At 55.8% G+C, this 115,343-nt stretch carries 85 protein-coding genes (2 of these 85 only partly in view); 44 read left to right on the top strand and 41 right to left on the bottom strand.

Annotated elements, in window-relative coordinates; genetic code table 11:
- On the bottom strand, positions 1-388 hold the 5' end (the start) of the coding sequence (locus Poly41_RS34075) for a tetratricopeptide repeat protein (protein ID WP_197231320.1). The gene continues 818 nt to the left of window position 1, outside the view; the window shows 388 of its 1,206 coding nt (coding positions 1-388); its start codon is at positions 386-388; its stop codon lies off the left edge, out of view.
- A 114-nt stretch (positions 389-502) separates the two neighbouring features.
- Between Poly41_RS34075 and Poly41_RS13795 the strand changes: the two genes are divergently transcribed.
- From Poly41_RS13795 to Poly41_RS13785, 3 genes are all read left to right on the top strand, one after another.
- Positions 503-1,534, top strand: a complete 1,032-nt coding sequence (locus tag Poly41_RS13795) for a mechanosensitive ion channel family protein (protein WP_231615649.1) — start codon at positions 503-505, stop codon at positions 1,532-1,534.
- A gap of 250 nt (positions 1,535-1,784) precedes the next feature.
- Positions 1,785-2,501, top strand: coding sequence for a hypothetical protein (locus Poly41_RS13790; RefSeq protein ID WP_146526757.1), 717 nt, complete (start codon positions 1,785-1,787; stop codon positions 2,499-2,501).
- 153 nt (positions 2,502-2,654) lie between these two features.
- Entirely contained in the window at positions 2,655-4,250 is a 1,596-nt protein-coding gene (locus Poly41_RS13785; protein ID WP_197231319.1) for a DUF4332 domain-containing protein, read from the top strand.
- On the opposite strand, the gene Poly41_RS13780 is transcribed toward Poly41_RS13785, so the two are convergent.
- Together Poly41_RS13780 and Poly41_RS13775 are read right to left on the bottom strand one after the other, a co-directional pair.
- The gene (locus Poly41_RS13780) at positions 4,247-5,047 is read right to left on the bottom strand and encodes an MBL fold metallo-hydrolase (RefSeq protein ID WP_146526755.1); all 801 of its coding nucleotides are present in this window, start codon (positions 5,045-5,047) and stop codon (positions 4,247-4,249) included. The genes Poly41_RS13785 and Poly41_RS13780 overlap by 4 nt on opposite strands.
- Positions 5,048-5,089: 42 nt before the next feature.
- Positions 5,090-6,043 carry an NAD-dependent epimerase/dehydratase family protein gene (locus Poly41_RS13775; protein ID WP_146526754.1) on the bottom strand — a complete coding sequence of 318 codons (954 nt, stop codon included), beginning with the start codon at positions 6,041-6,043 and terminating at the stop codon, positions 5,090-5,092.
- Between the two features lie 101 nt (positions 6,044-6,144).
- Here Poly41_RS13775 and Poly41_RS13770 point away from each other — a divergent pair, with 101 nt between their 5' ends.
- The gene (locus Poly41_RS13770) at positions 6,145-7,308 is read left to right on the top strand and encodes a S1C family serine protease (RefSeq protein ID WP_146526753.1); all 1,164 of its coding nucleotides are present in this window, start codon (positions 6,145-6,147) and stop codon (positions 7,306-7,308) included.
- 19 nt (positions 7,309-7,327) lie between these two features.
- Positions 7,328-8,419 (top strand): PDZ domain-containing protein, encoded by a 1,092-nt coding sequence (locus Poly41_RS13765; RefSeq protein WP_231615648.1) that lies wholly within the window; start codon positions 7,328-7,330, stop codon positions 8,417-8,419.
- Between the two features lie 97 nt (positions 8,420-8,516).
- On the opposite strand, the gene Poly41_RS13760 is transcribed toward Poly41_RS13765, so the two are convergent.
- On the bottom strand, positions 8,517-9,569 hold the full coding sequence (locus tag Poly41_RS13760; RefSeq protein WP_231615647.1) for a hypothetical protein: 1,053 nt from the start codon (positions 9,567-9,569) through the stop codon (positions 8,517-8,519).
- A 547-nt stretch (positions 9,570-10,116) separates the two neighbouring features.
- Between Poly41_RS13760 and ccoN the strand changes: the two genes are divergently transcribed.
- From ccoN to ccoS, 8 genes are all read left to right on the top strand, one after another.
- Positions 10,117-12,516, top strand: a complete 2,400-nt coding sequence (gene ccoN, locus Poly41_RS13755; RefSeq protein ID WP_231615646.1) for a cytochrome-c oxidase, cbb3-type subunit I — start codon at positions 10,117-10,119, stop codon at positions 12,514-12,516.
- Positions 12,517-12,610: 94 nt separating this feature from the next.
- Positions 12,611-12,790: a hypothetical protein gene (locus Poly41_RS13750; RefSeq protein WP_146526751.1), complete on the top strand. Its 180-nt coding sequence runs from the start codon at positions 12,611-12,613 to the stop codon at positions 12,788-12,790.
- Entirely contained in the window at positions 12,783-13,493 is a 711-nt protein-coding gene (locus Poly41_RS13745) for a cbb3-type cytochrome c oxidase N-terminal domain-containing protein (RefSeq protein ID WP_146526750.1), read from the top strand. Before Poly41_RS13750 ends, Poly41_RS13745 begins: the two co-directional genes overlap by 8 nt.
- A gap of 177 nt (positions 13,494-13,670) precedes the next feature.
- A complete protein-coding gene (ccoG, locus tag Poly41_RS13740) occupies positions 13,671-15,122 on the top strand; it encodes a cytochrome c oxidase accessory protein CcoG (protein ID WP_146526749.1) in 1,452 nt (483 codons plus the stop codon).
- Positions 15,119-15,649, top strand: coding sequence for a FixH family protein (locus Poly41_RS13735; RefSeq protein WP_146526748.1), 531 nt, complete (start codon positions 15,119-15,121; stop codon positions 15,647-15,649). The genes ccoG and Poly41_RS13735 overlap by 4 nt, the downstream gene beginning before the upstream one ends.
- A gap of 2 nt (positions 15,650-15,651) precedes the next feature.
- Complete coding sequence (locus Poly41_RS13730; RefSeq protein ID WP_146526747.1) at positions 15,652-16,536, top strand: sulfite exporter TauE/SafE family protein; 885 nt, start codon at positions 15,652-15,654, stop codon at positions 16,534-16,536.
- On the top strand, positions 16,533-19,055 hold the full coding sequence (locus tag Poly41_RS13725; RefSeq protein WP_146526746.1) for a heavy metal translocating P-type ATPase: 2,523 nt from the start codon (positions 16,533-16,535) through the stop codon (positions 19,053-19,055). Before Poly41_RS13730 ends, Poly41_RS13725 begins: the two co-directional genes overlap by 4 nt.
- Positions 19,052-19,240, top strand: a complete 189-nt coding sequence (ccoS, locus tag Poly41_RS13720) for a cbb3-type cytochrome oxidase assembly protein CcoS (RefSeq protein WP_146526745.1) — start codon at positions 19,052-19,054, stop codon at positions 19,238-19,240. Before Poly41_RS13725 ends, ccoS begins: the two co-directional genes overlap by 4 nt.
- Here ccoS and Poly41_RS13715 read toward each other — a convergent pair.
- The 3 genes from Poly41_RS13715 to Poly41_RS13705 form a co-directional block, all read right to left on the bottom strand.
- The gene (locus tag Poly41_RS13715; RefSeq protein WP_146526744.1) at positions 19,237-20,559 is read right to left on the bottom strand and encodes a Gfo/Idh/MocA family protein; all 1,323 of its coding nucleotides are present in this window, start codon (positions 20,557-20,559) and stop codon (positions 19,237-19,239) included. The genes ccoS and Poly41_RS13715 overlap by 4 nt on opposite strands.
- 70 nt (positions 20,560-20,629) lie before the next feature.
- Complete coding sequence (locus tag Poly41_RS13710) at positions 20,630-21,487, bottom strand: sugar phosphate isomerase/epimerase family protein (RefSeq protein ID WP_146526743.1); 858 nt, start codon at positions 21,485-21,487, stop codon at positions 20,630-20,632.
- Positions 21,484-22,242: a ThuA domain-containing protein gene (locus tag Poly41_RS13705; RefSeq protein ID WP_197231318.1), complete on the bottom strand. Its 759-nt coding sequence runs from the start codon at positions 22,240-22,242 to the stop codon at positions 21,484-21,486. The genes Poly41_RS13710 and Poly41_RS13705 overlap by 4 nt, the downstream gene beginning before the upstream one ends.
- A 689-nt stretch (positions 22,243-22,931) precedes the next feature.
- Between Poly41_RS13705 and Poly41_RS13700 the strand changes: the two genes are divergently transcribed.
- From Poly41_RS13700 to Poly41_RS13675, 6 genes are all read left to right on the top strand, one after another.
- Positions 22,932-23,687 (top strand): cysteine peptidase family C39 domain-containing protein, encoded by a 756-nt coding sequence (locus Poly41_RS13700; protein WP_146526741.1) that lies wholly within the window; start codon positions 22,932-22,934, stop codon positions 23,685-23,687.
- 75 nt (positions 23,688-23,762) lie between these two features.
- Positions 23,763-25,232: a RimK family protein gene (locus Poly41_RS13695; RefSeq protein ID WP_146526740.1), complete on the top strand. Its 1,470-nt coding sequence runs from the start codon at positions 23,763-23,765 to the stop codon at positions 25,230-25,232.
- 99 nt (positions 25,233-25,331) lie between these two features.
- On the top strand, positions 25,332-26,573 hold the full coding sequence (locus Poly41_RS13690; protein ID WP_231615645.1) for a glutamate-cysteine ligase family protein: 1,242 nt from the start codon (positions 25,332-25,334) through the stop codon (positions 26,571-26,573).
- The gene (locus Poly41_RS13685; protein WP_197231317.1) at positions 26,570-27,388 is read left to right on the top strand and encodes an N-formylglutamate amidohydrolase; all 819 of its coding nucleotides are present in this window, start codon (positions 26,570-26,572) and stop codon (positions 27,386-27,388) included. The genes Poly41_RS13690 and Poly41_RS13685 overlap by 4 nt, the downstream gene beginning before the upstream one ends.
- 124 nt (positions 27,389-27,512) lie before the next feature.
- Positions 27,513-28,160, top strand: a complete 648-nt coding sequence (gene trmB / locus Poly41_RS13680) for a tRNA (guanosine(46)-N7)-methyltransferase TrmB (RefSeq protein WP_146526738.1) — start codon at positions 27,513-27,515, stop codon at positions 28,158-28,160.
- 332 nt (positions 28,161-28,492) lie between these two features.
- Positions 28,493-31,174 (top strand): hybrid sensor histidine kinase/response regulator, encoded by a 2,682-nt coding sequence (locus Poly41_RS13675; RefSeq protein WP_146526737.1) that lies wholly within the window; start codon positions 28,493-28,495, stop codon positions 31,172-31,174.
- A 119-nt stretch (positions 31,175-31,293) separates the two neighbouring features.
- Here the strand turns inward: Poly41_RS13675 and Poly41_RS13670 are convergent, their stop codons facing one another.
- A complete protein-coding gene (locus Poly41_RS13670) occupies positions 31,294-31,872 on the bottom strand; it encodes an anthranilate synthase component II (protein ID WP_146526736.1) in 579 nt (192 codons plus the stop codon).
- A gap of 383 nt (positions 31,873-32,255) precedes the next feature.
- On the opposite strand from Poly41_RS13670, the gene Poly41_RS13665 reads away from it, so the two are divergent.
- The 11 genes from Poly41_RS13665 (at position 32,256) to gyrA (ending at position 45,363) form a co-directional block, all read left to right on the top strand.
- Positions 32,256-32,795 carry a DUF2617 family protein gene (locus Poly41_RS13665; protein ID WP_146526735.1) on the top strand — a complete coding sequence of 180 codons (540 nt, stop codon included), beginning with the start codon at positions 32,256-32,258 and terminating at the stop codon, positions 32,793-32,795.
- Positions 32,796-32,872: 77 nt separating this feature from the next.
- Positions 32,873-33,649, top strand: a complete 777-nt coding sequence (locus tag Poly41_RS13660; RefSeq protein WP_146526734.1) for a HisA/HisF-related TIM barrel protein — start codon at positions 32,873-32,875, stop codon at positions 33,647-33,649.
- A gap of 64 nt (positions 33,650-33,713) precedes the next feature.
- Entirely contained in the window at positions 33,714-34,316 is a 603-nt protein-coding gene (locus tag Poly41_RS13655) for a GntR family transcriptional regulator (protein WP_146526733.1), read from the top strand.
- Positions 34,317-34,332: 16 nt separating this feature from the next.
- The gene (locus Poly41_RS13650) at positions 34,333-35,439 is read left to right on the top strand and encodes an L-rhamnose/proton symporter RhaT (protein ID WP_146526732.1); all 1,107 of its coding nucleotides are present in this window, start codon (positions 34,333-34,335) and stop codon (positions 35,437-35,439) included.
- On the top strand, positions 35,436-36,518 hold the full coding sequence (locus tag Poly41_RS13645) for an aldose epimerase family protein (protein WP_146526731.1): 1,083 nt from the start codon (positions 35,436-35,438) through the stop codon (positions 36,516-36,518). Before Poly41_RS13650 ends, Poly41_RS13645 begins: the two co-directional genes overlap by 4 nt.
- A gap of 27 nt (positions 36,519-36,545) precedes the next feature.
- Positions 36,546-37,559 (top strand): zinc-dependent alcohol dehydrogenase, encoded by a 1,014-nt coding sequence (locus tag Poly41_RS13640; protein ID WP_146526730.1) that lies wholly within the window; start codon positions 36,546-36,548, stop codon positions 37,557-37,559.
- A 99-nt stretch (positions 37,560-37,658) separates the two neighbouring features.
- Positions 37,659-38,429, top strand: coding sequence for an SDR family NAD(P)-dependent oxidoreductase (locus tag Poly41_RS13635; RefSeq protein ID WP_146526729.1), 771 nt, complete (start codon positions 37,659-37,661; stop codon positions 38,427-38,429).
- Positions 38,430-38,431: 2 nt separating this feature from the next.
- Positions 38,432-39,919, top strand: a complete 1,488-nt coding sequence (gene aldA, locus Poly41_RS13630) for an aldehyde dehydrogenase (protein WP_231615644.1) — start codon at positions 38,432-38,434, stop codon at positions 39,917-39,919.
- 27 nt (positions 39,920-39,946) lie between these two features.
- The gene (locus Poly41_RS13625) at positions 39,947-41,047 is read left to right on the top strand and encodes a mandelate racemase/muconate lactonizing enzyme family protein (protein WP_146526728.1); all 1,101 of its coding nucleotides are present in this window, start codon (positions 39,947-39,949) and stop codon (positions 41,045-41,047) included.
- 33 nt (positions 41,048-41,080) lie between these two features.
- Positions 41,081-42,259 (top strand): glycoside hydrolase family 117 protein, encoded by a 1,179-nt coding sequence (locus tag Poly41_RS13620; RefSeq protein ID WP_146526727.1) that lies wholly within the window; start codon positions 41,081-41,083, stop codon positions 42,257-42,259.
- 350 nt (positions 42,260-42,609) lie between these two features.
- Complete coding sequence (gyrA, locus tag Poly41_RS13615; RefSeq protein WP_231615665.1) at positions 42,610-45,363, top strand: DNA gyrase subunit A; 2,754 nt, start codon at positions 42,610-42,612, stop codon at positions 45,361-45,363.
- Positions 45,364-45,663: 300 nt separating this feature from the next.
- On the opposite strand, the gene Poly41_RS13610 is transcribed toward gyrA, so the two are convergent.
- Positions 45,664-45,987 carry a cupin domain-containing protein gene (locus Poly41_RS13610; RefSeq protein ID WP_146526726.1) on the bottom strand — a complete coding sequence of 108 codons (324 nt, stop codon included), beginning with the start codon at positions 45,985-45,987 and terminating at the stop codon, positions 45,664-45,666.
- 340 nt (positions 45,988-46,327) lie between these two features.
- On the opposite strand from Poly41_RS13610, the gene Poly41_RS13605 reads away from it, so the two are divergent.
- From Poly41_RS13605 to Poly41_RS13595, 3 genes are read left to right on the top strand one after another with little or no spacing between them, the layout of a single operon-like run.
- A complete protein-coding gene (locus tag Poly41_RS13605; RefSeq protein ID WP_146526725.1) occupies positions 46,328-47,272 on the top strand; it encodes a universal stress protein in 945 nt (314 codons plus the stop codon).
- Positions 47,269-48,243, top strand: a complete 975-nt coding sequence (locus tag Poly41_RS13600; protein WP_146526724.1) for a universal stress protein — start codon at positions 47,269-47,271, stop codon at positions 48,241-48,243. The genes Poly41_RS13605 and Poly41_RS13600 overlap by 4 nt, the downstream gene beginning before the upstream one ends.
- Positions 48,244-48,278: 35 nt before the next feature.
- A complete protein-coding gene (locus Poly41_RS13595) occupies positions 48,279-48,728 on the top strand; it encodes a hypothetical protein (protein WP_146526723.1) in 450 nt (149 codons plus the stop codon).
- Positions 48,729-48,767: 39 nt separating this feature from the next.
- Here Poly41_RS13595 and Poly41_RS13590 read toward each other — a convergent pair whose 3' ends face one another.
- The 4 genes from Poly41_RS13590 to Poly41_RS13575 all read right to left on the bottom strand — a co-directional run bounded on the left by Poly41_RS13590 (position 48,768) and on the right by Poly41_RS13575 (position 54,179).
- Positions 48,768-50,771 (bottom strand): TolC family protein, encoded by a 2,004-nt coding sequence (locus Poly41_RS13590; protein WP_146526722.1) that lies wholly within the window; start codon positions 50,769-50,771, stop codon positions 48,768-48,770.
- A gap of 185 nt (positions 50,772-50,956) precedes the next feature.
- On the bottom strand, positions 50,957-51,685 hold the full coding sequence (locus Poly41_RS13585; protein ID WP_231615643.1) for an ABC transporter ATP-binding protein: 729 nt from the start codon (positions 51,683-51,685) through the stop codon (positions 50,957-50,959).
- Complete coding sequence (locus tag Poly41_RS13580) at positions 51,682-52,923, bottom strand: ABC transporter permease (protein ID WP_146526721.1); 1,242 nt, start codon at positions 52,921-52,923, stop codon at positions 51,682-51,684. Before Poly41_RS13580 ends, Poly41_RS13585 begins: the two co-directional genes overlap by 4 nt.
- The gene (locus Poly41_RS13575) at positions 52,923-54,179 is read right to left on the bottom strand and encodes an efflux RND transporter periplasmic adaptor subunit (protein WP_197231315.1); all 1,257 of its coding nucleotides are present in this window, start codon (positions 54,177-54,179) and stop codon (positions 52,923-52,925) included. Before Poly41_RS13575 ends, Poly41_RS13580 begins: the two co-directional genes overlap by 1 nt.
- A 141-nt stretch (positions 54,180-54,320) precedes the next feature.
- Here Poly41_RS13575 and Poly41_RS13570 point away from each other — a divergent pair, with 141 nt between their 5' ends.
- Entirely contained in the window at positions 54,321-55,205 is an 885-nt protein-coding gene (locus Poly41_RS13570; RefSeq protein WP_146526719.1) for an alpha/beta hydrolase, read from the top strand.
- A gap of 64 nt (positions 55,206-55,269) precedes the next feature.
- On the opposite strand, the gene Poly41_RS13565 is transcribed toward Poly41_RS13570, so the two are convergent.
- Entirely contained in the window at positions 55,270-56,094 is an 825-nt protein-coding gene (locus Poly41_RS13565) for a ParA family protein (protein ID WP_146526718.1), read from the bottom strand.
- Positions 56,095-56,236: 142 nt separating this feature from the next.
- Entirely contained in the window at positions 56,237-56,497 is a 261-nt protein-coding gene (locus Poly41_RS13560) for a hypothetical protein (RefSeq protein WP_146526717.1), read from the bottom strand.
- A 461-nt stretch (positions 56,498-56,958) separates the two neighbouring features.
- On the opposite strand from Poly41_RS13560, the gene Poly41_RS13555 reads away from it, so the two are divergent.
- The 4 genes from Poly41_RS13555 to can all read left to right on the top strand — a co-directional run bounded on the left by Poly41_RS13555 (position 56,959) and on the right by can (position 62,636).
- Complete coding sequence (locus tag Poly41_RS13555; RefSeq protein ID WP_146526716.1) at positions 56,959-60,813, top strand: S1 RNA-binding domain-containing protein; 3,855 nt, start codon at positions 56,959-56,961, stop codon at positions 60,811-60,813.
- A 19-nt stretch (positions 60,814-60,832) separates the two neighbouring features.
- Positions 60,833-61,327, top strand: a complete 495-nt coding sequence (locus tag Poly41_RS13550) for a hypothetical protein (RefSeq protein ID WP_146526715.1) — start codon at positions 60,833-60,835, stop codon at positions 61,325-61,327.
- Between the two features lie 38 nt (positions 61,328-61,365).
- Positions 61,366-61,863, top strand: coding sequence for a hypothetical protein (locus Poly41_RS13545; protein ID WP_231615642.1), 498 nt, complete (start codon positions 61,366-61,368; stop codon positions 61,861-61,863).
- A 122-nt stretch (positions 61,864-61,985) separates the two neighbouring features.
- On the top strand, positions 61,986-62,636 hold the full coding sequence (gene can / locus Poly41_RS13540) for a carbonate dehydratase (RefSeq protein WP_146526714.1): 651 nt from the start codon (positions 61,986-61,988) through the stop codon (positions 62,634-62,636).
- Positions 62,637-62,779: 143 nt separating this feature from the next.
- Here the strand turns inward: can and Poly41_RS13535 are convergent, their stop codons facing one another.
- Positions 62,780-63,409: an ECF-type sigma factor gene (locus Poly41_RS13535; RefSeq protein ID WP_146526713.1), complete on the bottom strand. Its 630-nt coding sequence runs from the start codon at positions 63,407-63,409 to the stop codon at positions 62,780-62,782.
- Between the two features lie 305 nt (positions 63,410-63,714).
- Between Poly41_RS13535 and Poly41_RS13530 the strand changes: the two genes are divergently transcribed.
- The gene (locus tag Poly41_RS13530) at positions 63,715-64,809 is read left to right on the top strand and encodes a glycoside hydrolase family protein (RefSeq protein WP_197231314.1); all 1,095 of its coding nucleotides are present in this window, start codon (positions 63,715-63,717) and stop codon (positions 64,807-64,809) included.
- Positions 64,810-64,867: 58 nt separating this feature from the next.
- Here Poly41_RS13530 and Poly41_RS13525 read toward each other — a convergent pair whose 3' ends face one another.
- From Poly41_RS13525 to Poly41_RS13510, 4 genes are all read right to left on the bottom strand, one after another.
- Entirely contained in the window at positions 64,868-65,956 is a 1,089-nt protein-coding gene (locus Poly41_RS13525; protein WP_146526711.1) for a hypothetical protein, read from the bottom strand.
- Between the two features lie 390 nt (positions 65,957-66,346).
- Positions 66,347-67,747 carry a DUF1501 domain-containing protein gene (locus Poly41_RS13520; RefSeq protein ID WP_146526710.1) on the bottom strand — a complete coding sequence of 467 codons (1,401 nt, stop codon included), beginning with the start codon at positions 67,745-67,747 and terminating at the stop codon, positions 66,347-66,349.
- A gap of 10 nt (positions 67,748-67,757) precedes the next feature.
- Positions 67,758-70,682, bottom strand: a complete 2,925-nt coding sequence (locus Poly41_RS13515; RefSeq protein WP_146526709.1) for a PSD1 and planctomycete cytochrome C domain-containing protein — start codon at positions 70,680-70,682, stop codon at positions 67,758-67,760.
- Positions 70,683-70,836: 154 nt separating this feature from the next.
- Positions 70,837-71,607, bottom strand: coding sequence for a hypothetical protein (locus Poly41_RS13510; RefSeq protein WP_197231313.1), 771 nt, complete (start codon positions 71,605-71,607; stop codon positions 70,837-70,839).
- 237 nt (positions 71,608-71,844) lie between these two features.
- On the opposite strand from Poly41_RS13510, the gene Poly41_RS13505 reads away from it, so the two are divergent.
- On the top strand, positions 71,845-73,209 hold the full coding sequence (locus Poly41_RS13505; RefSeq protein WP_146526708.1) for a 3-keto-disaccharide hydrolase: 1,365 nt from the start codon (positions 71,845-71,847) through the stop codon (positions 73,207-73,209).
- Positions 73,210-73,219: 10 nt separating this feature from the next.
- Here Poly41_RS13505 and Poly41_RS13500 read toward each other — a convergent pair whose 3' ends face one another.
- Complete coding sequence (locus tag Poly41_RS13500) at positions 73,220-74,410, bottom strand: EF-hand domain-containing protein (RefSeq protein WP_146526707.1); 1,191 nt, start codon at positions 74,408-74,410, stop codon at positions 73,220-73,222.
- 483 nt (positions 74,411-74,893) lie between these two features.
- On the opposite strand from Poly41_RS13500, the gene Poly41_RS13495 reads away from it, so the two are divergent.
- The gene (locus Poly41_RS13495; RefSeq protein WP_146526706.1) at positions 74,894-75,589 is read left to right on the top strand and encodes a protein-L-isoaspartate(D-aspartate) O-methyltransferase; all 696 of its coding nucleotides are present in this window, start codon (positions 74,894-74,896) and stop codon (positions 75,587-75,589) included.
- Positions 75,590-75,748: 159 nt separating this feature from the next.
- The gene (locus Poly41_RS13490) at positions 75,749-77,200 is read left to right on the top strand and encodes a carboxypeptidase-like regulatory domain-containing protein (RefSeq protein WP_146526705.1); all 1,452 of its coding nucleotides are present in this window, start codon (positions 75,749-75,751) and stop codon (positions 77,198-77,200) included.
- Between the two features lie 39 nt (positions 77,201-77,239).
- Here the strand turns inward: Poly41_RS13490 and Poly41_RS13485 are convergent, their stop codons facing one another.
- The 13 genes from Poly41_RS13485 to Poly41_RS13425 all read right to left on the bottom strand — a co-directional run bounded on the left by Poly41_RS13485 (position 77,240) and on the right by Poly41_RS13425 (position 94,792).
- Positions 77,240-79,645: a glycoside hydrolase family 95 protein gene (locus tag Poly41_RS13485; protein ID WP_146526704.1), complete on the bottom strand. Its 2,406-nt coding sequence runs from the start codon at positions 79,643-79,645 to the stop codon at positions 77,240-77,242.
- A gap of 157 nt (positions 79,646-79,802) precedes the next feature.
- Positions 79,803-80,768 (bottom strand): hypothetical protein, encoded by a 966-nt coding sequence (locus tag Poly41_RS13480; protein WP_146526703.1) that lies wholly within the window; start codon positions 80,766-80,768, stop codon positions 79,803-79,805.
- 146 nt (positions 80,769-80,914) lie between these two features.
- Complete coding sequence (locus Poly41_RS13475) at positions 80,915-81,340, bottom strand: hypothetical protein (RefSeq protein WP_146526702.1); 426 nt, start codon at positions 81,338-81,340, stop codon at positions 80,915-80,917.
- A gap of 33 nt (positions 81,341-81,373) precedes the next feature.
- On the bottom strand, positions 81,374-82,861 hold the full coding sequence (locus tag Poly41_RS13470; RefSeq protein ID WP_146526701.1) for a TRAP transporter large permease: 1,488 nt from the start codon (positions 82,859-82,861) through the stop codon (positions 81,374-81,376).
- A complete protein-coding gene (locus tag Poly41_RS13465; protein ID WP_146526700.1) occupies positions 82,861-83,388 on the bottom strand; it encodes a TRAP transporter small permease in 528 nt (175 codons plus the stop codon). Before Poly41_RS13465 ends, Poly41_RS13470 begins: the two co-directional genes overlap by 1 nt.
- A 1-nt stretch (position 83,389) precedes the next feature.
- Positions 83,390-84,409 (bottom strand): TRAP transporter substrate-binding protein, encoded by a 1,020-nt coding sequence (locus Poly41_RS13460; RefSeq protein ID WP_146526699.1) that lies wholly within the window; start codon positions 84,407-84,409, stop codon positions 83,390-83,392.
- 55 nt (positions 84,410-84,464) lie between these two features.
- Complete coding sequence (locus tag Poly41_RS13455; RefSeq protein ID WP_146526698.1) at positions 84,465-85,976, bottom strand: sulfatase family protein; 1,512 nt, start codon at positions 85,974-85,976, stop codon at positions 84,465-84,467.
- Positions 85,977-86,190: 214 nt separating this feature from the next.
- Positions 86,191-86,451, bottom strand: a complete 261-nt coding sequence (locus Poly41_RS13450; protein ID WP_146526697.1) for a hypothetical protein — start codon at positions 86,449-86,451, stop codon at positions 86,191-86,193.
- On the bottom strand, positions 86,438-87,298 hold the full coding sequence (locus Poly41_RS13445; RefSeq protein ID WP_146526696.1) for a sulfatase-like hydrolase/transferase: 861 nt from the start codon (positions 87,296-87,298) through the stop codon (positions 86,438-86,440). The genes Poly41_RS13450 and Poly41_RS13445 overlap by 14 nt, the downstream gene beginning before the upstream one ends.
- An 81-nt stretch (positions 87,299-87,379) precedes the next feature.
- Positions 87,380-89,290: a sulfatase-like hydrolase/transferase gene (locus tag Poly41_RS13440; protein WP_197231312.1), complete on the bottom strand. Its 1,911-nt coding sequence runs from the start codon at positions 89,288-89,290 to the stop codon at positions 87,380-87,382.
- Positions 89,291-89,515: 225 nt separating this feature from the next.
- A complete protein-coding gene (locus Poly41_RS13435; protein WP_146526694.1) occupies positions 89,516-90,964 on the bottom strand; it encodes a DUF1501 domain-containing protein in 1,449 nt (482 codons plus the stop codon).
- A gap of 1 nt (position 90,965) precedes the next feature.
- Positions 90,966-93,260, bottom strand: coding sequence for a PSD1 and planctomycete cytochrome C domain-containing protein (locus tag Poly41_RS13430; protein WP_197231311.1), 2,295 nt, complete (start codon positions 93,258-93,260; stop codon positions 90,966-90,968).
- Positions 93,261-93,436: 176 nt separating this feature from the next.
- Positions 93,437-94,792, bottom strand: a complete 1,356-nt coding sequence (locus Poly41_RS13425; RefSeq protein ID WP_146526693.1) for a sulfatase — start codon at positions 94,790-94,792, stop codon at positions 93,437-93,439.
- 374 nt (positions 94,793-95,166) lie between these two features.
- On the opposite strand from Poly41_RS13425, the gene Poly41_RS13420 reads away from it, so the two are divergent.
- Complete coding sequence (locus tag Poly41_RS13420; protein ID WP_146526692.1) at positions 95,167-97,956, top strand: glycosyl hydrolase family 95 catalytic domain-containing protein; 2,790 nt, start codon at positions 95,167-95,169, stop codon at positions 97,954-97,956.
- A 138-nt stretch (positions 97,957-98,094) separates the two neighbouring features.
- On the opposite strand, the gene Poly41_RS13415 is transcribed toward Poly41_RS13420, so the two are convergent.
- Positions 98,095-99,627: a sulfatase family protein gene (locus tag Poly41_RS13415; protein ID WP_197231310.1), complete on the bottom strand. Its 1,533-nt coding sequence runs from the start codon at positions 99,625-99,627 to the stop codon at positions 98,095-98,097.
- Between the two features lie 270 nt (positions 99,628-99,897).
- On the opposite strand from Poly41_RS13415, the gene Poly41_RS13410 reads away from it, so the two are divergent.
- Positions 99,898-101,673: an arylsulfatase gene (locus tag Poly41_RS13410; protein ID WP_146526690.1), complete on the top strand. Its 1,776-nt coding sequence runs from the start codon at positions 99,898-99,900 to the stop codon at positions 101,671-101,673.
- Positions 101,674-102,254: 581 nt separating this feature from the next.
- On the opposite strand, the gene Poly41_RS13405 is transcribed toward Poly41_RS13410, so the two are convergent.
- The 6 genes from Poly41_RS13405 to Poly41_RS13380 form a co-directional block, all read right to left on the bottom strand.
- Positions 102,255-103,772: a sulfatase family protein gene (locus Poly41_RS13405; protein WP_146526689.1), complete on the bottom strand. Its 1,518-nt coding sequence runs from the start codon at positions 103,770-103,772 to the stop codon at positions 102,255-102,257.
- An 11-nt stretch (positions 103,773-103,783) separates the two neighbouring features.
- Entirely contained in the window at positions 103,784-105,283 is a 1,500-nt protein-coding gene (locus Poly41_RS13400) for a sulfatase family protein (protein ID WP_146526688.1), read from the bottom strand.
- A 72-nt stretch (positions 105,284-105,355) separates the two neighbouring features.
- A complete protein-coding gene (locus tag Poly41_RS13395; protein ID WP_231615641.1) occupies positions 105,356-108,676 on the bottom strand; it encodes a glycosyl hydrolase in 3,321 nt (1,106 codons plus the stop codon).
- Positions 108,677-108,841: 165 nt separating this feature from the next.
- Positions 108,842-111,889 (bottom strand): glycosyl hydrolase, encoded by a 3,048-nt coding sequence (locus Poly41_RS13390; protein ID WP_146526686.1) that lies wholly within the window; start codon positions 111,887-111,889, stop codon positions 108,842-108,844.
- A 113-nt stretch (positions 111,890-112,002) separates the two neighbouring features.
- On the bottom strand, positions 112,003-114,258 hold the full coding sequence (locus Poly41_RS13385; RefSeq protein ID WP_197231309.1) for a glycosyl hydrolase: 2,256 nt from the start codon (positions 114,256-114,258) through the stop codon (positions 112,003-112,005).
- A gap of 122 nt (positions 114,259-114,380) precedes the next feature.
- Positions 114,381-115,343, bottom strand: the final stretch of a protein-coding gene (locus tag Poly41_RS13380) for a glycosyl hydrolase (RefSeq protein ID WP_146526684.1). Its footprint extends 2,127 nt past the window's final position; only the last 963 of its 3,090 coding nucleotides appear in the window; its start codon lies off the right edge, out of view — the gene reads right to left on this strand; it ends in the stop codon at positions 114,381-114,383.

Here is a 115,343-nt window from a genome sequence, read left to right as displayed (position 1 = left end):
GGTTAAAGCGTGCCCGAGCGGCGACCCTGTCCGAATCGGCTGTGGTCAATTCGACGAACCGCTTGATCGCCGCATCCGTTTCGCCGGCACGAAACATGCGAACCGCTTGGTTAAACTGTTCGACTTCCGCATTGCCCTGGATGGGCACCCGCGTTCGCGTCGGCACCGGCGGACCCGCGGACCGTCCGTCCGAGGAGGTCCAAACGCTGATCAGCCAAAACGTGAGGAAAGCGACGAGGTAGTAACGCATCATGGAGGTGATTTTTGCGAATAGTTTGACGGGTTGCGACCCCAATGCACAAGGAGCCTCGAGCGGCTTTACGAGCCATTTGCCGCCTCGGTTCATCTGCCCCCAATCTGCATCCTTGCGGCCTTTGGCAGGGAGCATCGACGAAAAACATCTTTACTTTGACAGGTGGCTTTTTCTATACCACCAGCATGTCGCGTGCGTGCGACGGGGGCTTGCTCGTTTTTTTTTGGTACTTGGTAAAGGACTCCATTTGTGGCTGAAGATACTCAATCTGTGATCGATTCACTCACCAACATCGCCAGCGGCACAGGGACCGCCGACGGCCATCGTCCCTCGTTCGGCGAAGCAACACAGCAAGTGATTGGTGAATTCGCCAATGGCGATATGTCGGGCGTCGTTGATTACGCGACGATGCAGTTGGTTCCTCAGTTATTGCTAGCGGCCTTAGGCCTGGGGATTATCTTTCTCGGTTATCTCGTGGCCACTTACTTGGCACGCGTGATCAGCAGGCCGGTTTGCCGCCGCGTGGACGAAACGCTGGGGAGATTTGTTGGCAAAGTCGTCTTCTACAGCATCATGTTTGGTGTGGTCGGTTCCGTGCTATCAAAAATGGGCTTGCCATTGGGGGGGTTGGCGGCAATGCTCGCCGCAGCAGGCTTCGCAATCGGTTTGGCATTCCAAGGAACGCTGAGCAACTTCGCCTCAGGTGTGTTGATGTTGGTTTTTCGTCCGTTCAAGGTGGGCGATGTGGTCAACGCCGCCGGCGTGATGGGAAAAGTCAACGAGATCGATCTTTTCACAACGACGTTGGATACGCCTGACAATCGCCGCATTATTGTCCCCAACAGTTCCATTTCGGGCGGCACGATCGAAAACATCAGCCACCACCCGCATCGCCGAGTGGAAGTCCCGGTGGGCGTTGCCTATGCGGCGGACACTGAAGCAACGCGCACGGCTTTGAACGCGGCAGTCGCAAAGTTCGAAGCGGAAATCGTTCATGGTGAAGGTCGGGGATCAGCCGTGGTGCTGAGTAGTCTTGGTCCCAGCAGCGTCGATTGGCTCGTCCGCATGTGGGTACCAACCAAAGAGTTCTTCCGACTCAAAGAGGCACTCACGGGCGAAGTCAAGCACCAGCTTGATGTTGCGACGATTTCAATTCCCTTCCCGCAAATGGATGTTCACGTCCATCGCGCCGATTCCGAGGATGAGTCGCTGTTCCAACGACCGCGGGTACGGCCTGCGCGGCGCGGCTCGGAAAACCAGGTCATGCCGCAAGCTTCTTGATAGTGCCCCTCGAGACTTCTTCCGAGCGGCGACTCGAGACTTCTTGAGAGCGTGTAGAAGAGAGTAGGTGAAGCCCACGAAAGGACTTACGACCAATCGGCAAGATTTTTGCATCCTCGAGCCACCTCGCGTCTTGCCCAGCGATTATGATGACGGCTACTTATCTTGTTGCTGTCATCATTATTTGCTTTTCCCACTCCCTTTTTCTTGAGTGGCGAGAGCGGCATCGGACGAAGGAGCTAGTCGCAGCATGTGGCATACCAGCCGAGGGGATCGAACCTTGAGAGCCAGCGAAGCGTCGTTGGTGAGTTTGGCGATTGACACCATGATTGATGCCTTGTTGGTTCACCTTGATGACGAGGATGACGTGGCAATCGCTCCCGAGTGCCAATCGGGAATTGCGGTATACGATTCGCTGACGGTCTCTCAACGCGTCGGGCTGCTGCACGACGTCGCGCGCTATTTGTTAACGGACACGAAAACCACGTTTCCGCTATCGGCGACGACCGAGGCCGCGGTTGCGGCGATCTTCATTGAGGTGCGTGACCAAGTTGCCATCGAAATTGATCTCTACCCTGAGAACGCCAAGAATGGGTTGCCCTCTGAAGCACTGACTTGGCGTTTGCATGTCCTCGAAGCGCACCATGCATTGTCGCGAGAACCTGCGATCGACGACCGAGAAGCGATCTTCGACGACGAATCTGTCGTACTTCCCCAGGTGGACTCCGCCGACTTGGAACTGTGGGAGGGATTAATCGAAAAGCTAACGGATGCGGTCTTGTGGGACCGCGACTTTGAGTTAGCCGACAGTTTTCTTGATGTCGATCCGGGAGTTTCCCACCAACGGCGTCGGCTGCTAGGGATCGACAATGACTACTTCACTTATGTTGCTCCGGATCCTCGGCCCGAGCAGGTGATGCGATTGGTTTGGAACACTCGTGATATCATTCGTGCAAAACCTCACTAATTCCTCTTGCCCCGCTCGGCCCTAAATCGGCACACTTCCATGGCTGTTCGCAGACCCGGTCCTGTCTGCGCCGTTTTTCTAAGCCTATCTTCCCGCCGCGACGGCTCGTGAACGCTGAGCCACGGCATGGAACCACGAAAGGTTGCACTGGCGATGACACCTTTGATTTCGATCCTGCGCGCTGCGCATTGTCGCAGCACACACCATTTCTTTGCCGTGGATGCACTACCGCTGGTCCAAACCGACGGTGGTGCTCGTTTGGCTCGATTGTTGTTGAGTCACCATGATCGTTACTTGACGGGAGCCAAGGATCCTGATACGCGGTTTCGTGATTTTCAAAACCACGTGGTTCACGTTAACGACGGCTATTGGGGTGGTGCGCCGCGAGTGGCCCATCAGTGGTACGACCGTTTGATGAAGTACTTACGAACGGATCGATGGAGCGACGCGGCTCATGCCGCTGGCGTGCTGAGCCATTACTTCACCGACCCCATGCAACCCCTTCACACGGCTCAATGCGACCTTGAAAAGGTGCTGCATCGACCGATGGAATGGAGTGTCACCAAGTCCTATCACGCAATCTATCAGAACTGGGTCGACGACGATCTTCGCGTCGTGTTTCAACTGTCCGATCGATCGGGTTGGCTTGGTGAAGCCATTCTGCATGGTGCAAGATTTGCCAACCGGAAGTACGAGATGCTGATTGATCGCTATCGTTTGGAAGCGGGCGTTAAGGATCCACAATCCGGGTACGATGCCGAATCACGGGTTGCTTTGTCAGAACTATTCGGCTTGGCCATCACCGGCTGGGCTCGTGTGCTTGAACGCGCCGCGCTCGACGCGGAATCCCTACGAGCAAAACCGATACCACGTTTTTCGCTGACCCTGCCGACCTTGATGTCGTCGATCAAGGTGCCAACGCGTCTTTGGCTGCGTCGTGTCGAATCAAAGAAGCAGCAGAAGAAGGTAGAAGACCTGTTGGAGGAATATCAGCGAACAGGGGACCTTCGCGAGCATCTGCCAAGCGAAGTCGACGTGGTCCATCGGGTTGCCAAAATTCATCAAGCCGAAGAAGCATGGAAAGCGCAGCGACTACAAACGGTTGAGCCGACAACGGGCCGTGTCGGCGCGGCTGCGTCCGACGGCGCCAATCCATTCGCTGCGGCTGTTTCCGCCGCGAACGTCGATGCAGGAGATGCCCGTTTTGATGAGCCCCGTTTTGATGAGCAAGGTGTCTCGGTGTCGATCCCGTTACGCGCTACCTCGATGCAGCAGGCAACGCTCTCGCGAGATGCCCAATTGGTCGACGCGCCGTCGATTGGCCCCAAGACGGCGGCCCGTTTCGCAGCGATCGGCATCGATCGCGTCGGACCGTTTTTGGATGCTGCGGCCCCGGACTTAGCCAAGGCATTGGCGACCTATTGGATCACCGACGAAACCATTGCGCTGTGGCAGATACAAACGACGTTGACGTGCCAGGTGCCCGGGTTGCGCGCACGTGATGCTCAGATGCTTGCCGGAGCGGGATGCGCGAATGCAATCGCCTTGGCGGCGAGTGATATCAGTCTTTTGCACCAAGAGATTCTGCGTTATTCGACGACATCGGCGGGACGCCGTTATCTTCGCGGTGCCAAGCCGCCAAGCCGCGCGGAAATCGCCAATTGGGTCCGAAGTGTCGTCGGTCCGGCTTCCGTCATCCCGCTGACATCCAACGACGGCTCCCCATCGGAACTGCGTCGTTCCGCTTAGTCCGGCGCGCCCAAACCTTCGGGCAATCGGCCCTCGGCAACTTCGTCATCCCACTGGTCCATCAAGGGCCAGCTTTCCGCAAGTGTGCCAAAATCTGCCATTTTCAAGTAGCCTCGCACTCGATCGATCGTGCGATTCATGAAGTCTTTGTTGTTGGCAAACATCGGTCCGTGGCTGGGGGCGAGCCACTTGACGTCGCTGTCGCGAATCCGTTCTAGCGATTTGACAAAGGCCTTGATATCGCTGCCGTGATGCGCGTCAATCGCTCCGATGCAGCCGTCGCGATAGATGTTGTCACCGCTCAACAGCATGTCGCCGATGCGAAATGCCAATTGGCTGTCGGTGTGCCCCGGCGTATGCCAAACTTCTACTTCCAGATTGCCAACACGCAGGACATCCCCATCATTGATTTCGTTTTCAATCTGTACCGGCGGCATCGTCATTTTCAAGTTTTGGGCTGCGATTTCCGCAAGCGTCACCAACGTATCGCCCTCTCGTAGCGGGCGGACCGCATTGGGATGACCCGTCGCGGTGGTCTTCAGAATCTGTTTTGCTTTGGCTAGACCTTGTATGTGATCGACATCCGCGTGTGTTGCGACCAAGGTCTTGCATCGCGAGAGCGGGAAATCGATCTGGCGGATAATTTCGATAAAGTCTTCGACGGTTTCTTCGTAACCAATATCGATCAAGATCCACTCGTCGAGGTTGTAGACGAGGTAAACGTTGCACCCAAAAACCTCACCCGCTTGGAAGTTGAGTTCGATAATGCCAGGGTAAATGGGTTTGCGTTTGAGCATGGAGAAAGCAGCGGATTTGGGAAGATTGAAGGAAGCGAGATTCTAGAGACTCCGCGTGGCCTGAGAACACCCCTTGGTGTCACGACCATCGGCGAGGATTTGTGCGAGTCCATCACGGTAGGTGGGGTAGAGCAGGTTTGGCAGCAGATCGTGTTTCAGCCGGCGATTCCAGATGCGTTTGTTGCTTTCCGATCGCATTTGTTTGCTTGACCCAGGCAGGGGGGAGCGGAAGGTCGGCGGTGGCGCAGCGCAGCGGCGAGCCATTTCACGGTAGAAGTCGCCACGTTGCATCGGTTGATCATCCGCCACGGCATAGACCCGGCGTGAACGATGCTGCCAAGTTGCCAACACCGCGCGGGCGGCGTCGTGGACGTGAATCAAGTTCAGGAATCCGGTTTCTTGCGATGCCAGGCTACGGCCAGCGACGACATCGGCGATGCGTGGGACCCGGCCGGGACCGTAGATCCCCGCGAGCCGCAGAACGGTCCAGGGAGCCGTGGGTCGATACCGATGGAGCAGGGATTCGGCTTGCAAATGGACCCGGCCTCCCTCGCGGCGAGGAAATGTCGGCGAAGACTCATCGACCCAGCGTCCATCGGTCTGGTGGTAAACCCCCGTCGTGCTGATGTAGCAGACCTTGACGTGGTTGGGCAACAAACGAAGTAGATTTCTCATGCCACCAACTTGAGACTCATATCGAGACACCTGGCTCGAAAGGTCGTAACTGACAGCGACGAGCACTTGGTCGATGTTTGGCATCATGGAAGCCAAATTGGCGGCTGTTTGGCCCGCCTCAGCCGTCGTTTGACAAAGTGTCCTACGGTCATTCCAGTCGACGATCAGGGGAACAAACCCCATCTGCTGCAATCGATCGGCTCGCGACCGACGGCGGGTGGTGGCGTAAACCACGTCCCCACGCTCGACACAGAGGCTTCCAACGGTCGCTCCCAAGTAACCACATCCGACGATCAAGGTCTGGCAAGCTGCAGCAGTCATGGGTGAAATCGTTTGTACGGATTGTGTGAATTGTGAGGCCCGATTTTCCTCTTCTTGATTCCGTAGCTACAATGGGGCCAGATTAGGAATTGCGAAAAGGAATGAACTTGTCTTTGCTGTGGGGTCAAATGAAAGTCGATCTGGAAACCGAACCGTGCGAATCAGCCGCTTGCCAGTGCCATTGGCGCAGCAATGCGTCACAGGCTGGTCGAATCGCGGTTGTAGCGGGAATGGTCCTTTGCCTCCATGTGGGGTTTGCAGCAGTTGGGTCGACTCAAGATTTCGCCCGCTCGACTTCGTCTCTTAGCCCAACGACATCACCCGGCACGCGTGTCTCGGTACCTCCGCAACTTGAGAACCTGCTGCGTCACGGGGGAGTGCCGAGTTCGCTCGCTCAAATGCAGATTTTGGAGAAGCAGCAGCAGAAGATTGCCGCTTTGGCAAAGGACTGTACGGTCAGCGTTCAAATCGGTTCGGCACAGGGTTGCGGAGTGATCGTGACCGAGTCGGGCTACATTTTGACGGCTGCTCATGTTGCAACGCGTCCCAATTTGTCGGCCTCCATCAAGCTGTCGAACGGACGTACGGTGACGGCAACCACCTTGGGGCTGAACCGCTCGGTCGATGCAGGGCTGATCAAAATCAATGGCGGCCAAAATGGTGGCGCGCCTTGGCCCCACGCATCTCTGGGGACAAGTGAGAAAGTCGTGCCAGGTATGTGGTGCATCGCCACGGGGCATCCGGGAGGTTATGAGCGAGAACGGGGCCCCGTGACTCGTGTGGGACGCCTGCTGGCGGTATCTTCGGACAAAATCGTGACCGATTGTGCCTTGATCGGTGGCGATAGCGGCGGCCCCCTTTTCGATCTTGAAGGTCGTTTGATCGCGGTGCATAGTCGGATTGGCAACGATGTCGCCGATAACTTGCACGTGCCGGTCGATCATTACGATGCGTCGTGGAAGCGGCTTGTCGCGGGAGAACAATGGGGTTTCCTGGAAGGTTTCCAGCCGGTGCTAGGGGTTTCGGGAAACGAATCGACGGGGGTAGCTCGGATCCTGAAGGTCAGCAAAGGTTCGCCAGCCGAGAAAGCGGGCTTTCGGGTCAACGATGTCGTCGAGCGCTTTGGTGACGTGCCCATTTCAAGTTTCTCGCAGCTTAAGAAAGCGGTATCGAATACGATGCCAGGTGAGCGAGTGGAGGTTTGGGTGAGTCGAAACAGTGATCGTCCGCGTCGCATCGTGGTCGAAATTGGACGGGTTGAATAGAAAGGTACGGAGAACGATTTTGACAACGCTATTGGCGGATTCGCCATCTTCATTTCGTCGAACAAGCGGCATGCGGTTGCCGCTCGTTTTATTGACGCTGTTCGCAATCCTCGCGTCAGGCCAAATGGTCGGGCCGACCGCTGAGGCACAAGAAAAGCTCTCCCCGCAATGGCTTCGTGAAGGCTTCACGATGCGTGTCTCGCATCGTCGCGACAATGGCGAGATGATGCAGATGGTTCGGCCGATTCTTGGCGCCGTCAACGAATCGGTGGTTCAGGTCCTCAGTGGTGGCCAGCCAGTGGCGCTGGGGACCGTCGTCGGCGCCGATGGGTACGTTTTGACCAAACGCAGCGAATTGAGTGCGGATCCGATTCGCGTTCGCTTGTTCGATAATCGAGTGGTCCCGGCTCGCGTCGCTGCGGTTCGACGCGCGAACGATTTGGCTTTACTCAAGATTGAAGCAAACATCTTGCTGAAACCGGCTCGGTTTGACGCTGAGGTGCCCGGGGTGGGAGGCTTTGCCATCAGTGCGGGACGTACCGGACGTCCGATTGGAATCGGCAGTATCGGTGTGCTGCCGAGACGAGTCGATCATCAGGGCGGGCTTGGTGTCGTGCTGCGACAAGGCCGTGATGGCCGGGCACGCGTCGATCGGGTTTGGCAAGACAGCGGAGCCGCCGAGGCGGGGATCGAACCGGAAGATCGAATCATCGCCATCAATGGGCACGAAGTGTTCTCAAGCAACAGTGTGATTGAAACGCTCAGTGGTATTTTCCCAGGGGAAAGCGTCCAGCTGACGATCCTACGCAGCGGTAGCACGTTGGACGTGCATGCAGGGATTCGCGATCTGGGAATCTTGCAGGAAACCGAGAACGATTCGCGAGTCAACGGTCCGCGAAGCGTACGACTCAGTGGGTTTGAGCGTGTGTTCCAGCACGACACGGTCCTTGCGCCGGATCAGTGTGGCGGGCCGGTGTTGGATTCATCGGGGCGCGTGATCGGACTCAATATCGCTCGCGCCGGACGCGTGGTGAGCTATGCCGTTCCCTCGTCATTGGTGCGGCCCGAAACGAACAGCATGCTCGCTGAAGCTCGCGCCGCCGCGAATTGAGAGCGGCGACCTTCACGCCGAGAGAAAACGAAGCCAGCCATCGACAGCATGGGCCGCCGATGGCTGGATCGCGAAGACTTTGGCTGCTCGATTGGGTCTAGTACCGAAAGATCATATCAATCATCACGCGGTCTTTGATCACATCCTTGAAGTCGGTCAACGGGAACTCGTAGGCAAGCCCTGCTTCGAAGTTGCGTCGAGGCTTGTATTTTGCACCCACGTTTTGCGTCACCAAATCGTTGCCCGCGACATTCGTCGCACTCAAGTTAAGGAGATCTTGTCCTGAAACGCCCAACTCAGCGCCGACGCTGGCGTCCTGGGTCCAGTGCCACCAAGAGTTTTCGGTGAACAGGTAGAGGCTGTCGGTCAACTTGACATCAAGATGGTTGTTCCAGTGAACGGTCGTGCTCTGAACCGATTGGTCAACGGGAAGTTGCCAACCGAAGGAGCTCAACACGTGAGCATTGCCGTCGAGCAAACGCTGCCCGCCCGTTGCGAAGAAATGGAATTCTCCGTCACCGACCGCCTGACCTGTTCGTTCGGTTCCAAGCGGGATTTCGTAAGTGAAACCACCCGAAAGCAGCGATCCGGTTTTTGTATTGCGAATCAGGTTGTATTTGAGCCCCGCGGTCACATCGGCCCACCCCGAGGCGAGTATGCCACCAAGGGTTCCGTCGACGTTGTCAATCACGTAGCCGTCTTTGACCGCAATCAAGCTCAACCGGTCCGTCAAAGCAATTCGGAACTGAAGTGCGAACAATTGAAGGCTACCGCCCGCGGAGATGCCACTAGGCTGAAGCGTGCTGGGAAATTGATGGGATACAAAAATCGGCCGGAGCTCCGTGACATTTCGAGGATCCTCGAAATGGACAAAGTCGATCATGGGGCTGATGAAATCATCGAAGCAACGATCGCTCGGCTTGATCCATTTCAGCGGCGAGAGTTCGCCCAAACAACTCCCCATGCCGCATCCAAGGGCGCAGGAGTCGCAACCGCTGTCGCAGCCGCCATCGCAACCAGAGAGATCACACGCCGTTGTACACCCCGAATCACATCCCTGATTACAGCCAAACAAATCGAGTGCATGTGCACTCGGAGCAATCATCGAGGCCATCAGCAGCCCCCCGAATGCAACAGTCAATCGTTTCATGATTTTTCCTTCCTGGACTCATTTCGTTGCCACGGTTGCAGATGACCAAAACACATTTCTTTGACCAGCCACGCCGCCTTTCACCGGAGGTTATCGACCACCCACCGCAGAATCGTTCGCAACTTGTAGCCGCGGCGCAATCAAGCCTCAAAACCCCTAAACTTCCACAGTTTTCACTGTGTTGACACCCGAGGAGACTGTGTTGACAACCGAGGAGGTCGGTTAGAATTGGCTGTCTGTAGCGAGTGTGACACAATCGTGGGCTGAGTGAGCAAATCCGCACAGAAAGTCAACTTCCAGCTGAAGCTGTCGTTCAGAATTGCGGACGAAACCAAGCTGAAAGCACAGAGCCCACTTTGCGTAAAACCGATTTTTATCGTAAATTCTCGTGAAATCGTGCTCACTTTGTCGCATGCGACAAAGTGCCGCATTGGCTAATGTGGCATAATCGCGCACTTTTAGCGGACGCTCATCTCGCATGCCGTATCCTGGTGTGCATTCGTTCCGTCGGTTCACACCCCTCGATTGTGATCAAAAGGAAGAAAAGTTGTCGATCGAAAACCCCTCGGACTTGTCAGCATCGAACGATCCTGCCGGCTCGCTCCATAGTCGCACCCAAGAGCAGCTCGAAACGTATTCCTACGACGATGACATCGTCCGCAAGTTTGCTACAGCGACCTTGGTGTGGGCGATCGTGGGCACGCTTGCCGGGTTGATTGTGGCTGTCCTGTTGGTCCTACCGAAAGCCTTTGGAGGACTCGAATGGCTAAGTTTTGGTCGGCTCCGCCCGCTGCACACGAACGCCGCCATTTTTGCCTTTGCTGGCAACGCGATCTTTGCGGCGGTTTACTACAGCACGCAGCGGCTTTGTAAGTGCCGGATGTGGAGTGACACCCTCGGCCGACTGCATTTCTGGGGCTGGCAGGGAATCATTGTCACGGCGGCGATCACGTTGCCGCTTGGAATCACCCAAAGTAAAGAGTACGCCGAGCTCGAGTGGCCGGTCGATTTGGCGATCGCGGTCGTTTGGCTCGTTTTCTTCGGCGGCAACTTTTTGATGACGTTGATCCATCGTCGCGAACGGCACATGTACGTGGCGCTTTGGTTTTACATCGCCACGATTGTGACCGTCACGGTGCTGCATGTTTTCAATAACTTGGTCTTGCCGATTCACTTGGGCAAGAGTTATCCGGTCTACGCTGGGGTTCAAGACGCATTCATGCAGTGGTGGTACGGGCACAACGCGGTAGCGTTTTTCTTGACGACACCCTTTTTAGGGCTAATGTATTACTTCCTGCCGAAAGCGGCCAATCGGCCGGTGTTCAGCTACAAGCTTTCCATTTTGCACTTCTGGTCGTTGGTCTTCATTTACATTTGGGCTGGTCCTCACCATTTGCATTACACGGCGCTGCCCGAATGGGCATCGACGCTGGGAATGCTCTTTAGCGTGATGCTTTGGATGCCATCGTGGGGCGGGATGATCAATGGACTGCTGACCCTCCGCGGCGCTTGGCAGAAGGTCGCAACCGATCCGGTGCTGAAGTTCTTTGTCGTCGGCGTCACCTTCTATGGCATGTCGACCTTCGAAGGACCGCTGTTGAGCGTCAAGAGCGTCAACGGGTTAAGTCACTACACCGATTGGACCATCGCTCACGTTCACTCAGGCGCCCTCGGTTGGAACGGGATGATGTCCTTTGGCATGCTGTATTGGTTGCTGCCACGATTGTTTCAAACCAAGTTGTGGAGCACGAAGGCGGCATCCGCCCACTTCTGGATCGCAACGATCGGGATTTTGCTGTATATCGTTCCCATTTACGCCGCAGGCTTGATGCAAGGTTTGATGTGGCGAGCGATGGACGAAACGGGCAACCTGGTTTATCCGGACTTCATTGAAACGATTCAATCCATCGTGCCGCTTTGGTGGCTGCGTGTATTGGGCGGAGCGTTGTTTGTTGGGGGCACCTTGTTGATGGCGGTCAATTGGTTCATGACTTGGGCGACACGTCCGGCCGTTTACGATGTGCCGGTGTACCAATCCCCTCGTCTTTCCGCTCATTATGATGAGGAGCATGTCGATTCGACCAGCAAGCTCGACGATGCGCCGGTTTTGGATGCGGCCAAGAGCTTGGATGTTTGGTCACGGATGGGGTGGCATCGACGTTGGGAGCGTCTGCCCGTTCGATTTACGATCCTTACCACGTTGGCCGTCATCATCGCTAGCTTGTTCGAAATCATTCCCACGTTCCTGATTCGCAGCAACGTTCCGACGATTGCGACCGTCAAACCCTATACTCCGTTGGAGTTGGCTGGACGTGATATTTTTGTTGCCGAAGGTTGTTACAACTGCCATTCACAGATGATTCGGCCGTTCGTTGCAGAAACAAAACGCTATGGAGAATACAGCAAGCCGGGTGAGTCGATTTATGACCGTCCATTCCAATGGGGCAGTCGCCGGATCGGTCCCGACTTGGCTCGTGAAGGGGGCAAGCAAAGCAGTTTGTGGCATTGGTTGCACTTCGAAAACCCAGAGCAGGTTTCGCCCGGCAGCGTGATGCCCAGTTACATCCATTTGCTCGAGACGGAGATCAACTTTAGCGGTGTTACCGACCGAGTCTGGGCCGCACAGACGCTCGGTGCTCCTTACGACTTCGAGCTCGAAGAAGCGCCCGACCTCGCTCGTCGACAGGCAGAAGAGATTGCGGCGGACATTGTTTCGCAAGGCGGTCCTGTTTCCCGCGGCGAGGTGATGACGTTGAATTCCAAGGCGGTTGCCTTGATCGCATTCTTGCAACGCGTAGGGACCGACATCTTCGCAGCTCCAGAACCCGCCGTAACGCCCGCGGCCGAGGAAGCCGCACCTGGAAGTGAAGAACCGATTGAGGCAGAACCCGAAGCCGAGGTCGCTTTCGGATCGGACGCCGAAATCGCCGAGACTTCACAGCAATAGCCGACCGAGGCCGAAATCGTCCTGTTTTCGGCTCCGCAACGACCGAGCGGGGTGACAACCCTGCGGTTTTCCCAACGTTTCAAAGTGACCACCGATGCTAACTGATGTAATCCGAGGAATCGACTACAGCGATTGTGCCGAATGGGCGTTGCTGTTGTTTTGCTTTGCCTTCGGCTTGATGCTGCTTGCGACCTTGCGATTGTCACGCAACGCGACAGACCGATTTGCCGCCATTCCGCTTTCCGATAACGTGGAGACTCCCCGCGATGAATAAACCTGCTAACGAAGCGTTGAATGAACCCGCTTTGTCAACGGCGCAAGATGAGGTGGTTGGGCATATTCCCGACGATCCGTTGACGGGCCATGCTTACGACGGAATTCAAGAGTTTGACAATCCGTTGCCGGGCTGGTGGAAGTGGTTGTTCATTGGGTCGATCGCGTTTGCATTTCCGTATTGGGCGTACTATCACGGTGGTGCCGAAGGGCGGACTGTGGAAGCGAGATATGACAAGGCGTTGGCTGCAAACATCCGCTTGCAATTTGAAGAGATTGGAGAGTTGAAACAGGATCGCGAAACGGTGGTCAAGTTTCTGTACGAACCCTCTTGGTTGCGGGTCGGTCAAACCGTTTTCAAAACCAATTGCGTCTCTTGCCATGGCGCCGATGGCGGAGGGCTTGTGGGACCCAACTTGACCGATGAGGAATACAAGAATGTCAAAGACATCGGCGATATTCTGACAGTCCTGCAAAATGGAGCTGGCGGTGGTGCGATGCCTGCGTGGAAGAACCGGTTGTCGACGAACGAGATTGTGTTGGCGGCAAGCTACGTGGCCAGTCTGCGTGGAACCGAGCCTGCAAGTGCCAAGCAGCCCGAAGGCCGAAAAATCGATCCTTGGCCGGCTGCTCCCCCCACAGAGCAGGCGGATGCTGACGAAACCGGAACGGGATCCGACGATTCGGGTGACGGTTCGACCTAGTCGCCGGTTATTACTTTAGGAGGAGACGCTCGGGCTGCGCAGCGTTGTCGTTCCCTTTCGCGGGGGGAACGCTCACCGCGAAGGCAGCCGACTTGGTTGAACTGCAGCGATACCGTTGAGCGTCGACTTGCCACATTGATTTACCATCCACGCTCCTGATTAGGACGCGACACCGACATGAGTAGTTCGACGCCCCCTAGCGACTTGCCGATTGCAGGTGAGAAATCGGGCGATTCCCTGCAACATTCCGCAATGCTTGAAGCACCCGATCATGTGCTCAGCACCCTTGAAAAAGATGGTTCACGTCGATGGCTACGGCCTCGGTTGTCGCGGGGGTTCTGGTGGAAGCGACGGCGTGCCTTTGCCTATGCCTTGATGGCATTCTTTATCATTTTGCCGCATGTTCGATTTGGCGGCATGCCGCCGGTGTTGCTGGACATTCCGGCACGAAGGTTCGTGTTTCTTGGTCATACCTTCTTGCCCACCGATACGTTGTTACTTGCCTTGGTCATGCTTGGTGGATTCCTGACGATCGTCTTGGCCACCGCGCTGACCGGCCGTGTTTGGTGCGGTTGGGCATGTCCGCAAACGGTTTACATGGAATATGTGTTCCGCCCGATTGATCGTTTGTTCGAAGGGACCAAGGGCAAAGGGGGGAAACCTAAACACAAGATCGAAGGCTGGCGGCGACTTGCCCGCTGGGCTGTTTACTTGTTGTTATGCTTTTTACTTGCAAACACGTTCATTGCGTACTTTGTCGGTACCGATCGTTTGGGCGATTGGATGCGAAGTTCTCCGCTGGAACACCCCATCGCATTCGTGGTGATGGGGGGAGTGACCGCGCTGATGATGTTTGACTTTCTGTACTTTCGTGAGCAGACCTGTTTGATCGCTTGTCCTTATGGTCGCTTTCAGTCGGTCATGTTGGACCGGCAAAGTTTGATTGTCGCTTACGATCCCAATCGAGGTGAACCTCGAAAGAAGGGCCGTCGGAAACCCGATGACGGCGCGGGCGATTGCGTGGCTTGCAACCAATGTGTCGTGGTTTGCCCAACGGGCATCGACATTCGCGATGGGTTGCAACTGGAATGCATCAACTGCACTCAGTGCATCGACGCCTGCGATTCGGTGATGACCAAGGTGGGGAAGCCGACCGGGTTGATCCGCTACAGTTCTCAAGATGCCCTGACCGGGAATCCCCCCAAACTTTTCCGACTACGCACGGTGGCCTACCCCGCATTGTTGTTGGCGGTTGGAATCGCTTTTATCGGAGTCTTGTCAACCAAGTACGCCTTTGATGCACGCGTGATTCGTGGCAAGGGGAGTCCGTTCACCCGCCAAGACCAAGGCACGATCAGCAACCAATTTCGCTTGCGTTTGGTCAACCGGACGAATGAGACCCGGCAATACACAATTGAAATGGTCGAGCCTGAATCGGCAACGATTCATGAAATCGAAGTCGAGAAACCCACGCTTCAAAGCAACGGAACCACCTTGGTGCCGATCATGGTCGAAATTCCAACCAAAGCGTTTGGCCCATCTGGCAACGCCGATGGTAAGATGCGAGTGACCGATGATGTTGGGAATGAACGATTTTTGAAAATGCAACTGTTAGGACCGCGACGATGAACAGTGAATCAAATCGGATCGCAAACCATCGGGCGGCTATTCGCTGGGGTGGTTTCGTCGTCGCATTGTTGACGGCGCAGGTCGCTGTGGGCGTGGTTGCGGTGGTGCTTGCGACCAATGATCCCTCCGCCGCCGTTTTACCGGATTACTATGAAAAGGCGCTGCATTGGGACGATCAAGTCCAAGCCGAGGCCGCATCGCGTGAACTCGGCTGGAAGTTGACACTACTTCCCATGAAAGAAGGCTCCAAGGTCGGTTTGCAGGGGCAATTGCTCGACGTCGACGGGGCCCCCATTTCGATTGCATCGGGAACCCTTGAACTGTACCACCATTCGCATGCGTCCGAGATTGATCGGATCCAACTGCCGGTCAGCTCGGAAGGGACGTTTGGAATCACCGGCTGTGTACCGATCGATGGACTTTGGCAAGCCAATATCGACTTGGTCGATTCCGACGGCAACCGTTTTGTGCAGTCCCAGGTTGTGATGGTCCACAACCCCAAACATTCGAACTCCGAAGGTAGCTAGTTGTGTTGACGCTTGGCATGGCGGTATTCGTTGCCAGTCTTATCGGAAGCTTGCACTGCATCGGCATGTGCGGACCGTTGGCGTTATGGGTGACCGGAGGTGGATCGAGTCGGGCAACGATGGTCTCCTATCATCTTGGGCGTCTTTCGACTTACATGATTGCGGCGTTTGCAGCCGGGATTCTTGGCGCCGCGGTATCATTTGGAGGCGAGATGGTGGGCTTTCAGTCCGCCGCTGCCAAGATCGCGGGCTCGCTGCTGATTCTTGTCGGGCTGTACCGACTTGCCCAACTGCATCCACGGTTTGCTGGTTGGTTTTCCGCGTCGTCGGGGCCATCCACGGTCGCGTCGGTTCTACAGAAGGCGAAACCACTGATCGAACGTCGTGGTGCGAATGGAAAGGCGTTCTTGGGAGGTTTGATCACAACCTGGCTGCCCTGTGGGTGGCTCTACCTTTTCGTTTTGGTTGCAGCGGGGACGGGCGGATTGGTGTCTTCGATTGTCGTGATGTTCGCATTCTGGGTCGGTACGCTCCCTGCATTGACGGCGATGTTGGTGGGCATCCATTCTTTAACCCCCAAGCTCCGAGGCGCATTACCGATTGCGGCCAGTCTGTTGTTGATTGCGACGGGGCTTTACACGGTCACGGGTCGTGCGGCGGTCGATGTGTCAAGCTTGGTGTCGCCGAAGATGGCAGACGAAATCACCCCAACGTCGTTGATCGAATTGAAGGACGAACCGTTGCCTTGTTGCGCCGGCGGTGTTGCGCCGCAGGCCTCCGAAACGGCTGAGGAGAGCTCGGACGCAGATTCGGACACCCCAGCGTGTTGTTGTGCCGAGGAAGCCGCCCCATCCGAGACGCCGTCCGAGGCAGATGAGGTGGAATGAACACCACATCGAACCAGCGAGAAGAAGCGACGAAGCTTGAGTCACAACCCACAAAGCAAACCGTCGAATGTGTGCATTGTGGTTTGCCTGCGCCGAAGCCGCGTGACGAATCCGAACCGGCATTTTGTTGCAATGGTTGTCGCGGCGCTTGGCAACTGATCCACGGTTGGGGGCTCGAAGACTTTTACGCTCTGCGTGACTGCAACCCTACGGATACCCTTTCGGATCCGTCACGGAGTTCGTTTGAAGACCTTGATGACCCGAAGTTGCTCGCTCCATCGGTCGTCAAGATGGTGTCAGGCCCGAATGGAATTCAATTGGCCAAAGTGCGACTCTCGATCGGCGGGCTGCACTGTGCCGCTTGTGCGTGGCTGATCGAACAAGCACCCAATCATGTGATCGGTTGGTATTCGGCCGAAGTCCAAATGCACTCGCGTTCGGTTCAGCTGGTCTACGATCCAGCAGTGGTTCGGCTGAGTGAACTTGGCCGATTGCTTTACAGGATCGGATACCGCGTGGTTCCGTTTGACCCATCGAGTCAACGCGAAGCCAGTGAGGAAGAGAGCCGGCGGTTGTTGGTGGATGTCGCCATCGCGGGTTTCTGTGCTGCCAATGCAATGTGGATTGCCGTTGCGCTCTATGCGGGTACATTCACCGGCATTGCGGCGAACCATCGTGAATTGCTGCGATTTACGGGTGTGGGGCTCGGTACGTTGGCCGTCTGGATTCCTGGGCGAGTGTTCCTGCGTGGCGCGGTTGCGTCGTTGCAGATGCGAGTACCGCACATGGATTTGCCGGTTGCGGTGGGGCTGTTGGCGGGATGGGGGGCCAGTGTCTACGGATTGTTCGTGACCACGTCGGAAGTCTACTTTGACTCCATTGCAACGCTGGTGTTCTTCCTTTTGATTGGACGTTGGATTCAGCTACGTCAACAGCATCACGCCGGACGGTCGATCGCAGCTTTGTTGAACTTGTCTCCCGTCGCGGCAACGCGTGTCGGACAAGATGGCGAACGGTCTCGGGTGCCAGCGCGCGAGATCGAGCTTGAAGATGTTGTTCGAGTGGAACCGGGCGAAAGCATTCCCGTCGACGGCGCGGTCGTGATGGGGGACTCGTTTGTCGATCGATCGTTGTTGACGGGGGAAAGTCGCCCGGTTGCGATCTCGGTCGGCGATCACGTGGAAGCGGGAACCGACAACTTGGAATCACCCATTCAGATTCGCACGACCGCGATTGGCGAATCCACTCGGTTGGGCGAGTTGTCACAAGCGGTAGCTGCTGCCGCAGCCAGCAAGACGCCGATCGTCCAACTTGCGAATCGCATCGGTGGCTGGTTTGTTTGCGTGGTTTTGGGGCTTGCCATGATCACCGCCATCGTATGGTTACAAATCGACTCGTCGGTGGCACTCAACCACAGCGTAGCCCTGTTGATCGTTGCATGCCCCTGTGCGCTCGCATTGGCCACGCCCCTTGCGATCGCCGTTGCAGTGGGTCGATTAGCGGAACGGCGAATTCTTGTGCGATCGGGAGAGTCGTTGGAGCAATTGGCCAAACCAGGAACCGTTTTCTTCGATAAGACGGGGACGTTAACGCAAGGCCGCATGCAGGTGACCGATTGGTTCGGCGATGATCAAGCTTTGGCCGTGGCTGCAGCAATCGAATCGAATGTGGCTCACCCGATCGCTCGCGCGGTAACACAATTCGCAAACGCTAATCAAGCCGTTCGCTTGACGGCGACCGCTGTGAACAATCGCGTTGGCGTGGAAGTGAAAGGAACGGTCGACGGAATGGAATACACCGTTGGGGGTGTGCAAGGGTTGTCGCAACGAGACATCACACCGACGCCCACGGAGCAGTCACAATTGGAAACGATCCTCGCCTCAGGATCGACACCGTTGGTGGTTTTGCAGGATCGATCGCTCGTGGGGATTCTAGGTGTCAGCGATCCGCTACGTCATGAAGCACGCGAAGTGATTGGGCGGTTGCGATCGAGTGGTTGGCAAATCTCGATCCTTTCGGGTGACCATCCGTCGATCGTTCGATCGGTTGCAGCAAACCTGGGTGTTGACACGGAACAGGCTCTGGGGAACCAATCGCCAGAGCAAAAGCTCGCTGCGATCCAAACAGCCAAGGGTCAGGGGCCGGTGGTCATGGTGGGCGACGGAGTGAATGACGCAGCCGCCTTAGCCGCGGCCGATGTGGGGGTCGCGCTACGCGGGGGAGCGAATGCCAGTTTGGCGGCAGCGCCCATCTTGATTGGCAATAGCCACTTAGGCGGGATCGTGACCCTCATCCAAACGGCTCGGATCACCGCTCGTTGCATTCGCGAGAACTTCGCGATCTCGATCAGCTACAATCTGATTGCCGCCGTGCTGGCGATGACCGGCGTGATCAGCCCGTTGATCGCGGCGATCCTGATGCCGATTAGCTCCTTGACGGTGTTGACGATGACCCTCGTTGCACCGAAAGTCGCCACGCCGGAATGGGGTCCCTCGAATCATCCGGAGCCGATACGATGAGCGTCTTGATGGTCGCCTTGCCTGTGGCGATTGCCCTCGGTGCAACGGCTTTGTTCGCATGCATTTGGTCGATTCGACGCGGCCAATTTGATGATTTGCAGTCGCCCTCGGTGCGTCTGCTCGTCGATGAAAAACCGGTCGATGAGCATGGCAATGACGATCCACCGACACCGAATCCGAGCTAAACGTTTTTCGTAATTCCTGGCGATGCGCAGACAGGATAGACTCCGTTCGGATCCGGTCGCGTCGGTGGTTCCATGTCCCAACTGCAATCTTCGGGTTTGGGATCGAACGCAAAGTCGGACTTGCTGATCTTGTCCCATTTGACTTCCTGGCCGCTGTAGCAAGACATTTGTCCCATGATCGCCACCAAAGTGCTTCTCGCCATGTAGTCGCCACTGTTGAGCGGCTGTCCAGCGCGAATCGACTCAAAATACGCCTTCTGCTCTGCTTGATAGGGGCTGCCGGTTTTGCCTTCAAACGACCAAGGCGTTTCACCCGTGATCTGCCCTTTCAAGGGATACGCGATGCCTTTGGAGCCCATGATGATACTCGATCCTTCGTTGTAACATCCGGCAGTGGTTCGACAAAACGCATACAGCCGGACTCCGTTCGCATACCGGTAGACAACCGTGTGATGATCAAAGACGTCGCCCAGCAAGTCTTGTCGCCCAGACCGACCACCGAATCCGTGACAATCGACCGGCGTCGCTTCACCGAGTGCCCAAGTTGCTCGATCGAGATTGTGAACGAGCGATTGAGTCACATCGTCGCCACAGAGCCAGCTGAACCGATACTGGTTGCCATATTGAATCTCCAACTCTCGCCAATTTGCTGGACGAGCCGTGTTGCCATAGGGCCCGCGAACGAAGTTTTCTTCAATCGAAACAATGTCGCCGATTTGTCCGTCACGCACTCGCTCGATCGTTTCGCGGTAGTCTGCGGCAAAGCGACTGTGAAGCCCCGACAAAACGCCTAGATTCTTCTCCTTTGCGACCCTGCACGTTTCGTTGACCACTTTGATTCCCGCCGGATCGATCGCGTGCGGTTTTTCGACAAACACATGCTTGCCGGCGTCAATACCCGCTTTCAAATACATCGGGTGAAATTTGGCCGCGCAGGCAATCAGAACCACATCGACACATTCAATCACTTTCTTGTACGCATCCAGTCCCACGAAGCAGTGATCGTCATCGACGGAAACTTGCTTGGGCTTAGCGGTCGCTAATGCTGTACGCTGGCTCTTGACGCGGTCTTCAAACAGATCCGCCATCGCCACCAATTGAGTTCCAGGATCGACGTTCATGACGTCCATTGCCGCGCCACTGCATCGGCCCCCGCAGCCGACCATCCCGATGCGAATCGTCTCGCTGCCGGCGGCATGAGCACTGCGGGCGAGTGACAAACCGGCAACTGCCGAGACGCTGACCGCAGTGGTCTTCAGAAATTGGCGACGTTGAGTGGTTGGGAGGCAATTCGACGCAGGGTGAGTGTTGTTGTTCATGCTTGATCACGGGGGGGCGAGGGAAGTGAGGAAGGGAGAGAGCGGGGCGAAGCATCGTTTGCTCGCCGTTCTAGGCTGGAAGCGAGGCAAGTCGTGTGCGCAACCATGCCAACGATTGTTCAATCATGGGGCCGCCAGCACCTTCGCACTCCATGCTCAAGATGCCGTCGTACGGAATCGATTGGAGGATTTCCAAAACGCGGCCGATATTCTCGGCGTTCACCCCATCACCAATCGCACATTGGCTCACCGCAATACCGGTTTGGTCACCTCGCGAAGCAGCGGCCAAGGATTCGCTGACGTCTTTGATATGAACATGGCGGATCTTGTCCTTGAACCGCTCGCAAAACGCGACGGGGTCCTGGCCCGCGATAAAGGAGTTGCCGGTGTCAAGGTTGAGCCCCAAGAACGGGCTATCACAGAAGTCCAACATTTGTGCCAAGCGATCGGGGTTCGTGGTGAAGTAGCCATGCACCTCGATGTTAATGCATATCTCGTACGCTTCAGCGACTTCAACCATTTGCGAGTAGCTGCGTTTCATCATTTCCATCGCTTGGTCATCCGACAAACCTTCGGGTTTGTGCAGCCCGTCCGTGGTCGCGATGCACTCACATCCCGCATGCTTGGCCCACGGAAGGGTCTTGAGGACATAGGGGACGCCGTACAACGGCCCATCCTTGCCGGACAGTGGAAACGCCGCATCGACTTGTGAGAACTTCACCCCATAGCGTTCCATCTTGCGACGAAGCAGCAACGGATCCTCATAAAGTGCAACATGCGGCTGGTACCCAAGTCCGTGAATCCAGCTGACTCCGTCAATCAGCCCACACTCGATGAAGTGAACGTCGTTTTGCTCAGCCCATTGAAGACATTGGTCAAAATTCCAGTAGGCAGAGTTAAAGGCATCCGTGTGAAATCCAATCTTCATGGGGAGGTTTCCTGTTGATGCGGTGAGGGGAGGGCCATTCCAGCGGCCCAGGCTGTACCTTTCCGATAAAGTTCGGCAGCGCCGGCATTTTCGAGTCCCATCACATTGTGTCCAAGCAAGCAGTGGAAGACTCTCTTTTTAGGGTGGGCAACAACGAATGCGATGGGATACGTTTTGGAATCGACTTTTGAAATCGACGTGGCTAAGACTTGGATCGGCGTGTCGCCGTCAAGACAAGTGTAAAGCTCGTCTTCCGTTTCAAAGGACTTCATCGATTGCGTGATCTTGTGCTCATTCGTCACGATGTCAACGCGAAAGGTGCCGTAGGGGTCATGGCCACGAAGTTCTGGATTCCAAACGCGGCCCACGAGCAACTCGTACTCCTGTTTGAACTCTTGGAAAGCGCCGCAAGCGAAATGAACCGCCACCAACCCACCGCCTTGTTCGACGTAGCTGACGAGTCGGTCCAACCCGGCTTGGCCAGGAATCGATGGATCGTAATTCTTAAAATGAATGACGACAGCATCGAAGGGGGAAAGGTCGGTCTCCGCTAACGCCCGTAAATCGTCGAGCGTTTCCACTCGCAATCGGGAGTCCTGTTCCAGTTGCATTTTGAGTGCTGGCGCGGTCAGCTGCCACTTGTGCCCCGGGTAATCCTCCCCTGTGACAATCAGAACACGTTTCTGGGGTTGCGAATCCTCTGCTTGAGTCGACGCCGCGACAGTCAAGAGGACGACGCTTGCGAAGACGATCATCTGTCCCCACCGAGACCTTGCAGCGTCGCAGGAACGGGCAGGCTTAGAGCACAAGGATTGCATGAAATCGGCCCTGTTTGCGATGGATTCAGAAACGTCACGTCGCCGTTAGGTTACCATAGGGGCCCGACGTCTTGTTGCGACAAGGGGTGCGGCAAAATGGCCTATCAAAACGGTGGCTTAGACAAATTCGTGACTAAGGTTCTTCGAAACGGCGTCGCGCGGGAGCCTTTCGCCGATGCGACGGAGGTCTTGCTGCTCAGCGGGTGCCGCTACCGATCTGGAACGAAATGGCGTCTTGTTTGATAGGGGAGATCGCGGCGTGGTAAGTTACTTTCCACTGACCGGAAAGGTGTTTTCCGACCCGGCGGCGGAATTGGAACCTCGACACCACTGCGGTTTCGTGGAAAACCGTCTGGTTTGAGTCATATGCAACGGCAACTTGAGCTCGCGGTCAAGGATTGGCGAATGGTACAGTTTGTGCTTGTCGGTCCCCTGGCAATTCGACGTGTCAACGAGAAGCGAGGCAATCACAACCTTTCCTCGCTGCTGTGTCGGGTTACCGATTCCCTAGGCAGCGATTCTCCATCGGCTCGGTCGTACATCCCCACCATGCTTTCCGTTGACGTCCACCAGAGCAGCCAACCCCCCGTTGGACTTTGCGCCCATGCAATTGCGGGAGCCGGCTGATGACGGCGCAACACTTGGAAATTGAAATCCAACCGCAACCGTCGGAAACCAGTTGCGGACCGACGTGCTTGGCCGCCGTCTATCAGTATTGGAATCGCGCCGTCCCGCTGGATCGTTTGATCACGGAAATTGGACAGCTCGACGGTGGTGGGACGTTGGCGGTCGAACTGGGGTGCGATGCGCTGCGACGTGGGTTCACCGCGGACATCGTGACGTACAACCTGCAATTGTTTGATCCGACTTGGTTCGATGCAAACGGCGAAGTGTTGTCGCGCAAGGTGCTCGCGTCCAAGCTTCGTGCCCAACAAGGTGCCAAGAGCCAACGCGATGACGTCGACCAGCATCGTTTAACGACAGCGACCGAAGCGTACCTGCAATTCTTGACACTCGGCGGGCGAGTTCGGATGCAGCCGCTCGACGATCATTTGATCATCCGGTCGCTTTCGGCGGGGGTCCCCATCCTGTGCGGACTCAGTGCGACCTACCTGTACCACGAATCCCGCGAACGGTCCGTGACCCACGCTGGCGTTCACTCCACGGTCGCGGACGACATCGAGGGCGATCCCACTGGGCACTTTGTCGTGTTGCATGGCTACTGCCCCAAAGATCGCGTGGTGCGAGTGGCAGACCCACTGCATCCCAACCCCATGGCGCCGACCAACAAATACATCGCATCGCTCGCAAGAGTCGCCTCCGCGATCTTGTTGGGCATCATCACTTTTGACGCGAACTTATTGACCATCCAAACCAAGTAACCCAGCGTGTCAGCGATGCGTCACACTTGCCATGCTTGGCAGATGCGTCGGATTCCCTCAAGGATTGATAACAAGATGAATACGATTTTGGTTGCCGAATCAGGTGACGATTGGCTGGGGACCTTCGAGGGCGTCGACACCATCGACCCGCGTGACTACTTGGCGGTCTGCGATCCCACACTGCGACGAGGAACACGTATCTATAACCTCAGTCGATCGTATGGCTATCAAAGTATCGGCTACTACGTTTCCTTGTTGGCCGAAGCTCGCGGGCATCGGCCGATTCCCGATGTATCGACGATCCAAGACCTGCAAGGCTCTGCCGCGGTTCGCTTGATCCCGCAACCTCTTGAAGAATTGATTCAATCGTCCCTCAAGAGTCTTGGCGGAAATGAATTCGTGTTGAGCGTCTACTTCGGCGAGAACCTTGCCAAGAAGTACGACAAACTGGCCAAAGAGCTGTGTGGTCTCTTTCAAGCACCGCTGCTACGTTTCCATTTCAAGCGAGGCAGCAAATGGCGGCTTCGCAGTGCGTCCGCGGTCGCACTCAAGGCCGTGCCTGACCCACACCGCGAGTTCGTCGCCGCAGCCGCCGCGAAGTACTTTGCCCGCGGAAACACCAATCGCCCTAAACGGCGAGCGATGCGATACGACATGGCAATTCTTCACAATCCGGAGGAGGGTGACTTGGCACCGTCCGACGAAGCGGCGCTGAAGAAGCTCGTCAAGTCGGCCGCAGCCGAAGGGATTGCTGCTGAGTTGATCACGCGGCAGGACGCCGGACGCTTGCTAGAATTCGACGCGCTGTTCATTCGCGAAACCACCGCCGTCAACCATCACACCTATCGCCTCGCACGACGCGCCGAGGCGGCGGGAATGGTCGTGCTCGATGATCCGCTGTCGATTCTGCGCTGCACCAACAAAGCCTACCTCGCTGAGTTGCTTTATCGAGCCAAGGTGCCAACGCCGACGACGTGGATCGTTCACCGGCGGAATGCCGAACAGATCGCAAGCGAAGTCTCGTTCCCAATCGTCTTGAAGCGTCCCGACAGTGCGTTTTCGCAAGGCGTCGTGAAAGCGGCCGATAAGGCGGAATTGAAGTCGCGGTTGGCGGAGTTCTTTGAAGATTCAGAACTGGTCATCGCTCAGCAGTACATGCGAACCGATTTCGATTGGCGGATTGGGATTCTCGACGGTCGAGCAATCTTTGCCTGCAAGTACCACATGGCTCGCGGGCACTGGCAGATCGCCAAACACTCCGCCGATTCCGCCACCAAGCCTCGCTTCGGAAAATGCGAAACGCTCCCCGTCGAGACCGCGCCCCGGAAAGCCGTTGCGATGGCACTCAAAGCTGCCAATCTGATCGGCAGTGGAATTTATGGCGTCGACGTCAAGGAACTCGACGGCCAGTTTTACGTCATCGAAGTCAACGATAATCCCAACATGGATTCGGGCATTGAAGACGCGATCCTACGTGAGGAACTCTACCGACGCATCATGGAATCGTTCGTCCGCCGAATCGAATCCAATAAATTAGAAAGGTAAGCCGACGCAGCAGCGAGGAAGACACACCTTTTGCGGCACCGGCCCCTCGCTGACGCGTCGGGTGACCTTGTACTCTTTCCATTCCCAGCGAACCAACTTGTGAACACTCAACCACTTCATCTGTTCGACGCCTTTGGCATCGAAATGGAATACATGCTCGTCGATCGTGACACACTCAATGTGCGTCCTATCGCTGACACGCTACTCTCGATTCTTGCTGGCGGACGAACGGTCAGCGATTTTGAATCGGGACCCATCACGTGGTCCAACGAGCTGGCCCTGCATGTGCTCGAACTGAAGACCACCTTGCCAGCCAACAAGTTTCTTCCCCTGCCGTCCCAGTTTGAAACCGCCATTCGTGATCTTCGGCCGGTACTCGACCGCCTGAACCTTCGGCTCCTGCCCACTGCGATGCACCCTTGGATGAACCCGACAATCGAAACCATCCTGTGGCCGCATGAGAACCACGAAATCTACCAGGCCTACGATCGCATTTTCGACTGCAAGCGTCACGGCTGGTCGAATGTCCAAAGTGTTCATCTCAACCTGCCGTTCCACGGAGATGAAGAGTTCGCGAAATTGCACGCGGCCGTTCGATTGGTCCTACCGCTGTTGCCGGCGCTCGCCGCCAGTTCGCCGATCGTCGACGGCCACTACACCGGCCAACTTGATTCGCGGATGCAGTACTACACAGACCATTGCCAAGCGGCGCCTTCGCTGACAGGACGGATTATCCCCGAACCGATTTATGACGAGGCCACGTATCGTCGCGAGGTTTACGATCCGATCCGCCACGATATCGCGAGGCACGACATCGAAGGTGTTTTGGAAGTGGACTTTCTAAATGCACGTGGCGCGATCGCTCGGTTTGACCGTGGATCGATCGAGTTCCGCGTGATGGACGTCCAAGAATACCCTGCCGCAGATGTGGCAATTTGCGTAGCCGTCACCTCGGTCGTCAAATCGCTGGTCCAAGAACAATCCTCGACACTGGCCACTCAGCAATCCATCCCCACCGAGGTACTTCGTTCCGCATTGAATCTGGCGTCCGACAGAGCGGAGCACGCAGTCGTCAACGACACGAATTACCTTGCTTCGCTAGGGATTCATGAGTCCGCATGCTCGGCAGGTGACATCTGGCAAAAGTTGCTTGGTCGTGTGCGAAAGTCGGATCCTTCGATAGCCAATCTTTATGCCCCACTTGAAATCATCCAAGAACACGGCACTCTGGCGACAAGAATTTGCCGATCGCTTGGCAAGAATTTTGACCGATCCGATTTGCACAACGTCTACGATCAATTGGCGGATTGCCTGGTAACTTGGGAACCGTTTCAGCCGTGACCTCGCATCGAACGGACTTCGTGGTGACCTGTGAACATGGCGGCAACGCAGTCCCCGCCGCGTTTTCCGCGCGGTTCCAATCCAAACAGGCTCAAGCAATGCTCCGCAGCCATCGCGGTTACGATCCCGGCGCCTGGGAAGCGTCGATTCAAGTGGCGTTGGGCCTGTTTCCTGATTCGGCGGAGGAGTCCATGCTTGCTGTGGATCCAAATGACTTCGGCGTCTTTCGACAGGAACGCCCACATTGCACATGGCTCGCTTCCAAAACGACCCGGCTGCTGGTTGATCTCAATCGATCGTCCGACGCGTCCGACGTCTTCTCAAAGTTCACCGGTCCGTTGGCGGCTGCCGAGCGAGACGAGTTGCTTGCCAGTTGGCACAGGCCCTATCGCGATGCTGTCGAAGCGGAGGTGGCACGCCGAATCGAATGTCACCGGTGCGTGGTCCATCTCTCCATTCACACCTTCACACCGCGCATCGCGGGCCGTTGGCGACCGATCGACGTGGGACTTCTGTTCGATCCGGCACGAACCGGCGAAGCAACGTTCTGCGAGGCATGGAAGGTCGCATGCTCACCGATTTCTACCAAGCTTCGAGTGGCCTACAATCAACCTTACTTGGGTACCGACGACGGGCTAACAACGCACCTACGCGGGTGTTTCGGCGATGCAAGCTACCTCGGGATCGAGGTGGAAATTTGCAATCGGTTCTTCAAGCGACGGAGAGAATCTCAAATGCAAATCGTCGATACCTTGCTGCAAACCCTACCGGCCAACGGCGGGAACAAGACGATCTCGCCGAAGGGGGCGAAATGATTGAGGCCCGGAAACAAATCTTCGATCCTTTGCACGGAAATTCGGACGTCTTCACCTATTAGACCTGTTGACGATTTGATGCACCGGTCGCAAAACTACTGCGCTTTCGACCACGAGCATCCAAATGCCACGAAGCCCGATCCGCCGCCCACCCGCTGACCTTGACCTGAGCGCAGTACTGCGCACGCGGGATGATCTGCCGATCCAGATCAACAGCGAGTCCGTGTTCGGCAATGGTCAACCGTTGGAAGTCGAGGTCGGTTCGGGCAAGGGTCTTTTTTTAACCAACGCTTCCCAATCGACGCCTGAGCACAACTTTCTCGGGATTGAGATCCAGCAGAAGTGTGCCGAGCATGCAGCCGGTCGGTTGGCGAAAGCGAAGGTCGGGAATGCGATCATGGTCTGCGGCAATGCGGAGCCGTTGTTTGAGGAGCGAATCGCCGTGGGCACACTCGAAGCGGTTCATGTCTATTTTCCAGACCCGTGGTGGAAGAAGCGACAGCGCAAGCGCCGAGTGGTCAATGAGACGAGTATCGCGAATATTGCCAAGGCGATCAGACCGGGCGGTCGATTTCATTTTTGGACCGATGTGCTCGACTATTTCGAGCAAACGGTCGAAATGATCGCACAGATTGCACCGGAGCTGGGTGTGCCGATCCCCGAAGAGGAGACCGAAGCACAGCATGACCTGGATTATCATACGCACTTTGAACGCCGCAGCCGCAAGTACCGGATCCCCGTTTATCGAGTTCGTTACGAGAAACGGGGCTAGCGCATTTTTGTAAAGGATGTGGGAGCTAATCGGAACAGGGGGCAGCTACGAATAGCCAAATGGCCCGACGGGTGCTTCGCACGATCGGTACCTGACCCCTTTTCCTTCTGTGCGAGAAGCGGTTTCCTTCCTGAAAATGCGTTTGCAGCATCCCGAATCGTCGACCAGATGGTTCCGCAGCCAAACGCATCTCACGCGAGTTTCGCTGACGTCGCTGCTTAACGCTCGATCACGCGGAGGAAACAAAATCGGCTTGTCATGCCCGTCAATGCTGGCAACACGTATGATAGGGGGGTAGGATTCCTTCTTGCGCTTCGTTTTCGAGAGCGACCATGAGTTCCAACCTTGCGATACCTGGCGGACGGTTTCCCATCAGGTTGCTAACAGCTGGGGTCATTCTGACCGGCATCGTCCTCGCCTGGATATCCTGGGGCACCTATCGTTCCCACCAGATAACCAGAGAGGCGATGCAGCGGAACTTGCGAACAGAGCAATTACGTGGCGAGATCGTTCACCTTGACGAGGTCTTAACGATGGCCGCCCGGATGGCGGCGGCGACAGGTGACCCAGCGTGGGAAGACCGATATCGCCAATACGAACCGCAACTTCAAGCGGCGATCACGGAAGCGATTTCCCTAGCAACTCATAGCGATATCGATACCACTGCGGTGAAAACCGCAGCAGCCAATCGCAGGCTAGTGGAGATGGAAACCAGCGCTCTTGAGCTTGTGCGACAGAGTCATGCCGAGCAAGCACGGGCTCTCCTTTTCAGCAGCGAGTACGAGCGGCAGAAGCAAATCTATTCCGAAGGCATGACACGGTTTGCGAACCATCTCGATGCTTCCTCGACAGCGGTTTTCAACAAGGAGCAGCAACGGGCGTTTTGGAACATCACGCTTGCCACGGCCGTTTCCATCATCCTGCTTGCTGGATGGCTTTTTGTGTTGCGCAGAATGCAGCTCTGGCACACCACGCTACAGGAATCGCATGACGTATTGGAATCACGAGTTGAGGAACGCACGAGGGCATTGAGATCGAGTGAGATGAAATTCAGAACCCTCTTCGACTCCTCGCGCGACGCCATCATGATTCTAACGCCCCGCGAGGGTTTCTTAAGTGGAAACTCGGCGGCGATTGAGTTGTTCGGATGTGACGATGAAGAACATTTTGCGTCGAGTGCACCGAGCGATTTTTCACCCGAATACCAGCCGGACGGGACCCTTTCCACGGTGAAAGCGCAGCAAATGATGGCGATCGCTTTGGAAAAGGGTTCGCATCGCTTTGAATGGCTGCATCAACGACCCGCTGGAGATCCATTCGATGCAATGGTGCTGCTGACCAAGATGGAACTTGAGGGGAAAACCTACATCCAGGCTACGGTGCGCGACATCACCACAGACAAGCAGGCGGCTAAATTGCTGACTGCCGCCAAGGAGGCAGCGGAGGTTGCCAACCGGGCCAAGAGTGACTTCCTGGCCAGCATGAGCCATGAAATCCGCACGCCCATGAACGCCATCATTGGCATGACCGAACTGGTCCTCGATACCAAGCTTGATCCCTCGCAACATGAATACCTTGTCATGGTCCGGGAGTCTGCGGACTCGTTGCTGACGATCATCAACGATATCCTGGACTTTTCAAAAATCGAGGCGGGAAAGATCGATCTGGAACAGACCGTTTTTGGCCTTCGTGAACGGGTCGGCGACGTGATGAAGTCGCTCGCGTTGCGTGCGCACACCAAGGGACTTGAACTTGCATGGCGGATTGATCCTGACACGCCCGATGTTGTGATCGGAGATTCGATTCGGCTTGGCCAGATCATTCTCAATCTGGTTGGCAATGCCCTCAAGTTCACGGAGCGGGGCGAGATTGTGCTGCAGGTGAACTGTGATTCCCGATCCGAGAACGAGGCGGTGCTGCGGTTTTCGGTTCGTGATACCGGAATCGGAATTCCGAAAAACAAGCTCGGAATGATCTTTGATGCGTTTTCCCAAGCGGATATGTCGACGACCCGCAAGCATGGTGGAACTGGACTCGGGCTGGCAATTTCGTCCCGTTTGGTCGGCTTAATGGATGGACGCATCTGGGCGGAAAGCGAGATCGGCAAAGGCACAACCGTTTTCTTTACCGCCCGTTTTAAGCTGACGACCGGGAAGCCTCTTCATGCTCCAACATTCGAGCATACGGGTGTCAGCGAAGCACGCGTGATGATTGTCGATGACAACGCGACGAACCGAATCATTCTGGAAGAGATCACTCGGAATTGGGGAATGTTGCCTGTGGCCGTTGGAAGCGCGCAAGAAGCGATCGACCTTTTGCGTGAATCTCACCTGGCAGGCTCGTCATTCCCCTTGGTGCTGTCTGACTTGAACATGCCCGAGGTCGATGGAATCACATTGATCCAGTGGATTCGCAAAGATCCTCGCTTGGCGGGCACGCCCGTCATTGTCCTCACATCCGGGGTTCGTTCCGGGGATCAAGAACGTCTCGAAGAGCTTAAGATTGCCGCGCAATTGATGAAGCCTGTAAAACAATCGGAACTATTGGACGCGATCGAGAGATCGTTGGGAGTGGAGCAGTCTGGCGACGAACAACAAGAGACGTTGCCAAGCGAAGCGAGAGAGCCGTTGCCACCGCTAAAGGTCTTGCTCGCCGAAGACAGCCTGATGAACCAGAAGCTTGCGATCGGATTGATGGAGAAACATGGACATTCCATCGTGGTTGCCAACAACGGCAAACAGGCGATTGCCGCTTTGGCGGACGCGTCGTTTGATGTCGTGCTGATGGACGTGGAAATGCCCGAAATGGATGGCCTCGAGGCGACCGCGGTGATCCGCACCAAAGAACACCAGACGGGACAGCGCATACCGATCATCGCGATGACTGCCCACGCGATGAAAGGAGACCGCGAACGATGCCTCGAGGCAGGCATGGATGGCTATGTCCCCAAGCCGATCCGTCCTCAGTTGTTGTTTGACACCATTCGATCCGTCCTTGCTGGTCGCCGGCCGTGAATCAACGCGGTCAGTCGTTTGGCGGGTCGCCGATCTACGACGCGTCTGCGGTCCAACGGCTAACGGAGTCCGCGACTCCAAGCCACGAAATTTTCCAACGAACCAATAGCACTCGGCACTCACCAATTCAAGAACCGAGTCAACAATTCGATGCCTGGTTCCGTAAGAAAACTTTCTGGATGGAACTGCCAACCTTCCAACGGGAACTCGCGGTGGCGAACGCCCATGATTTGCCGCGTCCCGCCGGTGTCGGTCCATGCGCTGACCATCAACTCTGCTGGCAAGCTCTCCGGTTCAATCACTAGACTGTGGTAACGCGTCGCCACGAACGGATTCGGAAGATCCTCGAACAGCCCCTGATTGTCGTGAACGATCGCGTCCGTTTTTCCGTGCATCAACTCGGGTGCTCGAATGATTTTTCCGCCCAGTGCCTGGCCAATCGATTGATGCCCTAGGCAGACCCCCAACAGCGGCACGCGACCAGCAAATCGCTTGACACACTCGACACTGACACCCGCTTCGGTGGGTGTACAAGGGCCTGGCGAGATCAGCACGCGACTGGGATCGAGTGCTTCCAACGCATCGACCGACAATTCGTCGTTTCGAAAGACACGCACATCGACACTTGCGTCAATCTCGCCAAGTCGCTGGACCAAGTTGTAAGTGAACGAATCGTAGTTATCGACGACAATGACCATGCGGGGGTATCTCTCGGCGTACAGCGTGTCAATGGGTTTTCTGAAAAACAAAGGTGACGGAAACAAAAAGATTATTCTTTTTGGTCATCCGCGTAAACGCTCTTTAGCCACAAACGGTCAACTCGCTATAATACGGACGTTACGGCATGGCTGGGCGAGTGGAATAACGGCGAAATGCGATTCACACGTATCGACAGACGTTCGTGGCATTGGGTTCAGCAGGGCAAGAACTCGATTCTTTTCCTGCAAAATTCGTTTTCCGGCACCCCGTTCTTTTCGAAGCTTTTCTTTTTCTTGAAGAGTGGGGCGCGCCGGATCACAATTGGTCTTGACGCCAAAAGTTTATTTTCCATTCGTGCCTTTTTTATTGACGGAACTATACCGTGCTTTCGGTTCGCCCCAAAGTCGCCGAATTGGCGTTTCATGTTTTTAGCCGCTCGCTCCATCCGGAACTGTACACGCTGCATCAGCGCCGGAAGATCGAACGAAGTGAATACGAACTGCAAATCGACATCACCAATTGCGGCCATGTCGTCGCTTTCAACGGTGGCGGGATGCTGGTTTGCGAGGTGGCGACCAGTGCCCATCAACCCTTGCCGAAACGACGGTGCTTGCTGTCGCGTCCCTTGAAGGGAAGTCGGACCGAGCGGGTCGAGTGCCGTGGCGGCGTCCAGTACAAAACCCATTTCCAACTCGAGCCCGTTGCGCCGGATATGTTTTGGATGGTCCAGCAGCAACTTGGCGACGGACAAACCGAAGGCTTGCTGCACCGCTTTGATGCGAGCGGCCGGATGGCGCTCGGCGCAATCAGTTACGTGAACGTCGAAACACGTCGCAAAAGCGTTTTGATCCAAGCGATTCATACATTCCCCGATGACTATGCGATCGTGAAAGTGGAATCGCTGTTCTCGATCGGAGACTAGTGGCTTCCCGCTGCAAAACAGGGGTTTGATGCCCAAGCCTCTTCTTCGAACGCTCCTAAGTTGGAAGAGAACGCCAAATGCAAGAGTCCAATCTGTGGGGCCAGCGAAGTTCTTTTCAAGGGATCGCTTCGCGATTGATCGCGGTGATTGATCTGAAGGCATCCGTAGCGGTCCACGCGATCGCCGGCAATCGATTGCGGTACCAACCCGTCTGGCTTTGCGGGTCATCGCCAGGCGACCCGATCGCCTTGGCGGATCACTATCGAAAGGTTGGCGTCGGAGCTTTTTACATCGCGGATCTTGATGCCATCGTGGGTGGCGACATTCAGCTTGAGGTTTTGCACGAACTGCTCTTGACCATGGATGCGAACGCGCGCGTCATGCTGGATGCGGGGGTAGGGACCCACGACGGCCAGCGGCAATACGAGGCTTTGATTGCTCTCTCGGAGCAGCATCCATTGGTTTCGCTGATCGTTGCGACGGAATGTGCGACGGGCTTGGCCAACCTCGATCAATTCGTCCGAGAAATCGGTGCGGCCAAGGTGATCCTCGGTCTCGACTACCACGCGGGCCATTTTCTCGCGGGCGTCTCGAGCGAAACGGGGTGGCTCGATCACGCGAATCGGCTAGGGATCCGCCGCGCGGTCGTGCTCGATACGTCGGCGGTCGGCACTCGCTCAGGCCCGGTCGTTGTGGACACCTGTCGCCGCGTCGGTGCCCTCGTACCCGATTGGTCCATCACCGCCGGCGGAGGAATCCGCTCTGCGGATGACGCGAACACGCTGTTTGATGCCGGGTGTGACCACTGCTTGCTTGCCACAGCTTTATTGCCCCCGCGCGGAGTATCCGCTTGACACCAGGCATGTCATCGCTAAATTGTTAACAATCCAGTGGCTGCCATTCCTGATCGGAGCAAAAGTGTCTTCAGCACCTAAAACCATCCGCGAGCGGATTACGGGGCATATTCGAGACGAATTGGTTGCTGGCCGGTTTGCACCCGGTTCGACGCTGAGGGAAACCGAATTGGCCTCTCGGTTTGGCGTCAGCCGGGGTCCCATTCGCGATGCCTTTTTGCAACTCTCGCAGGAAGGGTTTTTGGCATACCAGGCGAACCGCGGGGTCACCGTTCGCCACCCCCCCGATCCAGATGATCGTGAGTTCATCACGTCGGTCAGGAAGCAGATGGAAACGCACGTCCTCAAAAAGGGACTGGCGAAGATCAGTGACGAGTCGATCAAGATCATTGAGTCAAAACTGGCGAATCTAAAAGACGCTTGCGACGCAGGTGACGTAGCCGCGGTGGCGCGAAGTGACATGGCATTTCACGAGTCGATCATGGTCGGCTGCGGTGGCGAAGATCTTGTGCCTGCATGGCGCCAGCTCTGCTCGCGGATGCTGCTGACCTACACGCGACTGGGCGGTTACGACCAAGCGCATGCCGAGCATGCAACGATCTTTGCCGCGATTCAGTCAAGACAAATTGCAGCCGCTTCGGCTGCATTGGTTGCCAATATCAAATAATCACACAGGCAAAAACATGGTTGAAGGAATTGTATGGGCGTTGTTCGCAGGGCTGATGCTCGGGTTGTATGCCCTGCCCGGTAAGTTCACGAAGAACTTCAAAGAAGAAAACACCTGGGGGCTGTTCTTCATGCTGACGATGTTTGTGGTTCCCACCATCGTCACCCTGTTGATGATGAAAGGCGTGGGTGCGATCTACGGTTCGGCAGAGGTCCGAGCGATCCTCCCTCAAATGGTCGTGACCAGTGTTTTATGGGGCATCGGTGTGATGATGTGGGGCAAAGCCATCCATCATATCGGTATGTCGCTTGGGTTTTCGGTGTTCATCGGAACGGTGATCTTAGTCGGGTCATTGATGCCCTTTTTCGTCGAAGGGCTTCCTGCGGCGAAGGTGTTTGCCACGATCCTGATTGGCCTGGCATTCGTATTGGTGGGAATCGTGGCGAACGGCAAAGCGGGGATGGCTCGAGAGAAAGACGATCGGGCCGCAAATGCGGACCAGGCAAACGTGGCTGATGGCGATCACGAAACCAAAAAGTCGATGGGTGCAGGACTGACGATTGCCGTCGTAGGCGGTTTGTTGGCAACGGGATTTAGTTTCGCCAACGCGGTCGGCCGTCCTCCGCTTCATGAGGCCAGCATGGCGCAAGGCAATCCGGAGTGGGTCACGGCGTTGGCGGTGATGTTCCCCATCTTTCTCAGTGGCGGTCTGATCATGGCTGGCTATTTTGCCTGGCAGTTGACTCAAAAGAAGGCATGGGGCTCGTTCAAGACATCCAGCTTTGGACGCAATTTCGTACTGATTTTCATGATGGCGTTCTTTCATTACGCCGCGTCCGCCGTCTTTGCCTATGCCGCCTTCAAACTCGGTGCGGTTGGCAACACCGTGGGCTATGCCATTTTCAACACGGCCTGCGTGGTCACGGCCATCGTCAGCGGCTTGGTCGTGGGAGAATGGAAAAATGCCTCTTCGAAGGCAAAGAACCTGCTCTACACGGGGCTTGGCTGTATGGTGATCGGCATCTTGATCATCGCGTTTGGGAATAAACTGGGGGCCGAATCCTCCGAGATTTCTCAGCAGCCTGAGACCGTTTCTCTTCAATCCCTGGATTCCCTCTCATGAAGATCAGCAAAGAAAGTTTCGGTCGTTTCGAAGGTAAAACCGTCGATCAGTTCACCTTGCAGAATGATCACGGCGTGACGGTCAAGATCGCCACGTATGGGGGCACCGTGACATCGATTGTCACGCCCGACAAGGAAGGCCAGTTATGCGATATCAGCTGTGGCTTTGATACGCTCGACGGCTACATGACCGATGCGTACAAAGCGAATTCTCCGTACTTCGGTTGTTTGGTGGGACGCTACGCCGGACGCATTAAGGATGGAGCGTTCCGCATCGAGGGTGCCGATTATCAACTCGCAACCAACGACGGCCCCAACCATCTGCATGGCGGCATCCGAGGGTTCGATAAGCAGGTTTGGGACATCGTGCGGACGTGGCAGCTTGCCGATGCCGTCGCGGTTGTGTTATCGCTCGACAGTCCCGATGGTGATGAATCCTATCCGGGAACGGTTAAGGTCAAGGTCGAGTATCAACTGACCAACGACAATGAGCTTCGCATCAACTACCAAGCCGAAACCAGCCAAGCCACGCCGCTGTCGTTAACCAATCATACTTATTTCAATCTGAACGGTTTTAGGGACACCGTTCTTGACCACGTCGTCCAACTTGACAGCGATCGCTATTTGATTCCAGACGACACGAATGTTCCCGTGGGAGGCGAAGCCAAAGTTCACGAAACGGCAGCCGACTTCACGAAACCAAAACGGATTGGCGAGGCTTTCGCAGAATTGCCGATGGGTTTTGAGCACTACTACTGCTTCGACAATCCCGCGGGTGAACTCCGACAGGTTGCCATCATCAGCGAGCCGAATTCGGGACGAACGCTCAAGGTCCTGACCACGGAACCCGGTGGGCTTTTTTACACGGGCCGATACACCTCGGATGAATTACGGCGCGAAGAGGGTACGCGGTTCGGTCCTTTCCGAGGTTTCTGTGTGGAAACATCCAAGTACCCCAACGGCCCGAACATCGACGGTGCACCGCGAAGTCTGCTCCAGCCCGGTGAACCGTACAACGAGACCACCGTCTATCGCTTCGACGCTCCCCAATCCACCCCACCCCCTAAGCACGTCTTGTAAGACGACAAGAACCGTAGGAATGCGAAAATGAAATCCGCTCAATATCAAGGAAATCGACGCGTTGCGATCGGCGAGAGTCAATCGCTCCCGCCCGCAGCTGGCCAAGTGCGGCTCGAAGTCGCCTACTGCGGCATCTGTGGCACGGACATCCACATCTTCCACGGTGCGATGGATGCTCGCGTCCAAAAGCCTCAAATCATTGGCCATGAAGTTTCCGCTACGGTAGCGGAACTCGGCGACGGAGTGACGAATGTCTCGGTCGGAGACCGCGTTGCGGTTCGGCCACTATTTTTTGGCGATCCGACCACGTTTGATCGTGGATTTTCCCATGTGGGCAAGAATCTGAAGTTCATCGGGATCGACATGCCCGGCGGGATGCAATCTTCCTGGACGGTGCCCGCTTACACGTTGCATCCACTTCCCGAGTCACTCTCGCTTCAGCACGGCGCCATGATCGAACCGGCTGCCGTGGCCTGTCATGACGTGCGATTGGGAGAGGTTCAATCGGGCGAAACGTGTGTCGTCATCGGTGGCGGGCCGATCGGGTTGCTGATCGCATTGGTCGCGATTGACAAAGGGGCAACCGTGATTTTGTCGGAGGTCAATTCGTCGCGGATTGCGCTTGCCGAATCGCTTGGCATCAAAGCCATCAATCCGCTTGACGTCAGTTTGCCGGAAGCGGTCAGTTCGCTCACCGATGGCGCTATGGCAGATTGCGTCTTTGAGGTTTCCGGTTCCGCACCGGGGGTGGAAGTCATGACGGAACTGCCAAATGTTCGTGGACGCATCGTGATGGTTGCCATCCATCCGCAGCCCAAACCAGTCAATCTGTTCAAGTTCTTTTGGTCCGAAATCAAGATGATTGGCGCTCGGCTCTACGAGGAACAAGACTTCGAGGAAGCGATCCAGTTGGCTGCGAGCGGTAAGTTGCATCTCGACAAGCTGATCACTCAAGTCAGTCCGATCGAGGAGGTTCAACAAACTTTCGAAACGATTGATGCGAATCCGGATGGGATCAAGTACTTGATCGCATTGCAATAATCACTCCTACCTTCACCCCTACAAGAATACCTTCACCCCTACAAGAATACCTTCACCCCTACAAGAATACGTTCACCCCTACAAGAATACGTTCAAACCATGAACACGTTGAAGCAATTTGATCTTTCCGGCAAGGTCGCTCTTGTCACGGGATGCAAGCGAGGCATTGGCAAAGCGATGGCCATCGGCTTAGCCGAAGCCGGCGCGGACATTCTTGGCGTTTCCGCCTCGCTCGAAGAACACGGCAGCGAGGTTGAGAAACAAGTCACTGCAGCGGGGCGATCGTTCCGTGCTTACCAATGCGATTTTTCGGATCGCAAGGCGGTCTATGCGTTTGTTGAGACGGCCAAAGCGGATAATCCGCGGATCGATATCCTGGTCAACAACGCAGGGACGATTCTTCGCCAGCCGGCGGCCGAACATCCTGATGAGTATTGGGACAAGGTGATCGAGGTGAACCTCAACGCCCAATTCATCTTATCCCGCGAATTTGGCAAAGACATGATCGATCGTGGCTCGGGCAAGGTGATCTTCACGGCGTCGTTGTTGACGTTCCAAGGAGGCATTACGGTTCCCGGATACGCAGCCAGCAAGGGGGGGATCGGTCAATTGACCATGGCGCTGGCCAACGAATGGGCTGGCAAAGGCGTGAACGTCAATGCGATCGCGCCGGGATACATTGCCACGGATAACACCGAAGCGCTTCGCAACGATGCGGTTCGCAGTGAACAGATCCTGGCTCGCATTCCGGCTGGCCGATGGGGACAGCCGGATGACTTTAAGGGACCGGTTGTGTTCCTGGCTTCCGACGCTGCTCAGTATGTCCATGGAACCACATTGTTGGTCGATGGCGGATGGATGGGACGATAGACATGACAACTTGCAAAACCATGATGACTCGAGATACGGCTGCCAATTGTGACCACTACCGAATGTGGATTGGCGGCCAATGGTGCGACGCGGCTTCGGGGAAGACGATCGACGTCGCCAGTCCCACCACCGAAGAGGTGTTGTTCACCGTGCCGTGCGGCAGCGCCGAGGACGCCCAACTGGCACTCCGATCCGCTCAATCGGCTCAAGCGTCTTGGGCGGCGATGCCAGCGGTGGAGCGAGGGGCCATTTTGGCGAAGTTCGCTGACCTGATTCGACAGAATCGCGAACGATTGGCGACCATTCTGGTCCAAGAAATGGGCAAAACATACGCCTTGGCATTAGGCGAAGTCGATGTGTCGGCCGACTTCATCAATTTCCCCGCGCAAGCGGCTCGGCGACTCGAGGGCGACATCTTGCCGTCGGACCTTCCCAGCGAGCACATCATGATTCACAAGGTGCCTTATGGCGTGTGCGTGGGGATTGCAGCTTGGAACTTTCCGTTGGCGCTGACTTGTCGAAAAGTGGGTCCTGCGTTGACGACGGGAAACGTGATGGTAGTCAAACCGCCATCGGTGACCCCGGTTGCGGTTCTGGCACTTGGCGAATTGGCGGCCGAGGCAGGCATCCCTGCCGGTGTGTTGAACCTCGTAACCGGGGGCGGATACACCATGGGCGAAGAATTGGTGACCAACAAGATCACACGGCTGGTGACGATGACCGGCTCAACGGCGACGGGCCAAGAGATCTTTCGTAAGGCAGCTGAGAATTTGACGGCCGTTCGATTGGAACTCGGTGGAAAGGCGCCGTTCATCTTGCTCGAGGATGGGGATGTTGAAAAAGCCGTCGAGGCCGCTGTGGTTTCGCGACATCTCAATAGCGGTCAAGTTTGCACGTGCCCCGAGCGATTCTACATTCATGATGCCGTCTATGATGAGTTCTTGACGAAGTACATCGATGCGGTTTCCAAGCTCAAGATGGGGGACCCGATGGACTCGGCGACCGACATCGGGCCGAAGGTGAACGCTTACGAAACCGATCAGCTTGAAAAGACGGTTCAATTGGCGATCGACCAAGGTGCGAAGTTGGTCCTCGGTGGCAAGCGGCCAAGTGGAAAGCTGTTTGACAGAGGCCATTGGTACGAGCCGACGATTCTCACCGAATGCACCAATGCCATGGACGTGATGCGCGAGGAGGTTTTCGGTGTGGTCAGCCCGATCATGCGCATCCACAGCTTTGAGGAAGCGTTGCAGCTAGCAAACGATTCCCCGTATGGTCTCGCCGCTTTTCTGTTTACCTATGATTCACGCCGAATTCAACGTGCGGTGTTGGAGTTGGAATTCGGAGAGGTTTACGTGAATCGACCGATGGGCGAACAGCGGCAAGGTTTCCACAACGGTCACAAACTGAGTGGAACGGGGGGCGAAGACGGTCGCTACGGAATGGACAACTATCTCGAGAAGAAGACGTTCTACGTCAACTTCAGCTAAGGACATGTTTCACAACAAAGAGTCAAAATGAAGATTGTTAAAGTCGACACCGAACTTTATCACGTTCCACTTGCCAAACCGGTGGAAGATGCGATACATGGCGTCCAACGTGAGTTTTCGTTGATCGTTGTCAAGCTAACCACCGACGACGGCGCCAGCGGAATGGGGTACACGTACAGCGTCGGACAAGTGGGCGGGACTTCCATCGCAACGCTCGTCAAGGACAACCTGGCGCCACTGCTGATCGGCGAGGACCCGCGGCGGATCGAGCATTTGTGGCAGAAGATGTGGTGGGCGTTGCATTATGTGGGGCGCAGTGGAATCGCGGTGTTTGGGATCTCGGCAATCGACACGGCGCTGTGGGACCTCAAGGCTCGCGTGGCAGGTGAACCCCTTTGGCGTTTGCTTGGCGGTCACAACAACAAAGTCGAAGCCTACGGTGGGGGCATCGACTTCGACATGACGATCGAACAGCTGCTTCAGCAAACCCAAGGCTTCCTCGACGCGGGGCTGCGGGCGATCAAAATCAAAATCGGACGCGATTCGATCGCCGAGGAATGTGAGCGAATCGCTGCGGTGCGTGAATTTTTGGGGCCCGACAAGAAGTTGATGGTCGATGTCAACATGAAGTGGTCGGTCGAAAAGGCGCTGCGGGCCGTGCGGGCGTTCGAACCTTACGATTTGTACTGGATCGAAGAGCCGACCATTCCTGACGATATTGAAGGTCACCGACGGATTGAATCCGAAGGCCCGATTCCGGTCGCCAGCGGGGAGAACCTGCATTCGATCTACGAGTTTCGAACCATGATCGCTGACGCGGGCATCTCCTTTCCCGATGCCGACATTTCCAATCTTGGCGGCGTCACCGCGTTGATGAAAGTCGCGCACCTCGCCGAAGCGTACAACCGTAATCTGACGACCCATGGTATCCAAGAGATGCACGTCAGCTGTTTGGCGGGGATCCCCAACGCATCCTTACTGGAAATCCACGCTTTTCGGGTCGACGAGTTTTTGATCCATCCACTTCAGATCAAAGACGGCTACGCGTATGCCTCAGACCGAATCGGCCATGGTGTCGAAATCGATTGGGAAAAGATCGCCAAACATCGAATCCCCATGAATTCGTAACTCCTGCTGAAACACACTCGCGAGACAACTCTGATGAAACAAACTGCTATTGCACTTCTGCTACTGCTTTTTCCCTGCGCCAGTTTCGCTCAACAGCCGAACGCTCCGACGCCTGAGCAGATCGATTACTTCGGAATCTCCAATCCCGAGATGTTAAGCGCGGCGACGAAACGCGCCCTGCAATGGAAGAACTTGTCGAACGATTGGTACATCCAATTCAACACACAAGATTTGAAAGGTGACTTGGCTTTCGAAAAAGGTGTGGTGCGTCGTGACCCGAGTGCCATGATTAAAGAAAATGGCAAATACTACGTTTGGTACTCTCGCTCCGTTGGGCCCAGCCAAGGGTTCGGGGGAGACGTCGAAAACGAAAAGGTCTTCCCCTGGGATCGTTGTGATTTGTGGTACGCCACTTCGACCGATGGTTGGACATGGAAGGAAGAGGGCTTGGCGGTACCCCGAGGTCAAAAAGGAGCGTACGATGATCGCAGTGTTTTTACCTGCGAAATCATGAAGCATGATGGTCTCTATTACCTGTGTTACCAAACCGTCAAATCACCGTATAACGTTCGGGTCAAGAACCAAGTGGGGTTGGCCTGGGCCGATTCGCCGGATGGCCCGTGGACCAAGAGTGCCGAACCGATCCTCAGTCCGGCGAACAATGGGATCTGGGAAGGCGAGGAACAAAATCGTTTTCTGGTGAAAAAGAAAGGCGACTTTGACAGCCATAAGGTTCACGATCCCTGCATCCTGCCTTTTCAGGGAAAGTTCTACCTGTACTACAAGGGCGAGCAGATGGGCGAGGAGATCAATTTTGGCGGCCGCATGATTCGACACGGCGTGGCGATCGCAGAGGATCCCAAAGGTCCGTATATCAAATCCCCCTACAACCCAATCAGTAACAGCGGACATGAGGTTTGTGTGTGGCCCTACAAGGGAGGCATTGCATCGTTGATCACCACGGACGGTCCCGAACGCAATACGATCCAGTGGTCCGCCGATGGCATCAACTTCGAAATCATGGGTGCGATTCAAGGAGCACCGCATGCAATTGGATTGAATCGTAGCGCGGATCTCGAAGCCTCTCCCACCGAGATCTTGAGGTGGGGTTTGACTCATCAATATCGCAGTAGCGATTACCAGTACATCCGCCGCTTTTCGTCCTGGCCCGTTCGGCATCACACGGCCAAAGGGGAAAACGCAAAGGAATAACCGATCAGGCGATTCCCTCTTTCCAAGCTTCGGAAACGAGCTCGCCGATCTGGAAGCCTGCGACTCGGATCTTGGCGTGCTCCCAAAGCCCCCTAAAGTGAAGGCTGTAAGTGTTGTCTGACAAAGACTTTGCGCCATTGGCCTGAATGCGTGGGGCCGTTGTGAGCCAAAGCCGAAATTGGTACACTGGGTCGCTTCATTCGTAGGGAAAAGGGTGCATCTCGCACCACCACTCACGCTAGGACACCACGTTGGCAGACGACGACAATAACAACGAAAACGGCGAAACCGAGGGCACGGCACCCCAGGAGGGTAACGGCGGGAATGCGGGCGGAGCCGGTGCGTTTCGGATGATCGATTTGCCGATCGAGGACGAGCTACGCGAGAGTTATCTGACCTATGCGATGAGTGTCATCGTCAGCCGTGCGTTGCCGGACGTGCGCGACGGCTTGAAGCCGAGCCAGCGGCGAATTTTGGTCGCGATGAACGACTTGAACCTCGGCCCCGGCAGCAAACGGGTCAAGTGTGCCAAGATCTCGGGCGACACCTCGGGCAACTATCATCCGCACGGTGAAAGCGTGATCTACCCGACGCTTGTTCGGATGGCTCAAGAATGGAACATGCGATCCTTGCTGATCGACAAGCAGGGGAACTTTGGATCCGTTGCGGGGCTGCCGCCGGCGGCGATGCGATACACCGAAGCTCGCTTGAGTCCGGTCGCAGCGGCCATGCTCGAGGACCTGAAACTCGACACGGTCGATTACATACCGACCTATGACGAAGTGCGGACGGAACCCACCGTGCTTCCGAGCAAGTTCCCGAGTCTGTTGATCAACGGCAGCGGTGGGATTGCGGTGGGGATGGCAACCAGCATCCCGCCTCACAATCCGACAGAGGTCTGCGAAGCGTTGATTCGCCTGATCGATCATCCGGAAACGACGATTGACGAGATTTGTGAGATCATCCCTGGTCCCGACTTCCCCACCGGTGGGATCATTTGCGGCCGTGCAGGCATCCGACGCGGCTACAAGACCGGTCGGAGTACGGTCGTCGTGCGGGCCCGTTGCCGAATCGAAGAAATGAAAGGCAACCGATCGCGAATCGTTGTCTCGGAGATTCCCTATCAGCAGTACCGTGACCGAGTGATCGAGAAGATTGCGGCATTGGTCAACGGCGACCGTATCAAGGGGATTTCGGGGATTCGCGATGAAAGCGACTTGAAAGAGCCGGTTCGGTTGGTGATCGAGCTGAAACGCGATGCCGATCCCGACGTGGTGCTGAACCAGTTGTACCAATTTTCGCCGTTGCAAGACACGTTCTCGTTGATCTTCTTGGCACTGGTCGATGGCAAGCCTCGTGAACTGACGATCAAGGAGATTTTGCAAGAGTTCTTGCGGCATCGCATCACCGTCATTCGCCGCCGAACCCAATTCTTGCTCGCCCGCGCCCGACGCCGAAAACATACTGTCGAAGGTCTGCTTTTGGCGCTTGCGGATATCGACAAGATCATCAAGACGATCCGTGAAAGCAAGACGCAACCCGAAGCCAAGCAGCGATTGATGCTGATCGAGTGTCCTGCGGCGATGCTCAAGCGAGCGTTGGGGGACGACGGGTTCTCTCAGTTCGTTCTGGAACGGGGTGAATCGGAAAACTACACCTTAACCAGCGTCCAGACCGACGCGATCATGCGAATGACGCTCGGCCAATTGGTGAACTTGGAGCAAGAAAAGCTGTCAACGGAGCATGCCGCCCTGCTTGCCGAGATCACCGATTACTTGGACATCCTTTCGAGTCAAGAAAGAATCAACGGAATCATCAAGGAAGACCTTGAAGAGATGAAACGTCGGTTCGGCGATAAGCGACGAACCGAAATCAGCATGGAAGAGCTGGGTAACATCGACTTGGAAGACTTGATTACCGAAGAAACGATGGTCGTGTCGATCAGCCATCGCGGTTACATCAAGCGGACCCCCACCAGCGTTTACAACACGCAGCGTCGCGGTGGCAAGGGATTGAAGGGGGCAAAGACCGATACCGAAGATCCTATCGAACATCTGTTTGTCGCCAGCACGCATGCCTATTTGCTGTTCTTGACCACGACGGGGAAAGTCCGTTGGCAAAAGGTCTACGATCTGCCTCAATTGGCGCGTGACAGCAAGGGGCGAGCGATCGTGAACTTGCTGAATTTGCAAGAAGACGAAAAAATTGCTGAGTGTTTGGCGATCCGTGATTTTGACCAAGCAGGCTACTTTGTGGTCATGGCAACGCGCAGCGGGCTGGTAAAAAAGACGCGGTTGGAACAATACAGTCGGCCAAAGAAAGGTGGCATCATCGCGATCAAGTTGCGAGAAGGCGACGAGTTGGTCGATGCGGCGGTGATCGGGCCCGGTGACGAAGTCGTCTTGGTCACCGCATCCGGTATGGCGATCCGGTTCCGAGAATCCGATGCGCGACCGATGGGCCGCAATACCTCAGGCGTCAAAGGGATTCGTTTGGTCGGTGACGACTGTGTGGTCGGGATGGTCGTCGCAGATCCCGAGGCAACGTTGCTGACCGTGTGCGAAAAGGGCTATGGGAAGCGAACCTTCTTTGGCCCCAATGCGGGACCCGGTGGCACTGCGGAATCGGGGGATGGCGATGCCGGAGACGAAACCGGAGACGAAGCCTTGGAAGAATCCGGAGACGATGTTGCTGCGGAAGCAGACTCGGAAGAAGAGAACAGCTCCTCCAGTGCACGCTACCGCACACAAAAACGGGGTGGCAAGGGCGTTCGCGATATTCGCACAAGCAAGCGGAACGGCAAAGTGATCGGAATCGCTCGTGTCACGGATGAAGATGAGCTGTTTATGATGACCGCCAACGGCAAGCTGCAGCGGATCAAGGCGGCCGACATCAACGTGATCGGTCGAAACACGCAAGGCGTCCGAATCATGAACGTGGATGAAGGGGACAGTCTAGTTGCTGCGGTTCGCGTCCCGCCAGAAGAAGAATCCGATGAGGAGGAGGGTGCGGATGTGGTGACCGTCGATGGAAACGTCGTCGTGTCCGATTCGGAACTCGAGATCGCACCCGATGATGACGAAGCATCCGATTCCGATTCCTAGCGCTCGCCTGGATGATTCGTTGGAGTGGTAGGCTTTAGCCGATTGCGTGCTGGATCCTTGCTGAATCGGCTAAAGCCTACGACTCCAACGTGCGCAGTCTGTTTGCGACTCAATCGGTGTAAGCTGATTGCATGCAAAGGGTTTCGGGGAATACGTTTGGACGGGTGAATCATCCGGGTTAGACGTGGGCGGTTTCGCACACGGATTGTGATCCGGCGTTGACGTTGGCAATCCGTTGATGTTGGTAATCCGTCGTGCGATCCCGTACTTGCGCAAGACCGAGAGACGGCTCGGGCGGTTTCATTCTTCGTTTCGAAAGAACACGCCCAGCCAAACCGTCGGTCGAGAGCTGCTGGTTGACTCGACGCGATGCCTCTGATGAGCATCGATCAGCAGATGGTCCCCCGGTCTCATCGTTAACGCAGTTCCGTCTTCAAATATGAGTTTGGCCTCGCCCTGCAACAGGGCCACCCATTCGTGTTCCTCTTGGTCGTACCAGAAACCTGGTGGACTGGCGTGCCCCATGGAAACGATCCGCTCGACGCGCACCTGTGAGTTCGATGCGAGAACCGTAACGAGTTCTTCGGCAAGAGAGGTTGGCAACGGATCAAATAGGTTCGTCAATGCAAGCGTCTCACTTCGCGATTTAGTGTGATTCAGTCGATGGACCGCCCGGTGGGGGAATGCCCGTCGGGTGAGAGCCGCGGTTTCGGGCGAGTCTCGTTGCGGTCTGGAGCAGAAGGCAAGCGGCCCTGATCCGGTCACGGCTGTTTTAGCCTTATTTCGAGCTTACCAACAGAACGGACGATAAGGTAAACGACGAAGCGCGCGATATCGCTCAGCGAGTGCGTCCTGTCGCGCTTCGAGTTACTATTGCATGCCAAAATGATGACAAATGGAGTATGGCACTGCGATTGCAGCACAACTTGGACGCATCCCATTCTCTTTGTCCGAGGGCTATTCGATGAGACGAGTTTTGTTAGCAACGGATGGTTCCAGCTTTGCGGAAGAAGCAGCTTGGTTTCTGGCTCATGTTCCCCACAGCGAAAAATTGCATCTGACCGTGATGACCGCGCTGCAAATGCCGCTGATCAATCGTCGCTATCCGGTTCATGGGTTGATGTCGGCCTTTGCGGACCGAGAACGGGAATTTGCAGAGAAGACGTTTGCGTCCATTGCGGAGATGTTTGAGGGCGCTGACGTCGTGCTTGACTCGGTCTGTGTCGAAGGCCACGCGAGCTCGCAAATCATTCAAGCGGCAAGGGAACGCAACGTGGACCTGATTGTTGTCGGCGCGCAAGGCCACTCCGAGGTTCGTCGGATGCTATTGGGCAGTACCAGTGACGAGGTGGCGACGAGGGCGGAATGCAGCGTTTTGGTTGTTCGGCCAACCGGAATCCGAAACGCCGATCGGCCGCTGCGAATCGCAGTCGGCTTCCAGGATTCGGTGCCGTCTCGCGCGGCGGTCGAGGAATTTTGTGAAACCACATGGGGCATTCGGACCGACGTCCATGTGGTCACGATTGCGTCGTACATTTCCGCGTTTCTAAACGAGATCGTCGTGGATCCCACGTTGGTGAAGGACGCGGCAACCAAGGCGCTCAACGGAGCCGCCGTTCGACTGCACGAAGTGGCGCCACATACGATCGCTCACCTTGTCGAAAGTGATCACATTGGTGAGGGGCTTGTCAAGTTTGCGGAACGCAACCAGACCGATATCATGGTCGTGGGAGAGTCGCCGCACGGCGTCTTGAATCACGTGTTGCTCGGCAGTGTCACGCGGTACGTTCTGCGGCACGCGCCATGCAGCGTTTGGATCGCTCGGAACGTCTTAACCACCGATGCCACGCATACAACCGCCCAGCATGACATCCACGCCGACGCTGCCCCCGAAGGGGTCGAATCATGAAACGGTTCAAGAGCATTTTGGTTTATGCGGACCAGGACCAACAGGAAACGGCGATCCGTCGTGCCATCACGTTGGCGATGGAGAATGATGCCGACTTGACGATCATGGAAGTCATCAAACCGCCATCGCGAGCGACGTGGTTTGTAACTCAATGGGCCGACCCCGCCGAGCTTCAACGCTTGATCGTCGAGGATCATCGGAAACAGCTTATGGAAAGGGCCAGTGAGTACATCGATACAGGCATTGCCATCGACGTCGTTGTGAAGGTGGGGGATCCCGCATGCCAAGTCGTCAAGAAAGTGATTGACGATGAACACGACTTGGTGATCAAGACAGCCGATGGCTTATCGTTGGCTGGTCGGATTTTCGGTAGCGTGTCTCGTTCGCTACTGCGGATCTGCCCCTGTCCCGTATGGGTGCTGAAGCCGGAGGTCCATGGTGACTTTGATCAAATCGTTGCAGCGGTTGATTTGGATACAGACGAACCGGTTCATTTGGCTCTCAATCAACAAATCATGGAGTTGGCGTTCGCGATCGCGGAACGCGATGCGGCAAATGTGCATGTCGTCAGCGCATGGGATTTGTGGATGGAACGATCGCTGCGGCGTCGTTCGGGTCATGCGGAAGTCGATGCCGCGTTGTCGGCTTATGAGCGGAAACTCCGCGATGCACTGGACACGTTGGTCGAGGCGCAACACGGACAACCCAAGAGCGTGGAGGTCCATTTCATCCGCGGCAACCCCTCCGCTGTGATTGAATCCATCGGAGAAAAACACGAGGTCGACTTGATTGTCATGGGAACCGTCTGTCGCAGCGGCGCGGCTGGATTGCTGATTGGCAACACGGCCGAGTCCTTGCTTGAACATGTAACCTGTTCGGTTTTAGCGCTGAAACCCGAAGGATTTGTTTCGCCTGTTCAAGAGCATGGTTGCGAAAGCGGTACGGATGACGAACAATTGCCGTTGATCTAGAACGCCCTGAGGCCCTTTTTTCAAAAGACTCTCTCATGAACCGTACGCTTGTCACCTTGGTCGTCGTCTCGCTTGCTTGCTTCACCTGGCGCTCGGCCACCAGCGTCCCGCCAACCGGTCCCGCCGACCAACCAGCGAAACCATTGGAAAAAAGGGCAAACCCTAAAATAGTCGTCCCGTTAATGCACATGAAGTTGGATCATTCCAAAGCGATTCTCGAAGGATTGACGATGGAAGACTACGACGCCATTCTGACGAATGCGAGTGCCCTTAAAGTGCTGAGCATGGAAAGTGGCTGGAACGTCGTGCAGACCGAAGAGTACACGACGCAAAGCCGTGATTTCCAACGCACCGCTCAATTGATCGTCGACGCCGCGAAAGAGAAAGACATGAGCCGCGCGACGCTGGGGTACGTTGCCATGACCGTTCGCTGCGTCGAATGCCATTCTTACATGCGGAAGCTTGAAGAAAGAAAGGAGCGTTGATTTCAACGCTCGCCGGTAGCGTCAGCCTTCGCCAAGCTTCTAGCGTCGAAACGCTTGCTTGAGCCAATCGGAAAAGGAACGTGACGATTGGATTTCGGGCAACAGGGCGTCGATTTCTTCATCTGTCATCGGACCCTGCTGGCCATCTATTTGTTCGAACTCGACCTTTTCCTCCAAGTCATGTTTCCTTGGGCCTTCTGTGCGTTCGGATTCCGATTCGGCGTCTCCGTCTCGTTTGATCGGATCTACCAAATTGAAGTATTCTTCGGAGGGTTGGTCACTGCTGGGGTATTGACTGATGCTATCGCTCGGACGTCGTGCGTACGGATAGCAATGATCCGGCCCGAGTCTTCCGAGCGGTCCGATGGAGGCAAAGCGTTCTTCGAAAAAGACAATCCCGTGCGATTCGAGAATCGCCCCGGTTTGTAGCTCCAACACGGCAAGCCCTGTGTTGTATTGTGCCAGCGACTGGGCTTCCGAGCTGACGGCATTTCCCCAATCGACGATAGCCTGCAAGACAACGATGAAGTTCAAACTGCCGGTGCGATAACGCTCACGCTGGGCGTCAAGGTTAACGCGAGCGGCTCGGCGGACCGCTTGGAACCGTTCGTATTGTGCATAGTATTGATCGAGGTTTCGCAGACTGACCGCCAACAGATGTTGCATTTGATGCAAGCCTTGTTCCAAGTTCTCTTGGTCCCGTCGCAGAATCAGTTGTTGAGCACGCAGTAGCGCCCGGTCACGTCTTAGCCCGAGCGGCACCGAAAAATTCACTCCGAGTGCCCAGTCGTTGAACTGGCCATCCCCAGATCGAATTCGATTCCCCGCGGGCACTTCTCCTTCCAAACCATTCCAACGATACAAGGCGACACCCTCAAGCTTCGGTCTCGCCTGGTTTTTGGCCAACAGCAGCCTTTGGCGATCGGCGTCCAAGACCAGTTTCAGTTCAATGATGTCGGGCCGTTGCCGTTGGCCCATTTCATTGATTGCGTTCCAATCGATCTCGACCGGTTCGTCCATCATGGGGGTCGTGGGGATCATCCGCACCGCCTCGAAAGGCGGTAACCCGAGGATGTTCATCAGCGCGGCTTGTCGCTGCAGCACATTTGCTTGGGAGACCAGGAGACTTGCCCGAAAATTTTCGAGTGCCACCTCCGTCTGGGCGAGGTCCCCGATGTTGGCATCGTCAGCATCGACGCGCGCCTGAGCACGCTCGAATGCGAACGTGACCTGTTGGACCTGTTGTTCTCGAGCCCACAGGTCTGTCTTGGCAAACACCAGCGACCAATAGGCTTCGATCACACCTTGCACCAATTGCTGAACACTGTCTTTGTACTGAAAGAACGATCGCTCGGTATCGATACGCGCCAACACAATCGGTACCTGGTTCGCTGCGATCCCTGCACCGCTCAGTAGCGGCTGGGTGTAACTGAATTCCGTCGCCGTGCGATCCGACGGATTCAGGGGAAAGGTTCCCGGCTGAAAACGATTTGAGTTGGATCGTAACGCCAATGCTGAGGTGCCTCCCAACAGGTTTTTTTGGGATAGCCCAAAATCGAATCCGTAACGATCGTTGCGTCCCCCACCGATGATCGCTTGAGTCGGATCGAGGGGATCAAAAACCGCGATCGGGTCCTCCGTACGATTCCAACTGTTGTTCGCCTGCAATTGCGGGTCGAACGCAGCTCGCTCTTGGTCGATGCGAGCGTTCGTAATCGCCACGTCATAGATTGTCCGACCACTCGTGCTTGCCGTCACGCCAGTGAGAAACCGAACGACCTCCGAGTTGGCTAAGGCGATGTTGATCGCCTCGTTCAGTGGAAGCTGACGCGTGGGGAGATCCGCTTGCAGATCCGACAACGTGGGCGGACGTGGTGTCAAAGGTGCAGCCACCTGTCTCATCTGGGACGGATCACGCACCTGCAAACGCTGCTGCTCTTTCCGCCAAACCGTCCACGTTTCCTCAGCAAGGTTCACTTGAAAGGAATGGGAAAGAATGATAGCAAAAAGCAAACCGTATCGACCGAATTGCGAGATGTTCATGTCCTTCGGATTCGGTCGATGGTGCCCCGAGATTGATCCGTGCCGGTTTTGCCACTACGACCGGAACGACGGCGTGTACGTTCGGTTACAGAAGTTCGGTTTGTGGCGGTTGTGCCAAATCGTTAGAGTTTGCGTTTTGGCCCGCTAGCATTCTGGGGCAGATGGAAACAGGAACTCCGACACGACTACGATTCGTCGACATTCAATGCGTCCACCACGCGATGGAAGTCGGTCGTGTCTTCGACGACTTCTCCATCACGCAGCACAATCGTCCGCCGAGCGTTGCGTGCGACGTTTTGGTCGTGTGTGACCAAAATCACCGTGATCTGATTCGTATCATTCAGTTCGCGAAACAACTCGATCACTTCCCGGCTGGTTTTCGAATCGAGGTTGCCGGTGGGTTCGTCCCCCATCAAGATCGAAGGGCGATTGACAAGGGCTCGAGCAATGGCGACGCGTTGTTGTTGCCCGCCCGACAACTGGCTGGTGTGATGATAGAGCCGGTCGCCGAGTCCTACCTTCGTCAGCATCTCTTTAGCTCGACTGCGGCGTTCTCGGGCCGACACACCCCGAGCGTACATCAGTGGCAGTTCGACGTTTTCGAGTGCAGAGGTTCGGTTGAGCAGATTAAAGTTCTGGAACACGAACCCCAATTGACGATTCCGAAGTTTCGCGCGTTCGTCTCGCGTCATCGTGACGATTTCTTCGCCGTCGAGCAAATAGCTGCCGTGCGTGGGTCGGTCGAGGCACCCGAGCGTGTTCATCAATGTCGATTTTCCGCTACCGGACGGGCCGACCAACGCGATGTATTCACCGAGTTCAATGTCCAAGGTTACGGTGCGCAAGGCGTGTACTTTGACTTCGCCAAGATCATAGACTCGCCGCACATCTCTCAGTTCAATCAACGCCATCATTCATATCGCAAGGCATCAATGGGGTCGAGCCGACTGGCTCGCCGAGCCGGGTAATAACCGAAGAAGATGCCGACTGCGGCAGCAAACACCATTGCCACGGCCGCCGCTGGCAGTGAGACGATGATTGGCCAATCCTGTGCGGGACTCAACTCGTTGATTAGCATGGTTGCACCGACCGATGCCGCTGTACCTAACGCGACCCCAATCGCCCCTCCGATGCTCGACAACACAACCGACTCGATCAGGAATTGCCGCAGAATATCCTTGCCTCGAGCGCCAATGGCCATGCGGATTCCAATTTCTCGCGTTCGCTCGGTGACACTCACCAGCATGATGTTCATGATTCCAACGCCGCCCACAAGCAGCGAGATACCGGCGATCGCAGACAGCATCAGCGTCAAGGTTCCCGTGATGATGCCGAGCATCGCTGCGATTTCGGTCGTGCTTTGAACCTGAAAATCAGCCGGTTCACCAAGCGGAATCTCATGCCGTTCGTAAAGGAGTTGTCGGATTTGCTTTGTCGCCGCAGTCATTTGGCTTGGCGATCGCGCCGAAACCATTAACGCATGAACGTTCTGCATTTTTGATCCATAGAGCCGTTTGCTGACCGTGGTGTGTGGCATCAAGATCAGGTCGTCTTGGTCGTCGCCAACCATGTTAGCACCCTTCTTCTCCAAAACACCAATCACACGAAAGGGAATGTTTTGAATACGGATTTGCTTTCCGATTGGATTGCTGGTTTGAAACAGCTTTGAAATTAAGCTTTGGCCGATGACACAAACTTTGGCACTGGAGTCCATTTCGTCCAGCGTAAAGAAACCACCCGCTTCGAGGTCCCAATTGCGTACGGTCAGGTAGTCGGCCCCAACGCCGAGCAGTTCCTTGGGGTTTGCATTGGAGTTTCCATAGATCACTTGCCCTCCGAACCAAAGGACCGGTGACGATGCGAGGACCGTGCTGCATTGTTGACCAATCGCGACGGAATCGTCGGCTGTCAACGTCGGCGCACCCGCCTGCTGGACCCCGCCTCGTTCAGTGCTTCCTGGAAGCACCAAGATCACGTTGGTTCCGAGTGCCAAGAATTGATTTTGCACCAGAGTGCTCGCACTTTGTCCAATCGACACCATGGTCGTCACGGCGGCGATGCCGATTACCACACCAAGCACCGTCAGCGCCGCTCGCATCTTGTTTTTCAGCAACGCACGGATTGCGATTCGAAGCGTGTCAAGGAACGTCATTAGGTTTCCTGTCCCGTGACCAACTGATCACCTTCTTTTAAATCGCCCGAAACCAGTTCGGTGTATCGGTATTCCGTCAATCCGGTTGTTACCTCAACAGCTCGCAGGAACTCGCCTTCAACCACCCAGACGTGTCGTTGATTGTTGCGGCGTCGGGCATCCGCTTTCTCGCCAGCCGAAATCGCTTCAGGGTTTTCGTCGTCCTCTTTTTGACTGGCCCAACGAGAACTATCAAGCAGTTTGCGGTCTTCGCTTCGCACCCACTCCACATTTTCCGGGTAGAAGCGCAGCGAAGCATTTGGGATTTTCAGAATGTCCTTTTGGGAATCGACGGCAAAGGAAATACTCGCCGTCATTCCCGGCAATAGTTTCAGATCCGTGTTCGACGCGGCAACCAACACCGGATAGGTCACCACGTTCTGCGTCGAGACACTGCTGAGCCGAATCTGTTCAATCTCGCCGTGAAAGAGTTCATCCCGGTGGGCATCCACCGTGAACTCAACCGGTCGAGACGCTTCTTTCGCTTCTTGAATCATGCCAATGTCCGCTTCGTCAACCGAGGCGAACACATGTACTTTTTTCCGCAGGTCGGGGGCCACGACAAACAGCTCGGGGGTTTGAAATGCAGCCGCCAAGGTCTGTCCCGGATCAATTTTGCGATCGATCACCACGCCGTCGACCGGAGCGGTGATTTCGCAATACTGTAAGTTTGCTTTGGAATTGTCGAGCGTCGCCTGCGCCTGCAACACCGACGCCTTGGCAAGCTTACGCTGAGCCTGCAGCGTCTTGACTTCGAAAACCAGTGCGTCCATTTCACGATCCGACAAAAACGCTTCGTTGCGCTCGCGGAGATTCTGGCCACGTTTGTAGTTGTTCAGTGCTTGTTGTAACTGGCCCTCGACCCGTTCGACTTCGGCTTCACGTGTCGTCAAAGTGGCTTCGTCGCGTTGAACATTCGCGATAAAGAGCCGCGGATCGATTCTGGCCATGATGTCACCCTCGGTGACATCGTCGTTGAAATCGACATTCAGCTCCACGATTGGCCCGGATACAAAGGATCCAACGGAAACTTTGAGTACCGGCTGGATCGTGCCTGTCGACGTCACAAAACGAGTGATGTCGCCACGGACGATTTCGTCGGTCTCCCATTTGACTCGGTTTCGCTCCTTCCAATACCGCCGCACCGGTTTGTACGCTGCCGCCACAGCACCGCCGATCACCAGCAGTAGCAGCATCAGTTTTACCAGGGTTCTCATGAATAGACGGTTACGCAACAGAAGAGGGTACGGGGCAAATCGAGCCGGATAGCCTATCATAGTCAGAAGTCGGTGAGACCTCGTCGTTCTCGCCCTATCGTTTTTGTAACATTGTGTATCTAAGTGTTCTCGAGTTTGCCCATGACAGATTCCCCATCCCAGACCAAGCCCAAGCGGGGCTCGTTGTTGCGTAAGGTTCGCGCCGCGTCCGGGACGGTGGCGATCACCTACGGGATCCTCTGTGCGGGGCTTGTCGCGATGGAAACGCGGTTGGTCTACCCAGGGGCCTACATGGACGCGGATACCAGCAGGAGCTTGAATTCAAGTCCTGCGATCGAGACGGTTCACTATGAATCGGCTGCGGCCGTATCGCTGTCGGGGCGGCTGCTGGAACGCCGCAAAGGTGATCGTATCGTCTTGTTCTTTCATGGCAATGCGACCAAGGCGATTTGGGAAGATCGTCTTATCGAACGGCTGGCCCGCAACTTCAACGCGACGGTGATGGCGGCCGAATACCGTGGATTTGATGGCGCCCGCATCACGCCCACCGAAAAGGGCGTCGTGATGGACTGTATTGCTGCGCGTGATTACCTTTGTCGCCGCTACGAGAAGCGACCGGACGAAATCATTCTGTATGGTCAATCGCTGGGCGGCGGATGCGCTGCGGCCGTAGCAGCCGATGGCAGTGCGAAGGCCTTGATACTGGAACGCACGTTTGATTCCACCGTCGATGTCGCAGCCAAGATGTATTGGTTCATCCCGGTACGCTTGCTGATGCGAAACCGATTTGACTCGGTCGAGCGGTTGAGAACCTATCAGGGGCCGTTAATCCAGATCCATGGTCGCAGCGACGAAATCCTCCCGATCGAGAATGCTTCCCGGCTGTTCGATTCTGTCGGCTCCGAGAACAAGCAATGGATCGAAGTCGAGCAGATGGGGCACAACGACCGGCTTCCCGATTCGGTGCTTCGTAAAACGGTCGATACACTCCTGCGAATGGAGCGGTTGAAGTCAACGCAAATATAGAGTGCATGCGTTAGGCTGCCGTGCCCCCTCGTCAGCACGCGGATGCGCGAATTCCAGCAGCACCTTATGCGGCTGCTTTGACGGCGGCGCCCGTCGCGGTAGAGGTTTGTGCAATAACTTCCTCGGCCAGCGATTGGTAATCGACCGCCCCGTTACTGTCCGGTGCGTACTGAAAAATCGACTGACCGAAACTGGGAGCCTCTGCGAGTCGAATATTGCGGCGGACCCGCGTCTCGAAAAATTTGGCACTCCGATAAAACTCGCGTGATCCCTTGCTGGCAAGAAAGAAATCGGTGATGTCGGTGCTAACTTCGGCTGCCAGCCGGGTATTCGAATCATACATGCAAAGCATCACGCCCGAGAGCCGCAAGTGGCTATTCAAACGCCGAGAAACGACTTCAACGGTACGGAGCAGCTTGCTCAGCCCGTGCAACGCTAAAAAGTGGGGTTGAAGCGGCAAGAAGACCTCGTTGACCGCGACGAGTGCGTTGACGGTCAAGACGCCCAAGCTTGGCGGGCAATCGAGAATCAAGTAGTCAAACGATTCGTCGTCATCTTCAAGCTTGTCGCGAAGGATCATTTCGCGTCCAACTTCACCCGCCAATTCCAATTCAGCCGCTGCGAGGTCCAGATTCGAAGGCACGACACACAGACGGTCGTTGACTCGGCGCCGCGCTTGAGCCATCGAGGCGTCACCACATAGCACTTCGTACATACTTGCCTCGCCATCGATGGCCGTGATACCAAGGTGCAACGAGGCGTGAGCTTGTGGGTCGAGGTCCAACAAGCAGACGCGATGGCCACGATCGGCAAGGGCAGCCGACAGATTGACGGAGCTGGTGGTTTTTCCAACACCACCCTTTTGGTTAATCACAGCGATCGAACGCATTGTCTCTTTCCTTCGTGGGATGAGTCAACTCTTGGGGGTGAGCCTTTTTCCGGGCATCACCGATCCGCTAAGGATCTTGCGGTAAAAGAGGTGCCAGGTACTTTTGGTGTGAAATACGTAACACCTCTTCAACCGTTCATGGCTAAGCCGCTTCTTGGCGGCAATAGTGCTGGTACGCTAATAGCACGTCATACAGGTCCGAGTCGATACGAACCGAGTCATCGGCGAAATCTTGGAGCCAGGTCCGCTTCGACCGAGCCGCGTCCATCAGCAACGGGACGAGTTGCTTGAGCGAGACATCGACGGTCCTTGGGGCTGCGACGCCCGTCAAACGATCAAGTTCTCGTTGTTGGCGGTCAGCCTTGGTGGAGATGGAAATAACTCGGAATTTCGATTCTGGCATCAGTTTTCGGCTATCAGGTTGGTTTCGCGGCGAGGGCCAGGAAAAACAGCGGGACGGTTCAACTCGGTGCTAAGAAAGACGTACACACTTTGGCGTTTCCACGGCAAGGCAAGCTAGGAATGCCCAGCAAAGGATGTCTCCCCTGCTGGTATCGACTTTGCGGGTTAGGAGGGTTGAGCCAAATTCGTAGATTTTTCCAGTTCGCTTCTGCCCGCCGCTCGGCACCGGTTTGCTGCCTTCCTGACTCGCTGGCTGGTTGACATTTCCGCGTTTCGGCGCTATCTTCGCCCTCCGCGGTAGGTCGAGTTGCAATCGGCCTGTGAAACAAACTGCCAGTAGTACCGCTGTGAAACATCCAGCTGCTGGTTTTCCAAGCTTCGGGCGACCTGCTTTGCTGCTGGCGTGGATGGAACGCACGCTTGTGGCTAACGAATCGCACCTATGAATGAGACCGACTTGCGATGACTGTCGATCTAGAAGCAATTGCCCGACGCGGGCGTTGCGAGGAAACGAATTTACGAATTGCATTGCCCTTAATCGAGCAGGGTTATTCACCGCCATTTCTGGCACGTTACCGCCGCGATGAACTCGGTGGGCTCGATGAAGCGAGCCTGTGGGCGCTCGCAGAGGCGGTCGGAGCGGAAAAGATGCTGGCCGCTCGCCGCACGGAGCTGCTCGCCGATTGGAAAGCGACCCCGTTAGCTGATCCGGCGCTCGGTCGTGCGATTGAAAAAGCCAATAGCAAGCGGATGCTCGAACGGCTGGCGCGCCGTATCAAACTGGAATCGAACCAGGCGGTGGATCCAGGGACCAGGTTGGCGGTGCGGGTTCTGAATCCCGAGAAAGGGGATAGCGACGATTTCCAAACGCTTGCCGAAGCGGTCGATGGGCTTGAGAAGGCCGAAGAAGCGATCGGAAATCTTGAAGAATCGCTCGCGCGTCGGCTCGCGGGTGACCCGCGAATGATCAACGCCGCGGTCCAGTGGCTCAGCAAGCACGCTCGAATTCACGTCGCCGAGATCAGCGATCCGCATATCGGTAGCGACGACGCGTCACCAGGCGACTCCAATTCCGGCGATTCTCCGACAAAGGGCAACGGATCAAAGGCCGAAGATACCCAAGAAACGACGGCTTCCATCGTATCGGCGTCGGCAAAGCCGGCTGCCGTAACGGAATCGGCTGCCGATGTTCCGCCAACGGCCGAGGCGGCGGATGTGACGAGCGCTGCCGGCCCCGATGCTGCCAGTCCCGATGCTGCAGAGTCGGAAGCTGAAAGTGTGGACCCCGTTGCGGCCGTGACCGAACCCTCAGCGGAGACCGCGCAACCCCCTGCCGCCACCGAGACTCCTGCCGCCACCGAGGCTCCTGCCGCCACCGAGACTCCAGCCGCCACCGAGACTCCAGCCGCAACCGAGACTCCAGCTGCAACCGAGACTCCCGCTGCAACCGAGACTCCTGCTGCAGCCGAGACTCCTGCGGTGGTCAAGCCGATCACTTCCGCGAAGGAAATCACGGCGAAAAAGCCTGATCCCTCAAAGGCAAAACCCACCTCGCCCAAAAAGCAGAAAAAAGTTTCGCCACGTCAGCGGCGGCGGCGTTGGTTGATGAGCGTGCTGAAACCGCTCGAAGGCAAACGGATCGTCGCAAACAAACTCAGCTCGTTTCAAACCGTCATGCTGGCGCGTGCACTGCGAAGCCAAGTCGCTCAGTGTTCGTTTGAATACGACGCAAACAAGTTGGTTGAGGAACTCCAAAACACGGCATCGCGAATCAACTCGCGACTCGGCGATACACTCCAACACGTCGTTGTCGAGAACGAGGCGGACATCCGCGGGGCTGCAGAAGCTGCCTGGTGGGATGAATTGCAAGAACGAGCTTCGGGACGGTTGCTTGGAATCGCGGCGGACCACCTGCGTGGCCAAGTCAATCGTGGTGGCGTGGAAGCCAAAGTCATTTTGTCGATTGACGCGGTAGGGCCGCGCACGGCAGCAGCTTCGATCGTTTCCAGCGACGGTCGCTTGTTGCATTGTGAGGATTTGCCCTGCCAGCTGTCAGCCGCAATGCGATCGCAGGCGGTACTTCGCATGGGTGAGCTGATCCACACCTACCACGTCGATTTGATCGTCATCAGCAACGGTCCAGCACGGCGTGGCTGTTTGGTTGCGATTAGCGAATTGATCAAGCAATCACCCGAAAACTCGATTCGCTGGACCCTGGCCGATCGCAGCGGGGCGGACGCTTACGCAGGCAGCCCGATCGCGGATCAAGAGATGCGATCGACGCCGCGCCGATTCCGTGCTGCGTCATGGGTGGCGTTCTCGGTCATTCAACCTGCACAGGCGATCGCCAAAGTGGATCCGCTCAAGTTGCGGTTGGGCTCTTTCCAACGCGAATTGTCCGATCACGCTCTGTTGGAAGTTCTTGATGATGTGATCGTTTCTGGCGCGTCGCGAGGTGGCGTTGATGTGAATTCGGCACCTCCATCATGGTTGAGTCGTCTGCCAGGGGTGACCGAAGCGGTTGCCGAAGCGATCGACCAAACACGTCGAAACGCGTTGTTTGCTTCGCGCGATCAACTGAGCACCTTGTCAGGTTGGCCCGAAGCTGCCTCCCTTCGCCAAGCTCTGCCATTTTTGCGTGTCTTTGGGAGCGATGAACCGCTCGATGGCACGCTGATTCATCCCGATGACTATCCGCTCGCAAAGAAGTTGGCCGCTGCTCTCGAAGTGGAAATGCCACCTTCGGCACCCCCCGGTTACGAGCCTCCTGATTTCAGCGAGGAATCCAAGCCGGCGGCTGAGGGATCCGCGGAGGGACAACCCGGAACCGACGAAGCGTCGGCGGCGGGTTCGGCGGACGACGGCGCTGGTTCAATCAGTGAAACCGAGACCACCGCTGCTGAGAAACCGTTTGGCCCCGAGGATACCGCGCCCCAAGAGGCAGCAGCCGAAGAGACAACGGTCAGCGGCGATGCACCGGCGGACGAGGTGGAGCCGCAGACCGAAGCAGCCGATACCACTGCGACCGATTTGGAAACGGTGGATGCTTCATTAAGTAGTGAAGCGGCCCCAAGCGAATCGAGTGTTGGGGATGCCGATGCACCGGAGTCATCAAACCCAGATGCTGAAGTCACCGCGGAGAACCCGGGGCAGTTGAGTGCCGAACCCGATGCGGTTCGCCGACCGCTGCCGGATAAGGCAAAGGTCGACAAGTGTGTCAAGGAATGGCAGATTGGATATCGACGAGCGTACCAGTTGGTACGTTGGCTTTGTGATCCGTTTGGCGACATTGATGTTTCCTATGGCGTGTCCCACGGCGTTTTGTCTTCGGTTCCTTCGCTCAAGACATTGAAACCGGGTGACCAAGTCATTGGGGTTGCTGTCGGCGTGATGCCGTTTGGTGTTTTCGTCGAGTTGGCGCCGGATTGCAGCGGATTGATTCACGTCAGCAAGGTGTCCGATCGGTTCGTCGAGGATTTGCATGAAGCGGTCCAGGTCGGTGACGTGGTCACGACTTGGGTGACCGGCATCGACGAGAAGCGTCGTCGCGTAGCCCTCAGTGCGATTTCACCAGAACGCGAGGCCGAAATTCAGGAAATGCGCCAACAGCGCAGCCCAAGAGGTCAAGGAAACGCTCGCGGCCAAGGTGGACCTCCACGCGGAAGCGGACAGGCACGAGGACGTGGCGGCAATGACTCGCAGCAGCGCGGCGGCGGTCAGCCCGGGGGCGCAAGGGCCGGGGATTCACGTTCATCCGGCTCGGGCGACCGGTCGGCTGGCGGACGCGATCGAGCGCCAAGCCGTGGTGGTTCGGGGCGTGGTGGCGAGCGAGGACGTGGACGTGACAACCGCGGACGAGACGGTCGTGGTGGCGGCCGAGGACGTGAAAAACAACCCGAATCGTATCGCGTCGTCAGCAGCAAACCGGTGGAACCGATTTCGGATGCGATGAAAAAGGGTGCCGAGCCGCTCCGTTCGTTCGGTGATTTGATGCAGTTCATGTCGAAGCCAGAACCCGAAAAGAAGCTAGAACCCAAGTCCGAAGCAGCACCGACGAGTGATGTCGTGACCGAGGCTCCCGTGACCGAGGCTCCCGCGACCGAGGCTCCCGTGACCGAGGCTCCCGTGACCGAGGCTCCCGTGACCGAGGCCGCTGGGGCCGACTCCTCAACCTCGATTGCGAATTCGCCACCCCCTGCTGCGGAACCGACGGTCCCTGACGCCGAGGCGCCTTTGAGTGCACCCCCAGCCGCGGTTTCTGAGCCAGCGGCCGCGGAGGGTCAGCCGAAGTCGCCGCCCACGGATTCCCCTGCCTAAACGAGCCGACGTATCAAGTATGAGTGACGATTTTAACGCAAGGCTAGAGTCGGCGATCGAGCGAGGAAAGCACCGAGCGTCGCAGAAGGTATCGGCCGAGCGGCAGCAAGAATTGACGGCCGAAGAATTGAAGCGGATGCACAGTTCGCTGCGGTTGTCGCTGTCGGAACGGATTGAGAAGTCGATCCACCGCGTCGCGGACCATTTCCCGGGCTTTCGTGTTGAATCGCTAATCGGAGAAACGGGATGGGGTTCGGCATGCTATCGCGATGATCTGCGCATTGCAGCGGGTCGGCGCAGCAATCAGTACAGCCGCTTGGAAATTGCGATTCCCGCTTACAGCGATTTGCAGGTCTTGGAATTGCGTGGGAAAGGCACCGTGATGAACCGCGAACTTTTCAACCGCAACCATTTCGTGCCCATTTCCGAGGCAGATGAAGTTGCATTCGAGAAAATGATCGATGCGTGGGCGATTGAATACGCCGAGGTTTACGCGGCAAAGAGCAGTCTCTAAGTCTTGTCGGTACTGAAACGCGAGTGGGGGGAGGATGCATGGTGAATTCGCTGAAGATGCAGCCCACCTTTCAGGTGGATTTGCCGATTGGCGCCGATGACGCAATCAAAAAAATAGGCGATTCGATCCGTACGCGTGAGTCGCTCAAGTACGCGAAGGCTGCGGGCCATTGCGCGGATTTTTCGGTGGATCCAGCTCAACGCCGTTTTTGGTCACCTCATTTGTCGATTCAGGTTAGCGATACCGAAACCGGTTCACAGCTCTTTGGACGCTTTTCTCCTCGTCCAGAAATATGGACCTTCTTCATGTTCATCTATTTCGTGATGGCCTGTTTGATTTTCGGAGGCGCCGTATGGGGGTATGTTCAGTGGTTCATGAATGATCGTCCTTGGGCATTGATGCTGGTTCCGATTAGCATTCTTGTGATTGTGATGTTGCACTTTGCGAGTTTGATCGGCCAAGGGCTCAGTCGCGATCAGATGGAACAACTGCGGACTCAACTTGACGAGACGTTGTCGCCTTGGCTTCCCTCTTAAGCAACGAACGGACAATACATGTCGTCGCACAGGCTGCCAGCCATCACGGGCTAGAAGCCTGTGCTCGAATCCGACACGGAATAACCGCTCGTTCCTAAAGACTTTCCACTGGAGGATTCGTTGTGCGTTTGCTAAAAGACCTCTTTGACAAGAACCGAGCATGGGCGGCCCGCAGCGTTGAGGCGGATCCTCAATTTTTTGAGCGTCTTTCGCACTTGCAGTCCCCAAAGTATTTGTGGATCGGGTGTGCCGATAGTCGCGTTCCAGCGAACCAGATCGTAGGGCTCGATCCCGGTGAACTTTTTGTCCATCGCAATATCGCCAACTTGGTCGTTCACACCGACTTGAACTGTTTGTCGGTCATGCAGTTCGCGGTTGAAGTGCTCAACGTCGAACACATCATCGTCTGCGGCCACTACGGATGCGGCGGTGTTTCGGCAGCGCTGTTCAACAAGGAACTGGGACTCAGTGAAAACTGGATTCGTCACTTGCAGGACGTCGTCCGGATTCATCAATCGCGACTTGATGAAATCGAAGTTCCGCGAGCCCGCTGTGATTTGTTGTGTGAATTGAACGTCGTTGAGCAGGTCATGAACGTATGCCGCACGACGATCGTTCGCGAAGCATGGAGGTGCGGCCAATCGCTCGCCGTGCATGGATGGATCTACTCGCTCGACGACGGCCGGTTGCGTGATTTAAACACCAGCATCACCAGCAGCAACGAGATGGTGCCGTTCTACGAAAACACGCTCGATCGGCTAGGTCGAAAATAGATTGTTTCGAGTGGGCAACGTCGGACAGAGCGTCTAACTTAGGAAATGAGTCAAACCAAGGATGACGACCACGACGTGGTCAAAGAGGGTAGCCGTGGGCGAAGCGCAGCGATGCCTTTAAGCGAAGCACGGGACCCTGTTTTTCAAGTCGGTGGTTCATCGCGATCGATTAACTCCTGGCGACACTTTTCACGAATCAGATTGAGCCGACGTTCGATCGTTCGCTCCGAGCACTGCATTCGCTCGGCTAGGTCGGCGTTGGAATGGCCTTCCATCTTTCCGATCGCGATTTCTTGCAACTGCCCACCACCAACGTGCTCGTCGCCAAGGAGTTTCAGAAGCTGATCGAAGGATTCGGTCATCATCAGCACCATCTCCGGCGTCGGTTCGTTACCAATCACTTCGATCATCGCTTGTTCATCACCGATGCCATGAATCGGCTGGACCTTTGCCGTCGCGCCCCGGCGTTGACGCTGGTCGTGCCGTCGCTTGTCGACCACTTTTCGAGCAGACATCTTCAACAACAACCGCCAAAGATCATCGCGGCCCGCCAAATCGGGAAAACGTCCCTGTTCGGCTGCCCGATAGAAGCTCTCGAAGACGCTGAGGACGATATCCTCCTCGTCCGAAACGCCACGGTTCTGACCTCGCAGTTTCGCTTGAGTCATGCGAACGAGTCGATCGTAGTAGTGATGCCAGAGCTGATTGGCTGCGACCGAGTCGCCAAGTTTGACCTGATCGATCCAGTGGCTAACATTGGTGCTGTTTGGCATAATCCCTTGGATTCCTCCACGATGCAATGGAAGGTGGTTTGATGCAGATGAATCGACAGTCGCGATGATTGGTCTTCGCCGCCATGTTTGCTTTAACACACATGTTAACGCCCGGTGTGTTGCTGGCGGAGGAGCCTCCCCCATTTACTCATCATGTTAACGGACGCACAACCCGCCTATGCCAAGATCGAACAAACGCTGAATGCCAATCTGCATCGGTGGATAATTTTGCAACAGGACTACGTGCCGCTTCCCATCGCGTAGGACACCCCCTTTCTCTATCGCTAAGTTCAGGGCCTCTTTCTATGCATCGCTTCCTTGCGTTTTTTGTCGTCCTGACCTTCACGTTCTGTACTCCATGTCACGGTGAACGACGGTCGCTTGATCCAAAAATCGACTCGGTCGAGCAGCTTCGCACACACTACAGTGGCGAAATTCTGCTGGAAGGAAACAAGCTTACTTTTAAGCGATCGGGTGTGATTGCGTTTGATCAATCGAATCGCGGGTTTATCTGGAATGTTCCTCCCTCCATTACCCATGTCGTTGTTGGCGACGGTGTGATGGTAGACGGTGCCTTGCATTTACATGGTGACTGTTTGATCGAAGGGGTGAACCGCGAGCACTCTGGATTCTTTGGCACGTACCATCAAGCGTGGCCACAGAATCACGACATCAAGGCATACAAAATTTGTACGATTCAAGGTTTCGGTGACGGTACGATTACGGTCCGGAATTTGACGTTCAAGAATCCACGGGGTTTCTTTATCCGCGGTGGTGATAGCCCAGTACACCTCAGCCAGTGTGATTTCCTCGAGACACGGCCCGGTTATCACAATCACAGTGACGGTTTCGAAGGTGGCCCCGGCTCCACGATCGATCAATGTCACTTTGATGTGGGTGACGATGTGATCAAAGTCTACAACGATGTCACGGTCACCCACACGACGATCGTGATGGGCATCAACTCGGTTCCGATTCAATTTGGATGGGGCAGCTATGGCAGTGGTGCCAAGGGCATTTTTCGCAATGTCAAGATCTACGGAAACGTGGGGCGAGGGCCCGCGGGGGCGACGCTGGTGGCTCGAGCCGGTCGCTATGAGAAATCGGTCGTGCTGGAAGACTGCAGCATTGACACTCCCAACGGTGCCCTGTTTCATCTGCACCCCGAAGCCGCCGATTCGTTGATTCAGGTGACGATCAAGGGCACGCCGATTCGGATCAAGGCGTTTGGCCCGATTTCCACGGAAACGAGGATCACGATCAACGGTGCGCCCTACGCCCCCGATACGAAACAGACTCGATGGGACTATCCCTTAGCCAAGCCTGTGGGATGCTCGCGAGCATTGCCTATCATGAGGCGTGACGCACAGCCCTCTGATGAGCCAATACTCCGATGGTGAGACGCTTGAAACTTCTCGACCACCGGCCTCATGGAGACGGCGATAGCCGAGCCGATGGCTACTCCGTTGCGTCCGCCGGTAGGCCGATTTCGAGCAGGGCTCGCAATCCCTCGTCTTGGAATGACAGCTTGGTCTGAATCTCTTCGCCTGGGCTTAGAATCGCTGGGGGGCTTGGACCTGCTTTTGGTTCCAAGTGGTAGCCGTGCAGCGTCGAAACAAACGTGCCACGTTCCTCAGACCAAACGTAGCGGCCGCCGGCCGGCTCGAATAGCTGTTCACCAAACAATCTTTCATCGACCTTCGCTGGATCTCGGTCTGGGTACCGTCCTCGCAAATGGTTTAAGATCGGCAAATTGCTCCATGCAATCCGGTTCGCTCTTCGGACGCCGCTTGCGAAGTTCACGCGTGCCATGACCTCCATTCCCTCTGCGGTGGTTCGCATCATCATCTTCACTTGCGCCAAAATCGATGGGTGCAAGATCGCGGGCTGATGGGTTTGCATCAAAATGGCAAGGTCGGTTCCCGTGCGGAAGTACGGATCGCTGCCCGTGATCGCAACCTCGTCAATCAACCCCGCCCCTACTTGTCGTGTCAGCGCATTGAGCGGTATTGCCAAGGACTCCATTGCCAGGTGCCGGAACATCGCGCTGCCGGCCATTTCTTCCGACCACAAGCGTTGAAAGTGACGTCCTTTGGCGCGATGGAAATCATCGGGTTCCGGCTTCTCTGTTGGGACCGCATCGACTTCAAAATCGAACTTCGCCAGCACGCTTCGGCTTGGCGTGTCCGGATGACGTCGACCGATGAAAATGCTTCCCGAAATCCGTTTCCCGGCCGGCTTGCGACCGATGATCCGATAGCCCTGCAGTGCATTATTTCGGTGTTCAGGTTCCAGATAATAGGCTTCACAGTCATTCGGCACGGCAAGGTGCGGCGTCGTATCCATCTGGTGAAATGACGCCTCGATGATCGCCGGATCCGAAACGATGTGTGACTCGTCGAATGGAGCAATCAATCGGGGAACATCAATTGCGAATAGGTCGAAGGGTGCCCGTGGGTCTCCGAGGGGCTTGTCAGCAGATGTCGCTGGGCAGCAAACCAGACTGAGGAACACCGTCGTCAAGCCGCAGCAATGGATCACACGCATCACGCCCTCAAGTTGTTTGTGTTTTTTGGGCTCATCCGACCGAAGCGCGCGGAACCCAGACTCAAGGTTTTTTGGAGGTATGGCTCCGGTGTCCAATGATCTCTTAGAAAAGAGTCCCCGACGGTCGGTCGTCCGCCGGGAACCGGTAGCACCCTTGGCGCACCGTCGACCGGGATATCCCTTGTCAAGTTGCACCTCTGCAGAGCTCGACTCCGTTTCTACCGGCAACTGCACGATAACAAGTGAAAATAGCTCCTGCCAGCAATGATTGGACACCGGAGAGATGCCTCGAAAACCTCCTGCGCACGCTTCCGCCGGATGAGCACCCTGCAGTCGTTTGCGAGGCAGCGTGGTCTTCCACCGGCCACGGTCACCGTTGTGGACAAGTTGCTACGCGATCAAATCATCAATCACCTTGCCGCCGAATTGACTGAGCTGTTTAAAACGCCCCGCGTGATAATACGTCAGCTTATTATCATCCAAGCCAAGCAGACGCAGCAACGTAACATGGAAATCACGTACGTGATGCACTTCTTCGACCGCAGTCATTCCCGTCTCATCCGTGGCTCCAATCGTGTGGCCCGCATTACACCCTCCCCCGGCCATCCAAATGGTCATCGCATTGGGGTTGTGGTCACGACCGTAGGCGACTCCACCACGGACACCGTTATCTGGGGTGCGTCCAAATTCGCCGCACCAGACGATCAGCGTGCTGTCCAAAAGTCCTCGTTGTTTTAGGTCTTTGATGAGCGCAGCAATGGGTTGGTCTACGCCCCGAACAAGGTTTCCGTGTGCCCGATGGATGTAGTCGTGGCTATCCCATGATCCGTTGTAGAGTTGAACAAATCGCACACCTTTTTCGACCATTTTGCGAGCGAGCAAGCACTTGCGACCAAAGGGTTCGGTCGCGGCGTTGCCGATGCCATACATCGACAACGTCTTTTCATCCTCGCCGGAGATGTCAATCGCCTCTGGTACTTCCATTTGCATTCGGAAAGCCAACTCGTAGCTTTCAATTCGGGCACTCAGATCATCGTGGCCGGGATGCTCGACTGCGTGCCGGGCATTGATTTCGCTGAGAAGGTCCAAGTTCGCCCGTTGCCGCTCCGGAGTGACACCGGCCGGTGGCTGCAAATCAAGAATGGGCGACCCCTTGGGCCGCAGCGGCGTACCTTGATAGTAGGCCGGCAGATACCCGTTGCTCCAATTGGCAGCCCCTCCCTGCGGATAGGAAACTTCGGGAAGGACCAAGAAGCCAGGCAGGTTTTGGTTTTCGCTACCTAGCCCGTAAGTCACCCAAGCGCCGAGTCCTGGATCACCGCCGAAGCGATTGCCACAGTTCATCTGGTACATGGCGGTTGGATGATTGACGCTATCGACTTGGCAACCGCGAAAAAAGCAGAGGTCATCGGCAACACTTGAAAGATGCATCCAGTTCTCAGCCATGTCCGCGCCACTCTCGCCGTGCTTCTCGAATGGAAACGGGCTCTGGACGTAATAGCGTTTGCCGCTTTCCATCGCCGATTTCTGCACGCCTTCGCGAGTGAACTCTTTGAGGTGCAACTGCGCCAGCGACGGTTTCGGGTCAAAGGTGTCGATGTGCGACGGCCCACCTTCCATCATCAAGAAGATGCAGTTCTTCGCCTTGGCAGGGAGGTGACACTTTCTGGGGGCGAGCGGATTGGGTTTCTCGTCGGCCCTTGCTTCATCGGCAAGCAACGAAGCAAGAGCCACGCTACCCAGCGACGTTCCGAGACGGAACAGACTCTCGCGACGATTCATGTTTGGCATGGTACTTCGCTTAATAGATGTAAACAAATTCATTTGAGTTCAGCAGCACCAAGCAAAGGTCCGCCAAGGCACGCGTGCTGCGATCACATTCGGAAGGCTGCAAATCCGGTTCAAAGTCCTCGATGGCATAGCGAGTTTCGACAAAGGTGAAGTTCTCGCCGGTGTTCTCCTCGACCGCTTCACGCACGACTTCGCGATCCGACATAGCATGCGGCTGAGCCTTGATCGGCAACATCGACTCGACCTGACGCCAATGGTCAAGGCAACGCTCGACTTCCGTGGCGGTTGCATCTCGAGCAAATAAACGAGCGTAAATCCAGTGGACGATATCTGTCGGTTCGTCGGCTGCGCTCATCGCGGCGTGGGCAAGTGCACGAGCGCGATCGTGTGTGTTGTTGCTGTTGAACATTGCAAAGACCTGCGGCGTGACGGTGGACGTGTCACGTTTCTCGCACGAGAAGTCGGGCGAAGGCGCATTGAAAACTTCTTGACTTGGGTCGGCGAGTCCGCGTAATTTCAAGACATAAATCGAACGCCGATTGCGTTGCTCTGGCTTTGGGTTGGGGGTCCAAGCGGAAGCGAAGGTTCCCATCACCTGCCGGGGTTGCAAAGCGACCTCCGAATTGATGAGTGGACGACAAGGGATACCGCCGATCTGGTCGTTCAACTCGCCGGTGACGGCCAGCATGGAATCTCGAATTTCTTCTGCACTCAACCGTCGTGGCGAAAATGCTGCGTACGACTCGGCTTGCGGATCAAGTTCCGCAAGTGATAGCGGATTCGGATGCTCGGTACTTCTGCAATAGGCATCCGAGTTCATGATTTGACGATGCAGGTGCTTGATGGACCAACCGCCGTGAAGGAATTCGCTAGCCATCGAGTCCAACAATTTCGGATGGGTGGGGCGTTTGCCGGAGGAGCCGAAGTTATTTGGATTGCCCGCGATCCCTTTGCCGAAGTGCCACTGCCAAACGCGATTGACAAGGACGCGGCTCGTCAGCGGGTTGTTGGGATCCGAGACCCAGTCGGCAAACGCTTTTCGTCGACCATCGATCGAGTCAGGAATTGCCACGGGGACTTGTTCACCAATGACGCTCAAACCACCTGGTTTCACCGGTCGCGTGGGTGAGAACGGATCGCCGCCGGAGAGAATGGCCGTCGTTTCCAGCTCGCCTTCGGCCATCGGCTTTTCGGGAACGCGGAGCGGAGCCACGACTTGAGTCCTCTTGGGGGTCCGCCCTGTGTAGACAGCGAGGGCAAAGGGCTTGTAACGTTCGGTTTCCCATTTCAAGCGTTGAAGTCCCTTGCGTGCGATCCGTTCCAGGCCGAACTGCTGCGGTGTGAACCCGACCTTGACGGGCGGATAGCTCTCTTCGCTGGCACCTGAACGTGACATCATCGAACGAGCACGGTTGAAGACTTGGCCCGGTGTCCCGTTTTGACGAGCCCGTTGCACTGCACTCTGCCATGGTGCCAATTCCTTGCCGTTTTTCATGATCCATGACGTCGCATTGTCTAGCAAAACGGCATCCAACTCCTCGAGCGTTTGCTGATAGTTCTGCTGAGACTTGTCGAGCCATTGTCGCTCCGAAAAACCACGGGTGTTTTCATCTTGTAAAAACTCGGCGCGGCGTTCGACGAGTTGCGTTGTCGCGAAAACGGCTTGGATGCTGTAGTAGTCCTGTGTCGGAATCGGGTCAAATTTGTGGTCATGGCAACGACAACACTGCAAGGAATGACCCAAGAAGGTTTCACCGACGGCATTGGTGACATCGTCCAAGAATCGTTGACGAGCGATTTTCGCAACCTCCATGCTGGTCAACTCCCACGGTCCCATACGCAGAAAACCTGTTGCAACAATCTTCTCCGGATCGCTCGCATCGATCTCGTCGCCGGCGATTTGCTCGCGAATGAAATCGTCGTAGGGGTTGTCTTCGTTGAAGGCTCGAACCACATAGTCTCGGTACCGCCAAGCGTTACCTCGTTCGAAATCGTTGGCAAACCCTGATGAGTCGGCATAGCGAGTCACATCCAACCAATGCTGCGCCATCCGTTCGCCGTAGTGAGGTGAATCGAGCAGCCTTTCCACCAACATCAAGAAGGCGGCTTTGTCATCGGCAGGATCGTTCAGGAATTGGGCCGCTTGTTCAGGCGACGGCGGCAAACCCGTTAAGTCAAAGCTCGCGCGACGAAGCAGCGTTTGGCGATCGGCACGCGGAGCGACTTCGAGTCCCGCCGGCAGTGCAGCCTCAATCAGGTGATCCACTGCGGACGTTGCCGATGCAGGAATCTCGACATCTTGTAGCGGCTGATAGGCCCACAATCCATCGGGTTCGTATCGCCGCTGGCTCCAGGCCTCGTCGAGACCCCCGGATGTCGCCACGACGACGCCATCGTCGACCGACCATTGGTCTGCGTACTTGGTTTGAATCCGTTCAATGCGATCCTCATCCGGCCATTTCGCACCGCTGACGATCCAGTCATGAAGCCACGAAAGCTGTTCCTGGTTCAGCGCTTCGCTTTCCTTGGGGGGCATGGCAGAGAACTCATCTTCTCCGCGAGCCGCTGCAAGGAAAATCGAACTACCGCTCGGCTTGCCTGGCACGATCCCCGGCTCCCCGCTGTCGCCACCAATGGCCAAGCCTTCGAACGTCCGGAGGTCGATTCCCCCTTCAATCCCATCGGGATCTTGACCGTGACATCCAAGGCACTTCTCCGTCAGCAGGGGCGCGACTCGCCGAGCAAACAGGACTTCGCTCAGGTCGTCGTCCGCCGAATCATCGGCCGCCGCACTGAGAGTCAAGCAACCGAGGATCAAACAGGTACGCAGCGCCAACGCATGGATCCCTCGGGTCAACCTCGCACGTCGTGATCGATCCACTCGTTGGCGATTTGCCCCCGTAGAATGCTTCGCGGAGTCGCAGGGAATCGTCATTTGTTGGTGATCCTCAATGTCCCGGCCGATGTGAGCGACGCTCCGAGTGCGGGATGGGCGAAAAGAGTGAGGAGAATGAGAAGCCGTTTCTTCCCCTCTAGCTTATCGTGCTGCCAGGGACCCACACAACCAACTTTGCGGATAAAGAGGTGAGTCAGTGGCTCTTTGAAGAGTCACTGCCGATTTGCACTTTGATCGACCCCAGCATTCGGGTTAATTCGCGTTCCTTGTTAGCGACAAATAGAACGTTATCGAGAACAATGGCGCGTTTTTCGGTACTGGGGTGCAGGATCAGTCTTCCTGCTCCGAGCAACAAAAACTCGAAGACGTCATTGATCTCTTTGTCCACTCGCAAATTCGGCGCCGGATATCGTTTCAGATCACTCAAAAAGCCGTGATGATGCAGCAGTTCATTGTTGCGGAGTTCCCAATAATTGAACCGGACACTGACAAAGACGGCGATGTACATCAGCACCATCGCGACGGCGATACAGACAAAAAACGTGGTGTTTGCAACAGGCCGAACGTTTGCTACGAGACCCTTGGCGAACGGCAACAAATCGGGTTTCACGATCGTCGCGATCCACAATCCCATTGCGGCCGTTGTAAGGACGAAGATCAGGGTCAGCGAAGTTGCGCGTGGAAAGTCAAAAATAATGACAAACATGTTGGCCATCATGATGGCCAGAAACAGGCTTGTCATCGCAACCGGCAGCGTCTGCGTTGCAGGATCGATGATTCCGTAGCCCCCCAAATACATGGTGATCGCGGTGATCGTCGCAACAATCAGCGTGGGGTACATGAAGATGAATTTCGGATACGGCACCAACAGGATCGAAGTCGACTTTGTTGCCCTCTTGGGTGACTCGGGAGTCGGTGCTACCGATTCTTCGATTGCATCAGGTTTTGAATCATTCGTGTCCATTGTCTTTCTCTCCGTGGCATCTCATCGGAATCGTTTGCTTAAGCCTACTCTACCGGCAGGCCCGGATCGATGGCGGCCGGGGCGCCGATTCTGTTTTTTTCTTTGTGGGTTCCCGCACAGGGTGTGCTGACGATTAGGTTACACTATCAAAGCTCCCTGCGTTGGAGCCAGCAACGAGAAAAGAACCTGGACCGTCCTTGTTCGCTCAATCACCCTTTGGTACCGGAAACCGATCTGATGAAGTCTAGACCGTTTCTTGTTTTGCTCCTTGCCGCCGCCTTTGCACCTGCCCGAGCAGAGGAGGCCGCATTCGTCTCGTTGTTCAATGGCCAAGACCTGTCGCAGTGGGTGCCCTGCAACATTGCCGATGACACGTTCACCGTACGTGATGGAGTGTTGGTGACCAGCGGCGTCCCGACCGGCACGTTGCGAACAGAAAAGATGTACGAAAACTTCATCTTGGAGTTCGAATGGCGGCACATGGAAAAAGGGGGCAACTCGGGCCTTTTCGTCTGGGCGGACGGTTTTCCGGCGGTTGGCTCCCCTTTTTCAAGAGGTTTTGAAATCCAAATCCTTGACCCAGGCTTCAATGTTCCTGGCAAGAATGAGTGGTACTCCACGCACGGCGACATTTTTGCAGTCAACGGTTCAAGTCTTACGGTTGCCGGTCGCATTTCACCCGATGGAAAACGGAGTTTTCCGAGTGAAGAAAGGACCAAGCCTTCGCCTCAGTGGAATCACTATCGCGTCGTTGCCAACAACGGTGATCTTTCGCTCAGTGTCAACGGCAAAGAAGTCACCATCGCAAAACAAGCAAATCCGCGCAAAGGCTATCTCATGCTGGAGTCGGAAGGAGCGGAGTGCCAGTTTCGCAACCTGCGTATCGCCGAGTTGCCCTCAACCCACCCTGACCAGCAGCAAACCGCACGAGCGACGGACGGATTTGTTCCAATTTTCAACGGAATCGATCTAAGCGGTTGGCGAGTGCCCGAAGGAGACAATGGACATTGGGGCGTGATCGGCCAAGTGATTGATTACGACGCTCTGAGCGAATCGACCGGCGACAAAAATCTTTGGACTTCTCGCGAGTACAAGAATTTTGAGTTGGTGGTTGATTGGCGGATTAAGGCGACACCCTACAACAACCCTCGCGTTTATGAACTTCTGCCGGATGGTTCCGAGGCATTGGGGCCAGATGGCAAACCCGTGCCTCAGACGCTTCCCGATTCCGATTCCGGGATTTTCTTGCGTGGCGAAGGCAAGTACCAGGTCAATATCTGGTGTTGGCCCGCTGGATCCGGCGAAATGTATGGAGTGCGCCGTGACCCGTCGATGCCCCAACAGACGCGAGCAGGGGTAACACCCTTGATGAAAGCGGATCATCCCATCGGCACGTGGAACCGCTTCGAGATCACGGTCAAGGAGGATACGGTTCGCATCGTGCTCAACGGCAAAGAAGTCATTCCCACGGTCAAAATACCTGGGATGCCTGATTCGGGACCGATTGCGTTACAGCACCACGGAAACCAACGCGAGGGCCAATGGGTCAGCCCACCTGCGTTGGTGCAATTCCGAAACCTGTTCATTCGCGAGCTTCCGTAACCACGACCTTCTATTCTTCGTTCTGATCCTTGTCGTCATCGACGACGGGACGGTTGCTTGGAGGACGACCGAATCCCGGTCCGCGACTTCCCGGTCCGGCGCCACGACCGACTCCCTCAGGCGGACCTCCACCGAATCCCGGTCCGCGACTTCCCGGTCCGGGCCCGCGACCAGTTCCCGCAGGCGGACCTCCGCGGAACCCTTGCGTAGGATTCAGCCGTTGCATCGCCGATTGCAACTCTTCACGAGTCACGGCGTCATCGCTGTTCTTGTCGATTTGAGATAGGCGTGCGCGAATTCGTTCGGGAACCTCATCACCCGTCAGTTTGCCATCCTCGTCCGCGTCCATCTCGGCGAAAAGCCGAGATGCCAACTCCTTGGACCTGGCGGCGGACCCGTCATCGCCAGGGCGTTGATCATTTGGCCTTTGATCGCTGGGCTTCCGGTCGCTGGGCTTCCGGTCGCTGGGTTCGGTCCCGTCGCGTTTCGGTCGCAGGGCATCGGTCTGGGGCGAGTCTTTTCTGTCTTGATCCGGTTTACGCATCGTTTCTCGCGGTCGACTCGTTTCTCGCGGTCGACGGGCATCTTTACCGGACGGGCCGCGTGGTGGCCCGAAACCGAGCCGGCCACCCGCATGGATTGGCGAGCCAACATGCCCAAAGCTACGTCCGGCACCTTGCAGGCGAGCTCCACGTACGCCGGCGAAAGCTTGCCGATGAAAGGGAAAACTTCCCCAGCCACGTCCATAACCCCATCGCTGTCCATATCCCCATCGCTGTGAAGAAGCGTTTCGCTGCCCATAACCTTTTCGCTGTCCATACGCTTGGCTGCGCCCCCGCGTGTCACCACGACGTTGTCCGCTGCGCATGAAATCCGGTCGAACGGTACTCCGAGTTGACGAACCAAACTTGGGCCTCAGTTCATCGGCTGTCAGCGTCTTGTCGTCGTTCTTGTCAAGCTTGCGAAGCGACTCGGAGGCGTTCTTGATTTCTTCAGCCGAGATTTTTCCATCTCGATCGGTGTCCAGGGCAGCAGCGAGCGGAATCGCATGCATCCTCATTTGCGGAGGCGGTCCTCCACGTCCGGACGATCCTGGGCCAGGCGGTCCGCCACGCCCTTGCGGTTGAGCCACCGCCACGGTGAGCCCGGACCAACTGAAGGCTACAGCGATTAGCAAAATTCTGTTGACATTGCGTATCATTGGGATGCTCCGAGAAAGAACGAGAAGAGGTGTTTTTCATTGGTGTGAACCACCGGAAGGCCAGCAGGTTTCGGTAAAACCACCTGCTTTGTGGTCGCACGGTGCAAGGCCCCGCGGTGTCGACTCGCTGTCGATGCGGTAGCCAAGTCGGTTGTTCACCGATCACCCCTTGAAGTGGGGCGATAGCCTCGTCAACGAGTTCAAAGTTGGGCTCGACCAAATCTTGGAAGGTCTGACGCGAGCTTTTGCAGATTGAAATTGCAATTATTGATCCTCGACAAACGAACATCCCCGACTCTGGTAAGATATCAATAGGTGACGGGCGAACGTCTCGGCAAAGGGGCTACGGCGTCCGATTCGTCGCGGACATGCATTCGGTGACAAGCCATGTTTCCTTATTGTCGATCCGTTCCGGTCGCTTTGAGAGCGATCGCGGTGGTTGCGTTGTTGATGGTGTCCTGCACAAAAGTAATGGAGCCTTCCATGTCGACCGACCCGCATGATGACGCAGCGTCACTTCATCGAACCGATGTTGCATCGGCAGATTTCTATCGCGAAGCACGAGAGCGGATGGTTGAGAATCAGCTGGCTCGTCGAGACATCGTCAATCCAGCCATTCTCGACGCGATGAAAAGCGTTCCTCGGCACGAGTTTGTACCGACAAAGTTGCGTCGTCTCGCCTATGACGATTCTCCACTACCGATTGGCAAAGGCCAAACGATTTCTCAACCCTATATCGTAGCCCTGATGACTCAACTGGTCGCACCGGAATCTCATCATAAAGCACTCGATATCGGAACGGGTTCGGGATACCAAGCGGCTGTGTTGTCAGAGTTGGTGAAGAACGTCTACAGCATTGAGATTGTCGAGTCCTTAGCGGATGCAGCAGATGAACGACTGCAACAATTGGGCTACAAGAATATCCGTGTACGCCATGGTGACGGGTATCATGGCTGGCAATCGGAAGCTCCCTTTCATGTGATCATCGTTGCGGCAGCTCCCGATCACATTCCAAAGGCGCTGATCGAGCAGCTTGCACCAGGCGGCAAGTTGGTCATTCCGGTCGGAAAGGATTATCAAAAGTTGATTGTGGTCGAGAAACAGCAAGACGGAACGGTGGTCCAGCGAGAGATTGCACCGGTCGTTTTTGTTCCGATGACGGGCGAGGCAAGTAAGTGATCGCGACGGATTGATGGGGTGTGCCGTTGGGACCTACCGGGTCGTGTGCGTTGTCAGCTGGATGAGCTTACCTCGAATCGGTCGCTCGGAAGAGGCTGCGACCGAGATTGGAAGGACCGATTTGCAAGTTGGAACCAATTTTTTGCTGAGGACGTTGAGATGCGCATGCTGGTTATGATCTTCGTCGTTGCGTTTGGGGCACGGGTTTCGGGTGATTCACCGTTTCTTGAGGGCCGTGTTACTGATCAATTTGGGCGTCCCATTGAGTCGGCAACCGTGACGATTATGGATTGCCTCGGCACCTGCTGGGGCGGCGCGAGTCGGGTCACGGCAATAGATGGGACCTACGTGTTCGATCACAGGACGTTCCGCAATATGCCTCTTCTGACCGTTTCCATGCCAGGGCGATATCACGTTTCGACCGACTACCGTGGACCTGGACTCAGTGACCAGGAATCCGATCAACCGCGACAGGCCGACTTTGTTCTTGGGACTCCCGCCGCGGTCACGGTTCACGTTGACGAAACGGCTCCCAGTGGATGGACACAAACGGTTCTGTTGCGGCCCGGACGCGATGTGGCGTTGCATCGCTATGACATCACAGGTCGACACAATCAGGGGTGGGCGACATGGAGTTTTGACTTGGTGCCTCGTTTTGAGACCTACCACGTGGTCGTCGTTCATCAGCCCACCGTCGAGCCTATTGAAGACCCCAAGGAACTGAGGAAGCGAAAACGCGAGAGCAACGCGAAGCGAATTGAAACCCTTTCACCGGGAATCCGATTTGTCGATCCACAACGTTATACCGTCAAGCTTGAATTGACCCCCGACGATGCAGGTGATGGAGGGAATTTGAGTCTGATTTCGATCGTTGATGTTTTGAACCAAGATCGGACGCTCGAACTGTCGGAACCGGATCCTCTTTTTGGGCCTACAGTCGGCAAAGCAATGCAGCAAGAGGCACTTCAGCTGATTGAGAGGATTGCCAAAGCGGCAAGTCCGTGGAATGCTCGACCCCCAAAATCGATCCGCTACCAATATGACGCGGTCCTTGGCAATAGCGAGCCAATCCATGTCTTGATCGACAAGGACTCACCCTTGGGGCCAGCTTGGGCCGACATTTCGCGACTGCGGGGATTTGCCTACATGCCCCCTTTGCGTTGGTTGTTCTCACAGCCAGAAAACCTGCTCATTCATGGTTTCCAAGTCGACGACAACCGTGTCGTCCTGGTCTATCGCTTGAAGCAGCGACGTGGTTTTTCCGCAGGAATTGGGATCGGGCCAAGTTGGAGTGGATTTTTCAGCCGATCTTTCTCCGCTGGGCGATTGGTCATTGATCCCAAACGGGCGGTGGTTCTGGAGCATCGCTTCTCGCTGGGCCCACTCGGCGAGGAATCGATTGAATCCTTTGAAGACTACGTTGCCGTCGAGGACGGCTTTGCGCCACGGCGCATGCGGATTCAATCGGGCGACTTTGATTTCCGCTTGCGATTCAAGTTGCATCAAGATCGACTCTGGCTTCTCGAGCAAGCATCGCATGGAGAGGCCGAAACGCCCGCACTGAGGATTGAAAATGTTTCCGTCGAACTCCAGCCGCTTGATTCCAAATAGACTTCATCGCGCGTCCTCATCGTAATGGGATTGGCCCATCTACTGCTTCGCACTGCGGAGGTCATTCAAGGACAGTTTGAGGCTCGTCCCTGGCACCATTTCGATATTTATCTTCTCGTTGTTGTAAACGACCGAAACGCTCCCAGTGGCATGCTTGCCTGCGTGGAGGGTTGACGAGGTCAATGCTCCTTCGTTCCATTGAATGTCAACGGTGTAATCCCCCCTGGCCCGTAGTCCTCGGACATACCCACGATGCCACCGATCCGGCAGCGCGGGCAGCAGCTTGATCTCATCGTTGTGGCTATGCAACAGCATCTCCGCGATGGCTGCGGTCGCGCCAAAGTTACCATCAATTTGAAAGGGGGGATGACTGTCAAACAAATTATCGAGTGTGGACTTCTCGAGCAGCGACATCAGGTTCTCGTAGGCCCGCTCGGAATCCGAGAGTCGGGCAAACATCCCAATCGTCCATGCTCGGCTCCAACCAGTACCGGCCCCGCCTCGATTGAGTCGTCCTTCAATGGATTTCATCACCGCGTCTCGCATCCTCGGATCGCGGTCAAGGTTGATTTGGTTTCCGGGATAGGCACCGATCACGTGGGAGATGTGCCGATGGCCTGGCTCATTTTCCCTGAACGGCAATCTCCACTCCATGAGCCTGCCGTCCTCGGCAATTTGAGGCTGGTACACCTTGGCAAGAGTTGCACGGATCTTCTTCACGAACGGATCGTTCTGTTTGCCAAGCGCTTCGGCTGCTTCCAAATAGTCGTTGAACACCTGCAGAATCATAAACTGGTCGAAGGTGTTGCCCGACGAGAGGGCGGCTCGCGCATCTTTGCCAGACGAATTGGTGTAGACGAAAGAGTTTTCTGGCGAACAGGAGGGTCGCGCCATCAATTGGCCCTGTTCCGGTCCCGGAATAAGCCAGGACTCCACAAATTCAGCAGAAGCGGTGAGAATGTCCCAGTTTTCCCCGAGAAATTCTTCGTCACGGTTAAACCGGTAATGTTCAAGAATGTGAAAAGTCATCCACTGACCACCGAAGAAAGACCCGCCCCAGAAAGCCGTGCGGCTCATGATCTGAGCGTTTCCCCAGATATCCGTGGCGTGCCCCATGCACCAACCTTTCATGCCAAGCTGACGAGCCATCTCTTTGCCACGGGGTTGGAAGTAGCGGATAAGATCGAATAGAGGGCGATGCGTTTCGGAGAGGTTCGTCGTCTCGGCAAGCCAGTAGTTCATTTGGATGTTGATGTTCAAGTGATAGTCGGCTCCCCAAGGCGCAGAGAGATGCGGGTTCCACAGTCCTTGCAAATTGGCCGGGAAACAACCAGGTCTTGATGACGCGATCAACAGATATCGCCCGAACTGGAAATAGGTTTCAATCAGATCTGGGTCATCGGTTTTGCCTGCCTTGACTCGCTTGAGACGCTCCTTGGTCGTTAAAGCCAGGACGCTTTCAGGTGATTGACCCAAGTCAACATCGACGCGGTCGAAAAAGTGATGATGATCTCGAACCGCAGCACGCAGAACCTCGGCCGTGGATTTTGCACGAAGTCGATCCAGGTCACGAAGCGCCTTGGCCTGCCAGCCCGTCGGCAACCTTGCTTCGCTATTGCTGCGGTCGAAGTTCGTTGCTGCAGATAGGAAAATCGAGATTTCCTTGCAGCTTTTGATCTCCAGCGTGTTGCCCATCGGACTCGTCTTGTCCGCAGGTAACACTCGCACTCGCCCGACAAATTCGGTGGCACCTTCTCCCGAGGCGGCACCCCTCCGCACGATGTCGCCGTCTTCGATCACACCGTCGTCCAGAGAGGTCTTGAGGCCGATTGCTTTGTTGGACGAAATCATCACGGCAATCACGTCGTCTGGGCCGCTGGCAATGACCTTCTGGACAATTTCTGTCCCATCCTCCAGCGTATAAATACTCTTCGAAATCCCAGTCTTCAGATCCAATTCCCTCTGAATGCGTTTGACCGGAGCGGCGTTTAAGTATTCAAGGTGAAGCCAGCCGACAAGTTGGTAACCACAGGGATCTTTGGCATTTTGAAGATGCTCTTCGAAATAGCGATCCGCCCCGCTGAAATCCCCCGCGGATTCCAAACGCCTCACTTCCTCCAGGTGTCGGTGACTATCCTCGGGCATTCCGAACGTATCGGTTCGGTTCCAAATTGTTTCTTCGTTGATCAGAATCTTTTCCGCCGGGAACGTTCCCAGCGGCATCGCACCCAACCGCCCATTGCCTACGGGATAGGCCCTATCCCATTGGCCGGCGGCCTGATCGTCCCTGATGACCCATTCCCCAGCTCGCACCGGAAAGTGGATCACGATTCCTGCCAACAGCAGTCCAGCAACATTCCATCGAGAAATCGTAGCACCGACAACAAGAAAATCCTTCAAGGTTCTTTTCATCGCAAACAACAGGGACAGTGAGAATCGATTCATGTCGGGATGACCTCGTTCAAGCTCTGCAGCAGGTGGGGAGAGATGCGTGTCTGGAATCGCTTTGCGATCCAAAAAAATGAGGCGGGAGCGACCCGTGAAAGTCAGCAGTCTATTTTTCCCACGTTACGTAAACACTGTAAACAGGGGGAAGAAACTTTCACTTCATGCGTCCCTTGACCGATTCGATATCGAGCCAAACCTGCCAGCGATGGGGAACGCGACCCCAGGTCATGTTGTGCTGGGCAACTAAGGACGAGTCACTAACATCACTACGAATCGCGGAAGCAGCGGATCCAGCCGACGGGCCTTGTTCCGCTGCCAAGTCGATCCAACGCAGATCTCGCAGTTTCGGTGGATCACCCTGCCATCGATCACCCAAAACGTGTCGATGATCATCATCTTTCAGTGTCTCTTGATCGCCCAGTCGCAACTCCTTGATACCTTGCCAGTCGGTCAACGCGTTACCCTTGGCGTCTTTGAAGTCGGCCGCTGCAAGTAGAATCGTTTGCCAATCGGCACCACCGGTGAGTTCGACCTCCGCCGCAAAATCATCCAGCCCAATCACAAACGAGTTCGGCTTATCCGATTGAACATCGATTGCCAACTGTGCATCCTTTGGAGCCGCCCATTGTGGATCGTGCAGTTTGTGAGTTTGACGAGGCCACGCGTCCGACTTGTAGCTGTACCATTCCTTTTGCCAATCACCCTCAAACGATTCGATCCTATGGGAGGGTTGGCGGGTGGATTCGACTCCGGATTCTTGAAGTTGCTCGGGCGAAACCATCCACATCAACGACGAAAGGTTGAACACATCCGTCGAGTAGGTGTTGAAATAGTAACCCGCAGCCGTCACCGTTTCCTTGAGCGCGTAGGTAACGTTGGCATACACCCATAGTGGTTTGTCGGTGCTCAGCAGAGGCAGTTTTCCTGTCCAGCCATCGCCACCGCCATTGCTTGTCCCGGCTACGTGATGCCAGAAACGAGCCGTCGTATTGTTGCGATCATCTTTTTCTCCATCGATCTGACCTTGTTGCGTGTAGAAAATGTCAACCGAAAGGACCGGCTTTGTCAGATCAGGAAGCACCGAAATCAAGGGCACACCCTCGGTGGTTCTGAGCTGCATTCGGGTCTGTGGCGTTTCGGGGCACTGAAAGGATCTTTTCAAAATTTGATCGAACCAAAGCTGCGTAGCGACTTCATATTGGGCAGTGTCTTGGTGATTGTGGTGTGGCGCGCAGGTGACTCGAAAGTCAGTGGATTGGATATCGGTCACCGCCGTTTGTAGGTCATTAATACGCCCGTGGAAATCGTCGCGTATCCTCGTTTGGCGTTGGTCAACACGGAGCGATAATCGGCATACTGGCCGCCACCATGAATTTGAACCAAACCAGGAAGATGCTTCGCACCCTTGGGATAGCCAAAGACGGCCGCCATCATGGCCTTTTGCCCTTTGAAAATACCGATGCGATATCGCAGCACTTTGAATACAACCTGGTCTTCCTCCCATTCGTGAAGCGTCTCCATCTCAAGTGGCTCTGCTCGCGGATCGTACCCCGCCCAAAGCTCGTCATAGGTTTGTGGGCCTTGGCCATCAGAGAACGGCGGTAGCGATTCCTGCTCGGCACGAAGGGAACTACCGAAAAGACCCCATAAAATGGTGAAGAGCAGGCGGTAACGATGGGAGGATTGTTTCATGGTCTAAAAGCTTGCGAGTGGGCGTCGGAGCTGTTATCGAGAATCGGAAGGAAGGTCCATGGGAAATCGCGGTGTGTTCATGAAGAAGGCCTGATCAACTTCGCTTGCCTTCAATTGCTTGCTCTGCACTGGCAACCACAGCGAGACGGCAGGGACATAGGTGATAACCAACAAAGAAACCATCATGGAACCGAAGAAGGGCAACATCGTTGGGGTCACTTTGCCAATGGTTGTTTTGCCGACGCCGCAACCGATAAACAGACAGGTGCCAACGGGTGGTGTGCAAAGGCCGATGCATAGGTTGGCAATCATCATGATTCCGAAATGAACCGGGTGCATTCCGAGGGCTGTGACCACGGGGAGAAAAATGGGCGTGAAGATCAATACAGCTGGGGTCATGTCCATGAACGTCCCCACAAAGATCAACAGCAGGTTGATGACTAGCAAAATCACCAAGGGATTGTCAGAAATACCGAGCAATCCGTCGCTGACCGTTTGAGGGATATTGGCCATCGTCATGATCCAACTCATCCCCGAACTTGCTCCGATCAGCAGCATGACAACGGCCGTTGTGATCCCAGACTCAAGCAAGATCGACGGTAACTGAGATAGCTTGATTTCCCGGTAGACCACCACTGACAGCAGAAACGAGTAGACGACTGCGATCGCTGCGGCTTCGGTTGCCGTGAAGACGCCGCCAAGAATCCCGCCGATGACAATCGCGATTAACAACAAAGTCAGAAACGCCCGCCGAAACGTGGTGAAGGCGATCGCACACGCGACGGTGATGAAAACGAAAAGCGCCCATCCCATTTTTTCGCCATAAGATTGAGCGACGAAAGTGGTCCCGATTAGGGCTGCGATCACCAACGTCGCGGCCACGGGCTTCCACCGCGGGATTTTGATGGTTTCACCGCGGTAGCCAGCAAAAACCGACATGACGCCCGCGACCAGCATGATGCACAAACCCGAAAGGATGCCGGGTAGGACCCCCGCCATGAACATCGCAGCAATCGAAACCGACCCCGCGGCGACAGAATAGACGATCATGATATTGCTGGGGGGGATCATCAATCCGGTCGTCGCTGCCGTGGTCGTGACCGCGACGTTGAACTCGCGATCGTATCCTTTGCGATTCATTTCGGGGATCATGAATCCGCCCACGGACGAAACCGCTGCCGCGGCGGATCCTGAGATGGAGCCGAACAACATGCAGGTCAGCGTGTTGACGTAGCCGAGTCCACCGGGAAGACGCCCCACTAAGGTCGCAGCGAAATCGATCAGCCGCCTCGCCAGTCCACCTTGCCCCATCAGGTGTCCTGACAGAATGAAGAAGGGGATCGCCAGCAGAGCAAAGCTGTTGACGCCACTCACCATTTTCGAAGCCAAAACGACGGACGGATCGAAACCTTCCGCCAAAATGGCAAGAAAACTGGCGAGAGCAATGGCAACGGCGATGGGTACATCGAGCAACAACAAGACGACAAAGGTCACAATCAAGATCAATGCCACCGCGCCCATCAATTCACCTGCTCAACGGAGTCGGATCGTTGCAATGGGTCAGCTGAGGGCCGAAGGGTTCGAATCAAATTCTCGATCGTGAACAGCACCATGAAGCATCCGGCAAGGGGGAGTACCATATAGATGTACCCCATCCGCCATCCCAAGGCGGGCGTGGTTTGTTCCATCGCAAACGCGTCATGTACCATTCGGATTCCACCAAGCACGAAAATGGTCATGGCAAAGAACAGCACGACGACGTGGCCAAGCAATGCCACAATCTTACGGATACTGGGGTCGAACTTTCCAACGAAATAGTCGACGCCGAGATGCCCTTTGGTTCCAAAAGCAACAGCCCCGCCTAACATCGCAACCCAAACCAATAAAAACCTTGCAAGCTCCTCGGTCCAATTCGCTTGTTCACCCACGATGTACCGAGTGAATACACCCCATACGACGTCGAGCACCAGCAGTGCCATCGCAAGGATCAGCAGCCAGTTCAGAAGCAGATTGAGTCCCGCAGAGACTTTCAAGGCGATTTGTCGCATCTCAGTTCGCCTCCCGAATTCGATCGAGCAGCTTTTTCACATCCGCATTGTCAACCTGCTCAAGCATTGGCTGGACCTTCGCAGCAAATGCAGCAACGTCGACTTCATAAACAACGACGCCTTCTTCCCTGGCCTGCTCAAGCGACGCCAAGGTTTCTTTTCGCCACAACTCACGTTGGAAATCCGACGATTCTTTCGCAGCCTGTTCCAGCCAGGTTTGTTCTTGTTGTGAAAGCGTCCGCCAGACCTTGGTGCTCATCAAAAGCATGTCAGGAATACGTGAATGGCCGTCGAGCGAAAAATGTTTGCAGACTTCGTAGTGTTTGTTGGTGGAAAAGCTTGGCGCGTTATTCTCAGCCCCATCAACCGTGCCTTGCGCCAGCGCCGAATAGAGTTCGCCCCAGGCGATCGGGGTGGGGGCAGCACCCAGCGTCTTGACCAACTCAATCGCTGTGGCACTGTTCATCACGCGTATTTTCAGCCCGCTCAAATCGTCGGGGGTGCGGATGGGGGTTTCTTTGGTGTAGAAGTTGCGACTGCCGGCGTCATAGTAACAGAGCCCACGCAGGTACTTGCTCTCGCCTTCCTTCAGCAACTCTTTGCCGATCGGTCCATTGAGCACGTTCCAGAAATGGGTTTCATCTCGAAAGACATAGGGCAAGCTGAACACCGCCATGGTCGGAACGAAATTCTCAATCGATCCCGCGGAAGTTTTCGTCATTGCCAGCGAACCGTTTTGCAGCTGTTCGATACACTCCGTTTCCGAACCCAGCACGGCGCTGGGATAGATGTCGAGAGTGACCGTTCCGTCCGACAATTCTCCCAACCGCTGCTTCATGAACTCCATGGCGAGATGGACGGGATGGGCCGTATCGAGTCCGTGCGCCAACTTCAACACTCGCTTCCCCGCCATGTCACCTCCGCCGATCTTTTGATGACGCAGGAAAAGTGAAAAGCCAATCGTCGCCGCCAGGACACCGACCAATAATCCAGCCGCGAATGCCGAAGACGTCTTACTCATTCGCATTCTCCAAAATAGGAAGTCCGCGGCCAGCAGCAGTGGCAAGCGAGCCAAATCATCGGATGCGTTCCGTTCGAAACGGATCGTATTCCGGGTTCACATCCGCGTTGTCGAAAACAGGCTTCCCATTCCACAAGTCAAACGTCGCCTTCAATTGGGCGGTCGATTCGGGGTATTGTCCCTGGTCATTCGTGTTCTTGATCCACGCTTCGAGGATTTCTCGATGCTTCGCTAGCTCGTCGTTGTAGCTCGGATCTGAAGCCAAATTGTTCATTTGGTGTGGATCGGCTGCCAGATCATAGAGTTCTTCTTCGGGACGTACGCCGAACCAATGTTGCTCTTGGTAATCGTTCAACTCACCTGCTTCGTGCAAACGCTTTAGGTCAAGTACTTCGATCTTGTTGTCCCGGTACTGAGCCTGCAACAGCGGACGATCGGGGTAGCCGTTGCGGATGTAGCGAAGCTTGTCCGAGCGTACCGTGCGGATACGGTCGATCGTGTAGTCGCAGCGATCACGTGCCGAAATAACATACTGGCGAGGTTCATACTGATCGCCGAAAAGGTCATTTCCTTCCAAGTAGTCCGGCATCGTGGCGCCACCCATCGCAAGCGTCGTGGCAGAAATGTCGAGCCCAGAAACGAGTTCGCTCCGTACCGTCCCCGCTTTCAATGCGGGATGATTTCCCTTGATCATCAGCGGAACATGAACGCCGCCTTCGTAGCAAAACTGTTTGTGCCGCAAGGAGTGATTGCTGCCGTGGTCCGAAAAGAAGAAGACGATCGTGTTGTCAAGTTCACCATCGGCTTCAAGCTGTTTCAAAATCGCTTCAACCCGAGCATCCGCGCCGCGTGCGGCGTTGTAGTGCATCGTCCATGAAACGCGGTGGCCAGGTGTGTCTGGGAAATACGGAGGCAATGGCACAGCCTCCTCTGCCAGTTTCTCGCCAGCGCGAACATGCTTGGCGTTCGCTTTACCCCCTTTGATCTCGATTTGTCCAAACCAAGGTTGACCCTTGTCAGGCCGAGCATTCCAGGTGTCTTCGGTGATGGACATGTTGTGATTGGCGGTGTTGCCCTGCCATCCGTTCATGCCGGCTTGATAATTGGGACGGCTTCCGACGCTGTAAAGCTGGCGTCGATCATAGTGAAAGTTGTAGTCGTCCTTGCCACTGTTGAAAGTGAAGTATCCGGCTTCACGCATCAGTTCGGGGATGGTCTTCATGCCATCGGGCAAGTGGATTCGCAGTTCTTTGGGAACGATCACGCCATTGGTGAACCGGCTCGAGCGGTGTTGGTGAGTGCCAGTCGTCGTCTGCATGACACCGGTGATGATCGCCGATCGACAAGACGAGCAAACCGGTGCGGGCATGTAGGCCCGTTGGAACAAAACGCCACCGGCCGCGAGTTGATCGATCGTGGGCGTGTGGCCTGTATTGATGGGGTCGTCATAGCAACCCATAAAGGGTGAAAGGTCTTCGGAGAAGATCCACAGGATGTTGGGCTGATCGGCTGCGGATTCAATCGTCGAGGAGAGTAAACCGCAGAGTAGAAGAACGAGTCTTTTCATGGGGAAGGTCAGCGCGAAGAAGTGTTAGGGAGGGTATTCCGAGCCGCAATCACGAGCCGCAATCGCAAACGTCGAGTCTCTCGCTGCGACAGCCGATGCTCAGCGAGTGGGTATTCTAATCGAAAAAGCTGCGGGGAATCTGCACAAAGCGGATCGCAGCCAAGGCACACGACAAACTTTTCTCAAAAGGCTCACGCGGTCTTCAATCCCCATTTCACGGTTCCGCGGTCCGCCAAAGCTCACCCAGCAGCCGATCCATTCGTGGATCGTGTCGTTTGAGTTGCTCGTGATCGAACGGATAGAAATCATTCGTCCCAAAAAACGCTTCGGAGGACTCGGCAAAATACTCCTTGTGATTGTTCATGCCATAGGCTCGCTCCATTTTCCCATTATTGCGTTGCACGGAATCGTAAATCCCCTCCGCAGCAACGCGGTTGTAAGCCGCCTTGATCCTAGGATGTTCAAAACCGAACACTTGATCGTGGTATGCATGAGCGAGTTCGTGCAGAATCATCATTGGTATCCGGCGGCACTCCTTCTGGTAGAGTCGCGACGATCGTCGCGAGTTGATCCTCCAGCAATTCGAGTGCACGCTCGGTTTTCTGTTTCTGCTCGGTCATCAACGTCTTGCTCACCCGCACTGGCCAACCCGCGATGCTGTGATCGTGATACCCCGCAACGGCCATCCTCGGATCCTCACTCTTGATCCGTTCGGCATTGTGCCCTTCGATCTCACCGGTTGGCCAATTCTCGGGATCGAAATTGCGAATGTAGAGATAATCCTTGGTGCGCAGCGCTCGTGAGGGATAGGAGTAGACATGCCGCTCCATTCCCGTCAAAACAAAAGTCCGCATGGGATCCACTTGCCCTGCCTTGTTCGACTCGAGAATCGGCATCAGGCTGCGGCCTGTCATCTGTCCCGGCGGCTTCAAGCCCGCTGATTCCAAGAACGTCGGTGCAAGATCGCAAAGGTTGTCGCCTTCCTGCAAACGCCAATGATGTTGGCCGGTAAGGATACTCAATCGACTTGGGGTACATGATGGCGTCGAGACAAACGCATTCTCGAACAAAACGCCCTCGATCGCTACGCGGTCAAAGTGGGGCGTCTTCACCACCGGATCGCCAAGAATCCCGGCATGGGGCCAGGACCAGTCATCGGCCATCAAGAAAACGATGTTGGGCCTGGCCACCTCCCCCGCAGCGGACAGATCGGTTGAAATCAACCCAACAAACGCAATCGTCATCACCGAAAACAGGCCCCTCGAATCGGCACAGCGACGCCTAGAGAACCACTTGGTAAGCAAGGGCAAATTGGATTTCATTCGATCCCGATCGGTTCATGATCTTAAGTTATCGGCGGATGACGGACGCAATGCGAAGATGCTCGCCGCCAATGTCACGCTTCACTTCGTCGCCTCAACGGGCTTCCCCTGCCGCCTGCGCGGCGGGTTTGTTTTGGGAGGATACGGAACTCCGTTGATGTAGTTCAGCCGATCGTCGATGTCGGCACCCTTGCTGATGGGATGGAAATCCGATCGCGTCACGGGGTAGCGGCCGTCAAAGAAGTCACGAAACCAAACCACTGAATTCAACGCTTCGGTGGCAACCACAGCGTTGTCGGTCGTGTTCACAATTTCAGTGAGAATCGTTTGCGGATTCGTCTCGCCAACCAACCCAAGGAATTCGGCGGCACGGATGCGAACCGTCAGCGAAGGGTCTGTCAGCAACGGACGAGCGTCTGCGGCGAGCGATTTGGCCTGGTCGCCAAAGGCCGTACAAGCCATGGCGGCCCAGTAGCGGATCATGGAATGATCAGACTTCAATGCCTCGCGGAGTTTTGGCTCCGCCTCCGCAAAAGGCAAAAGCGAAAGATCAGCCGTATCGACCAACGTTGCGATTTCCGCCTGATGCGTCTGGCCAAACGCGACCGGATTGTCCATCGCGTTGTCGGCCAGATAGCTCTCGGGATAGAAACTCAAATCAGGAAGCTGCTTCACCGTGTCTTGCAATCGCTTACGCAAATCGGTGAGCACATCGGCAAATCTTGGATCGCTCGCCAAATTGTTAACCTGGTGAGGATCCGCTTCGCAATCGTACAAATGTTCCACCTGTTTCGGCCCGAAGAACTGCTTCGCCGCACCTCTGAGTTTGCCGGCTTTGAACAAATCCCGCCACTCTTGGTAGGCGAGGCTCTTGTAGCGATAGTTGTTCTGAAGTCCGTCGGGTAGGTAGGGTTGGTAGTTGCGAATGTACTGGTACTTGCCTTTGCGAAGCGAACGAACCAAATCGTACTTTTCATCGAAGCGATCGGCGTATCCAAACGTCTCGTCTCGCGAGTTGATTTGGGCCATCGCAATGCCTTTGCCCAGAAACGGCTTGCCGTCAACCTGATCCGGGACGTGGACGCCTGCTAAATGCAGAGTCGTCGGGCCAAAGTCAATGAAGCTGACGAATCCGTCGACGCGAGATCCGTTTTGTCCGTCGACGAGATGCTTGAATTTCTCTGGGACTCGGACGACAAGGGGAACGTGAAGTCCCGACTCATAGAGGTATCCTTTGCCGCGTGGAAGGACTCCGCCATGGTCGCCGAAATAGAACACAAACGTGTCTTCGAGGAGTCCGTCTTCCTTTAGTTTTGCAACGGTTTGACCGACGATCTTATCGATCGCTTGGATTCGGTCGTGGTAGCGTGCGTGTGTGTAGCGAAAGATGGGCGTGTCGGGATGATAGTCGGCGAGTTGGACCGACGCTGGATCGGTCACCGTCTTTTCCTTTTCAAAAACGTCTCGACCAAAGTGCAGCGAACTCTCATGCGATTCCGCGTGCGACTGCATGTGGAAAAACGGCTGATCCGGGTCGGGGCGGTTTCGCCACGACGCTTTGTTGGACGACTCGTCCCAAACCCCCTCGCCTTCGATCGCATTGTAGTCCTTCTTGCTGTTGTTCGTTGCGTAGTATCCCGCGTTTCGCAGGTAGGCGGGAAACATCCGCAGCCCTTCGGGCATCGCTGCAAGCTGGTAACGCCGGTGAAACTGAGTGCCGATTCGCGGGGCATAACAGCCCGTAGCCAAAGTCGTGCGCGCGACCGAGCAAACCGGCGCGTTCGAAAACGCATGATCGAAGGTAAGGCCATGCGTCGCGAGAGTTTCGATGTTGGGCGTTTTGGCACCGCCAGCAAAGAACTGGTCGTGATAATGGATCGAATTGTCTTCCGATACAATCCAAACAATGTTCGGACGATCCGCTGCTTGGGTGCTGATCACCATCACAAAGAGGATCGAGAGTGCTCGCGAAAGTATTTTGACCGAACTCATTTTCATTTGCCGTTGGATTGCGTTTTTCGTTGTACCCGTCGCTCACACGGCCTCTTGGCACGTGCTTCCGGTCCGATTTTCGCCGGATTTCCGCCGGGACGCAGCATTATACTACGGAATCGCTCTCGGAGGCAGAAGTAGAGCGATTGAGTTCAACCGGACCAACCGATCGTTGTTTCCTGCTGTCAACTTCGATCAGCTCGCGACCGAATGGGACTCGGTGAATTAGGAAGCAACGATCTGTTTGACAATTTTTCCGTGGACGTCCGTCAAACGGAAATCGCGTCCCTGGTAACGATAGGTCAACCGCTCGTGGTCGATGCCCAACTGCCTCAGGATGGTGGCTTGCAGATCATGGACGTGCACCGGATTTTCCACGACGTTGACGCTGTAATCGTCTGTTTCTCCGTAGGTCATTCCGCCGCGAATACCGCCACCGGCCATCCAATAGGTGAAGCAGCTCGGGTGATGATCGCGGCCATACACTTTGTCGGTAAGTTTGCCCTGGCAGTAGATCGTCCGCCCAAACTCTCCGCCCCATACGACGAGCGTGTCGTCGAGCATGCCCCGTTGTTTCAGGTCAGACAGCAGAGCGGCGGTCGGTTGATCGGTATCGCGACACTGGGCGGGAACCTGTTTCTGAGCGTTGTTGTGAGCATCCCATCCCCTGTGATAGAGCTGGATAAAGCGGACGCCGCGCTCGGCTAATCGACGAGCCAACAAGCAGTTGTAAGCGTATTTGCCGACTTGCGTGGCCTCCGGTCCATACAGGTCCAGCACCGCTTTCGATTCGCTCTTGAAATCAATCAGTTCAGGGACACTCATCTGCATGCGGTAGGCCAGTTCGTATTGCGCAATGCGAGTCGCAATGGCGGGGTCGTTGAAATGGTCGGCGCTCTGCTGATTGAGTTTTTGGATCGAATCGAGCATGCGACGGCGCTGTGGCCGCGTCACGCCGTCGGGATTGTAGAGGTCGAGGATGGGGTCACCTTGGCTGCGAAACTTCACGCCCTGAAACCGGCCGGGCAAGAAGCCAGCACCCCAGAGGCGATCGTAGAGTGGCTGCCCCGCTTTGGCCGAACCGTTGGAGGTCAGCGCCACAAATGCGGGAAGATTGGCGTTGTCGCTGCCGAGCCCATAGTTCACCCATGCCCCCATGCTCGGGCGTCCCGCGATCACGGACCCAGTTTGGCACAGCGTTGCAGCTGGGTCATGATTGATGGCCTCCGTGTGCATGCTCTTGATCACACAGATGTCATCAACCACTTTGGACAGGTGGGGAAGGTTCTCGCTGAGCCAGGTTCCTGATTGACCATGCTGTGCAAACTTAAAGACGCTCGGCGCCACAGGAAAAGACTTTTGACCCGACGTCATCGTGGTCTTTCGCTCGGCGGGATAGACCGACGTGGGGACCTCCTCGCCAAAGTGTTTTGCTAGGCCCGGCTTGTAATCGAAAAGATCGATCTGGGAAGGACCACCCGACTGAAACAGGTAGATCACTCGTTTTGCCTTTGGCGCAATATGGGGTAAACTAGGCAGGGCGCCCGTGGCACTTGCAGTTTGCTCGGATGCATTCAACAGAGCCCCCATCGCGATGGATCCCAGACCCATTGCCCCTCGCCCGAGAAACGCACGGCGTGTCTGTAACAAATTGAATTCGTCCGCTGGGTTCATGTCAATTCTCGGTGATGGATTCGTCGAGGTTGAGGACGGTGTTGGCGATGAGCGTGTAGGCGGCCAGTTCGGTAGGATCGAAACGGGGGTCGTTGGGCTTTTCCCCAATGGCCAGCAATCGCTCAGCCGCAGTTGAATTCTCTTGGAAGTCCTTTCGATAATCACGAAGATCTTGGATCAGTAGCGTGAGTTCCTCTGGTCGGGGTTTGCGGCTCGTCACGCTCCGGAAAAGCCGCCCCACACGCTGGTTGTCGGAGAGGCCATCCTCGCAACAGACTCGTTCCGCAAGGTGGCGTGCAGCTTCGACGAAGGCGACGTTGTTCATCAGCGTCAGCGCCTGCAAGGGTGTTGTGGTTTGGTCCGACCGTACGATGCAGGTCTCACGGGCGGCAGCGTTGAAGACCATCATCGTGGGTGGCGGAACGGTGCGCCGCCAATAGGTATACAGGCTGCGGCGGTAGAGGTTCTCGCCCTCGTCCTGCTCGTACTTTGCATTGGAAATGCTGCTCCAAATTGCGGGTGGCATGTAAGGCTTCACCGAAGGGCCACCAAGCTTCTCCACCAACAATCCGCTCGTGAACAAGATCCCGTCACGAAGCGCACTGGGCGACAGCCGTTTGCGCGGGCCGCGAGCGAGCAGTCGGTTTTCGGGATCGCGTTGCTGCAGCGCTAACGAAGCCGCGGATCCTTGTCGGTAAACGGCGCTGGTTACGATTAGTCGGTGCATCGCCTTGACATCCCAGCCGCTGAGGACGAACTCGGTCGCCAGCCAATCAAGCAGCTCCGGATGACTCGGCAATTCGCCCTGGACTCCAAAATTCTCGCTGGTCTTTACGAATCCGATCCCAAAATGATGCTGCCAGAGGCGATTGACGGTCACTCGCGCCGTAAGCGGGTGTGCGGGATCCGTCAGCCAGCGGGCGAGGCCGAGCCGATTCCTCGGCCACTTGTCGTTCCATCCGCCTAGGGCTGAAGGCGTAGCCGGATCCAGCTTTTTGGATTTGTCGGGTTGATCATACTGGCCGCGTTCCAAACGAAAGGTGTCGCGTGGTTGATCGCGCTCATGCAGCACCATCACGGTGTCGGCACTGCCGGCCTGCGGACGCGGAACCGATGTCTGACTCACCTTCACGATTGCTGGTTCGGGGATGACGAACTCGGCCTCCTGTCCTTGCAAGTTCGGCCAACTATCGGGCACTTTGATAAACGGCGGGCTGTTGCCATTGTTGGGTCCAAGACCCGCCTCGTCGATAGAGTGAAAGAACGCGAACAGGCTGTAGAAATCATCTTGGGAAATGGGATCATACTTGTGATCGTGACAACGGCAGCACGTGAGGGTGAGCCCAAGGAACAAGGTTCCGGTTGTCTCGACCCGATCCGCGACATATTCGACAATCCACTCCTCTGGAATCGCGCCGCCTTCGGAATTGATGCGGTGGTTGCGATTGAATCCCGTTGCAACCTGAGTCAGAAAATTGCGGTCGGGCAGAAGATCGCCCGCCATCTGTTCGGTGATAAATTGGTCGAAGGGCATGTTGTCGTTCAGGGCTCGGATTAGCCAATCACGCCACACCCACATGTAGCGCAGGCGGTCGTTTTGATAACCGTCCGTATCCGCATAGTGGGATGCTTCCAACCAATCCAGTGCCATGTGCTCGCCGTAGCGAGAGGATTCCAACAAGCGATCAACGGCCTGCTCGTAGGCATCGTTTGATTCGTCGGCAAGGAAGGCATCGAGCTCTTCCAGGCTGGGGGGGAGTCCCGTCAGATCGTAACTCACCCGTCGCAGCAGGGTTGCTCTATCAGCCTCCGGTGTGGGCTCCAACCCTTCCTGATCCAGCCGCTCCAAGACAAAAGGATCGATGCCGTTTCGCGACCACGTTCGCTTCTCGTCCAGGGGCAAATCCGGTCGTACCGGCGGGATGAACGCCCAGTGACGATCGTCCTCAGGCCAGATAGCGCCTGCTTCAATCCACTGAATCAAGTTGGCACGATCCTTGCGACGCAACCGGCGGTTGGAATCGGGTGGGGGCATCTGGATGTCGGAATCGTCGCTGGTGAGCCGCTCCAGCATTTCGCCGGACGTCAGCACGTTGGACTGCAAGGCAGCCGTCCGATCATCGAATCGCAGATCCGCTTCGCGCGCCTTAGCATCAGGACCATGACAGTGATAACAGGCATCGGACAACACCGGCCGAATGTCGTTAGCAAAATCGGGCTCCGCCGCTTCCACCGTACCGCAGCACACCACCGTCAACAGGAATGAAACGATCGGTGTCAGGGTTTCAAATTTCACTTTAACCTGAGTTTCTTGGAGGGACTCGATTCGAAAGGAGATTGCTCGCTCGGGCACGCTTTCAATGTTTACTCTGCTTCCTTTCGCACAAACGTACTCGTCTTTGCGTTGCCTGCTTGCGGGTTGCAGCCTGGCAACGTGCTCGACGACCGTGTGCGTGGTTGATCGGGCGTGTGTTATTTTGATGTCGCCGGAGCGGCATCGCGAGTCGGCAAGTGCTGTTTGAGTCGTTGAATCACTTTCGACGATTCAGGCCTGCTGGCAAGGTTGGTCCATTCATAAGGGTCATGGGTGTGATCGTAGAGTTCTTCGCTGCCATCCGCATACCGAATGTACCGATGCTGTTCCATTCGCACGGCGTGATTCCGATAGCCATGCGTTGTGATTGCCGGGTCCGTCCATGCGGACGTAGGATCTCGCAACAAGTTGACGGCACTTTTGCCCTCAACGTGCGATGGGATGTCGATGCCAACTAATTCGCACAACGTCGGGTAGATCGTCATGAAGTCGATCGGTTGCTTGCACTCGGTACCCGCTTGGGTCACACCGGGCGCGACCCAGATCAAAGGAGCTCGTGTGGGTTCTTCCCACAACGCGAATTTGCGCCAATGGCTCTTTTCGCCAAAGGACCAACCGTGATCACCCCACAAGACGATAATCGTATTATCGGCGCGGGGGCTTTTCGCGAGACCATCCAACAGGCGGCCGATGTTCATGTCGGTATAGGCGCAGGTCGCTAAATAAGATTGGATGGCATCCTTCCATCGGCCGGACTTCAGAAATCGGGCGTGATCGCCGGTGGGTTTGGCCATCCTCACTCCGGCTGCGGGCAGATCGTCGAGATCGTTCTCTCGATGGGGTGGCAGCTGAATCTGTTCGCGCGGAAACATTTCGTAATACTTGCGGGGAACCGCAAAGGGCAGGTGTGGCTTGTACAGACCGCACGCCAGAAACAATGGTTTGTCCTGTTCTTTGCACAGCTGTTCCACGCACCAATTGACCACGTGCCAATCACCCAGGTCTTCGTCCTTCAAATCGTGATTCATTGGATTGTGGAAACCATCGTCCTTCTTCACCTCTGGGCCATCTAAGGAGTAGAGCTTGGGGTCCATGTACTCGGACCACTCCGATTCAAAATAGGTTTGGCTGTGGTAGATTTTCCCAGCACCGACGACATGATAGCCCGATTTTTTGAACTGGTTGCTCAGTCCAAAACCCTCGGTCGTATGTTGCTTCCATGGGTCGGAGTTCAGGTAACATCCCGTTGTCCAGGGACGTTGGCCGGTCATCAAGGCGGCACGAGCAGGGTTGCAAGCAGGGACCGCACAATAGGCGCGTTGAAACGTCGTTCCCATCTTCGCCAGACGATCGACATTAGGCGTTCGTGCTTGCGGATTTCGCCCCAAGTGTGTGACCCATGCATTGAGATCATCGACAGCAATGAACAACACGTTGGGACGTTGAGACTCTGCGGCCGGTGCGGACTCGGCATTCCCAAGGCCAAGGCACAGTACGCCCAGCAGGGCCAGCATGAGGCATTTTTCTTTGGCTAGGTTCATACGGACCTCAAACGCTGGGCAGTCGGTGTGGAAAACGGAAAGACGCGGGCTCTTTATCATACAACGCCACGTGGCATTGGACAAACACCTGAAATCTCGCTGCAACTTGACGTGTCTCTTCCTTTTTGCACCGCCCCTTGCTCGAAGTCCAATCGTCAATTTGCCCTTAGAGCCAATCGCTTGTTTGCATCCTGGCGGAGCGTGGTGCACAATACTTCCACAAAGAGCAAATCAAAACAATCTGCTGGGATCTCTTGTTTTCCTCGCTCGTCCCCAAATGGCGGTCGCTCAAGCGAAGCAGGTTCCCCGCGGAAGATCCCTCCACTCTCAATGAGTTCTCTCCTGTCATGCATTACTCGCTGCCCCTCCTTTTATTGGTCCTTTCCACCGTTGCTGGCGCAGAGGCACCACCGCTCCTGCTTCACTATGACGAACCCGCCAAATCTTGGGCGAGCGAGGCGCTTCCGGTTGGCAATGGCCGGCTCGGCGCGATGGTCTTTGGCGGTGTGGAATCCGAACGGATTCAATTGAACGAAGAATCGTTGTGGGGCGGTCCCCCCGTACCCGAAACCAAACCTGAATTCCGCGATGCATTCCAAAAGGCACGCCAACTTTGGTTTGAACACAAAGAAAAGGAAGCTCAGGATCTCGTGCAGCAACACATGGCGGATCGCATCTCGCCGCGAAGCTACCAAACACTCGGCGACTTGACGATTCGAATGGCAACGGACGGCGGCGCATCGAAGGTTAGCTGCCCAAGTGAACATGCTTCGCATTTTGGGAATCAAGCGGTCGGCGCGGCCAGCGACGGAGATCCCTCCAGCAAGTGGTGCGTTACCCATGAAGGGAAGCCTGTTGTTTGGCAAGTCGAGTTTCACCAACCGACGGCACCGCCCGGCTACACTTTCACTTCGGCCAACGACGTCCCCCAACGAGATCCCTCGAACTGGACGCTTGAAGGATCCGAGGATGGAGAACATTGGGAACTCGTTGACCAACAGCAGTCCATCGCAGCGATGAAGAAACGCGGTGCTCAAAGTCGCTACACGATTGCCAACCCGAGACCGTTTCGCCACTACCGTTTCACGTTCGAACCCAACCCGAGTGTCAAACACTTTCAGCTCGCAGAGATCGAGTTTGACGGCATCTCCGTTGCAACGGGTTTCTCGGATGCGGAATTGGTAGGTTACCGTCGTGAACTCGACCTCGATCGCGCGATCGCCACGACGACGTTTACGATTGACGGAGTGACGCACACGCGAGAGGTCTTCGCGTCTGCCCCCGACGACGTCCTTGTGTTCCGCTGGACTGCGGACAAACCAGGCAACATCAGCGGCTCATTGGCGTTGAGCCGACCCGCCGACTTCACCGTGGATTTGTTTGACAATGTCAGCATTGCGATGCACGGCCAGGCGAACCACAATGGCGAACAACCTGGTGTTCGCTTCCATTGCCTATTGCGTGCGGTTGCGGATGGCGGCACCGTGAAAGGAGACGGCGATGCCAGCCTCCAAGTCACGGGTGCGAACAGCCTGACGGTCTACTTGTCGGCTCAAACCAACTACCATCAAGGCGACCCCAGCGAACCGCTCGCTCTCGATCTTGCAGCGGCTAACGCGGCCATTATCAAACGGGCACAGACGCAACCGATCGCTAAGTTGCTTGCGTCTCACCTGCAAGCACACCAAGAACTGTTCCATCGCGTCTCTCTCGATCTTGGTGGCTGGGATGCCGCCGCACGTCCGACTGACGAAAGGCTCGCTGTGATCAAGAGCCAGTTCCAGACAAACTCCTCCGAGTTGCCCGTTTGCACCGACCCAGCCCTGTTCTCGCTCTATTTTCAATTTGGTCGTTATCTTTTGATCTGCTCTTCAAGACCGGGAAATCTTCCCGCGAACTTACAGGGGATCTGGAACGACAAGATCGAAGCGCCCTGGAACTCCGACTACCACACCAACATCAACGTGCAAATGAACTACTGGCCCGCCGAGGTGACCAACTTGTCGGAATGCCATGGACCGTTCTTTGATTTTATCGAATCGCTTGTTCCCTCCGGTCGGAAAACTGCCAAGGCAGCTTTTGGAGCACGCGGTTTTACCATCGGTCACACCACCGATCCATGGTTGTTCACCACTGTCTTTGGCAAAGTCCAATATGGCATGTGGCCACACGGCGCGGGGTGGTGCAGTCAGCATTTCATGGAGCATTATCGATTCACCGGTGACCGAGGTTTTCTCGAACAACGCGCCTGGCCGACTCTTCGCGAAGCCGCCCTGTTCTACCTGGACTATCTCGTCCTCGATCCGAACAGCGGAAAATTAGTTGCCGGTCCCGATACCTCACCCGAAAACCGCTTTCGAATCGCCGGCGAAAAGGAGGTGCTTCAAATTTCGATGGGAGCCTCGATGAGCCAGGAGATTATTTGGGATGTCTTCAGCAACACGCTCGAAGCGGCCGACGTTCTTGGCGTCCAAGATCCCGTTCTGGACGAGATTCGTGCCGCTCGCGAAAAACTCGCCGCACCCCAGATCGGTAGCGATGGACGGCTGATGGAATGGGCGCTACCCTACGAGGAAGCCGATCCAGGCCATCGCCACATCTCCCATCTATTCGCTGTTCATCCGGGTCGCCAATATAACCTGTTGTCGGCACCGAATCGGGTCGAGGCCGCAAAGAAATCCATTGACTTCCGACTCTCGAAAGGCGGTGGTCACACCGGGTGGTCACGTGCCTGGATCATCAATTTTCGCGCCCGGTTCCATCAAGCGGATGAAGCCTGGCGAAACTTGCATGCACTGCTCGGAAAATCGACCACGTCCAATCTCTTTGACACGCACCCGCCGTTCCAAATCGATGGGAACTTCGGAGCAACCGCCGGCATCGCTGAAATGCTAGTCCAGAGTCACATTGGCGATAGCAGAGACGGATACCTCATCGAGCTGCTGCCGGCGCTTCCGACACCATGGCGAAGCGGCTCGGTCCATGGGCTTCGAGCTCGTGGTGGCTTTGATGTGGATCTGCGATGGAAGGAGGGACAGCTTGAAGCGTTCCGATTGCGACACCCCGCCCAAGCCGTTGCTCGCGTCGCGGTGGACGGTCAAACGCGTAACGTCAAAGCCGACAACACCTGGCAGTAGCCAAACGCCCGGTCAAGGCGGCAGGGCTGCTGCTCGCTTCGCTTGCACGGCACGACGTTTGGGTCTACGGATTCTTGCCCTTCCGTTTGCTGCCGGACCTTTCCGGGTCAAAGTCGGGGTTCAAGTCGGTGGGGATCGTCACGGCTTCTCCCATGGCAAACCGGCCCACCAGCTTACATCAGCGTGATTTGGCTGCTTGGGTCCGGGTGTGCTGCGCCCTCGTTCGATGATTTGGCGCAGCTCTTCGGTGAGTTGCTGTACGAGTTCCGGATGGCTTGCCTGAAGATTTGACCTTTCTTTCGGATCCGCTTCTAAGTCGTAGAGTTGAACGGGCGGAAGACCTTGCTTGTCGGCTTCCGACTCGCTAGGTGGACTCCAACCACCCGAGCCACGGCACAACAGCAGCTTCCATTTTCCTTTGCGGACTGCGAAATGCCCTGAGACGGAATGATGAACGACAAGCGGATGCAGCGGGGTCAACTCCTGATCGCCAATCAAGGTCGGAAGCAGACTCACGCTGTCTTCCGCGGCGTCAGGTGGAAGAGGGTGTTCAAGCAACGCTGCACAGGTACTCATGATATCGGCCAGTGTGATCGTCTGGTCGCATCGGCTGCCGGGCTGAATATGGCCGGGCCAACGCACGAAGAACGGGACTCGGTGTCCCCCCTCGTATGCATCTGCCTTCCAACCTCGCCAATGTTCGTTCAAATGTACGCCGCCCGCATTGAGCGAAGCAAAGTCAGCTTTGGGTGATGTTCCATTGTCGCAGGTGAAGAAGACCACCGTGTTGTCAGCCTGCCCCGTCTCCTTCAAAGCACGCAACAGTTCGCCGACCGCGTGGTCCGTCTGGATCAGGAAATCAGCGTACTCGCTGACGTTGGATCTGCCACGAAAATCTTCGTGTGGCGCGATGGGCGTGTGCGGCGACGGCATCGGGACGTAAAGAAAGAAGGGTCGCTGCTGTTGGGCACGATCGCGGATGTATTCGGAATACCGTTTCGAGTACTCGGACAGGACGGCACGAAAGTCCCAGTCGGCAACGGCCGGACCAGCGGAGACGCCGAGCATGGCCCCCGCTTTCATTTGCGTCGTGATCTCACCTAGCAATCGATCGTTTTCTCGCCACGCATACGGCGGCCAATTGGGAACATCGTCGCCAAAGTAGTTGTCAAAACCATGATCGTTTGGGCCGCCCTTGACGGACGCTGTGAAATCAATCTGGTCGACCTTTTCGGTCACTCCACCGCCCTGCTTGGGCCAATGCCAACCGAGATGCCATTTGCCAATGCATGCTGTGTCGTATCCATGTTCTCGAAACATCTCGGGCAACGTCAGACGTTGGTCCTCGATCAATGGACGCTCCCACTTGCCCACGATTCCGCGTTTGAGCCGAGAACGCCAGTTGTATCGCCCCGTCAGTACACTGTAACGTGTCGGTGTGCACACACCTGACGTCGAGTGCGCGTCGGAAAACGACATGCCTTCACGTGACAACTCGTCAATCGAGGGAGTCTCGAGTCCCAATTTGCCGTTCATTGCAGAGACCGAGTCGATGCCCATGTCATCTGCTAGAATGACGATCACGTTGGGACGGTTGGATTCAGCTGCCTGGAGGGCGGTAGAGATCGCAAGCACCGCTAAGACGAGTGGAACACTCAGGTAGGGGGTCATCGGTAGGGAGATCCTTGAAAGGGATAGCATCGAGCGAAAAAAAATGGCTTCATCGCTGACAGCGATGTCTGTGTTGGGTTCCGTGTTTGAGATCGGCGTTTCATTCTACCGCTAAGGGAATCGTTTGTGTTGTTGCTCCCGGTGGCATCACCATTCGATACACTGGTGCTTTGTCAGAGCTTAGAATTGGGGTAGGACGGACCACTGGAAAGCAGCTGGTGGAAGCGTGACAGCGACCCCATGAAGACTCGATCAACCTGGAGCAGACGGATGAAGCACGCGACTCAATGGATCCTTTCCAGCCTGGCGGCTCTCGTCGTATTGGGAGCCATGGCAGAATCTGCGGCGGCACGCCGCCCCAACGTCGTCGTGATCCTGACGGACGATCAAGGTTGGGGTGATCTTAGTATCAACGGCAACACGAATCTTTCAACGCCCCATGTTGATTCGCTGGCCGCCGAGGGCGCAAGACTTGAGCACTTTTATGTCTGCCAAGTGTGTGCGCCTACTCGTGCCGAGTTCCTGACCGGTCGCTACTATCCTCGCACCGGTGTTAGCGGCGTCAGTCGCGGCGAAGGTCGATTGAATGCTGAGGAAACAACCATTGCCGATGTCTTCAAGTCGGCTGGGTACGCAACCGGAGCCTTTGGAAAGTGGCACAACGGGACTCAACCGCCGCTACACCCAAACCAACGCGGCTTCGATGAGTATTACGGGTTCACGTCGGGACATTGGGGCCACTACTTCAGCCCGCCACTCGATCACAATGGCACACGAGTCCGAGGCAGAGGATTCATCGTGGATGATTTTACCGAGCATGCAATCGACTTCATTAATGACAACCAACAGCAACCCTTCTTTTGCTACTTGCCGCTCAACACACCCCATTCGCCGATGATGGTTCCAGACGCTTTCTATGAAAAGTTCAAAGATGCGGATTTGGCCATGCGTCACCGCGACCCCGACCGAGAGGACTTGATGATGACACGCGCTGCGCTTGCCATGTGTGAGAACATCGACTGGAACGTCGGGCGGGTGCTCAAGACGCTGGACGAACTGGGCCTGCGAGAGGAGACGATTGTCGTCTACTTTTCCGACAACGGTCCCAATTCCTATCGTTGGAACCAAGGCATGAAAGGTAAAAAGGGATCGCTTGACGAAGGTGGGTTGCGGTCACCCTTGTTCATCCGCTGGCCAGACCACATACGCGCCGGGGCAAGTATCCCCCAAATCGCTGGCGCAATTGATCTGTTGCCAACGCTGGCCGATTTGGCAAACATTGATCTGAAGATCGACAAGCCGCTCGACGGAACAAGTCTTCAGCCGCTACTCCTCAACGAAACAACGACATGGCCATCTCGAATGCTGTTTGCAGCGAAGAAGAAGGAAGTCAGTGTTCGTACCCAGCGGTTTCGACTTGATTCGACTGGAAAGTTGTTCGATATTGACAAGGACCCTGGGCAGCATGTCGACGTGTCGGAAGAGTATCCCAAAGCCGCATCCGAGTTGAGACGCAAAGCACAACTGCACGCCGAGGAGATGAATGCGTGCTTTGACAAGTTTTCGGGACGACCGTTTCATGTTGGATACGGGCCAAGCACGACGCTACCCGCGCGTGACGGCGAGCCCCATGGTGCCATACAGCGGAGCGCAAAAGCGCCGAACAATTCTTTTTTCAAGAATTGGACAAACGTTGACGACTACATCCATTGGCCAATCGACGTGGGTCAGCAGGGCGACTACGAGGCGATCGTGTACTACACCTGCGCCGCCGGAAATGAAGGTGCAAGAATCACTCTCTCGGTGGCGGAGGTGTCCGTCAGCCAGATCGTCCATGAAGTATTTGATCCGCCCCTCTACGACAAGTCAAAAGAACGCGTCGAGAATTCGCATTACTTCGTCAAGGATTTCAAACCGCTCCCTCTTGGCGTGTTTCACCTCAACAAAGGAAGCTGCGAACTTCGACTCGGCGCTGAAACGATGACCGGCAGCGGGCTGATCGATGTTCACTCTATCGATCTCATCCTCAGGACCGACTCCGATTAACGCTCTGTGCCGATTCAACCTTAGCCCGGATTATTCACGGCGCAAGTTGGTGTACCGCCTTTCGAGAGAACACAACTTAGTGAGTGCCCGGTAGCCGTGACCACGACGTGGTCAAAGAGGGTAGCCATGGGCTGAGCGCAGCGATGCCCATGGATAACTCGACATAGGTGATTTGCCGATCCTGAAGGGATCGCAGAACCACGCCGGAATCTGCGACCACGACGTGGTCGACGGTTCGATCGAGGAACAGGGGTCCGGGGGTGTTCGCTTCGCTTTCACCTCCGGCTACCCTCTTCGACCACTCCGTGGTCGTTATCCTTGGTTGAACCCATTTCCTAAGTTAGACGCTCTTTTGAGGCGGCAGCGGTTGAGAAATGCCGGCTAAATCCGGTACACCAACGTGCGCAGACTGCTTCTCGACTCATTGCCGTAAACCAGACGAGTGAATGTGCTTATGATGCATTTTCAAGAATCCATGAATAGCCCGGGTTAGCGTTGGGGTGGTAGCGGAAGTCGCCAAGTCTTTCGACGATTCACGGAGCAGACCGAAACGCTTGACCGTGCGGAGTTCTTGATCAAACTCATTTGGGTTTGTTCGCGGGGCTCTGCACCTTGAAGTCTTCCGGCTTCTTGGCTTGCCTGGAGTGTTGGTAAAAGTACGGTATGCAGCCTCGATCATCCACCGAATATCCCCACTCCATCAGGTAGTGATGCTTGGGGAAAAATAGATCGCCTGTTTGCTTGAGTTTCGATTGCAGTTTGTCGTTCAGTTCTGCCTGCAAACGGACATGGTCAGCATCGCCAATCAGGTTGTTCATCTGGTACGGATCCATTTGGTTGTCGTACATCAGCCAGGGGCCGTCCTGATCGCAGACATAGGTGTATCGTGCGGTGCGTATCGCTCTAAATTCCTTGCCGCCTGAGTATCCGGCGAAGGGAGACACCGACATGACCAGGGCGGCCCGATCTTCATCGGTCTTGTTGTCCTGGATCAACCGTGATAGATCCTCTCCTTCAATCGTATCCGGAATCGCGACACCAGCGAGCGACAGCAACGTCGGCAAAAGATCAGGAGTGTTAACCGGCGTTTTTACCGACTTTCCGTCGTGGCCAGCAAGCAACGGATAACGGACCAGCAGCGGAACGCGTATCGACTCATCCCACGGACGCTGCTTCTCATAGGAGGGTTGCCCCTGCGAGCCAAGCATTTCACCATGGTCGGATGTAAAGACGAAGATCGTGTTCTCGGCTTCACCGGTCTCGGACAGGGTCTTGAGCAGTTCTCCGACGCAACGGTCAAGCGCGGAGCAATGGGCGTAGTAACCCTGCGCCTCTTTCGCGGCCCTGTCCTGCCCCTGTTCCGGTACGTTTGGACGTAACTTGATCCCATCAACCGGATACCATTGTTTGAGTTCCTGCGGCGCGGAGTGATGAGGAAAGTGGGGGCCACCATAGGCCACCATCAAGAGAAAGGGATCGTCGGCTTGGGCATGGCTTCGGATGTAGTCCTGGGCGTCCTTCGTTTGGGCATAGGCGTCATAGCCATTCCACTTTCGGAGGGTCGGGTCATCGCCTGCGTAGTAGCAGGAGTCGTTGTATTGGTGCGTGCACTCGAGAACTTTCCAATAGTCAAAGCCCTGGCGTCGCTCGCGGGGAATGAAGACGTCACGGCCATGTCCGTCGAGGTGCCATTTGCCAATGTAGCCCGTTTCGTAACCGACTTTGTTGAGAATCTCGGCCATGCACAACTCCTCGGCTGGCAAGTAGAGATCGTTCAAGAACATTCCCGTGCTGAGCGGATAGCGACCGGTCATCAGCGAGGCGCGGTACGGGGTGCAGACGGGGCAGACAGAAACCGTGTTTTCAAAATGGATGCTCTCGGCGGCCAAGGCATCCAAATTCGGCGTCTTCACATTGGGGTCACCGGCATAGCCAGTGGCCTGAGCTCGCCACTGGTCCGTCAGCACAAAGACAATGTTCGGTTTGGATGTCGGTTTTCCCCTACACGGAAGCGACATCCCCAGGCTCAGCGTCAGTGCCGTCCCGTACAACAAACAACGGTGCAAAAACGGGCGTCTGGACAGGGAATCGTTTTCCATTCGATGCTTCCTTAAGGACGAGTGATTGTGCGTTGAGACTTGAGAAACTTCAGCAATTCCCTTGTCATGGTTTCGCGAGGGTTCCGCGACGCCGCAAGGTCTGGATACAGATCGTACCACTCCTGAGGGTCTTCGGCCAAGTTGTAGAACTCGCCGCCGATGATATCGGCAGCCGTATACATGCACGCATTGTCGTCTGCCCTGCGTTTCATTCGAAGGATGAGTTTGTAGTCAGCGGTTCGCCACATGAAAGCGGCCTCGTTGCCGCGCTCGTGCAACGAGGAGAATGACGCAGGCCTTCTCTCCTTGCCCAACAGGTTCATCCCAACCGCCTGCTGCGGAATCGTGATGCCCGCAGCGCCAAGTACAGTGGGGTAGAGGTCGACCAGCTCGGCCGGACGATGGTCGGTCTTGCCTTGCAGTTCCTCGGGAATCGCGGAGCCCGACAGGATCAGTGGTACGCGAACGCTGGACTCATAGAGGCAGTACTTGTTGAACCGATAGAAGCGTTCGCCGAGCATTTCGCCATGATCGGAGCAGTAGACAATCAGGGCGTTGTCAAGGACACCTTTTCGCTCCAGCTCCCTCAACACCCTTCCGAACATATCGTCGATCCACGTGCAGTTGGCTCGGTAACGCATGGTCATCAACCGCCACTGCTCATCGGTCGCTTTCCCCCAATAGTCAACGTACAGATCGCGTCGGTTGACACCGGCGGCATGGGGAGAGCGGTCTTCCGTCCATGGCGGCTGTTTGGCGTATTCGACTTGATCTAAGCGGTATTGCTTCTCATATCCGGCGGGGACGTTGTGACCCGCGTGTGGCTTGAGGAAAGACAGGTAGAGAAACAAAGGACGCTCAGGGTCGAGTTTGCTGTCGATGAAGTCCAAACATTTGCCCGTTACCCAGCCATCACGATGTTCCAGCTCCGGCAGCTGGCTGGTGAACCCGAGGTACCCAAGATTGTTCTCCTCGCCTGCGCCCATCGTGTGGCTTTCGGAATCGTATCGCTTTTTTGCGTCCGGAGCGTCATCGATCATCATGACAGCGTCTTTTTCCAGACACTCGCCGATGTAGCGGGTTTCGAAACCACGAGTGGAACAGGTCACTCCCCAATGTGTCTTGCCGAAACCGGCGGTCTGATATCCGGCATCTCGGAACAATTCGGGTAGGGGCTGCGAGGGCAGTTGCCCGTCCGGTATACCGCGCCCGTTGCGAAGAACGCCTGTTTGGTTGGGATACAACCCCAGCATCATCGAGTTGCGACTAGGGATACACATGGGCGCTTGGCAGACGGCTTGATCGTAAAAAACGCCCGATTGGGCGAGGGCGTCTAGGTTGGGCGTCTTGACGATCGAGTTCACTCTTCCCAATGTGTCCCAACGGTGCTGGTCGTCCATCAAGAAAATGACATTGGGCTTGCCGATCGGGTCATCCGCTGCATGTGTGAAGGCCGCGGCAAGAACAAGAATCCACGCGGCGGTCAATCTGGATGAGTATTTTCGGGTCATGTCTATATTCCTGTTGAGACGACTTCTTTGTGATCCTTTTGAACGATGCCGATTGAAATCGTTCGACCGGATTTATGGTGTTTCGATGGTTTGAAGATGAACGGGACCCAGAAGCCCCGAGGGCTCCAACTGCCACTGTGGTGTGACGCTGACATTGGTCTTCGTCAGGCGTTGGTCCTCGGGCAATGCTTGATCGCCAATCAAGCGGTTGCGCCACGAGTTGACCACCTCGATTTCCAATTCATTATTGCCGGACTTCGCGGCCTTGGATATGTCCAGCCGGAAGGGTGGTCGCCAAACCACGCCGAGATCGGTTCCGTTCAGCTTCACCCTGGCGATGCCGATATCCTTGATCTGACCGAGCTCGATGGCGAACGGTGCGCCCGTCGAATTGCTCTGCATATGGAAAGTCGTCCGGTACACCGCCTTGCCAGAGTAGAACTTGATCCCTGGGTCGCGATGCTCGGTCCAACTCATCAGCTTCTCGAAGCGGACGGGCTTCTTTGGACCACCCCATTTTGCATCGAACGTGACGTCCCACGGACCCGAAATCGATTGCGTCGTCCTGTAGATCGGGAAGTTCGGACCCAAACTTCGGTCACCCGAGGATGCCTTTCGGAAGACGACGAAGATGCTGCCGTAGGCATCGAACTGCAAAGGCACGTGGGTGCGCCCATCGACGAACTTGAAGGTACGGGCGTCTTGTACCGATCCATCGACCGCGTCCCAGAGTTCGGGAACTCGGCCATCGCAACGGAACAGCACATCCGCGCGGACAGCCTCGCCATTTGCTTCGGACAGAAAATAAACATCTGCATCGCCGATTTGGTAATGGATCCAATGGATTGCGGACGCAGAACTTTCATCTAGAAAATCGACGTCTTCAGCGATGCCATCCGCTGTTAGCAAATCGCGAGCCGGCATCCCCCAGACCACGCGCCCGGTGCCAACCCTGCGACTGCCTTTCGAGTCGTCGATTGGGTCCGTCGTCCCCCAGAGTCCGTCCGCGAGCTTCTCGTAGCGCTGCTTGCCATCCGCGCCCCCTTCAAGGCTTACGGCACGCACCGGCTTGGGCCCAAGGACCGTGGCCCCGCCGCGAACCAACTCGTCCACCTTGGTGATTGCGCCCAGCGACAAAACGCGATGGTCGGGCAGAACCAGTACGCGATACTCCATGCCCGATGGAAGCTTGAGCCGTCCCTTCTCGACCGTCAAGCTCGACAACAAGGATTCCTCGCTGATGACATCATAATCATAGCCGGGCAGCGCGCCGGCCGGATCCGATTCTTTCAACGTCGCAATGTTCGGGATGTGATCACCGTAGTAGTAAACCACATCGGCTACGAAGTCAGCTTGCTGGGCCAAGTACTGACAACGCCTAAAATAGTCAATCACCGTCGGTGCATCGTCCCACCAAGTCACCTGAGGATTGAAATGGGTACCTGCGAAGTACTCCTGGCCGGGGATCCCCATCTCTTTTGGCGAGCAGGTGAAGGTGTGGGTGAACAGTAGATTCAAACCCGCACAAAACTCGTGATCAAAGCTCGGCTTCATGTGTGCCGATGGCGAGTCGTTCCAGTGTGGGCCGATCGTGGTGAAGCCTTCCGCGCCAACGAGTTGTTTGCCATAGGTGTGTGCGGCGGATGAGGCTTGCTTGACGAAAAATCGATTGGTCGCTTTGGGGCGATGCGGTGACGGTGACCAGAACTCGCTCATCATCAGCTCGCTACGGCCATAGTTCTTCATTCCGTCCAGTGGTCCTGCATGCGGGCCAGAACACTCGGGATGCGTCGCCATCCCATGGTCGCGTGCCCGTTCGGCCAAGTGAGCGTAATGCTCCGCGACTCGGTCACCGATGGTCTTGCGAAAATCGGCGAGGAAGGCGTTCGAGTCTTCACGGCTATCGACGACGTATCCCGCAAGAACCGCCAGCCAGGGAAGTGGGTCATAGCCGCGATTGCGCTGAAACGTCTGATCAAAACCCCGCGTCCAGTTCATTCCGCCGCCTTCCCAGCTGTCAGTGTGGACGTAGCGCAGCGTCGTGCCAGCGAGAGGGCCGATCGCCCGAAACACCTGCTCAAGATTCCGAGTCCAATAGGCGTCAAGCGAATCCGGGTTCATGTAGTCCAGCACGCGGCCGGCCCATCCGTTGCTCTGAGTCGAAACATGCGCGCCGGTGTCGGTGTGTCCGATCCGCAAGATCACCCAATGCCCCTTGGGAACGTCCCATCGAAGCACTCCCTCGTCGTCCATCTTTGCGGAGAGGTTGCGAATCTCGCTGCTTCTTACCGCGACTTCACCATCCAGCGCGGGATCCGTCTCTAGCAGGAAGCGGCAATCGGGCGCCGAGCCGCCGAGTTCCCGTGTAGCATCCTTGAGGTTCAGGTCTTTTATCGGACGAAAGGCTGGCGGGGATGGGATTCCAATCCCAGCGAGCGAGATCTCTGAAACCTGGACATTGCGGGGTTTGCCTCGGACGGGGTTGACATCGTACGAACTTGTGAAGAGAAGCCTGACAAACTTTGCCTGCTGCGGTTCAAAGCTCAGATTGAGTGCTTCGCCGTCCTGCAGCGAGGCATCTTGGATCGTGCGAAACGTTCGATTGTCCAAGGAGACTTCGATCGTGCATTCGCGCGGCCCATATCCCGGGCGACCCTGCAACAGCAACGCCGAGATTTCTGTCGGCTCGGACAACGTCAGCAGCAGCCATTGGGGGTTGTCAAGGTCAGGCCCCTTGTCCGATACCCAAAAGGTCGCGGGATCCCGATCCATCGCGAATTCCACAGGCCTATTTTGCTGCGATGAGCTGGCCAGGAGCACGCACCCTCTTTGCGCACTTGCGGCTGTCGATGTGCCTGTTTGCATGTCTGGAATGGGAATCGCAATCACGGCCACGTCCTCGTAGAACACTCGCGATTTGGGAGCTGATAGCGTCTTTTCAAAAGCCACCGGCCCCACAACCTCGGTCTTTGACCAAACGAGCGTTTGTGTCGCCTCTTCCGCCGTCACGTTCGGTCCACCCAGATTCCAGCCGCTTTGGATATTCAGGCTCAGTTCAAGATCCAAACGCTTTGCCTCTTGGCAAGCGTGCACAAACAGCTCCGTCCATTCGGGAGATGCAAACACCGGACCGGCGGGGACTTTGCGATTCCCGCGTTGATCGCTGCCGTCGGCGTCGAAAATCAACGCTCCGCCGAAACCCTTGGCTTTCATTTCCTCCAAGTCACGGGAAATGGCCTCCTTCGTGACATTGCTGTTGAGCCACCACCAGAAGGCGCGGATCCCCGCGCTGTGCGGCGGACTTCGAAACCCCGCCTCCCACTCGTCCGCCGTTACGGCGGAACAAATCAAACAAAACGCTACGAGAGAGATCGATGCAAGAACGATTCGCATCCGTTGGTTTCCTTTTCTTGTAGATCTGATCTTGTCATGAAGTGTATGCCCATCCGTGTTGCCGTCTCTTGACATTGCGTCGTGTTACCCGTCTTGAGGATGATTGTATTACTTTCTTTTGGCCGGCCACTTGAAAGATCTTTTGTCGTCCTGGTGAAATCGCACTTACCTACCGTCAAGTTCCCGGTCTTGTACCAAACGGACTGGCCCCAAAAGTCCGGAGGGCTCAGGTTCCTTTGCACGCAACTGGCCAAGCAAGGTTGAGAAGGTGTAGCGGCCAGTCTTGTACGGTTCACCTCCGAGAAGACCCGAATCCCACTGCACCGTCCGCATCTTTGCATTTTCGGGTAATCTGTCGCCGATCAAACGGTTTCGCCAGCGATTGGCCACCTCGATTTCTAATCGGTTGCTGCCCGGCGAAACCGCCGAGGACAGATCAACTCGCCAAGGGGCACACCAAACAACGCCCAAGTCTTCGCCGTTGAGTCGCACCCGGGCGATGTCATGGACGGTGCCCAAGTCGAGATAGATTTTCTCAGACGGCTGATTCGCAGGATCATAGTTGAACGAGTTTCGATACGTTGCGATGCCCGAGTAATATCGGATGCCGGGTTCGGGACGCTCCGTCCAATCTTGAAGCGCATCAAACACGACGTCGTCTGGACCGCCCCACTTGGGATTGAACGCCACGTTCCAAGGACCGGAAACTTCATCGAGAGTTTCGCTACGGATCAGATTCGTTTTGGATGCAACGGGTAAGTCCGCCCCGGTCTTCGCAAAGACGATAAAGAAACTTTGGCGTGGTGCAAAGGTTAGCTCGATCGTCGTGTGATCCTCATGGGAAGTGAACACCAACGGTCGCGTTTCGCCGGTTAGCGGATCCCACCGCATCGGTGCCTTTCCGGCATTCGCGAGGGTGCGAAACTTCATCGTCGGATGAATCGTCTCGCTCGTTTGATTGGCAACGAAGTAGATGTCACGCTGCGAATCACGCCGATGGATAAAACGCACCGGATGATCCGATGCAAAATCTTCGGCCAAACCGAACGAGTCCAGAATCGTGGCCGTGGAAGCATAGTCGGGATATTGAGTTGGTTTCTCCGTACGTTCGCCCTGATTCAAGCTTGGCAGCGGCGTCGTTGACGTGCCGCCCCAAACCAGCGTCCCCTTGCCATAGGCGATCGATGTGGTTGTTTCCGGTGCATCCAATCCACCCCAAATCTTCGTGGCCAGCGATTTGACTTCTTCGTCGCAGTGGGGAAAGCCGACCAGACTCGGCGAGCGCCGCGGTGGCAAGCCAATCACCGTCGCGCCATCGGCGATGAGCGATTCGATTTTGGCCAGCAACTTCGGCGTCATCGATTCGATCAGCGGCAAAACCATGATGCGATACTCCGTTCCATAGCCCCCCTCGTCATTACGAAATGCGATTCGTTTCCCGCGCACTTCGGCTCGTTCGATCAGCATCTTCGGTGAGCAGCCGTCAAAACGAAAGCCGCGTCCGTCGGCCAAGACGTCGGTCCCATCGAGTGCTGTATGGGGTGGACGGAAGATGTGCGGAACCCCCTCGGGCGTCAGATACAAAATGTCCGCGACGCCGGTGCCTTGGCGAAGGAGATGGGAACATCGCGACACGTACTGGTGATAGTCCCCCACCATCGGCCAGAAGGTCTGGCCACGATCCCAGTGCGTTCCATAAGGCCCCATCGTCATACCGGGGCGAAAATCGTCGCCAAGTGGTTTGTGGGCAAAGGTGTGATAGACCAGTCGATTGATCCCCATGCAAAACGCCCAGTCGGTCATCGACTTCATCGACCAAGGATGCTCGCGATACTGTGTCCGGCCGGTGAAGGCCTCTGCTGCGACGATCGGTTTTCCCAAGACATGAGCAATCGAGGTCGCTTCAACGCAACTGTACGTCGTATCGTAGAAGCCGAGTGCCCAAAACTCGCACATCGGAACATCTGCAACCGCGCCGAGATCCAGGTCGCTTGCCGGGTTCATATCGTAAGGTTCAATGGAAAGCGTTAACCCATCGCGGCGTGCCAGCTTTTTCAGGTGTCCCGCATGGTTGCGAAGAATCAGTTCTTGCGAGACTTGACGCATGTCCCATAGAAAACGCTCGGCGATCGCTTCGCTGGCCACGGCACGTCCTGCGTAGGCGGGCAAGTAGAGAGTGGGGTCGTAACCGCAAACATTCTGAAACTCCTTGGCAAAGTGATCCGTCCAATTCTGTGATCCCATTTCCCAGCTATCGATGTGAAGCGTCGTCAGCCCATGCTCCGACTCCCGAATGGAGGGTGCTTGCCGGTTGATTCGTTCAATCAATTTCCCGCAATAGTTTGCGTAGTGATGGTCGAGCGCGGTGGCATCGAACTTGTCGCACTCCAACCCGAGCCCTGATTCGGGCGCTGGACGCGAGCTTGAACCGGTGATCCGCCGAGCCATTCGCAAAATTGTCCAATCGCCATTGAGAACTTGCCATTTGAGCCGACCGTCCTTGTCCATTTGGTCCGTCAGGTTGACGACTCGGTTGATCGGAATCGCATCCGTTGATCCCTTGCCATTGGCGATCGGCGGATCCACGTAAGCTTGGGATTCGCCGCCTCGCCAAATCGAAAAGGGGTTTCGCAAATACAACGCTTTGCGATCGAGGTCATCAATGACCGGCGCGGACTTTGGGATCGCTAAAACCACAACGTCTTCGAACCAGTCATCGAGCGTTTTATGAAAAGGACCGGTCCGCTGCTTGGGAATCGGCAAGACCTGGTCCAACGTGCTGGGGCCACTGACATCGGTCTCGCTATAGACAAGATGTTGCATTGAGTTTTCTGGTCGATTCCACGGACCTCCGCTGCCACTCCAACCGGGACCACTGCCCAGCGTGATGTCGATTTCCAAACGCTCGGCTTCACGGACGGCGTGGACAAACAAGTCTTGCCACGGCTCGCTCATGAAATCGACTGGCCCACGCGGAACGCCAACGTTGACTTCGAGGAAGATCAAATTGCCGATTCCAGCTTCCTTCATTGACTCGAGGTCCTTGGTCATCGCTTCGCGATCAAGATTTCCGTCCATGAAATACCAGTAGACCCCCGGCCGCGCCGCGTCGGGCGGATTCTTGAACTCGTCCTCGAGATCCACGCCATTGGCTGGGGAAGATGTCACAAGGAAAAGGAGCAGCTGGGTGAGCGGCAATGGGTATTTGGTCATCGATTTTTCTTTCGTTTGTGGTGCCTTACGCCAAACGGAAAACCTCTCTGCGATCTCCGTCGGAGTTGTCAGGGGCACAAATCTCAACTTCGAACAGTGAGTTGCCCTGAGAGTCACCTCTTCTCGACAAAGAACACGGATTGAACCGGTTTCATTTTCAAACGCACCTTCGTGCAAGCTACGCCATGGTCAATCACCGTCGCATGATCGACATCCGTGATGTGACCGTCGTGGGGATTCCAAGATTGCAAGCTTAATTGCCCGCGTAAAACGACATCCAACTCGATAGGACCATCCGTCGAATTTGCGAAGTAGTAGAGATTGTGGTCGTCCTTGATCTTGTGAATGTAGGAGAGCATGCCGGTATGCTTCTTATTCGCGGGAGGCTGGCTGCCGCTCTGGGGTAAATGCTCCAGTTGTGGCGCATCTTGGCCAAAGCGAACATCCGCGACCGGCATCGCATCTTGCAAGGCGGCTGCCAAGGCCGATCCGTGTTTGTCGAGCGAAGGGACAAAGTAGGAAGTTCCTCCCGCCTCGTTCGTTCTCTTGGCATAGCCGTGTTCATTCGCTGACGCAGTGGAGAAAATCGCTGCAATTGTTTCTCGAACATCATCATCGTGACCTGACTCGGCCGACTGCGTTGGTAACTCAGTGGTGCCAATCACCACTCCGCCTGCTTCATAGAACTTTCGGATTTTCTCAAGATTGCTCCAATGGATCACGTTCACGGCAGGAATGATCAGGACAGAGTACTGCTCAAAATTAATCTTGTTCTCCAAATGCAGCGTTGCACCATCGACTCGGCATTTCTCGTCCAGAATGTGTGGATGAAGAAACGTAAAGTCACGTCGAATATCGCCGGTCAGCAGATCGCTCAGCCGGTTGAAATCCGTAGTCTCAGGCTTCCGCAACCCAGGATGCTTTTGCTCCTCTTTTCCAAACTGTGCGTACGCCTGCATGGTCGCCACGGGGTACAGCACTCCGATGTCGGAAACATGACGCCCCCCGCGCAGCAGTAAACTTGAGCGTGCCGACCAATCGTTGTAGGGGCCAAGCTCTGGGCCGATTTCGTCGGAAAAGTGCGAGATCAGCGGAGGAATTCGAACCGTTTCCGAATCGTACCACATGCCGTGCGGCAAAAAGAAATTGGCTCCGCGTGCAAACAGTTCCATCCCAGAACGATAGAGCGTTTGCTTATCGAAAGCTTTGTAGTTTCCGTAAATCTCAACCGCTGTCAGCGGGCGATCATAGCTGTACGAGGCGGAACTGGTCAGCTTGAATCCTGGTCGACCATGTCCGTAGTAGTGGATCGAATCGATCATTGGGATATCGCAGTGGCGATAGAACTTAATCTGATCGCCCGTCAAAAAGGAAGGTTGAGGATGGTACTGCCCCGCCGCGTGACCGGTGCTACGAATACGATGCGCCGAACACCACTCGTTGACTTGCCGCGGATAGCCTTCGGCTAAAAGGTCCGCTCGGAAATCGTGAAGTGCGATACGGGCCGACGCGGTATCCGGCCCAATGTCATGCCACAACGCAGGATACAAAGTGACGGGATTGTACCCATACCGCTTTTCGAACCGCTCGTTAAATCGAGGCGTCCACTCGGTTCCTCCCCAACGACGAATACTGATATCATCAAAAAAACTCATCGTGATGGTCGAACCAAAGTGGTTCGGGAAACGCTTGTAATACTGGTCGTAGGTCAGTGAGAGAAATCGGTCGACGGAGTCGGGGTTGAGGTAATCCACTCGATCGCCAGCGTTGACACAGGTGAAGATCATCAACTTCCATTCCCCTGCGGGAACTTGCCAAGAAATCCTCCCGTCGCTCGCCGCATCGATGAGATCCAGTCTCTGCCAAGAATCAAGATTCAGCGCCACGCCGCCCATGAAAGTGCCTTCAGGGATCGGCTGAGTCCAATCGCATGGTCCTTCGACGTCCCACTCTTTCTTTTCCAGACGATAGGACACATCCTTTGGGAATTGCTCCTTCATCCGACCGCCCGCCGAACCACTAGGGAAGCCGATGTCGTCATAGAAGACAACACTCATTCCAAGCCTCTTGCTGGTTTCGAGAATGTCTCCGTAACGAGCAAAATAATCGTTCGTCAAGTACTCCGGTTTGGTATGCCTAACCGGCAACACTGCAACGCCACCGAATCCACTGACGTTTCGAGACGACTCCAGTTGAGAAACGATCTCCTTTGTGGTGAGTTCGCCGTTCATATGCCACAAAGGAATGCTCTTGAGCGTCACAGGTGGATCCTTGAAATCCCTTTCCAAACGGCCAGGTTCCTCAGCAGAACCACGGAGCATCGTCCCCAGGAGTGAAAGGATCAAAATGAAAAATTGCAATGGCCTCATTAAGTCTCTTCGTGTGTGGTTTCCCTGGTGATTTGTCATTGCCGAAAGTCTTGGGGCTCCGTCCCTTCGATCCGGGAACGGAGTGACCGTTTTCTTCCAGTTTTCCGCCTTGCTCATCGTGATCACTTTGCTTCTTTCTTTCCCCGGACAACCAGGTGAACTGAGTTGGGCGAGAAAGGTTCGATGAGGACCTTGTTCTCGCCATGTTGGAGATATCGGGTGACGTCGAGCCGGTAGGGTCTGCCAATCACGCCGCCCGCATACTGGCCATTGACCGTCACACGCGCCGCCTCTTCTGCTTGCCTCAGTTCATCCATTTCAAGAAAGACACGTGCTGTGCTCAGATCGACCCCGCCCGGTACGTCGCAGGTGCCTGAAAAGGGTGTCGCCACGACGAGGTTGGCCTTGGCTCCAGCAAAACGACCCCAGGGACCTTCCCCATAACTCGCAACCGGTGCTGCCGCCAACCAGCCGCGATCATCCAGTGCGGTTGTTTCCCAGCCCGACTGTTTCTCCTTCGTCGTCTTCCAACTCTCGTCGACCAATACGGAAACGGCCTCACCGTTTTCGAACTCAACCAGCAAGCGGCCCAGGATCCCGGCCGGATTGGGGTCCGTGCCCCCGTTGACCGCAGAGATCGCCACCAAATTGGCGCCCGGCTTGAGATACGGGGTGACGTCGATCTTCTTCCAACTTCTCCAATTGTCGATATCCCCCTGGCTCTTTCCGGCCTCCTGTCCATTGACATACAGAGCGAAAAAATTGTCCGCGGTCAGGGTGAAGACGGCTCTTCGTATTTTGCCACTCTCAGGCAAGGTCAGTGCCTTGCGGAAATACCGGGTGGCGGCGGGCGGATTGGCTTCCGGAAACCAAACCCATGAGCTTGCCGCCAACCAATTAAGATTCTCTTTCGCTTCCGCTTTTTTCGACACGGGGGCTGAATCGCTTTTCACTACAATGGGCGTCCCTGAACGAAGTAGATCGCCCTCGATTCTCGCAGGCAGAACTCGCCGGTCTGGATGAAATACAAGCAAGATGCTCTCCATCGGCTCAAGACGCAGAGGAAACTCAACCGTCTTTCCCGT

It is taken from the genome of Novipirellula artificiosorum (assembly GCF_007860135.1).
Taxonomy (GTDB): Bacteria; Planctomycetota; Planctomycetia; order Pirellulales; family Pirellulaceae; genus Novipirellula_A; species Novipirellula_A artificiosorum.
Note: the sequence above shows the minus strand (reverse complement) of the source record. Positions and strands in the feature narration are given on the sequence as shown.

Coding starts and splice junctions, on each gene's coding strand:
- Poly41_RS13440 (WP_197231312.1), bottom strand. CDS start 89,290: ATGAGTTCGGTCAAAATACTTTCGCGAGCACTCTCGATCCTCTTTGTG.
- Poly41_RS13545 (WP_231615642.1), top strand. CDS start 61,366: ATGGTGAATTCGCTGAAGATGCAGCCCACCTTTCAGGTGGATTTGCCG.
- Poly41_RS13495 (WP_146526706.1), top strand. CDS start 74,894: ATGTCGACCGACCCGCATGATGACGCAGCGTCACTTCATCGAACCGAT.
- Poly41_RS13670 (WP_146526736.1), bottom strand. CDS start 31,872: ATGGTCATTGTCGTCGATAACTACGATTCGTTCACTTACAACTTGGTC.
- Poly41_RS13590 (WP_146526722.1), bottom strand. CDS start 50,771: ATGAACATCTCGCAATTCGGTCGATACGGTTTGCTTTTTGCTATCATT.
- Poly41_RS13570 (WP_146526719.1), top strand. CDS start 54,321: ATGACAGATTCCCCATCCCAGACCAAGCCCAAGCGGGGCTCGTTGTTG.
- Poly41_RS13420 (WP_146526692.1), top strand. CDS start 95,167: ATGCATTACTCGCTGCCCCTCCTTTTATTGGTCCTTTCCACCGTTGCT.
- Poly41_RS13445 (WP_146526696.1), bottom strand. CDS start 87,298: ATGAAATCCAATTTGCCCTTGCTTACCAAGTGGTTCTCTAGGCGTCGC.
- Poly41_RS13455 (WP_146526698.1), bottom strand. CDS start 85,976: ATGAAAAGACTCGTTCTTCTACTCTGCGGTTTACTCTCCTCGACGATT.
- Poly41_RS13735 (WP_146526748.1), top strand. CDS start 15,119: ATGAACAGTGAATCAAATCGGATCGCAAACCATCGGGCGGCTATTCGC.
- Poly41_RS13575 (WP_197231315.1), bottom strand. CDS start 54,179: ATGAGAACCCTGGTAAAACTGATGCTGCTACTGCTGGTGATCGGCGGT.
- Poly41_RS13625 (WP_146526728.1), top strand. CDS start 39,947: ATGAAGATTGTTAAAGTCGACACCGAACTTTATCACGTTCCACTTGCC.
- Poly41_RS13595 (WP_146526723.1), top strand. CDS start 48,279: ATGAACCGTACGCTTGTCACCTTGGTCGTCGTCTCGCTTGCTTGCTTC.
- Poly41_RS13530 (WP_197231314.1), top strand. CDS start 63,715: ATGCATCGCTTCCTTGCGTTTTTTGTCGTCCTGACCTTCACGTTCTGT.
- Poly41_RS13640 (WP_146526730.1), top strand. CDS start 36,546: ATGAAATCCGCTCAATATCAAGGAAATCGACGCGTTGCGATCGGCGAG.
- Poly41_RS13410 (WP_146526690.1), top strand. CDS start 99,898: ATGAAGCACGCGACTCAATGGATCCTTTCCAGCCTGGCGGCTCTCGTC.
- Poly41_RS13750 (WP_146526751.1), top strand. CDS start 12,611: ATGCTAACTGATGTAATCCGAGGAATCGACTACAGCGATTGTGCCGAA.
- Poly41_RS13550 (WP_146526715.1), top strand. CDS start 60,833: ATGAGTGACGATTTTAACGCAAGGCTAGAGTCGGCGATCGAGCGAGGA.
- Poly41_RS13400 (WP_146526688.1), bottom strand. CDS start 105,283: ATGACCCGAAAATACTCATCCAGATTGACCGCCGCGTGGATTCTTGTT.
- Poly41_RS13780 (WP_146526755.1), bottom strand. CDS start 5,047: ATGCTCAAACGCAAACCCATTTACCCTGGCATTATCGAACTCAACTTC.
- Poly41_RS13620 (WP_146526727.1), top strand. CDS start 41,081: ATGAAACAAACTGCTATTGCACTTCTGCTACTGCTTTTTCCCTGCGCC.
- Poly41_RS13555 (WP_146526716.1), top strand. CDS start 56,959: ATGACTGTCGATCTAGAAGCAATTGCCCGACGCGGGCGTTGCGAGGAA.
- Poly41_RS13585 (WP_231615643.1), bottom strand. CDS start 51,685: ATGATGGCGTTGATTGAACTGAGAGATGTGCGGCGAGTCTATGATCTT.
- trmB (WP_146526738.1), top strand. CDS start 27,513: ATGCCACGAAGCCCGATCCGCCGCCCACCCGCTGACCTTGACCTGAGC.
- Poly41_RS13510 (WP_197231313.1), bottom strand. CDS start 71,607: ATGGACACGAATGATTCAAAACCTGATGCAATCGAAGAATCGGTAGCA.
- Poly41_RS13715 (WP_146526744.1), bottom strand. CDS start 20,559: ATGAACAACAACACTCACCCTGCGTCGAATTGCCTCCCAACCACTCAA.
- Poly41_RS13650 (WP_146526732.1), top strand. CDS start 34,333: ATGGTTGAAGGAATTGTATGGGCGTTGTTCGCAGGGCTGATGCTCGGG.
- Poly41_RS13520 (WP_146526710.1), bottom strand. CDS start 67,747: ATGCCAAACATGAATCGTCGCGAGAGTCTGTTCCGTCTCGGAACGTCG.
- Poly41_RS13435 (WP_146526694.1), bottom strand. CDS start 90,964: ATGAACCCAGCGGACGAATTCAATTTGTTACAGACACGCCGTGCGTTT.
- ccoG (WP_146526749.1), top strand. CDS start 13,671: ATGAGTAGTTCGACGCCCCCTAGCGACTTGCCGATTGCAGGTGAGAAA.
- Poly41_RS13695 (WP_146526740.1), top strand. CDS start 23,763: ATGAATACGATTTTGGTTGCCGAATCAGGTGACGATTGGCTGGGGACC.
- Poly41_RS13580 (WP_146526721.1), bottom strand. CDS start 52,923: ATGACGTTCCTTGACACGCTTCGAATCGCAATCCGTGCGTTGCTGAAA.
- Poly41_RS13700 (WP_146526741.1), top strand. CDS start 22,932: ATGACGGCGCAACACTTGGAAATTGAAATCCAACCGCAACCGTCGGAA.
- Poly41_RS13710 (WP_146526743.1), bottom strand. CDS start 21,487: ATGAAGATTGGATTTCACACGGATGCCTTTAACTCTGCCTACTGGAAT.
- gyrA (WP_231615665.1), top strand. CDS start 42,610: ATGATCGATTTGCCGATCGAGGACGAGCTACGCGAGAGTTATCTGACC.
- Poly41_RS13425 (WP_146526693.1), bottom strand. CDS start 94,792: ATGCTGGCCCTGCTGGGCGTACTGTGCCTTGGCCTTGGGAATGCCGAG.
- Poly41_RS13500 (WP_146526707.1), bottom strand. CDS start 74,410: ATGATACGCAATGTCAACAGAATTTTGCTAATCGCTGTAGCCTTCAGT.
- Poly41_RS13395 (WP_231615641.1), bottom strand. CDS start 108,676: ATGCGAATCGTTCTTGCATCGATCTCTCTCGTAGCGTTTTGTTTGATT.
- Poly41_RS13790 (WP_146526757.1), top strand. CDS start 1,785: ATGTGGCATACCAGCCGAGGGGATCGAACCTTGAGAGCCAGCGAAGCG.
- Poly41_RS13405 (WP_146526689.1), bottom strand. CDS start 103,772: ATGGAAAACGATTCCCTGTCCAGACGCCCGTTTTTGCACCGTTGTTTG.
- Poly41_RS13515 (WP_146526709.1), bottom strand. CDS start 70,682: ATGACGATTCCCTGCGACTCCGCGAAGCATTCTACGGGGGCAAATCGC.
- Poly41_RS13605 (WP_146526725.1), top strand. CDS start 46,328: ATGAGACGAGTTTTGTTAGCAACGGATGGTTCCAGCTTTGCGGAAGAA.
- Poly41_RS13485 (WP_146526704.1), bottom strand. CDS start 79,645: ATGAATCGATTCTCACTGTCCCTGTTGTTTGCGATGAAAAGAACCTTG.
- Poly41_RS13675 (WP_146526737.1), top strand. CDS start 28,493: ATGAGTTCCAACCTTGCGATACCTGGCGGACGGTTTCCCATCAGGTTG.
- Poly41_RS13385 (WP_197231309.1), bottom strand. CDS start 114,258: ATGAGGCCATTGCAATTTTTCATTTTGATCCTTTCACTCCTGGGGACG.
- Poly41_RS13660 (WP_146526734.1), top strand. CDS start 32,873: ATGCAAGAGTCCAATCTGTGGGGCCAGCGAAGTTCTTTTCAAGGGATC.
- Poly41_RS13490 (WP_146526705.1), top strand. CDS start 75,749: ATGCGCATGCTGGTTATGATCTTCGTCGTTGCGTTTGGGGCACGGGTT.
- Poly41_RS13565 (WP_146526718.1), bottom strand. CDS start 56,094: ATGCGTTCGATCGCTGTGATTAACCAAAAGGGTGGTGTTGGAAAAACC.
- Poly41_RS13635 (WP_146526729.1), top strand. CDS start 37,659: ATGAACACGTTGAAGCAATTTGATCTTTCCGGCAAGGTCGCTCTTGTC.
- Poly41_RS13645 (WP_146526731.1), top strand. CDS start 35,436: ATGAAGATCAGCAAAGAAAGTTTCGGTCGTTTCGAAGGTAAAACCGTC.
- Poly41_RS13470 (WP_146526701.1), bottom strand. CDS start 82,861: ATGGGCGCGGTGGCATTGATCTTGATTGTGACCTTTGTCGTCTTGTTG.
- Poly41_RS13390 (WP_146526686.1), bottom strand. CDS start 111,889: ATGACCAAATACCCATTGCCGCTCACCCAGCTGCTCCTTTTCCTTGTG.
- Poly41_RS13600 (WP_146526724.1), top strand. CDS start 47,269: ATGAAACGGTTCAAGAGCATTTTGGTTTATGCGGACCAGGACCAACAG.
- Poly41_RS13465 (WP_146526700.1), bottom strand. CDS start 83,388: ATGCGACAAATCGCCTTGAAAGTCTCTGCGGGACTCAATCTGCTTCTG.
- Poly41_RS13460 (WP_146526699.1), bottom strand. CDS start 84,409: ATGAGTAAGACGTCTTCGGCATTCGCGGCTGGATTATTGGTCGGTGTC.
- aldA (WP_231615644.1), top strand. CDS start 38,432: ATGACAACTTGCAAAACCATGATGACTCGAGATACGGCTGCCAATTGT.
- Poly41_RS13505 (WP_146526708.1), top strand. CDS start 71,845: ATGAAGTCTAGACCGTTTCTTGTTTTGCTCCTTGCCGCCGCCTTTGCA.
- Poly41_RS13705 (WP_197231318.1), bottom strand. CDS start 22,242: ATGATCGTCTTCGCAAGCGTCGTCCTCTTGACTGTCGCGGCGTCGACT.
- Poly41_RS13770 (WP_146526753.1), top strand. CDS start 6,145: ATGAACTTGTCTTTGCTGTGGGGTCAAATGAAAGTCGATCTGGAAACC.
- Poly41_RS13745 (WP_146526750.1), top strand. CDS start 12,783: ATGAATAAACCTGCTAACGAAGCGTTGAATGAACCCGCTTTGTCAACG.
- Poly41_RS13775 (WP_146526754.1), bottom strand. CDS start 6,043: ATGACTGCTGCAGCTTGCCAGACCTTGATCGTCGGATGTGGTTACTTG.
- Poly41_RS13480 (WP_146526703.1), bottom strand. CDS start 80,768: ATGCAGCTCAGAACCACCGAGGGTGTGCCCTTGATTTCGGTGCTTCCT.
- Poly41_RS13760 (WP_231615647.1), bottom strand. CDS start 9,569: ATGAAACGATTGACTGTTGCATTCGGGGGGCTGCTGATGGCCTCGATG.
- Poly41_RS13415 (WP_197231310.1), bottom strand. CDS start 99,627: ATGACCCCCTACCTGAGTGTTCCACTCGTCTTAGCGGTGCTTGCGATC.
- Poly41_RS13525 (WP_146526711.1), bottom strand. CDS start 65,956: ATGCGTGTGATCCATTGCTGCGGCTTGACGACGGTGTTCCTCAGTCTG.
- ccoS (WP_146526745.1), top strand. CDS start 19,052: ATGAGCGTCTTGATGGTCGCCTTGCCTGTGGCGATTGCCCTCGGTGCA.
- Poly41_RS13560 (WP_146526717.1), bottom strand. CDS start 56,497: ATGCCAGAATCGAAATTCCGAGTTATTTCCATCTCCACCAAGGCTGAC.
- Poly41_RS13785 (WP_197231319.1), top strand. CDS start 2,655: ATGACACCTTTGATTTCGATCCTGCGCGCTGCGCATTGTCGCAGCACA.
- Poly41_RS13725 (WP_146526746.1), top strand. CDS start 16,533: ATGAACACCACATCGAACCAGCGAGAAGAAGCGACGAAGCTTGAGTCA.
- Poly41_RS13475 (WP_146526702.1), bottom strand. CDS start 81,340: ATGAAACAATCCTCCCATCGTTACCGCCTGCTCTTCACCATTTTATGG.
- Poly41_RS13535 (WP_146526713.1), bottom strand. CDS start 63,409: ATGCCAAACAGCACCAATGTTAGCCACTGGATCGATCAGGTCAAACTT.